Below are 109,521 nucleotides of genomic sequence, written 5' to 3'. Positions count from 1 at the left end.
ACCGAAGGATTTGTCAACAAATTAAAGATGATTAAAAGAATGTGTTATGGACGAGCAAGCATAGAACTTCTCAAAAGAATGATGATTTGTGTATAAGGCAGCAAATGTGAACAAGACCCCTATGAATTAGTATAGCGGGTAATATTTTTTAACGTTTCAGAATGTAACGCTTTCCCCATATAAAGACGGCAGAATGATAATTCGGTCGAGGCGGAGTTTCATAGTTGAAAGGAGCGCGTGTGCCAAGCGGCATACTGTAATCAGTATGCCGCTTCGTGTATCCCTTTCACCGCCCGGCCGCTGGGGTCGTTCATGTTTTTGAAAGCGGAGTCCCAGGCGAGGGCTTCGGCGGTGGAGCAGGCGACGCTGGGGACGCTCGGTACGCTGCGGGCGGCGCTTTCGCTGGGGAAATGTTCTTCGAAGATGGTGCGGTAGAAGTATTCTTCTTTGTTTTGCGGCGTGTTGACCGGGAAGCGCAGGGCGGCGTTTGCCATTTCGGTGTCGCTGACGGCTTGGGCGGTCACCTTCTTCAGCGTGTCGATCCAGCTGTAGCCGACGCCGTCGGAGAACTGTTCTTTCTGGCGCCAGGCGATTTCCGGGGGAAGCATCCCGGCAAAGGCTTCGCGGAGGATTTTCTTTTCGATTACGCTGCCGGGACACATTTTGGCTTCGGGATTGAGGCGCATGGCAACATCGAGAAACTCCTTGTCGAGGAAAGGAACGCGGCCTTCCACACCCCAGGCGCACAGGCTTTTGTTGGCCCGGAGGCAGTCATACATGTAGAGTTTGCTCAGTTTGCGGACGGTCTCTTCGTGGAAAGCCTTCGCATCCGGGGCTTTGTGGAAATATAGGTAACCTCCGAACACCTCGTCCGCCCCTTCACCGCTCAACACCATCTTGATACCCATCGACTTGATTACGCGGGCCAGCAGGTACATCGGGGTTGAGGCGCGGATGGTCGTCACGTCGTATGTCTCGATATAGTAGATCACATCGCGGATGGCATCGAGCCCTTCTTCGATCGTGTAGTTGATCTCGTGGTGGACAGTACCGATGTAATCGGCCACTTTCTTGGCTGCCGCTAAGTCGGGCGCTCCTTTGAGGCCGATGGCGAAGGAGTGCAGCCGGGGCCACCACGCATCTGCCTGGCCTTCGGTCTCGATACGTTTGGCTGCGTATTTTTTGGCTATGGCGGAGGTGATGGACGAGTCCAGGCCGCCGGAAAGGAGCACGCCGTAGGGCACGTCGCTCATCAACTGGCGGCGTACGGCTGCTTCGAGGGCATCGTGCAGTTCCTCTATGCTGGCGGGATTGTCTTTCACGTTGTCATACTCCATCCAGTCGCGGACGTACCAGCGGGTGAAATCCTTATCGCGGCTATAGAAATAGTGTCCCGGAGGGAACTGGTCGTATGCGGTGGCGAAGCCTTCGAGCCCTTTCAGTTCGGAAGATACGAGGAGATGCCCTTCGTCGTCATGGCCGATATAGAGGGGAATGACGCCGATCGGGTCGCGGGCGATCAGGTAGCAGTCGTTCGCTTCGTCGTAGAGGGCGAACCCGAAGATGCCGCTCAGCTTTTCCACGCATCCCGTGCCGTACTTGCGGTAGAGGGCGAGGATGACTTCGCAGTCGCTTCCGGTCTGGAATTCGTATTCGTCTTTCAACTGTTCGCGGAGTTCGCGGTGGTTGTATATCTCGCCGTTGACGGTGAGGATCAGTTTGCCGTCTTTGCTTCTCAGCGGTTGCCCGCCGGATGCCGGATCGACGATGGAGAGGCGTTCATGGGCGAGGATGGCGGTCTTGCCTTGATAGATGCCGCTCCAGTCCGGACCGCGGTGACGGATGCGTTTACTCATTTTCAGGGCTTGCTGACGGAGGTCGGCGGCGCTGCTATGGATGTTGAAGATTGCTGTAATGCCACACATGTTAGTTGAAAATTAATAATTAAAAGTTGAAAGTTATTTGTCTCTGAGATACTGGTCGATGGCGGCGGCGGCCTTGCGGCCGGAGGCCATGGCACGGACGACGAGGCTGGCCCCGCTGACGGCATCGCCGGAAGCGAAGATGTTTGTGCCGGCTATCTGGTTGGTGGCCGGATCGACGGCGATGTTGCCGCGTGTGTCGACAGCGAGGGAAAGTTCTTTGACGAGCCCCTCCTGTTCCGGGTGGATGAAGCCCATTGCGAGAAAGACGAGGTCGGCTTCGATCACTTCCGTGCGACCGGTCTTACGCATTTCCGGACGACTCCCTTCTTTGGCAGGTAGCCATTCCACCTCCTCGACTTCGACGCCTTTCAGGGTGTTCTTGTCGCCGATGAAGCGGACGGAGGCGAGGTTCCAGCGGCGGATGCATCCCTCCTCGTGGCTGCTGCTTGTTTTCAGCACTTGCGGGTACAGGGGCCAGGGGGTTGCGGGGTTATGCCCGACGGGCGGCTGGGGCATGATTTCGATTTGCGTCACGCTCGCGGCTCCGTGGCGGTTGGCGGTCCCGACGCAATCGCTTCCCGTGTCGCCGCCACCGATAACGAGGACTTTCTTGCCCTTGCAGTTGATGATGTCTTTAGGCGGGATGGCGATGCCTTCGAGGATGCGGTTCTGTTGCGACAGCAGTTCGAGGGCAAAGTGGACGCCTTTCAGGTTACGCCCTTCGATGGGGAGGTCGCGTGGCACTTCGGAACCGATGGCGACACAGACGGCATCGAACGTCGAGGCGATCTCTTTGGCGGATACTTCGCTGCCGACCATCGTGTTGACTTTGAAGACAATCCCTTCCTGTTCCATCAACCGGATACGGCGATCGATGATGTTCTTCCCTAATTTGAAATTCGGGATGCCGAATCGGAGCAGGCCGCCCGGCAGTTCGTACTTCTCGAATACCGTCACTTCATAGCCCCGGCGGTTCAGTTGGTTGGCGGCTGCCAGTCCGGCCGGGCCGCTACCGATAACGGCTACCCGCTTGTCATTGCGCACAGGCTGTACGGGGCGGATATAACCTTCGCGGAAGGCCGCCTCAACGATAGCCGCTTCGTTCTCGCGTATCGTGACAGGCTCGTCGCAGCTCAGTTTCAGCACACAGCTTTTCTCACAGAGGGCGGGGCAGATGCGTCCGGTAAACTCCGGGAAGTCGCAGGTCTGTTCCAGCACGTGGAAGGCTTCGCGCCATTTGCCTTTATAGAGCAGGTCTTGCCATTCGGGTTGTTTGTTGCCTAACGGGCAGGCCCAGTGGCAGAAGGGCACGCCGCAGTCCATGCAGCGGGAGGCCTGTGTGCGGCGGTCGCTGCTGTTGAGCGTTTGTTCTACTTCGCTAAAGTCGTCGATGCGTTCGTGGACGGGACGATATCCGGCTTCTTGCCGGTGTATGGTGAGGAATGCTTTCGGATTTCCCATTGTCTTCTATTATGTGTGAGTTGTTTTATTGTAATCGTTATATATATGCCTTCTTGCACGCTCTCCCGCGCTGCTGACGGATCGCGGATCATTTAGTTCCGCCGGCGGGCTTTGCCGGAACCCGTGTCTGCCTATCGCAGCCTAATGCGCGTGCCTCTCGCATTCCCGCGTGCTTACCTGACACGGCTCCGGGATGCCTGGCTCTAATAGTCGCGCTGCATCTCGGCGATCTTCTGCTGCAACTTCTTCATCTGCTCTTCCTGCAAGACCTTTTTGTATTCGATCGGGACGATCTGGATGAACTCATCCACATATTTGTCCCAGTTGTCGAGCATCTTGCCGGCGAGGTGGCTGCCGGTGAAGTGGTAGTGCTTGCGGATCAGCTCGTGCAGTTCCTTTCGCGTCGTGCTGTCTTCGATCAGCGAGAGTTCGACCATCTCCATATTGCAGTAGTAGTCGAAGTCTCCTTCCTTGTTCCACACATAAGCGACACCGCCGCTCATGCCGGCAGCGAAGTTGCGCCCTGTACGTCCGAGGACCACCACGCGGCCTCCGGTCATATATTCGCAACAGTGGTCGCCGACCCCTTCCACGACGGCGATAGCACCGGAGTTGCGCACGCAGAAACGTTCGCCTACACGTCCGTTGATATACACTTCGCCGCTTGTCGCGCCGTACATCAGGGTGTTTCCGGCAATCGTGTTGTTCTCGGCCACGAAGGTCGAGCGTACCGGAGGCATCACACTGATGCGCCCGCCGCTCAAGCCTTTGCCCAGATAGTCGTTGGCTTCCCCTTCGAGGCGGAAGTTGACACCGTGCGCCAGGAAAGCGCCGAAGCTCTGTCCGGCTGAACCTTTGAATTTGATATTGAGCGTATGTTCCGGCAGTCCGGCGTTGCCGTATCGTTTGGCAATCTCGCCGGAGAGCATGGTGCCTACCGAGCGGTCGGTGTTGGCAATGGCATAATCCAAAGAAATCTCCTGCTGGTGTTCGATGGCCGGCATGGCATGCAGGATGATGTCGCGATCTTTCACATTGCCGGTCAGATGCACCTGCTCTGTCGTATGCCGGACAGCATTTATAGCAGCCTGCGCCGGGACGTGCAGCAATTTGGAGAAATCGAGCAGCGCGTATTTGCCGGACGAAGAGGATGCAGAGGGACGCCGATCGATCAGGTCCGTGCGCCCGATGATGTCGTCCAACCGCCTGAAGCCCATCTCCGCCAAGTATTCCCGGACCTCTTCGGCAAGGAAGGTGAAGAAGTTCACCAAATATTCATGGCGGCCGTGGAAACGCTTGCGCAGTTCCTCGTTTTGGGTGGCGACACCTACCGGGCAGGTGTTCTGATGGCATTTGCGCATCATCACGCAACCTAAGACGATCAGGGCGGAGGTGGCGAAACCGAACTCTTCGGCTCCCAACAGGGCCATCAGGACGATGTCGCGGCCGGTCTTCAACTGTCCGTCTGTTTGCAGGCGGACCTGTCCGCGAAGGTTGTTCATGACCAGTGTTTGTTGCGTCTCCGACAATCCCAATTCGGGAGGCAGTCCGGCATATCGGATGGAGCTCATCGGCGAAGCACCTGTTCCCCCTTCGGCTCCCGATATGACGATGCGGTCGGCCTTCGCTTTTGCCACGCCCGCTGCGATCGTCCCGACACCACTTTCCGATACCAGCTTCACGCTTATCTCGGCGCGCGGGTTGACGTTTTTCAGGTCGAAGATCAGTTGTGCTAAGTCTTCGATCGAGTAAATGTCATGGTGGGGAGGAGGAGAGATCAGCGAGATGCCCGGAATGGAGTGGCGCGTTTTGGCAATCACGTCGTTGACCTTGAATCCCGGCAACTGTCCGCCTTCACCCGGTTTTGCGCCCTGGGCAACCTTGATCTGTATCTCGTCCGCATTCACTAAATATTCGGCTGTCACGCCGAAACGCCCGGAGGCCACTTGTTTGATGGCGGAGCGGAGGGAGAGGCCGTCTTCGCGGGGAGTGAAGCGGGCGGAGTCTTCGCCCCCTTCCCCGGTGTTGCTGCGTCCGTGTATCTTGTTCATCGCCATCGCCATCGTCTCGTGCGCCTCCTTGCTGATCGAACCGAAGCTCATGGCGCCTGTGACGAAACGCTTCATGATCTCGCTTGCCGGTTCCACCTCTTCGACCGGAACAGGCTTTCCCGTCCGGAAGGTCAGGAAGTCGCGGAGGAAGATCGGTGCATCCTTTTCGTCGACGAGATGCGTGTATTCCTTGAACTTCTTATAGCTGCCCAAGCGGGTCGCCAGTTGAAGGGCCGAGATCGTCTCCGGGTTCCACGCGTGTTTCTCGCCGTCTTTGCGGAAGCTGTATAGTCCTTTGTGCTCAAGAATCATACCGTCTATTGTCCCACCGAAAGCCTGATGATGCAGGGCGATGGCGTCGGCGGCTATCTCTTGCAGGCGGATACCGCCTACACTGCTGGCCGTCCCGCCGAAATAGGCATCGATGAGTGCGGTCGAAAGGCCGACTGCCTCAAACAGCTTGGCGCCGCGATAGCTGCGGATCGTACTGATCCCCATCTTGCTCATAACCTTGAACAGGCCCTTACAAAGCGCTTTGATATAGTTCTTGCGCGCCATTTCGTAGTTGAGTTGTATCTCCTGCCTGTCCACCAAGTCCTGGAGGATGGCGAACGACATATACGGGTTGATGGCGCTTGCCCCGTAGCCTAAGAGCAGGGCGGCATGCATCACTTCACGCATTTCTCCCGTCTCCACCACCAATGCGGTCTGCACACGTTTTTGTACGGAGATCAGGTGGTGGTGCACGGCGCTGACCGCAAGGAGCGAGGGAATCGGTGCATGCGTCTCGTCCACATCCTTATCGCTCAGGATGATGTAGTTCACGCCGTCTGCGACAGACTGTTCCGCCTGCTTGCAAAGCCGGTCGAGGGCGGCTTTCAGTCCTTCGCTGCCCCGCGACACATCGAAGAGCATCGGTAGCTTGACGGACTTGAAACCTTTATAGCGGATGTTGCAAAGAATATCTAATTGCGTGTTTGTCAGTATCGGATGGGCGAGACGTACCATCTTGCAATGTGCCTCGTTCGGAATGAGGATGTTGCTCCCTACGGCGCCGATATATTCCGTCAGGCTCATGACCAATTCTTCACGAAGCGGGTCGATCGGCGGGTTCGTCACTTGGGCGAACTGTTGGCGGAAATAGTTGAACAACAGTTGCGGGCGCTCGGAGAGGACGGCCAGCGGCGTGTCGTTTCCCATCGAACCGATCGGCTCCGCGCTGCCTGTACACATCGGGGTGATGATGCGCTCGACGTCTTCGCGGCTGTACCCGAAAGTGCGTAGCATCCTGTCATATCCGGCAACGGTGTGCGGGACGCGGCGCCCGGATTTCAGTTCGTCCAGTTCCACCCGGTTGTTTGCCAGCCAGACGCGGTAGGGCTGTGCGTCGGCAAGCTGCTTTTTCAGTTCGCCGTCGTAATAGATTCTGCCTTCTTCCGTGTCGACCAACAAAATCTTGCCCGGTTGCAGTCGTCCCTTTTCCTCTATTTCACCCGGCTCGAAGTCCATCACGCCCACTTCGGATGCCACGACCATCGTGCCGTTTTTAGTGATCAGGTAGCGTGCCGGGCGCAGGCCGTTGCGGTCGAGCATTCCTCCGGCATACCGTCCGTCACTGAAGAGCAGGGCTGCCGGGCCGTCCCACGGTTCCATCAGGATGGAGTGATATTCGTAGAATGCTTTCAGGTCTTCCGATATCGGGTTCTTTTCGTTGAAACTTTCCGGGACCAGCATCGCCATCGCATGCGGCAGGCTCATGCCGGACGCCACGAAGAACTCCAGCACGTTGTCCAGCGAAGCACTGTCACTCATACCCGGCTGGATGATCGGGCGTATCTCGTCTATGTTCGAGATGCGGGGAGAGGACAGGACGCTTTCGCGCGCTTCCATCCAGCCCCGGTTGCCACGTATGGTGTTGATTTCCCCGTTGTGTGCCAGGAGGCGGAACGGTTGTGCCAGGCTCCAGGTCGGGAATGTGTTCGTGCTGAAGCGGGAGTGGACGAGTGCCAGCCCGCTTGTCAGGTAGTGGTTGGTCAGGTCGGGGAAGTAGTGGCGAAGCTGCATCGACTCCAGCATACCTTTATATATGATGCTCTTAGTGGAAAGCGACACCACGTAGAAATCTTTCCTGTCCGGTATGTCGGATGCCGCCACCCGCTTCTCGATCCGTTTGCGGATGATGTAGAGTTTCAGTTCCAATGCCTGCTGGTCGTCGCATCCGGTGATGAACACCTGCTTGATATCCGGTTCCGTGTCCTGTGCGTCTTTTCCTAAGATGTCTGTGTTGACAGGAACTTTGCGCAGATGCATCAAGGTTAGCCCTTCCTTTTCGATCTCTTCGATCATGATACTGAGGATGGCCGAACGCTGCGTCTCGTCTTTCGGAAAGAAGACCAGTCCGGTTCCGTATTTGCCCTTTTCCGGTACGGGGATGCCTTGCAATAAGATAAACTCGTGTGGGATTTGCAGCAGGATGCCTGCACCGTCGCCGGTTTTGTTATCCGCTCCTTCCGCACCCCGGTGGCGCATGTTTTCCAATACTTTAAGGGCAGACTCTACAATGTCGTGCGATTTTCCGCCGTGGACGTTTACGACCAGTCCTACGCCGCAAGCGTCATGCTCGTTAGCTGGATCGTATAATCCTTGTTTGTTGTTCAAATGGCTTCTTTCTTTCATCATTTGTTGACCTTATGTTTGTGTAATGTTGGTTTTACTTATCAAAATGCTTGGCAAATGTATTATATATGTTTCAAAATGTAATGCTGTTATGCATAAAAGATGAAAGGCTTTTTTATTTCAGGAATCGGTCTGTTTCTATTTGAAAGTATATAGTTGATTTGTGTGATAATTTGTAATTATATTTTTGTTTTGTCATATAAAAATGAAAGTTTATCGTGTTTTCTGTAGAAATAATCAAAATGATAACAAATGAAGCTGTACTCTGTCTTTTTGCTTAGTCGCACTTGATTGCTCTATTTTGCGTATATTTGACAAAACCAATAAAACTGTTTATATCATGGACATAAAAGTATTTCTTAATAACTTCCGTGAAGCCTTCGGGGAGAAAGTCGACTTTCCCATTGTCTTTTGGTTTTCAGATCATTCAGTGAATCCGGTCGATAAGATCGGAGGCTGTCTGTTTAAATGTATGAAAGATGTCAGGGAAGGAAAGACGGTTACCCTGAGTGTCGATACTATCGGTTGTGGCGGAGGAAAGTTCTATGCCGGTTTTACGGAGATGCCGGAGCGTATACCGGGCTTCGTGTCGTTAAAGGAAAAGTACAAACAGACACCGGAGAAGGTATCGGAGTTTCTTGATGAACTGAAAGTCCCCAGGGCAAAGTCTGCTTACCTGAACTTTGCGCGTATGGACCAGGTGGAGAGCTTCGACAATCTGGAAGGGGTGTTGTTCCTGGCTACTCCCGATATGCTTTCCGGTCTGGCTACCTGGGCTTTTTTCGATAATAACGCGCCGGATGCCGTCACCTCTCTGTTCGGTTCGGGGTGTTGCTCCGTCGTGACACAAGCCGTTATAGAAAACAGCCGGGGAGGCAAGCGCACTTTCATCGGATTTTTCGATCCTTCGGTACGTCCTTATTTCGAACCGGATATTTTAAGTTTTATGATACCGTTGTCGCGGTTCCGTGAAATGTACGATACGATGAGAAGCTGTTGCCTTTTCGACACGCATGCCTGGGGGAAGGTAAAGGCGAGGATGGAGTGACATTTACCGGATGCAGCCGGACGCGGGGAAACGCGTCCGGCAATGTATGTGTCAGGTTATACCTGTAATACCAGAATAAAGCGGCTGCCTTTTTTGTATTCGGGATCTATGGACAGTGTGCCGTTTATTTTCGAAGCGATCAGGGAACAGATTGGCAATCCCAGTCCGTCGCCATCGGCAAGGTCTTTGATTTCGGTAAAGGGTTTGAAGATCACTTCCTGCTTTTCGGCAGGGATGCCCGGACCGTTATCGGTAACGATAAACTGGCAGATATGGGCTCCTTTCTTTTTAAATTCCAGCTTGATTTTGCCCGATGTCGTGTAGGTCGCCGCATTTCTCAGCAGATGCAGCAAGATGCGTTGCAACTGTTCGGCATTTGTCTTGATTTCGATCTTCGGGATATCCGTGGTGACTTCGACGCCCGGACGGATATCCTCTTTTATCTGTTCCATCACTTTCTCGCAGAAAGAGCTGACATTAAAAGATTGCGCTTCATAGGTTTCCAGCAAGGAGTTTTCAAGCGAAGACAGTTCTTGTATATGGTCACCGAATTGCTTTAGGGCATCGACACGGGCCTGTATGGCTTTTGCCTGTCCGGGTGCGGAGGCTTGCAATCCGGCTATCGACTTGTTCATTTCGTCCAGCGTCGGTTCCATCTGCGCCGATATGCTTTGGATGAATCCGGTCTGTTGTTCGCTGTGCTCGGTGATGGTCCGGATAATCTTCTTCAACTTCCGGTTCAAGATGATGAAGCGCATGACCAGGAATGCTAAGAACGCCAGTGCGGCAACCAGGATGGCGGCCAGCGTGCAGAGTCCGGCGATGGTATACTGCTTGGCAGATAGCTGGCTCTCTTTTTCCTGTATCGTTTGCAGGCTGCTGTCGTATTTTTGTTGCAAGGCGCCCAGTTTGTCTTCTGCGGTAAGCATCTTTACGGAATCGGCCCATACCATATATTTCTCGTAGGTCTGCTCCATCAGCGAGGTATTATTGGCTTTGCGTGCAATCGCGATCAGGTTTTGATAGCATTCGCTGACTTTGCCGTATTCCTTTTTCTCCCGGTATCGGCTGATGAGCTTGTTGAATGCTGCATCTCCTTCATTCTTCTGTCCGAAGATATAGTAGTAATCGGTTTTTGTGTACAACAGCTCTTCGGAAAGTTCGGGACTGCCTGATTCTTCGGCCAGGTTGTCCAGCGTGTTAAGCTGGAGTTGCGCCTGTGCGGCGTTTCTCAGTTTGATGTACATTTGCAGGCGCTCTTTTGTTATCATAAAACGCAGGTCGTACAGTTTCTTTTGCTCCGCCTGCTCCTGGTTCGCCACTATCTGGCTCATTTGCCGGCAAAGGTCGAACGCTTCCTGATAGTAGTTCTCGCGGTAATAGAGGGATGCCGCTTGTGTTCCGCACTCGATTGCCTGCGTTATTTTTCCTTCATTTGCATAATCCTTATATGCCTGGATATAAAGATAGCGGGCTTTCGTATAGTCTTTGTTCTCAAAGCTACTTTGTGCCTGTTGCTTAAAATTGTCCGCTTTGTTTTGTGCCTGAAGGGGGACACAAAAACAGATAATGAGGGTGATAATAAAGTAGTAAATTTTCATAATTTGAATTTTAACGTTAGACAAATATATGTATTCTTTGTAATAAAGGGCATGAAAATATGAGATTTTTTAGAATATCAGTCATATTTACATACCCTCTATTATTTCCTTTTCTCTTGTTATTCTTTCTTAGTCAAGAGAAAAGAGTCTTAAAGTTCTCCCGGTCTTTCTTCTTCCGGCGGAGTGGTGGTTTCTCCTGTTTCCGGCAGAACAAACTTCTGGATGCTGACCGTGTGGAGCATGTTTTTAAGTAATTCCCCCGGTGTGAAAATGATCTTGCGATGTCGTAAAGTCTCGGCACTCACATTCTTTGCTTCATCCTGGCTTTTGCAGCCGAATGAGGAGCGGAATGTGCCGAAATCGCCTAACTTGACGGAAAGGCCGTTGACAAGATTCATTGCAAGCGCATCGATCACTCCGTCGATTACCAACTTTACGACTCCGCGCGGAGCCATACCTACTTTTGTCACCTGATCGCAAAGATTTGCGAATCCTACCGTACCCATTACCATCGGACGGGCAACATACTTTTCTGTCTTTGACTTGTCGAAACCGAAAGTCGTTTTCTTTACTAAATACTTTAATGCCATAATCTCAATAATTTTTTAAATGATTACTGAGGCAAAGATAGGATACGGCCCACCGGCGGATGTGACTAAAGGCGACTAAAGGCGACTAAAGGTGACAAACGGCGACATAAGAGGATATAAAGCGCTGAACTGTGACGAAACAGGGCGAAACAGGAAGATAAAAGAAGAGGATATTGCCGGATGAAATAAAAGATGTATTTTTGCCACAAAACAAAAACATAGTCCATGAAAGACATCACCTTTGTTGATTTGGAAGTAACGCTGAACACTTGCCGGGTACTGGATATCGGAGCTATCCGATCCGACAGGACTCCTTTTCATGAAAATTCCTTTGATAATCTGTTGCTTTTTTTGCATCAGGTTCCTTATATAGGCGGACATAATATATTAAAGCATGACCTTTTTTATTTGAAACCTCAGTTTGAGAAAGCAGGCTACCGGCAACCGAAAGTAATTGATACACTCTATCTATCCTCGTTGCTGTTCCCGGAAAACCAGCATCATCAACTATTGAAGGATGATAAGTTGCAGGCCGACAAACCCAATAACCCGGTGAACGATTCGCTGAAATCGTTGGTGTTATTCGAGGAAGAACAAAACGCTTTTGAGCGTCTGGATAGTATGCGGAAAATAATCTATTACGGATTATTGCATGATACGGATGAGTTCGGCAGCTTTTTTGATTACATAGATTATGCACCGGATATTCCGGATGATTTTCCGGGTATTATCCTTAAGCGTTTCGATAAAGAAATATGTATATCTTCTCCGCTTGCTGAATTGATAGCCTCTTATCCGGTGGAATTAGCTTATAGCCTGTCTTTGATTGGTTGTTGGGATAGCAATTCCGCCATTCCGCTCTGGGTGTTGCATAATTACCCGAAGGTAGGATGGGTTATGGAGCGTTTGCGGGATACACCTTGTGAAAATAATAAATGTGCCTATTGCAAAGGGGCATTTAATAGTAAGGAAGGACTGAAACATTTTTTCAAATATGATTCGTTCCGTACTTATGAAGGAGAAGATTTGCAGCAAAAAGCGGTGGAGGCTGCGATTAGAGAAGAATCTCTTTTGGCTGTTTTTCCGACAGGCGGAGGAAAATCCATCACATTCCAGGTTCCGGCTTTGATGAGCGGTAAACGGGTGAAAGGACTTACTGTCGTCATCTCTCCCTTGCAATCCTTGATGAAGGACCAGGTGGATAACCTGTGGAAAAATGAAATCATGGATGTTGTTACCATCAACGGGATGTTGGATCCGGTGGAACGTGCCCACGCTATCCAAAGGGTGGAGGAAGGATCGGTTTCCATGTTGTATATATCGCCGGAGTCTCTTCGTTCGAAAACAATAGAGCGGTTGTTGGTCGGACGCAAAGTGGTTCGTTTTGTTATTGACGAGGCTCACTGCTTCTCGGCTTGGGGACAGGATTTCCGTGTGGATTATCTCTATATAGGTGATTTCATACGTCTGTTACAAGAACAAAAAGGAGGGAAGCAAGCGATACCGGTGTCCTGCTTTACTGCCACTGCCAAGCAGAATGTAATAGAAGACATCAAAGACTATTTTTTCGAAAAGCTAAATATACGCTTTAAAACATTCTGTTCGGGAAGTACCCGTAAAAATTTAAAATACAAGGTTTTCAAGGTAGAAAATGAAGATGCTAAATACGAACTGTTGCGGAGTATCATTGAAGAGCATGATTGTCCGGCTATAGTTTACGTCTCCCGCATTAGTACGGCAACCAAAGTTGCCATGCGCTTGCTGCGGGACGGTTTTTCGGCCGGCACTTTTCATGGAAAGATGGAGACCCGGATGAAAACATCCAATCAGAACGATTTCATTGCCAATAAAATCCGGATAATGGTCGCTACTTCTGCTTTCGGAATGGGAGTCGACAAGAAAAATGTCGGTCTGGTGGTTCATTACGAAATATCGGACTCGCTGGAGAACTATGTGCAGGAGGCCGGTAGAGCCGGACGCGACGAAGCAATCGAGGCGGATTGTTACGTCCTTTTCAACGAAGAGGATCTGGACAAACATTTCTTCCTGCTGAATCAAACCAAACTGCGTATGAAAGAGATACAACAGGTTTGGAAAGCAATTAAAGAACTTACCGGTTCCAGGATTTCGTTGTCGGCTCTTGAACTTGCCCGCAAAGCCGGTTGGGATGAAAATATCCAGGACGTGGAAACGCGTGTTACCACCGCAATTGCCGCGCTTGAAGAAGCCGGTTATATCCGGAGGGGACAAAACAATCCGTGTGTTTTTGCCGATAGCATCCTGGCAAAAACGGCTCAGGAGGCTATCGATAGGATAATAGCCTCTCCGCGTTTTAACGGCTCCCAGGAGGAAGAAGCTATACGCATCATCAAAAAATTAATTTCGACGAGAAGCCGCAAGCATGCCAATGGTGAGATCCCGGAATCCCGTATCGATTATATCTCGGACCATTTGGGGATATCCCGGCAAGAAGTGATACTGGTCATTCGTTTGTTGAGGGAAGAAAATATTCTGGCAGATGCCTGTGACCTGACAGCCTATATAAAAAAAGGTGAAAACAGTAATCGTTCGCTCGAAACAGTCCGTCTTTACAACCGTCTTGATGAATTCCTCTTATCTGTTTTTACCACTGAAGCACAATCTTTCAATCTGAAAGAACTACGGGAAGAAGCCGAGATCGAGACAGGCAAAAATATCTCGCCCGATAAGCTAAGCAGGCTCCTCAATTTTTGGTCTGAAAAGAATTGGATCAAACGGATATACCTGGATAATGCGCGTAACCATGTCACGATTGCCCGTACCGGATCAGTCCTCGATCTGGAAGAACTGACGGAAGGAAGGCATCTCTTGTCCGATTTCATCATTCATTATTTGTTTGAGAAAACAAAACAGTCCGGCGAGCAGGAACAGTCCGAAAATGTTTTGGTCGAGTTTTCCGTGCTCGAACTGAAAGAGGCGTACGAGAGGGATGCCCGGAAACAATTGTTCGGCCATGTCATCCGGATGGAAGACATCGAAGATGCTCTCCTGTATCTTTCGCGGATAGGAGCCTTGCAGATCGAAGGTGGCTTCTTGGTTTTATACAACCGGCTGCAGATAGACCGCTTGGTACTGAATAATAAGATGCAATATAAACAGGATGATTATCATAAACTCGAACTGTTTTATGCCAATAAGATCCAGCAGATCAATATTGTCGGCGAATATGTACGGAAAATGCTTTCCGGCAATAGCGATGCATTGGAATTTGTTGACGACTATTTCCAGCTGAACTATTCGTCATTCCTCCAAAAATATTTCCCCGGTAAACGCAGGGATGAGATTAACCGGAAGATGACGAATACCAAACTTCAACGGCTATTAGGAGAATTGTCCGAAACGCAATTGGAAATTGTCAAGGATGACCGTCCCGGCTCTATAGTCGTCATGGCGGGACCCGGAAGCGGAAAGACACGCGTCCTTGTTCATAAACTGGCTTATCTGTTGTTGGAGGAAGATGTCAAGCACGAACAGCTCTTGATGCTAACCTTCTCTCGTGCGGCTGCGAGCGAATTCAGGCAAAGGTTACAGGATTTGATAGGGACTGCTGCCGGTTATGTCGAGATCAAGACTTTCCATTCTTATTGTTTTGATCTGTTGGGATTGCAAGGTTCTTTGGAAAAATCGTCTTCCGTAATTGCCGATGCTGTGGAGAAAATAGACAATGGGGAAGTAGAGATAAATCGCATTACAAAAACAGTTCTGGTGATCGATGAGGCGCAGGATATGACTGAAGACGAGTTTGCACTGGTGGAGGCGCTTATCCGGAAGAATGAGGACCTGAAGGTGATCGCGGTAGGTGACGACGACCAGAATATTTACAGTTTCCGGCGCTCGGATTCCCGATATATGAGAAAGTTGGTCGATGAATACGGGGCCCGTACGCATGATTTGCTGGTCAATTTCCGGAGTAAGAAGCGTTTGATCGGGTTTGCGAATCGTTTTTTGGAAACTATACCGGGAAGGATGAAGCAGTCACGGATCATTTCCCACGATCAGGATGAAGGTGAGATCCGTATCGCTCAATACCAGTCGCCGAATATGATTATACCGTTGGTGCAGGATATTTGTGAAACTCCTTTGACCGGGACGACCTGCGTACTGACTCAGACAAACGAGGAAGCGATACAGGTTGCCTGTTTGCTGAAAGAAAAGCGTATGCCTGTCCGTTTGATTCAGTCGAACGACGGTTTCCGTCTGTGCGATATGGATGAAATGCGTTTCTTCAACCGGGTTTTAGGACTGCAAACGAGGGTGCATCTGATAGATGAAGCACGTTGGATCGAGGCGAAACAAGCTATTAAAAATGAATATTGCGAGGCTGCTTCCTGGGAAATTTGCCGGGGGATTATTCAGAATTTCGAACAGCTTTACTCACGTAAGTATCGTTCGGATTGGGAAACGTATCTGTTTGAATCGAAGCTGGAAGATTTCTATGCCGTTCGGGGAGAAACCATCATTGTCTCTACGATTCATAAGGCAAAAGGGAAGGAGTTTGACAATGTCTTTCTGCTTTTAAACGATAATAGGAATTTATCAGAAGATTGCCAGCCTGTCACGGATGAAAAGAAACGTGAGATTTATGTGGCTCTCACACGTGCAAAGAATCAGTTATCGATCCATTTGAATAGCTATTATCCGGAGATTTTCGGCAATGAGGAAGAAATTGTCCGGTTCGATAAGGCCTATTATCCGACGCCGGAACGTTTGCCGTTCTTACTTACACACCGCGATGTATGGTTGGACTTTTTCAAAGATGCAAGGAGGCAAGAGTCGATTGGAAATCTGAAAAGTGGCATGCCGTTGCGGTTGACGGAAGGCGGTTGTTGCGATTCATCGGATGAGGAAATTGTCCATTTCTCGAAAAGCTTCAAAAAAGTGATCGAGAAGTGGCAGGACAAAGGATATGAACCGAAAGAGGCACGCGTTAATTTCATAGTGCATTGGAAGAAACAGGGAAAAGAAGAGGAGGAGGTAAAAGTGCTTTTACCGGAAATAGTGTTGGTGAAGGTGAGAAACTTAAATGTTTTGGAATTTCCTGATTTCTAATCAATATGTCACGATATGGGGATTTTGTGTAACAATTGAAATTTCTATAAAGCCTGTTTTAGAACTGATTTTGTTACAAGTCTTAACACTTCAACGGCTAAATATCCGTTTTTTACTTCTCCTAAGACTTTTCTATCATTCGTCTAAGAGAAATTTTTGTTCGTCTTAGACGAAGTTGAACTTTGTTTAAGACGAATTTTCTGTTAAATTCTGTTTCGGCTTTAGTGGCATACCTGTTTTTGACGGTCGAAATGTATGTTGTATAGCAGGTTTATTTTCTGTAGCATCAAAATCAGAGTATGGTTTTCTTTTGTGATATTGTAATTTATATTATTGATATGGGCTCTTTATGTTGCCTGTTTTATCGGAATTGATGTTTTGTGTAAGAAACGGTTGCCGGATCGAGCGTTTATGCTATTCGCTTACTCCTGTACAGTGGCGTATATGCTTATAGACTTGATGCCGGTATCGTTTGTGTATCCCTCGCCTGACTATGATTGACATTTTGACAAAGTAGCTTCGATTGGGTTGTGGTTGGCCCGTTTGACATTTAAGGTTGGATTCTCCGGAACAAAACCGCCCCAATAATGATTATATAAGAAAATCCCTTTGCTTTCTTACAATCCGTATGTGGCAAAAGGGCTTTCTCTTTTTATTTGACAGGATTGTCTAAAGCATATCGTTTTATAAAATAATTTAACTAAATGGTAGATAAAATGATTATTTCTATTAATGTGTCAAATAAATTTCGTTTGAATGAACATTATGTAATATAATGTAAGTATCTTTGCAGTCGAAATAAACAAGATAGAACCAAATGGAAGTACTTAAACACGAGTGTGGAGTCGCCATGGTCCGGTTGCTAAAGCCTTTGGAATATTATCATCAGAAGTATGGAACCTGGATGTATGGGCTCAATAAGCTCTATTTGTTGATGGAAAAGCAGCATAACCGCGGTCAGGAAGGAGCCGGTTTAGCATGCGTCAAGTTGGAAGCCAGCCCCGGCGAAGAATATATGTTTCGGGAAAGAGCATTAGGCACAGGAGCCATTACCGAGATATTCGCAGCCGTTCATGAGCATTACAAAGATTTGCCACCCGGCAAACTGAACGATCCGCTTTTTGCCAAGACAAACCTTCCTTTTGCAGGAGAGCTTTATATGGGGCACCTGCGTTACAGCACGACCGGCAAGTCCGGTATTTCCTATGTCCATCCTTTTTTACGCCGTAACAACTGGAGAGCCAAGAACCTCGCTCTTTGCGGTAATTTCAATCTTACTAACGTACAGGATATTTTTGAAGAGATAACAGCCATCGGCCAGCACCCGCGTGCCTATGCCGACACCTTCATCATGCTCGAACAGGTGGGACACCGCCTGGACCGCGAGATCGAACGCTTGTATCAGAAATATGAGGCCGAGGGGCTGAAAGGAATGGAGATCACCCATGCGATCGAGGCGAATGTCGACTTGTCGAATGTCCTCCGGCGTTGTGCTCCACAGTGGGACGGCGGTTTCGTGATCTGCGGACTGACCGGGAGTGGCGAGTCTTTCAGCGTGCGCGATCCTTGGGGCATCCGTCCGGCGTTCTATTATGCCGACGACGAGATCGTGATCCTCGCCAGCGAACGCCCGGTGATCCAGACGGCTATGAACGTGCCTGCCGGTGACATACACGAACTGAAAAGGGGAGAGGCGCTGATCATAGACAAGCAGGGTGACTGGCATACGTCGCAGATCATGGAGCCGAAGGAGAATAAGGCCTGCTCGTTCGAACGCATTTACTTCTCACGTGGAAGCGACCGGGATATTTACCGCGAACGGAAACGGTTGGGTGAAAATCTTGTACCTGCCGTCCTGAAGGCAGTGGACAATGATCTGAACCATACGGTCTTCTCCTTTATCCCGAATACGGCGGAGGTCGCCTACTTCGGGTTGCAGGAGGGCATGAACGAATATCTGAACAAGAAGAAAAAGGAATGGATCGCCGATCGCAGCCTCCTGCTTCAGGAGGAAGAACTGGAACAAATCCTGTCTATGCGTGTCCGCTGTGAAAAAGTAGCGATCAAGGATATAAAATTGCGTACCTTTATTGCCGAGGGAAACAGCCGTAACGACCTGGCCGCCCATGTGTACGACATCACGTACGGCAGTATCGTGCCTTTCGAGGACAATCTGGTCGTGATCGACGACAGTATCGTGCGCGGTACGACACTCCGGCAGAGCATCATCGGCATCCTGGACCGCCTGAACCCGAAGAAGATCGTGGTGGTCAGCTCGTCTCCCCAGGTGCGCTATCCGGATTATTACGGTATCGATATGTCCCGCATGAGCGAGTTCATCGCGTTCAAGGCCGCCGTGGCGCTTTTAGTGGACAGGGGGATGGAATCCGTCTTGCTCGACGCCTACAAGAAAGCCAAGAAGCAGCAGACCGTGCCGTGCGATACGACCGTAAACCATGTGAAGGAGATTTATGCGCCTTTCACCGACGAGGAAATCTCGGCCAAGATGGCGGAACTGCTTACCCCCGCCGGGACACGTGCGAAGGTGGAGATCGTCTACCAGACACTCGAAGGGCTGCATGCCGCCTGTCCCGATCATCCGGGCGACTGGTACTTCTCCGGCAATTATCCGACACCGGGCGGCGCGCGAATGGTGAACGAGGCATTTATCCATTATATGGAAGAGGAATATTTGGGAATTGAAAAATGATAATTGAATATTGAAAATGACAAGAAAAACAGCAACATTGGTCTTAGACGACGGAAGCATGTTTCACGGCTTCTCTTTTGGTTTCGACAGGGCGGTGGCCGGCGAGGTGGTGTTCAATACGGCCATGACCGGTTATCCCGAAAGCCTTACCGATCCTTCCTATGCCGGGCAGTTGATGGTTCTGACTTATCCGCTGGTCGGAAACTACGGGGTGCCTCCGTTCTCGATCGAAGAGAACGGCTTGCCGACCTTCATGGAGAGTGAGAAAATTCATGCAGAGGCGATTATAGTGAGTGACTATAGCGAAGAATATAGCCACTGGAATGCTATGGAGAGCCTTAGTGACTGGCTGAAACGTGAAATGATTCCGGGAATCACGGGGATCGACACTCGTGCGTTGACGAAGAAGATCCGTGAACATGGTGTGATGATGGGACGCATTCTGATCGATGACGAGACGGGAATGAAACATGGGGGTATTGCCGGACTGAACCTGCAACCGGGCAGCTTGCACATGCCGTTCGAGATGCCGGACTACGAAAGCATCAACTATGTAGACCGTGTAAGCTGTAAAGAAATAATCACATACGGGGAAGGCGAAGGAAAAAAGCATGTCGTCCTGCTGGATTGCGGCGTGAAAGCGAACATCATCCGCTCGCTCCTGAAACGTGGTGTGACAGTCGTCCGCGTCCCCTGGAACTATGACTTCAATAAGCTGGATTACGACGGCCTTTTCATCTCGAATGGTCCCGGAGATCCCGATACCTGCGACGAGGCTGTCCGGAACATCCGCAAGGCACTTGCAGGGGATAAGCCGATCTGCGGTATCTGTATGGGAAACCAACTGCTTGCCAAAGCCGGCGGCGCTTCGATCTATAAACTGAAATACGGCCACCGCAGCCATAACCAGCCGGTGCGCATGGTAGGGACGGAAAAGTGCTTCATCACTTCCCAAAATCACGGCTACGCGGTGGCGGGCGACACGTTGGGGGCTGACTGGGAACCGCTCTTTATCAATATGAACGACGGGACGAACGAAGGAATCCGCCATAAGACGAAGCCTTTCTTCTCCGCCCAGTTCCATCCCGAAGCATGCAGCGGGCCGATCGACACGGAGTTCATCTTCGATAAGTTTGTAGAGCTGCTCTAAGCCCTTCTGCCCGATGCTTGTCTCCGGGCAGAAGCGGAGGGCGTCTCAGGGTGTACCTGGAGCGATCCTCCGGGCGTACCCGGAGACACCCTGCCTAAAATATGTTAACGAATAAAAGAATCCGAAAAATGAAAGAAGATATAAAGAAAGTCCTGATACTCGGAAGCGGCGCCCTCAAGATAGGGGAAGCGGGCGAGTTTGATTATTCAGGCAGCCAGGCTTTGAAAGCCATCAAAGAGGAGGGGATCCAGACAGTGCTTATCAATCCGAACATCGCCACGGTGCAGACTTCGGAAGGAGTGGCAGATACCGTTTATTTCCTGCCCGTCACCCCCTTCTTCGTCGAAAAGGTGATTGCCAAGGAACGTCCGGAAGGCATCCTGCTCGCTTTTGGCGGACAGACGGCGTTGAACTGCGGTGTGGCGCTCTACCAGAGCGGCGTGCTCGAAAAATATAACGTCCGTGTGCTCGGTACTCCGGTACAGGCGATCATGGACACGGAAGACCGCGAGCTCTTCGTCCGCAAGCTCGACGAGATCGGCGTGAAGACGATCAAGAGCGAAGCGGTGGAGAATGCCGAAGACGCCCGCCGGGCTGCTGCGGGGTTGGGCTATCCGGTGATCGTCCGCGCCGCATACGCTTTAGGTGGTTTAGGCTCCGGTTTCTGCGATAACGAAGAAGAACTGGACGTGCTGGTCGAAAAAGCCTTCTCTTTTTCTCCCCAGGTGTTGGTGGAGAAGAGCCTGAAAGGGTGGAAAGAGGTGGAATATGAAGTGGTGCGCGACCGTTTCGACAACTGCATCACGGTCTGTAACATGGAGAACTTCGACCCGTTAGGCATCCATACCGGTGAGAGCATCGTGATCGCTCCGTCGCAGACGCTGACCAACAGTGAATATCATAAACTGCGTGAACTGGCTATCCGGATCATCCGCCATATCGGTATTGTGGGCGAATGTAACGTGCAGTACGCTTTCGACCCCGAAAGCGAGGACTACCGGGTGATCGAGGTGAACGCCCGCCTTTCCCGTTCTTCTGCGCTGGCATCGAAGGCAACCGGCTATCCGTTGGCTTTCGTCGCTGCCAAGCTGGGATTGGGGTACGGCCTGTTCGACCTGAAAAACTCGGTGACGAAGACGACGAGCGCTTTCTTCGAGCCGGCTCTCGACTATGTGGTCTGCAAGATTCCGCGTTGGGACTTAGGCAAGTTCCATGGTGTGGCCCGCGAGTTGGGATCGAGCATGAAATCCGTCGGCGAGGTGATGGCGATCGGCCGTACTTTCGAAGAAGCCATCCAGAAGGGCCTGCGTATGATCGGGCAGGGCATGCACGGCTTCGTAGAGAATAAAGAGTTGGTGATTGCCGACATCGACAAGGCACTGCACGAACCGACTGATACCCGCATCTTCGTCATCTCCAAAGCATTCCGCGCCGGATATACGGTCGATCAGATACACGAACTGACCAAGATCGACCGCTGGTTCCTGCAGAAGTTATATGGCATCATGCAGACCGATAAGGAGCTGCGTGCCTTCGATATGAAAGGCATCGAGCGTTGGCGTCTGAACCCGGAGCTTGTACGCAAAGCAAAGGTGCAAGGGTTCTCTGACTTCCAGATCGCCCGTGCCCTCGGCCTTGAAGGGGATATAGAAAAGGGGATGATGCAGGTCCGCCAGTTCCGTAAGGAGCACGGCATCGTCCCGGTGGTGAAGCAGATCGATACGCTGGCTGCCGAATATCCGGCACAGACCAATTACCTGTACCTGACCTATAGCGGTACGGAGAATGATGTGGAATATCTGGGCGACCACCGTTCCATCGTCGTGCTCGGTTCGGGCGCTTACCGGATCGGTAGCTCGGTGGAGTTCGACTGGTGCGGTGTGCAGGCGCTCGAAACGATCCGCAAGGAGGGCTGGCGTTCGGTGATGATCAATTACAACCCCGAAACGGTTTCGACTGACTATGATATGTGCGACCGCCTTTACTTCGACGAACTGACCTTCGAGCGTGTGATGGATATTCTCGAATTGGAGAATCCGCACGGCGTGATCGTCTCTACCGGCGGCCAGATCCCGAACAACCTGGCGATGCGCCTCGACGAGCAGCATGTCAACATCCTGGGGACATCGGCCAAGAGTATCGACAATGCCGAAGACCGCGAGAAGTTCTCCGCTATGCTGGACCGTATCGGGGTGGACCAGCCGCGCTGGAAAGAACTTTCGTCGATGGAAGATATCAACGAGTTTGTGGCCGAGGTGGGTTTCCCGGTATTAGTTCGTCCGAGCTATGTGCTGAGCGGCGCCGCCATGAATGTCTGCTCCAACCAGGAGGAACTCGAACGCTTCCTGCAACTGGCTGCCAACGTGTCGAAGAAACATCCGGTCGTCGTCAGCCAGTTCATCGAACATGCCAAGGAGGTGGAAATGGATGCGGTGGCCGATAAGGGTGAGATCGTCATGTATGCCATCTCCGAGCATATCGAATTTGCCGGCGTGCATTCCGGCGATGCGACCATCCAGTTCCCGGCGCAGAAGCTCTATGTCGAGACGGTCCGCCGGATCAAACGCATCAGCAAGCAGATCGCGAAGGAGCTGAATATCTCCGGCCCGTTCAATATCCAGTATCTGGCGAAGGGCAACGAGATTAAGGTGATCGAATGTAACCTCCGCGCGAGCCGTTCCTTCCCGTTTGTCAGCAAAGTGTTGAAAATTAACCTGATCGAGCTGGCTACCCGTATCATGTTGGGCTTGCCTGTCGAGAAACCGAATAAGAACGAGTTCGACCTGGATTATGTAGGCATCAAAGCCTCCCAGTTCTCCTTCAACCGCTTGCAGAAAGCCGACCCTGTCTTAGGTGTCGACATGGCTTCGACGGGCGAGGTCGGGTGTATCGGCGACGATGTTTCCGAAGCGGTCCTGAAGAGTATGCTTTCTGTCGGCCTTCGCATCCCTGAAAAGAATATCCTGCTCTCGACAGGTACGCCGAAACAGAAAGTGGCCATGTTGGATGCTGCCAAGATGCTGGCTGCAAAAGGCTACAACCTCTTCGCCACAGGCGGGACGCACCGTTTCCTCGAAGAAAACGGCATTCCCAGCACGCAGGTCTACTGGCCGAGCGAGGAGGGCAAAGAACCGCAAGCACTCACCATGCTCCACGAAAAGAAGATCGACATGGTTGTAAATATCCCGCGCGACCTTTCAGCCGGTGAGTTGGACAATGGCTACAAGATCCGCCGTGCCGCCATCGACCTGAATGTCCCGCTCATCACGAATGCCCGTCTGGCAAGCGCCTTTATCGAAGCGTTTTGTACCCTGGGCATGGATGATATTCAGATACGGAGTTGGCAAGAGTATAAATGATGATTTGTCGGCGTGCTTATAGCAACAATGTCTTAGGTAGCGACAATGTCTTAGGGCTTGCCTCGTGCCGCAGATTCTCTTTTGCCGTCTGCTTCAGCAGACGGATAGATGATTGTTCCGGCTTTGCCGGTTCCTCTGTGGGTTTTAACCCCTTTAAATATAATCCATAAAAGGGGCTAAAGCCCACATAGGAAGAGGCTTAGCCTCTAGACCTTATTAAACCGTCTGCTGAAGCAGACGGCAAAAGAGAGGCTGATGGGGCTTGGGGATTGCCGATACTGATACCTATACCTATTATAATAGGCGGTATCGGCAATCCCAAGAGAAAGCGGAGCTTTCTAAGAAAGGGCTAAGCGGACGGGCGTGAAGCGGAGGGTAAAGACGAAGCGTCCGGAGCCTGCGCTGCCTGAGCGAAGCGAGTTTCGCAGGCGACAGCGTAGTTTTTGCCCGAAGTAGCCTGGACGGTTAAGCCTTGATCTTTTGGTTACTTTTGGATCAAGCCAAAAGTAACAGAAATAATTATTACATTTGTGGTAATTAAAATAAACCAATATGAAGATAGGATTATTTATCCCCTGTTATATCAATGCGGTATATCCGGAAGTTGGTGTTGCTTCCTATAAATTATTGAAAAGTCTCGGGTTGGACGTGGATTATCCGTTAGACCAGACTTGTTGCGGCCAGCCGATGGCGAATGCCGGGTTCGAGCATGAATCGGCAGGGTTGGCGCTGCGGATGGAAGAATTGTTCCGTTCGTACGATTATGTGGTTGGGCCTTCCGCCAGTTGCGTAGCTTTCGTTAAGGAAAATCATCCCGGCATTCTGGAAAAGGCCGGGCATGTGTGTATGAACAGCAAGAAGATTTATGATATCTGCGAGTTCCTGCACGATATAGTGAAGGTCAAAGAACTGAAAGCCGAATTTCCCCACAAGGTGAGCATTCACAATAGCTGTCACGGCGTGCGCGAGTTGCATCTCTCTTCTCCGAGCGAACGGAATATCCCGTATTTCTCCAAGTTGCGCGATCTCCTTTCCTTGGTGAAAGGCATCGAGATATTCGAACCGAAACGTATCGACGAGTGTTGCGGTTTCGGTGGTATGTTTGCGGTTGAGGAACCCGAAGTGTCCGTTTGCATGGGACAAGACAAGGTGAAGGATCACATGAACACGGGAGCCGAGTACATCACGGGAGCCGACAGTTCCTGCCTGATGCATATGGAAGGCGTGATCAAACGTGACAACCTTCCGATCAAAACGATTCATATTGTTGAAATATTAGCTTCCGGATTATGAGCACGAAACATTCAAAAGCAGCTGCCCGCTTCATCGAGAACCGCAAGCAGGAAGCCTGGCACGACGAAACCCTCTGGATGGTTCGTGCCAAACGGGATAAAATGAGCCATTCGCTTCCCGAATGGGAACGCTTGCGCGAACTGGCCAGTGATATCAAACTCTATTCGAACAGCCATCTGGATACTCTTTTGGAGGAATTCGAAAGGAACGCCACGGCCAACGGGGCGATCGTCCATTGGGCGAAAGACGCGGCGGAACATAATGCGATTGTCGATGAAATCCTGCAACAACACAAGGCGCATACGCTGATAAAGAGCAAATCCATGTTGACCGAAGAGTGCGGCATGAACGATTACCTGTTCGGAAAAGGTTACGATATTATCGAGAGCGACCTCGGTGAACGCATCCTCCAATGGATGAAACTTCACCCCAGCCATATCGTGATGCCCGCTATCCATATCAAGCGGCAGGAAGTAGGCGAGATGATGGAGCGCGTGTTAGGTACGGAAAAAGGCAACTCCGACCCGACCTATCTGACGCATGCCGTCCGTAAGAATATGCGTGAGAAGTTCCTGACAGCCGATGTCGCCATGACGGGAGCTAACTTTGCCGTAGCTTCGACCGGCGAGATAGTGGTCTGCACCAACGAAGGAAATGCCGATATGGGAACCTCTTTCCCGAAAGTCCACATCGCGACGTTCGGAATGGAGAAGATCGTTCCGGACCGGGAGTCGTTAGGTGTCTTCACCCGCCTGCTGGCACGCTCCGGCACGGGACAGCCGATTACTTCCTACACCTCCCACTATTGCAGACCGAAAGAAGGGGGTGAGTTCCATATCATTATCGTCGATAACGGCCGCAGTGATATCCTGGCGCGTCCTGACCATATCCGTACCCTGAACTGCATCCGTTGCGGCGAGTGTATGAATACCTGTCCGGTTTATCGTCGTAGTGGCGGTTATTCCTATACCTATTTTATACCCGGCCCGATCGGGATCAACTTAGGGATGCTGAAAGATCCGGTGAAGTATTCGGACAATGTTTCCGCCTGCTCGCTGTGCCTCTCTTGCTCGAATGTCTGCCCGGTGAAGATAGACCTCGGCGAACAGATCTACCGCTGGCGTCAGGATTTGGATAAGATCGGAAAAGCGAGCACGGAGAAAAAGATCATGTCCGGCGGCATGAAGTTCCTGATGGAACGCCCGAAGTTGTTCAATACGGCTTTGAAGTTTGCCCCGGTAGTCAATAAGATGCCTCGTTTTATGATCTACAACTCTCTGAATGCATGGGGCAAGGGGCGTGAACTGCCAGCCTTTGCCAAGCAGTCGTTCAACGAAATGTGGAAAAGTAACAAGATAAAATAATGTAGGGGCGAGGTATGCTCGCCCTTAAAATAATACGACAATGAGTAGCAAAAACGATATATTATCCGCTATCCGCCGCCACACCGGCAAACGTTACGAGATGCCGGAACTGACGCTGGATGCCATCGCCTATGAAGATAAAGTCGCCCGGTTCGCCGACTCCCTGAAAGCAGCCGGAGGACAAGCCGTCCTGATGCAGCCCGGTGACGATATCAACGAGATTATCCGCCAACATTTCCCCGATGCGACCCGTATCGCCTCCAACCTCCCCGGCATTGCCTGTGCCACCTTCAACCCGGACGACCTCGACGATCCCCGTGAGTTGGACAATACCGACCTTGCCGTCGTGGAAGGCCATTTCGGTGTAGCCGAGAACGGCGCTGTCTGGATTACCCGCCAGGTGAAGCATAAGGCATTGTATTTTATCTCCAACAGCCTGGTCATGCTGATAGACCGCAATTCGATCGTGAACAACATGCACGAAGCCTATAAACGGACGGAAAACATGACGTACGATTTCGGCGCTTTCATCTCAGGCCCCTCCAAAACAGCCGATATCGAACAGGCACTTGTATTGGGTGCACATGGACCGGTCGGGGTGTTAGTGATACTGAAATAAAGATTTTGGCTGGAAATTAAAGAACCGGAAAATTATAATATATTATGAAGAACATAGCTTTTTGGGTGCTTTTAAGTACCCTGATAGCCTCTAATGCAGGGGCACAGGGTGTTACTTCTACTTTTGAGATGCGGTACATAACTTCCGATGCAAAGGCGGATGGTGAAACCGATTTCTGTGGGGAGACCGAATGGATGTCTCTCGATCAACGGATTGATTTTCTGAGTAAATATGCCTCCTTTGCTTCCGGGTTCTATGGTAATCCCGGATTGGACGTGCCACTCATTGATGATGGCGATTTACAAAAGGCTGTCGATCGGATAAAGCCACAACCGTTGACCAATGTCCGGCAAACACTCCGGTTGTCCGACTGGCGTGCTTATGGGTATCGTGCCGGAAAGGAAGAGGAAAGGAAAAGAAACTTTGCTGACTGGTCGGCAACCAATGGCGCAACAGTAGAGAAAGGATGTCTGACCCTGAGTGATTGTACTGTCGAAAAAAATCTGGAGCCTATTCGCTGGCGTTTCCGATTACATTTGGATATAAAGAATTTGGAGGCCGGATGTACGGTTTCCTTTAATAATGAAGAGAAGTCCCTGATATCTGTCCGTCTGGCGAATCAGGTTTTATCTCTCTTGTCGGGAGTGAATAAAGAAAGCGGTCGTTATGAAGCGGGCACTTCCCTAAACTTGGAAATATACGGAGACTTTCCAAACAATCGCTTTTTTGTGACGGCAAACGGCAAGTCGGTCGTCTGTCCGATGGGAGAGACAGACATCCGTGAGATAGACAAAATTGTGATCCGCTCGGAAGGAAAAACGGAGATAGACGATATCTCCCTCTTTAACTTTGTAGAAGACCGGACAAATAAACATACTCCTTATTTTTCCTCCTTGCTTGTCAACGAAAACTTTAACGACGTGCTGCCGATGCAGGGCTGGCAATCGCTTGACTATGACGATAGTGCCTGGGAACAGGTCACGCTGCCATCATCTCATGGCGGCTTGCGGGAAAAGGAAGAGAGCTATTATCTGCGGAAAAAGATTCGCCTCGCCGACTTCGAGCGTGCCGTACTCAAGCTGGAAACAATAGACCCCGGCGGTGAAGTTTGGATAAATGGACAGCCTGTTGCCGTAATTAACAACCGGCATCCGTATGATCTGGATGTGACGGAGTATCTGCAACGGAATCAGGAGAATATCATTGCTGTCCGTGTAAAACCTTATAAGGCGGATCATCGGATGCTGCACTCCCCATCCGATCCGTATATCGGTTGGTTCCTGGGGCGTGCGACATTGATCCTGACGAATCGTTGTATGATTAAGGATGTCTTTGCGCATACCGGATCGCTTGACGGAACAGCCCGGCAGGTCAACAGGGTGCTTTTGCAATATTCCGGCGTTTATGTTTTTGAGGGAAGTGTCGAAGTCAACTATTATCCCTGGTTCCCGGTGGAAGGAGAGAAGGTCGCTACCGTGAAACGAAATGTCGAGGTCCGTCCGTCTGTCGATAACGAGATCGTATTGGAAATGCCTGTTGAAAACCCTGCCTTATGGACTCCTGAGAGTCCGAATCTGTATCGGGTAGAAGTGATCTTGCGTGATAAGGAAGGCCGCGAGATAGACGATTATATGTTGACGACCGGTATCCGTACCATTTCCCAGAAAGACGGGGACCTGTATGTCAATAACCGGCCTGAAATACTGAAAGGCGCCCAGATACTGGGTTCGAGATATCCGGTCGAAACGATGTCGAAAAACTATAAGTGCGTGTCCGACGAAACGATTGCAAAAGACCTGATGATGATCAAGGAAATGAATGGAAACCTGTTGCGCCTGCATATTCATGCCGAAAAAGACACGACAGACGGTATCAACGATCCCCGTTATGCCGAATATGCGGACCAGTTGGGAGTCTATCTTCTTTGGCAGACTGCCGCCTGGATTAGGGAAGGGGAAGCTTGGAATGTCGATTTTGAAGGCTATCCGAAGTTCATGCGCCAGGTCTACAACCATCCGTCTATCGTCATGTGGGAGGCAAGCAATCACCCGAACCGCTTCAAACTACACGACATATCCGATTCGCATGATTTTGTGACAAGGGGTTACAGGACTTTGAGTGCCGTAGATACCAGCCGCCTGATCTCACCGACCTCTTTCTGGCAGCATATGCACTATGGCAATTACGACGGTTCGCTCGACAAGGAGGGTAACCCGATCGTTCCTAATCCTGTTTTGATGGAAAAGCTGATGACTCGCGGAAGCCAGGACGCCTATACCGGTTACGGGGCTAAATGGACAGCCCTCAGAAAAGCTCCTAACAAATGGGCCGCTTCTTGTCTGGCTGCAAACGATAAGGCTTATTTTAACTTCGAACATGAAGAATCCGCCGCACAACCGAACTGGACGTTGGCGGAAAAGGAGCCGTGGTTCGAGGTCCAATCCTATGAATGGGAGTATGAGAAAGGTAGTATCGGCCGCCTTCTCGATGCTTCGGAGTGGAGAATCAGCCAGGCATTCCAAGCTTTCGCTGCTTGGGAGTCTATGAAGAAACAGATTTTGATCGGCTATGACGGTTTTTCCTGGTGCAGCCTCGAATCGGGATCGAATATGTTCACGTATCAGAAGCCGTTGACTGATCCGTTCGGTGTTCCCAAACTTGCCTATTATGCCAACCAATCCGTTTTCCAGCCGATCTGGGCGGGTAGTGGTAATGTCGATGTCGTATATGGTCCGGCCGATCGTATTTCTCCGGTGCTGTTCAACTTGGGACAGCCCAGAACAGTCGATCTTGCTATCGAACTGAAAAACGATAAAGGAAAAAGAATCGACCGGAAAGTCTTTAAAAATATACAGATTGCTGGTGGCAGAACGATTGTGAATCTGGATAGTTTTCGCTTTAAAACAGTCCCGGACGGATGTTATTTCCTTGTATATACGATAAAAGAATTGAATCCTCCTTCCAGCCGTAAATAGCAAAAAAGAATAGGGTAACGCAGATATTGCAATTGAGCAAGTCTGCGTTACCCTATATGTTCTGTTGCTGCTAATCTACATCTCGCTTATTAAACAGCGAAGCGATCCATAACACCAGAATGGCTCCGACCGTTGCCGTAATCAGGCTGCCGATAATGCCGGAAGCCGCAATTCCGAACAATCCGAATACCCAGCCGCCTAATACGCCGCCGACTATTCCCAAAATCAGATTGATTATTACTCCGAAGCCACCGCCCCGCATGATTTTACCGGCAAGAAAGCCGGCTACTATACCTATGATAATGTACCATAAAAACCCCATAGCTTTTAAATTTTATGTTATGCTACATATATAACCGTTCATAGAGGCATGAAGTTTATTATAATAATGGATTCCCTTTTCAAAACACCGGTGTTTTGATACATCTGTCCGAATCTATTTTATGAAGTATGTGATAATATTGGAAAAAGGATTATCTTTGCGGCATAATTATATAAGTACTCCGATGAAATTATCCAAGTAAGCCGGTTTCTACATATCATAAATATCTTATCGATATAATTGCCAATTGTCCATTTTCGATTGTCAATTGTTTAGTCCGGCCTTATCCAGTGCCATCCTTCGGCACGTTTGTGATTTATCCTTTTTAGTTTGTATTTTTTTAATCCAAAGAAAACTATGTGCATATCCGTACATCAGCTATGCTATGTTCATGCCGACAAAGAATCTCTTTTTCAGAACATAAACCTGACAGTCAATAAAGGACAGCGTCTTGCGCTGGTCGGCAATAACGGTACGGGCAAATCGACTTTGCTGCGTATCATTGAAGGGAGCCTGAAACCTTCTTCGGGAGAGGTTATCTGTTCTTCACGCCCTTATTACATCCCGCAACATTTCGGACAGTTCGAATGCCTGACAGTGGCGGAAGCCCTGCGGGTTGGCGACCGGATAAGGGCGCTCCATGCCATTTTTGAAGGTGATACTTCGGTAGAGAACTTTACCTGCCTGAATGACGACTGGAATGTGGAGGAACGTTGCCTTTCGGCACTTGCCTTCTGGAATTTGGGGCATCTGCAACTGTCCCAGCCGATGTGCTTGTTGAGTGGAGGGGAAAAGACGAAGGTGTTCCTTTCCGGTATTCTTGTACATGCGCCGGAAATTATTCTGATGGACGAACCGACGAATCATCTGGATGTTTCCAGCCGGGAAAAACTGTATGAGATGGTTCGGGGCGGACGTTCGACCATGCTGATTGTCAGCCATGACCGGACACTACTGAACCTGTTACCCTGTATTTGTGAACTTGAGAGAAATGCCATTACCGTTTATGGAGGTAATTACGATTTTTATAAGGAACAGAAAGAATTGGCGTTGACAGCTTTGCAGAACCGGTTGGGAGAGAAGGAAAAGGAGTTGCGACAAGCCCGTAAGGTGGCTCGCGAAGTAATGGAACGGAAAAATAAGATGAATGCCCGCAGCGAAAAGTTTGCTTTCAAGAAAGGTATTTCGCGTATGGCAATAAATACATTGAAAGATAAAGCCGAGAAAAGTACAGTTAGGTTGGGCGATGTCCATGATGAGAAAATGGCGTCCCTGCAAAACTCGATTGCCGAACTTCAGGATGCGATGCCCGGTTTGCGGGGACTTCAGACGGACTTTAATTCTTCCAACCTGCATACCGGTAAAATTCTGATAACGGCGGAGCACATTAATTTCGGTTATACTGCTTCCTGCTTATGGCAGTTTCCGTTGGATATACAAGTCAGGAGTGGAGACCGTATTCATATTTCCGGTAATAACGGGAGCGGGAAAACAACCCTGGTCAAACTATTGTTAGGCGAATTGGAACCGACTGCCGGAACGATTATGCGGGCTGGTTTCAGCTACCTTTATATCGATCAGGAGTGTTCCGTGATCGATCCTCGGCTGAGCGTGTTTGAACAGACGGAACGTTTTAATACCGGAAATTTGGCGGAACATGAACTGAAATCCATTCTCAACCGTTATTTGTTTCCTTACGGGACATGGGACAAGCCGTGCACGTGCCTGAGTGGAGGCGAGAAGATCCGTTTGCTGTTCTGTTGCCTTATGATCGGGAATAATACACCGGATGTATTTATTTTAGACGAACCGACGAACAATCTGGACATTCGAAGTGTTGAAATAATAACAGCGGCTATAAAGAGTTATAGAGGAACGGTGTTGTTGATCTCGCACGATCATTATTTTGTGAAAGAAATAAAAATAAACCGCTCCGTTAAACTTTTTGATACCGCTCCTGTTATTAAGATATAGTGTTTTTCATGGTATTAGAATTAAGTTAGATTAGGTTATCCGTCCAGTTCGCGAGAATAGGACGGTTTTCTTTTTTATATACCCTGTAGTCTTTAGGGCTTGTATTTCGATTCGGTCAGGATGGCCTGGCTATCGTTGTTTTGCATCAGGGCTTCCGGAGTCGAATTCGTTTCTTTCATATATTTGTCGATAATCTGCCAACCGAGCCAACTGCCGAGATTGCCGGGAGCGTCGCTTGCCAGGAATGTGCCGGGGACGTTATCGAAATATTTACCTGTCGTCATCTGGTCGGGCGTATAAAGATGCTTGCGCTCTATGATAGCCTTCCACAGGTTGGATTCATTCTCTTTGCACCAGTTATAGGAAGTTTCCGTGTAGCCCATGAGTGCTTCGGGAGCCAGTTCGGGAAATGCCTGGTGAATCAGATATTTTATTTTACCTTCATAGATCATCCGGTCGAGCAGTACGTTTTCTTTTCCTTCAAACGGATATTCGGACATCAGCCAACCGGCAAGGTAATCGGGGACAATATGTTCAGGTGTCATCAACCGGCGCTGGAAATCATAGAAGAAATCCTGGTACAACGGATATCCTTCGCCTAAATATTTATCTATCGAGATAGACAACAGGCTGTCGCCGACCAGTACATTCTGGTTGAAGCCGGAAACGTGCATATAGATTGCCGGAATCTGCATCGACGGGAAGCAGGTTTTCAGCCATGCGAAACCGTTGCCGAGCGCTTGCTCGATCTGGGACACATCTTCATATTGGCGGACGGCATCGGTGTACAATCCTTTCAAAGTCGGTTCGGAATAATAGTTGACCAGTTTGTCAAAGAAACCGGGCATTGCCGGAGACTTCATGTTCAGGATGCCTTTTCCCAATATGTCGAGCATTTGTGGATATTCGCGGACAAGCCCGGTTTGCAGGGTGGAGTCGTTCGTTTCGACCAGCTTCAAAAGCTCCTTGTCGAAACGGTTGATTTTGACCGGTGCAGCCGAAGTGATAGCCGCCGGGATATGGGTATTCTGTCCGTTACAACTGAAAAGGTAAAACGACAGGGAGAATATCAGCAATAATTTCGCTTTCATAAGTATATTATTATTTTCATAAAAACGAATGTCGTCCGGTTATATTGTGCAATCCATTCTTATTATTATCTTTGCACCCCTTTTTATCAGGCAATATGCAATTCACAAACAAACAAATTCTACAAATAACATTCCCCGTTTTGATGAGTCTCCTGATGGAGCACATGATCGGGTTGACCGATACGGCCTACTTGGGGCGGGTGGGGGAAGTCGAGTTGGGAGCGTCGGCATTGGCGGGAGTCTATTATCTCGTGATTTATATGCTCGGCTTCGGTTTCAGTATCGGTGCGCAAGTGTTGATAGCCCGGCGAAACGGTGCACAGGAATATAAACGGATCGGGCCGGTTTTCCTGCAGGGGACGTTTTTCCTGTTGCTGCTTGCCGCGTTGCTGTTTACGGCTTCGCATCTGTATTCACCTTTCTTTCTGCGCAAACTGATCGGTTCCGATGATGTCTACCAGGCTACGATGAAGTATGTGGACTGGCGTGTCTATGGCTTTTTCTTCTCCTTTGTGGCCGTTATGTTCAGGGCTTTTTATGTCGGTATTACAAAGACAAAAATCCTGACCATAAACTCGGTCGTGATGGTGTTGACCAATGTAATGCTGAACTATGTCCTGATATTCGGGAAGTTCGGGTTGCCGGCGTTGGGGATTGCCGGAGCGGCGATCGCTTCATCGATCTCGGAAGCTGTTTCGGTGCTGTTCTTCATTCTTTATACGTGGAAGAAAGTCGATTATAAGAAATACGGGTTGTTTGAGTATTCGGGTATAGATTTCCGGATGTTGAGGCAAATATTGGGAGTTTCTATCTGGATTATGATTCAGCACGGGATTGCTTTTTTAGGCTGGTTCGTGTTCTTTGTCGTGATGGAGCATCAGGGAGAGCGGCTGTTGGCAATTACGAATGTGGTGCGAAGCATTTCTTCGTTCCTGTTTATGTTTGTCAATGCCTTTGCTTCGACCTCCAGTTCGCTGGTCAGCAATCTGATTGGTGCGGGAAAGTCGGAACAAGTGATGGGATTGTGCGGGCGTATGGTACGGATTTGCTATTATTTTGTTTTGCCGCTCGCTATTCTGATCGCCCTGTTCCCGGAACTGGTATTGCGCATCTACACGGATAATCCGGATCTGATCGTCAGCTCTGTGTCGTCCCTTTGGGTGATGCTTTCTTCTTACCTGATCGCGGTTCCGGCCTTTATCTTTTTCTTTAGTGTCTCTGGAACGGGGAACACGCAGACGGCCTTGCTGATAGACATGGCAAGTATCTTTGTTTATGTTTTCTATGCACTCTGGGTCGGTATCCGGATGCATGCGGATGTAGCGGCCTGCTGGACAACAGAGCATGTCTATGATCTGATGATCCTGTCCGCTTTCTTCTATCTCTGGAAAGGGAACTGGCGGAATAAAAAGCTATGATCGGTGATCTGGCAATTATCGTTTTATCAGTACGGTAAGCCGTAGAGAAAGATCGAAAAAGATCATCTTGGCATTTACATTCTGTGCCACATGCCGTTCCGCTTTTGCCAGTTCGTCCATGATGTCGATCACATTCCGTTCATTGATGAAAGGGGCGAACTTCACGGCAAAACCGGCTTCGTCCATATTCATATAATTGAGTTCCGGCGACTGGAACCGGTACATGAAGTTCTCGCGTATCAGATGCTGGCAATAAGAAAGAAAGTTCTTCTGCCGTTCACGCCCGATACTTGCCAACACGTCTGCCATGTCTTTCATGCCTCTGACATTACGCGCCCAGGAGTTGCGCATCATGCCTTTGAACTGTTCCAGGTAGAACTTGTTCTCTTCCCCCAGGCTGATTGCCTCGACCGCTTTCAGATAACTGCCGTTTGCCAGATGGGCGACATGCTTGGCGTCTTCGGGAGTCAGGTTGAACCGGGAAATCATGGAGGCGGCGATATCTTCCGGATGAATGCCACGCACGTTGATACGTTGCGCACGGGACAGGATCGTCCCTAAAACCAGATCGGGAAGTTCCGATACCATCAGGATCACCGTGTTCCGGGGAGGTTCTTCGATGATCTTCAGGAGTTTGTTGGCACAGGTCTGATGAAGTTTTTCCGGTAGCCATACCAACAGGATGCGGTAAGTCGCTTCGTATATCTTAAGGCTCAGTTTCCGGATAATCTCGTCGCTCTCTTTCGAGTAGATCAGAGCTTGTGAGTTGCCGGCATCGATATAATCCAGCCAGCCGTCTATATCGAAATAGGGACGGTCTTTCAGGAAACCTCTCCATTCGGTGAGGTAATCGTCGCAGACATCTTTTTTCTTATCCTTCTTGGAAACGATCGGGAACACGAAATGAAGGTCCGGGTGGGCCAACTCGTTATACTTCAGGCATGACGGACAATGCCCGCATGAGTCCGTTTCCGTCCGGTTCGTACAGTTCAGATAACGTGCGTAAGCCAGTGCAAGAGGAAAAGCGCCTGCACCGCCCTGTTCCGTGAATAGCTGGGCATGCGGGACGACACCTGTCTGTGCCGAATGTATAAGTCGTTTTTTTATTTCTTCCTGACCGATAATATCCTTGAAGTACATGTTGCTCCTTATTGAGTTGATAGAGCAAAGGTACGAATAATCGGGGAAATAAGAAACCTCATATTAATGTGCGATCTGTATTTTCTCTTTAATGCATTTACCAATAAAAAGCATAAGCAAAAAAGGATATAATGCCAGATCCATTGCAATAAACAGTATGTATTTCATCTTCGTAAAACTTATTATTTCGTCGATAAGACTAAGATGTTTGGAAAAACCCCTATCCAATAACAAACTTTTTTTCATTTTGTTGTATGGTTTTTGACGTTTTGCCCGTTTTTATTGCTTGGTCAATAAAAACGGGAGCGGTGATTTACTTTTGTGTAATTGACAAAATGTAATATTTTGTTCGTTTGTATTCTTGCTATGTTAGCTTTTAAATGAATTTTAATTATTCTATTTCGATATTTGATTTCAAAATGATAGTTATTATCTTTGCACCGTAAAAAGGAAAATCACATAAATAGGGATTGTATTATGAATGTATGCAAAAATGACGCTTCTATTCTGATTATATATACGGGAGGCACTATCGGAATGATAGAAAATCCTGAGACAGGCTCTTTGGAAGCCTTTAACTTCGAACATTTGGAGGAACATGTTCCCGAACTGAAAAATCTTGGATATAAAATATCGTCCATTCAATTCGACCCGCCGATGGATTCATCGGAGATGGGGCCGGATTCATGGATGAAGATCGTGCATGCCATTGCGGAACATTATCATGATTACGACGGCTTTGTCGTTCTGCATGGGACCGATACGATGGCATTTACCGCTTCCGCTTTGAGCTTTATGCTGGAAAACCTGAGTAAGCCGGTGATCCTGACCGGTTCGCAGCTCCCGATCGGCATGCTTCGTACGGATGGGAAGGAAAATCTGATTACGGCGATAGAGATTGCCGCTGCCCGTGAAAACGATATGCCGCTGGTTCCTGAAGTCTGTATTTTCTTTGAGAACGACCTGTTGCGCGGCAATCGTACCAGCAAGACGAATGCAGATAATTTCAATGCGTTCCGTTCCTATAATTATCCTCCGTTGGCACATGCCGGCATTTCGATCAAATATGATATTCCCCAGATTTACCACCCGGTATCCAGAAAACCGCTTAAACCGCATTACCTATTGGACCGGAATATTGCTATCCTGAAAATATTTCCCGGAATTTCTCCGCAAGTTGTGGAAAGCATCCTGAATATTCCCGGCTTGAAAGGCGTCGTGATGGAAACATTCGGTAGCGGGAATGCGCCCGGATATGACTGGTTGCTGGAAATGTTGAAGGATGCGGTCGAACGGGGGATTGTCATTGTCAATGTCACCCAATGCCTTGCCGGGAGCGTGGAAATGCACCGCTATGAAACCGGTCGCAAATTGTTGCAAGCCGGCGTGGTGAGCGGTTACGACAGCACGACCGAATGTGCGGTTGCCAAACTGATGTTCCTGTTCGGGCACGGTATGACGCCGGATGAAGTAAAGGAACATCTGAATTGTTCGCTGATCGGGGAGATTACGATTGCTTGAAAATATAGTTTCTTCGGCATGGAAACATAGTTTCATGGGCAGGGAAATATAGTTTCATGCCCATGAAATGAAATGTTCGTGTTTAATACACCTCTTTTGCCACCTTGTAAACGCTCTCCGACGCCATCATCGTATAGAAATGCAGGCTCGGAACGCCGTGTGCAATCAAGTCTTTGCATTGCTGGATGCACCATTCGACACCGACGGCTTTAGCTTCATCGTCCGTCTTGCATTTGCGAAGCTCCGTTGCGAACGGTTCGGGGATGTCCGAACGGAATATCTTAGGCAGCACGGTAAGCTGGTTCTTGAATACGATCGGCTTGATACCCGGAATGATGGGGACCGTAATGCCTTCCGCCCGGCAACGGTCTACGAATGCATAATATTTCTCGTTGTCGAAAAACATCTGTGTCACCAGATAATCCGCACCGTTCTTTACCTTCTCTTTCAGATAGAAAATATCCGATTCCATATTGGGCGCCTCTTCATGCTTTTCCGGATAGCAAGCCATTCCGTAGGAGAACGGGGTTTCATTGGCTTCGAAAGTAGATCCGTCGACGGCAATTCCTTTGTTGAAGTCATTCACCTGCTTTTGGAGGTCGGTCGCGTGTTCGTGATAAACGTCTGTTTTTTGTCCGGCTTCCAGCGTCTTGACATCCCCACGGAGCAACAACAGGTCGTAAACGCCTAAAAAGTTCAGGTCGATCAGCGCATATTCCGTTTCATCCTTTGTAAATCCTTTACATATAATATGGGGAACAGCCGTTACGCCATATTTATTCTGGATGGCCGAAGCAATGGCTACCGATCCGGGACGTTTGCGGATATTCACTTTCTGGAAACTGCCATCCGGCAAGGTCTTATAAATATATTCGCTGTGATGAGACGTTATATTAATGTATTTGGGATCGAATTCGATCAGCTTGTCAATGACATTATATACTTTCTGTATGCTGTTTCCTTTCAGAGGAGGAAGTATTTCAAATGAAAAAGCTGTGCTCTTGCTGCTGTTGATCAGATCGATTACTTTCATGCTATTGTTTTTATTTCGGGTGACAAATGTACGTAAAAAAACAGTAAAGTTTGTCACTTTGCTTTGTTTATTCGAATATTGCCCTGAATATCATGTTGTTCTTCTTTTTATGGAGAAAAGAAATTTGCCGGTTTTACCGGATGGCAAGAATGTTGAAAAATACAATATCCCCCCCTTGAAATGTGATTTGTTGTAAGTTGTTGATATTTAAACTTGTGTAAAAATGGGTGTTTGTTAAAAAATATTACCCTTGCGGGTGATTTGGATTATATAGGGTAGAAAATCGAATTATATGGGGTAGTAGTTTCGATTTGAACCAATGGCTTTTGTGGCATGAAATACAATAAGGTGGAAATGTGGCAATATACTTGGCGCATGACACGCATACTGCGACAACCTGCGCGATTATTTTCCTGCAGGATTAAATAAGGCGACGGCGGCTGTTTTTCATTTTTTATTAATACCTTTGCCTGTCAGTAATCTAATTTGAAATAAGATATGGAAAATATTAATTGGTCTGATCTGTCATTCGGTTATATGAAGACAGACTATAATGTACGGTGTTACTATCGGGATGGTAAATGGGGCGAACTGGAAGTAAGTTCTTCCGAGATCATCAATATTCATATGGCTGCCACATGTTTGCATTATGGACAGGAGTCGTTTGAAGGATTGAAGGCGTTCAAGGGGAAAGACGGCAAGATCCGTGTGTTCCGTATGGATGAGAACGGTAAACGTATGCAATCTTCCAGTCGTGGTATAAAAATGGCCGAGTTGCCCGTTGAGAAGTTCGAGGAAGCTGTCCGCAAGGTTGTAAAACTGAACGAACGTTTTGTTCCGCCTTATGAAAGCGGGGCTGCTCTATATATCCGTCCGTTGATGATCGGCTTGGGGGCCCAGGTGGGTGTGAAGCCGGCTCCCGAATATATGTTCATGGTGTTTGTGACGCCGGTAGGACCGTACTTCAAGGGTGGTTTCAAACCTTCCAAGGTATGTATCATGCGCGATTACGACCGTGCTGCCCCTCAGGGAACCGGTACGATCAAAGTCGGTGGAAACTATGCAGCCAGCCTCGTTGCGGGCGAAAAGGCTCACGAACTGGGTTATGCCGCTGTTTTATATTTGGACCCGAAAGAAAAGAAATACCTGGACGAATGCGGTCCGGCCAACTTCTTCGGAATCCGCGGTAACAACTACATCACTCCGCAGTCTCACTCTATCCTGCCTTCCATCACGAACAAGAGTTTGCAACAGTTGGCAACCGATATGGGCCTGACAGTAGAACGCCGCCCGGTTCCGGTAGAAGAAATCGCTACGTTCGACGAAGCTGCCGAGTGCGGAACAGCCGCGGTTATCGCTCCGATTTCACAGATCGACGACCTGGATATCAATAAGTCTTATGTGATTGCAAAAGACGGCAAACCGGGGCCTGTTTGCGAAAAACTATACAATAAACTGCGTGCTATCCAGTATGGTGACGAGCCGGACACGTATAATTGGATCACAATAATTGAATAATTAACAACAGGAAAATGGGCAATTGATAATTTGGAGTGGAGATTTTTTGTCGAAATTGCAAACTCGGTATTGCAATATGAGAAAGAATCTTTATATTTGTCGCCGTTTAATACGGTGGATGAATTGTCAATTGTCCATTGTTAATTATCAATTGAAAAGGTGGAAGCATTCTTTAAGACACATAAATACCTGGTAGAACACTTGTATTCGCCGGTTCGCAGAGGGCTGATGGATGAGATCGACTGGAACGACCGGTTGATCGGCATAAAGGGGTCCCGCGGAGTGGGAAAGACGACTTTTCTGCTGGATTATGCCCGTGAGCATTTTGGCGCGGACAATAAGGAATGTCTTTACATAAATCTGAATCATTTTTATTTCACGGAACGTACGTTGGTCGATTTTGCTTCTGAATTCAGGGCAAAAGGGGGAAAAGTGCTGCTGATCGATCAAGTGTTCAAATATTCGGGATGGTCGAAAGAACTCCGCTATTGTTACGATAACTTCACCGACTTGAAGATCATTTTTTCCGGTTCGTCCGTCATGCGGTTGAAAGAGGAAAATCCCGACCTGTCAGGCAAGGTGGTTTCGTATAACCTGCGAGGTTTTTCATTCCGGGAGTTTTTTAATCTGATGTCCGGAAACAGTTTTCCGGCTTATACATTTGAAGAAATATTGGCTAACCATCAAGAGATAGCGAAAGGTATCTGCTCGGTGGGGAAACCGATGGCATACTTTCAGGACTATCTGCATCATGGTTTCTATCCGTTCTTTTTGGAGAAACGCAATTTCTCGGAGAACCTGCTGAAGACCATGAATATGATGTTGGAAGTAGACGTGTTATACATAAAACAAATCGAACAAAGCTATCTGCCAAAACTGCGCAAACTGCTTTATTTGTTGGCGACAAGCGCTCCTTGTACCCCCAATGTAAGCCAGTTGAGCAAAGATATAGAAACTTCGCGGGCCACCGTGATGAACTATATCAAATACCTGACCGATGCCCGTTTGATGAACATGCTTTATCCGGTGGGAGAGTCGTTCCCTAAAAAACCGTCTAAAGTGTATATGTACAACTCCAATCTGATGTATCCCATCCGGCCGATGGAAGTGAACATGCAGTCTGTCCGCGAATCATTCTTTTATAACCAGCTTTTGAAGGACAATAAATTGAATGAGGGAGGGAAGAACGCACATTTCTTAGTCAATGGAATGTATAACTTCAGGATTGAAGAAAACATGAAAGTGAAAAACAATCCTGATCTGTATTATGCTATCGATAAGGTCGAAGTAGGAGAGGATAACATGATCCCGCTTTGGCTTTTCGGCTTTTTATATTGAAATCTTTTTAAATACTAATAGTAAGAGTCTATGACAAAACAGAAGAAATTTTTAACCTGTGATGGTAACCAGGCTGCTGCACATATTTCCTATATGTTCAGTGAAGTTGCTGCGATTTACCCCATCACTCCGTCATCTACAATGGCAGAATATGTAGATGAATGGGCGGCTGCCGGACGTAAGAATATTTTCGGCGAAACTGTAATGGTGCAGGAAATGCAATCTGAAGGCGGTGCTGCCGGTGCAGTTCACGGTTCATTGCAGGCTGGTGCACTGACTACGACTTACACGGCTTCTCAGGGTCTGTTGCTGATGATCCCGAACATGTACAAGATCGCAGGTGAATTGCTGCCTTGCGTATTCCATGTATCTGCACGTACATTGGCTTCTCATGCACTGTGTATCTTCGGTGACCATCAGGACGTAATGTCTGCCCGTCAGACAGGTTTCGCCATGTTGGCTGAAGGTTCTGTACAGGAAGTTATGGATTTGGCAGGTGTTGCCCACTTGGCTACAATCAAATCCCGTGTTCCGTTTATGAACTTCTTCGACGGTTTCCGTACATCTCACGAAATCCAGAAGATCGAAGCATTGGAAAATGAAGACCTGGCTCCGCTGATCGACCAGAAGGCTCTGGCTGAATTCCGCGCACGTGCCTTGAACCCGAAAAATCCGGTTGCACGCGGTATGGCTGAAAACCCTGACCACTTCTTCCAGCACAGAGAATCGAGCAACTCTTACTATGATGCAGTTCCTGCTATCGTAGAAGAATATATGAACGAAATCTCCAAGATCACAGGCCGTAAATATGGTTTGTTCGATTACTACGGAGCTGAGGATGCAGAACGCGTAATCATCGCAATGGGTTCTGTAACGGAAGCTGCACGCGAAGCTATCGACTATCTGACGGCTAAGGGTGAAAAAGTAGGTTTGGTTTCTGTTCACCTGTATCGTCCGTTCTCGGCCAAGCACTTCCTGGCAGCCGTTCCTAAGACTGCTAAGCGTATTGCTGTTCTGGACCGTACAAAAGAACCTGGTGCAGTAGGCGAACCTCTGTATCTGGATGTAAAAGACTGCTACTATGGCCAGGAAGATGCTCCGGTTATCGTTGGCGGCCGTTATGGTTTGGGTTCTAAGGACACGACTCCTGCACAGATCCTTTCCGTATATGAAAACCTGGCATTGCCGATGCCGAAGAACCAATTCACGATCGGTATCGTGGATGACGTAACCTTCACTTCTCTGCCTCAGAAAGAGGAAATCGCTTTGGGTGGCGAAGGCATGTTCGAAGCTAAGTTTTACGGTTTGGGTGCAGACGGTACTGTAGGCGCCAACAAGAACTCAGTAAAGATTATCGGTGATAATACAAACAAACACTGTCAGGCATACTTCTCTTACGACTCCAAGAAATCAGGTGGTTTCACTTGTTCTCACCTGCGTTTCGGTGATACGCCTATCCGCTCTACCTATTTGGTTAATACGCCGAATTTCGTAGCTTGCCATGTTCAGGCTTATCTGCGCATGTACGATGTGACTCGTGGTTTGCGTGAAAACGGTACATTCCTGCTGAATACGGTTTGGAATGGCGAAGAACTGGCAAAACATCTGCCTAACCGCGTAAAACGTTATTTCGCTCAGAAAAATATCACGGTTTATTATATCAACGCTACACAGATCGCATTGGAAATCGGTTTGGGTAACCGTACCAATACAATCCTGCAGTCTGCATTCTTCCGTATCACAGGCGTAATACCTGTTGATCTGGCTATCGAACAGATGAAGAAATTCATCGTGAAGTCTTACGGTAAGAAGGGTGAAGACGTTGTAAACAAGAACTATGCAGCTGTTGACCGTGGTGGCGAATACAACCAGTTGACTGTTGATCCTGCATGGGCTAACCTGCCGGATGACGAAGAGGTTGCAAACAACGATCCTGCATTCATCAACGAAGTGGTTCGTCCTATCAACGCACAGGATGGCGACTTGCTGAAGGTTTCTGCTTTCAAGGGCATCGAAGACGGTACTTGGTATCAGGGTACTGCCAAATATGAAAAACGCGGCGTAGCTGCATTCGTTCCGGTTTGGAATGAAGCAAACTGTATCCAGTGTAACCAGTGTGCTTATGTTTGTCCTCACGCTTCTATCCGTCCGTTCGTGCTGAATGACGAAGAACAGAAGGGTGCAAACTTCCCGATGCTGGATGTGAAAGCTCCGGCTACAATGAAGGGCATGAAGTTCCGTATGCAGGTTGACGTTCTCGACTGTCTGGGTTGCGGTAACTGTGCCGATATCTGTCCGGGATTCAAGGGCAACAAGGCATTGGCTATGGCTCCGCTGGAAGGTCAGTTGGCTGAAGCTGACAACTGGGCGTACTGCGTGGCTAACGTAAGTTCTAAGCAGAATTTGGTAGACGTTAAATCTAACGTTAAGAACTCTCAGTTCGCTACTCCGTTGTTCGAGTTCTCCGGCGCTTGCTCCGGTTGTGGTGAGACTCCGTATGTGAAATTGATCACTCAGTTGTTCGGTGACCGTGAAATGGTTGCTAACGCAACGGGATGTTCTTCCATCTATTCAGGTTCCGTTCCTTCTACGCCGTACACGACGAACGAAAAGGGTGAAGGTCCTGCATGGGCTAACTCTCTGTTCGAAGACTTCTGCGAATTCGGTTTGGGTATGGAACTGGCTAACGAAAAGATGCGCGAACGTTTGACAGGTTTGATGAACCAGCTCGCTGCCGGCGAACATGCTCCTGCTGAAGCTAAGGAAGCTGCTGCTGCATGGGTTGCCAACCAAAACGATGCCGATAAGACAAAGGAATTGGCTCCTCAGATCCTTGCTTTTGTTGAAGAAGGTATCGCTGCCGGTTGTCCGGTTTGCGCTCAGATCAAGGAATTGTCCCACTTCCTGGTGAAACGTTCACAGTGGATTATCGGTGGTGACGGTGCTTCTTACGATATCGGTTACGGTGGTCTGGACCATGTGATCGCTTCCGGTAAGAACGTGAATATCCTGGTTCTGGATACTGAAGTTTATTCAAACACTGGTGGTCAGTCTTCAAAGGCTACTCCGGTCGGTGCAATCGCCAAGTTTGCTGCTGCCGGTAAGAGAGTCCGCAAGAAAGACCTGGGTATGATGGCTACAACTTACGGCTACGTTTATGTAGCCCAGATCGCTATGGGTGCAGACCAGGCTCAGACCTTGAAGGCTATCCGCGAAGCCGAAGCATACGACGGCCCTTCTTTGATCATCGCTTATGCTCCTTGTATCAACCACGGTTTGAAGAAAGGTATGGGTAAATCTCAGGCTGAAGAAAAAGAAGCTGTTGCATGTGGTTACTGGCACTTGTGGCGCTACAATCCTGCTTTGGAAGCCGAAGGCAAGAACCCGTTCACGCTGGATTCCAAAGAACCGGATTGGAGCAAGTTCCAGGACTTCCTGAAAGGTGAAGTTCGTTTCGCATCTGTTGCAAAACAATATCCGGCAGAAGCTGCCGAATTGTTTGCTGCCGCAGAAGAAAACGCTAAATGGCGTCTGCGTAGCTACAAACGTATGGCTGCTGAAAACTGGGGCGTAGAAGAATAATTTGATCATGATCGTCTAAGGGTGGAAATCCTTTTTCACCCGAATAAAATAGAAAGCGGAGTCTCTGAAAGGAGGTTCCGCTTTTTTTATTTCATGAAAGATCGGCAAAAGGCTTTTGTGACATGAAATCCATGTCTTTCTGGTTTTTCGGCAGAACTGGCCCGTATTACCGGTTTCATGCACGATATCGGTAATGTGGTAAACCGAATCGCCCCCGCCCATGGCGGGGTTATAATGTCTATTTATTGTAATATCATTTGTTTCATATCTTGGAAAAAGTATATCTTTGTCGCATTCTAACGGAATAAAGGTCCAACTAATCTAATGAATATGAAACATTTTTTATGCCTTCTTTTTTGCTTATCCTTCCTCTTCTTCCCTGTTTATGCGCAGGAATCGTATGAAACATATAGTGGCGATACGTTCAAAACCGGTGATGTGCTTACCCTCGGAGATTTTTATCTGAGTTCGACAAAGTATAGCCATTTGAAGTATGCGTATACGGATACTTATGGCAAAGTCCGGTACGAAGCGTTCAGTGGAAAAGATTTGCCTTTCTCCAAAGCGACAATCCGTGAGATTATCCGTCCGGAAGATAAGAATATGTTCCTGAACAAAGCAGTCGTGTTTGCCCTGGAAAGTGAGAAAGCCCCCGAAAAGAAGTTGTTCGTGGAGATTGACCGTGCGATCGAACAAGGCGAGATCGTCGTGAATATGCCCGAACCTGTTATAAAATGCGAGGAAATGACGCTTGAGCAAATGTTTATCTGCTGTGTCCGTGTCAACAAGTTGCCGATAGACGATAAGGTGGTTTTGAATTATATCAATGCCGTCGATAAGGAATTGGGACAAGAATGCCGGCGCGACCAGTTTAAATTTCGTAAACTGAAAGAGGAATATCAGGCTCGCCTGGAAAAGGGAATGGCTGATTTTGATTTTACGAAAACCTATTTCATAAAGATAAATAACAACCATAAAGGTTATGATTTCGACCATAAGGGCTATCCATTGTCCTATCCGACACGTTCGGGCAGTTCTCCCAAACAGTGTATTCCTTTCAACGGCTTCAACTTTATGCCGGTTAATCCGGATCAGGCGTTTTTTATTCCTGTGAGCATGGACGATGCGGAAAAGTATGAGAAGCGGAGCAGGGGAACCGGGCAGAATGGTTATGTCAGTCCGTTGGTATATACGGTTGTCTATTTACAGCCTCTGGATAAATATATGGAACTGCCGAAGGAGAAATACAATGTTCTCGACGTGGAGAATTTATACCGTTCGACACTGATCGGTGTCAAGATAAGAGGCTTGGATGTGTATGATAATAAAAGCTTCCGGTATAACTTGGTAGGATCGGTTTTATTTGAATGATTTAAAACAGACTGTATCGGTCATCCTAAGAGAAAGCGGGGCGATCTCATTTCCGGGAATTCATGTTTTTACGAAGATATATAAAGAACAGGGATCCGGAAAGGTTTAAAATACCGGAATCGAATAGACCAGTCCTAACGAAATACGGTGCGTGTCGGGATCGACCGCCCCCATATCCAAGGCTGCTTTTTCGAGTTTCACGCCGCGATAGGTGTAAAGGAGGAAGATAAAGAGATCGCTGTTCTTGATCGGGAAAAATTCGAGGCTGCTCTGTGCATTCCAGGAACGGCGGTACATGCCTTTGGCAAACGGTCCGTTCGCTTTGTATACCCGCCCGGTTTCGTATGCACCCTTCACATAGACATTCCAGCGCGGATGAATCCGGTAGTCGACATCGGCGATGATAGATAGATACTCGGTGTTGCAAGCGGTCTGGGCTGTTTCCGGTAGGCGGCTGATAACGCCGTGCTGGTCCAGTCCCTGCCGGGTGTACATAATGTCCAGGTAAGTCAGTAGCGGTCCTTTCTCGATCGTGTTGCCACAGGTTAAATAATAGGAATAACGTTTTTGTGTCTGCTGTCCCATAGAGGCAGCATAGCGAAGTTGCAGCACACGGTCGAAATAATAACTGTTCCAGTTTACCGTGTACATGAAAGGCACTTTTGCCTCCCGTGTGTTCTCCGGCAATCCGGTCGGATAGATTTCGTCGTCCTGTCCGCTCCGGTTGTTCACGATCTGGAAACAAAGTTCCTGGTCCGGGTTGATCTGCCAGTTGCCTGAAATACCTGCCTGATAGCAGGTCAACAAGTTATTGAACTCACTGAATTCACGGACTTTTATCGAATTGACAAAATATTCGTATCCTCCGAAATTGACAAACTGCTTGCCGATCGTAAAGCCGAACTTGTCATGCACTTTCAGGTTGACATAAGCCAATTCGAGCGAGGACGAGAGGTTATCCAGTGAATAAGGGTCCGAATATTTATTGAACGACTGCCGGTAATGATAGGAAAGACTTTTCCATACATCCCCTTTTATTTCCAACCGGACACGATTCAGTTTGAAGTTCATGCCGTCGAAATCGGAACCGGTGAAATTCGCGTTTGCCGAAGTAAAAAGCTGGAAATTCATTTCTGCGCTTTCGATCACTTTTTTCCCTCCCGTGAGCCGTTCGACCAGCGTCGGTTCCTGTCCGGGGGCGGTTTCTTTTTCAACTTCCTGCGCAAAAACAGACGGAGCGGATATCAATAGTATTGTCAATAAGTAGAGATGTGTCTTCATGTTTTTAAATAAAATGTTTCAGCGTTCAAATATAGTAATTTTATACGATCTTTGGAAATCCGTATTTATTCTTACCTTTGCCTGAGGTTTTAAATAGGTAATGAGTTTAGGTTATGATTAAAGCAGTATTTTTTGATATCGATGGGACGTTGGTCAGCTTTAAAACACATGTTGTCCCGAAATCCACCCTTCATGCAATCGAGTTGCTGAAGAAGAAGGGTATAAAAGTATTTATAGCAACCGGTCGCCATCGCAGTTCTATTAATAATCTGGGAGATCTTGAGTTCGATGGCTATGTGACGCTAAACGGCGGCTATGTATTTGCCGGAAAGGACGATGTCATCTATAAACACAGCATTCCCGATAAGGATATCGAAGCCCTGGTGCGTTATCAGGAAAAAGAAGAGGAATTCCCCTGTGCATTCGTACAGGAACACGAGGCTTTCATGAACTATACGGACAAGGCTGTCAATGATGTTTTCCATCTGCTGAATTTCCCTGCGCCTCCTATCCGTCCGATCGAAGATATAATAGGAAAGACAGTCTACCAGTTGATCGCTTTCTTCACGCAAGAGCAGGAAAAGCGCATAATGAAAGTTCTGTCACATTGTGAGTCCACACGATGGAATCCATTGTTTACGGATATCGTACCGTTTGGGAGCAGCAAGCGGGTCGGGATCGATAAGATGTTGGAACACTTTCATATCGGGCTGGATGAATGCATGGCTTTTGGCGATGGCGGAAATGATATTCAAATGCTTAGCCATGTCGGTATCGGGATTGCCATGGGGAATGCGGCGAAAGAAGTCATGGATGCAGCCGGTTATGTGACGACCTCTGTTGACGAGAATGGTATATACAATGCGTTGAAACATTTCAACGTTATTTGATTTTAAATTGTTTCCTATATAAATAAGGTAGTTATGATAGACGAGTTATTGAAATATAATCGTGAATTTGTAAAGAACAAAGGATACGAACGGTTTATCACCAATAAGTATCCTGATAAGAAAATTGCGATTGTGTCTTGTATGGACACGCGTCTCACGGAGTTGTTGCCGGCAGCTTTAGGCATAAAGAACGGTGATGTCAAGATCATCAAGAATGCGGGTGCAATTATTTCCCATCCTTTCGGAAGTGTGATCCGGAGTCTGCTGGTCGCTATTTACGAATTGGGTGTGAATGAAGTCATGATTATCGGCCATACCGATTGCGGAGCCAAGCACATGGATAGTGAACAGATGATCGAAGTGATGAAAAAGCGGGGCATCCCTTCCGAACATATCGATATGATGCGTTATTGCGGCATAGACTTCAAATCCTGGTTGCGCGGGTTCGACACTCCGGAGGGTTCCGTTCGCGAAACAGTGGCTCAGGTACAAAAACATCCGCTGATTCCGAAAGATATAACGGTTCGGGGCTTTGTAATAGACTCTATTACAGGTGAATTGACTACTGTTGTTTAGAAAAGTCGAGGCAGAAAGTATTTAATCAAAACCTAAATACAGTTAAATAGGAAATATTATGTATGTTTTACAGCATAAATTCAAATAAAATACTTATCTTTGCATTGTAAACAAAAAGAAAGAGAAAGTTTAGGTTTAGTTATTATTAATCGTTCTCCAAGCGTGGAGAACTTAAATGAGTAAAATTATGATGATGAGAGAAAACGAAAAAAGTATGCGTACTTTAGCGATGTTGCGTTATCAGGCTGATCGTTATCAGTCAGTGGGAAATGGTTCGATGTGTCAGCGTGTAAATGCTGAGATCCGCAGATTAATGAACAAAATGAGCGAAAGCTCTAAAAATTGAGTATTAAACAGTAAATAAATTTTTTAGATGTAGTCTCTTCACCGTAGTCTTAAGAAAGACTGGTGGGAGATAGATGCAGGAGGCATTCGACGCTTATGAGATAGCGGAGTTTGGCCTTTTTTTATTTTTAAAGTTAGCCTTGCACTTGTCCATTCAGACCACACTAAAATCGTATCTGTGTTCTATGATTATGTAGACAAAATGTCGAATGTGTACAAATATTCCTATATTTGCATAATATAGAAAACTATAATCTGTAAAACACAATATCAAGATGAGAAAAACGGGATTATTCTTAGTCTCTATTGCACTAAGTTCTGCGTTATGGGCCGAATCGCCCGAAAAGAAAGGGTTGGATGTTATTAACAAGGCAAATGCCGAGGCCTATATCGGTTTCCTGGCAAGCGATGCCTTGGAAGGACGCGAAGCTGGTTTCCGTGGCGGGCGTATTGCCGGTGAATATATTGTATCTAATTTGAAAACGATGGGGATCGAGCCTCTGTTCGAATCCTATTACCAGCCTTTCGAGGCCTATAATAAGGAACGGCAGAAGAAAGGCCGCTTCCAGGTTCACCCGGATTCGATCGCGAAGTTGAAACAAGGTGTCCACCAGAAGCTGTCGATGAACAATATCCTGGGTAAGATCGAGGGTAAGAACCCGGACGAATATGTGATTATCGGCGCTCATTACGATCATCTCGGTTTTGATCCGATGTTGGACGGTGACCAGATCTATAACGGAGCCGACGACAATGCTTCGGGTGTTTCGGCTGTCCTGCAGGTCGCTAAGGCCTTTTTAGCTACAGGTGTCCAACCGGAGCGAACCGTTATTTTCGCTTTCTGGGATGGTGAAGAGAAAGGCTTGTTAGGCTCCAAGTATTTTGTGCAGACATTCCCTGGGATGGATAAGGTGAAAGGATATCTGAATTATGACATGATAGGCCGTAACAATGACGAGTCCAAACCGACGCATGTCGTTTATTTTTATACGGAAGCGCATCCTGCGTTTGGCGACTGGCTGAAAAACGATATCAAGAAATACGGCCTGAACCTGTCTCCTGATTATCGCCCGTGGGACAAGCCGGTAGGAGGGAGCGATAACGCTTCGTTTGCTCTCCTGGATATTCCGGTTATCTGGTATCACACGGATGGGCATCCCGACTATCACATGCCGGGCGACCATGTGGAGAAGATCAACTGGAATAAGATTGTCGACATTACAAAGGCCTCTTTCCTGAATATGTGGAATCTGGCGAATGAGAAAAACTATTGACGTGATTTCATAACCGAAAAGAGTAGTTATTCGTTTGGAAAAAGGTGGTAATCTTTTCTCCAAAAGGTATGCACCTTTTCATCCGCAGGCCAGTACCTTTTCCTCAATAGCCTATAGGCTGCAAAAAATACCCTAAAGGCCATATTTTATGGCTCCCGTCCTATAAAAAGCGTGTCTGTAAGCATATTTTTTAATTGCATTCACCCTTCACATCTCTTGTAACTTGTTCTATAGCTGCTGGTTGCTGTGAACCCTGTGAAACAGGAACAGTTTTCTGAAAGTCTGGCTGTTCCTGTTTCACAGGGTTCACAGCAAGTTGTTGTAGATGAATTGTTTATAAGGTGTGAAGGCTAACTTTGAAAAACTTGTTTAGGGAGGTCTAATCCACAAACAAAGAAGGTCCATCCTTCTGTTACGAAGAATGGACCTTCCGGAAATATTCAGTATGGAAATACTCTTATAGTTCCCAACCCGGATTCTGTACCAGATTCGGATTCAAACCGATTTCATCTGTCGGAATAGAGAACAGATAGTTTTTAGGTTCGATGAAATTCGGAACAGGGTTTGTCACACGTTTGGTATAAATGTCGAGTGCACCGTTATTAAAACCTAATTGGGTTTCAAGAATTTTATACTCTTCTTCCGTGTAGGCTGTCGGATCGTCGCTGTTTGTCGCTTTATCAGGGATAATACCTAATTTCGGTTCGTTCAGGCGCAGACCGCAAGCCCAACGCATCAAGTCTGAATAGCGATAACCTTCTGCCATCAGTTCCACACGGCGTTCACGGCGGATTTCACGGATCAGGTTTGCATTCGAACCTTTGATAGTCGGATATTCTTTCACCAATTTCGGGTCTTGTTCAGGATTGGCTGTCAAATGATGAGTGAAACCAACACGGTCGCGCAAGGCGTTGATCGTTTTGTTCAATTCCGGATCCAAACCTAATTCCGCACCGGCTTCGGCACGAACCAGCAAGATTTCTGCGTAACGGAACAAAGGAGCATCGAGTGTACCCTGATGGTGGACAGTCGAGTATTCCGCCGGGTTGAAGAATTTGGCAACAGCATAACCGGTGGATGAATTGTAAAGCCCCGGCAGCAGAGAGCTGATGCCTGCACGTTTACCGTTCAGCAGATAGCTATGTTCTCCTGCCTCCGGAGAGTCGACAGTCTGAAGCAGGCGCGGGTCGCGGTTGTTGAGTTCGGCTACCAGCGTCGTATGAGTCGTATGGCCTTCGCATCCGCAAAGTGTGATCGGTTTCCCAGTTTTTGCACAGAGGTAATCTTCGACAGCGTCACGGCTGAATCCGATAGGAGTTTCGCCTACGCCTATCATACGGGAAACGTTGTTTGCTCCACCCAGTGCCGGGTCGTATTCACGTGAAAGAATGATTTCCGGGTTATTTTCATAATCAGCCTGGATGAATAACTCGTGGTATGCCTGGCTGGGGCTGGAGCCTTGGAACAGAGAATAGCCGTATTCCGGTTTCATCAGTTCGCCGGCTGCGTCGTAAGCAGCTTGCAGGAATTCTGTGTCTCCCTCGATGTTGTGGTAGCGGCGGTAAGTCCCTTCAAACAAGCACATGCGAGCTTTCAATGCCAAAGCGGCATCTTTGCTGACGCGTGTGACGCCGGTCGTTGCTTTTGTGGGCAACCATGCGATTGCCTGATTGATGTCTTTAAGCACGTTTGCCATAACGACAGTCCGCGAGTCGCGTGCTTTATACAAGTCTTCGTCACCAGGTATCAATACGTGGTCGTACCAGGGCACATCACCGAAACGGCGTACTTTGTTGAAATAGTCCATGCTTTTGAAGAAAAGGATTTCGCCGGCATAACGCTGTTTGATACTTTCGGATGCAGGCGACAGCTCATAATATTCGAGGAAAGAATTGCAAGCACGGATGACTTCCCATTTCCAATTATCCTTGTCGGATGTGGAAATCGTATGTTGGCTGAATGCTACGGTATTGGGAGTCCAGGGTAAAATATTGTCCGATTGGAAATCTCCTTCCAACATTCCGAAACTGTATCCGTTGAAGGCTCCATGTCCGCTGAGCAAGTCGGGATAAAAGTTGTTGCAATACGATTGCAGCGTTTCTTCGGTGGCGTTTGCGAAAGTTTCTTCCGTACTGACGAATTCGACCGGGTCTTTATCCAGTACGTCACAACTTTGTGCTGCGAAGAACAGCAAGCCACACAATGATATAATTGACTTTTTCATGTTCTTTGTTTTTTAAAATGTTACATTAATACCGAATGAATAAGAACGGGTAAACGGATAAACACGTCCGCCGGCTTCTGTTGCCAAACTTCCGACAGTCGTGGCACTGCCATCACTCTTTGTCGTTGAAGAGTTACGGCTTCCGACAACGTCCGGATCCAGATATTTATACAAACCGGTTGCTTCCCAAAGATTTTGACCGCTGACATATACTTTCAGCTGCTGGATACCGATCCGGCTGGTCAATGTTTTCGGGATTGTATAACTTAACGTCACATCTTTCAGACGGATGTAAGCGCCGTTCTGGAGATATTTGGTTTGCACTTTTTTGCTTCTGTTATTGAATAAAGGTACAGGATAATAAGCATTTGTGTTGGTTTCAGACCAAGAGTTGTCAACATGGTAGTCGTTCAGGCAGGATGACCATACGCCATCGTAACCCCAGAAGATCGGGCTGTCCAACCAAATGTCGCGTTTCATAGTTCCCTGGAAGAAGAGACGAAGGTCGAATCCTTTCCATGAGCCGCCTAAATTGAGGTTGAAGTTATAACGCGGAGTATTGTTACCGATGATTTTGCGGTCACCGGAGTCGCCGACGCGATTATTACCCTGATTGATCTTACCGTCACCATTCAGGTCGGCATATTTGATGTCACCCGGAATCCAGGTCGTAGAAATGAATGACTGGCGATCTGCCATTTCTGCGGCTTCGGCAGCATTTTGGATGAAACCTTCTGTCTCATATCCCCAGATTTCACCGATCTTCATGCCTTTGTAGTAAGTTTCGTTCAAACTCATTGTCGGGTTGTCATAGCGGGTGATCTCGGATGTGTTATCGGAGATACCGACACCAATGGAATAATTCAATGGGCTGCCGGCTACATTCTCGATATTATCATTCCAGGTGATAGACAATTCCATACCTTTCGTACGCATGTCGGCAAGATTTTCCTTACCTCCGGTTGTTCCTAATACAGCCGGATAAGTACGACGTACTACCATATCTTTTGTATCGCGGATGTAATAGTCGAATGATCCTGTCAAGCGTCCGTTCAGCATAGTCCAGTCTAAACCGACATTGCTCGTGTAAACTTTTTCCCATGTGATGTTCGAACTTGCCAATGTCGGAGCTGTCAGAGCGCCGGCCATTTGTCCGTTAATCAGGTAACTTAATGTTTTACTGTTCAGATAACTCAGGTATTGGAAGTTTCCGTCAGTCACCTGATTACCTAAGCCACCATAAGAAGCTCTCAACTTCAAATTGTCGAAGAGGTTGCGTGCCGGTTCGAAGAACGGTTCTTCTGAGATACGCCAACCGGCCGATACGGAAGGGAAGAAGCCCCAACGGTCGCCACTTGCATATTTGGATGAGCCGTCATAACGTCCGTTCACTTCAAGCAGGTAACGTTGCTTATAGTCGTAATTCAAACGGAAGAACGCGCCTTGTACAGCCCAGATTGTTCCGGAGAAAGTCGGCAGACGGGATGTATTGGCAAGGTCGATGATAGGCTTGTCGTTGTTGAACAGGCTTTGTGTCATCACAGACAGGTTATTTGTCTTTTTGCTTTCCTGGTTGTAACCGACCATTAGGCCGAAATTGTGTACATCGTTGAATGACTTTTTGTAATCGGCATAGATGTTGAGTGCCTGATATGTTGTGTTATATCTTGCCTCTGTCATCTTGTTCGGACTTCCGGCAACCGAGCTTTGGCTTCCGTCAGGATTGGTTTGATAGAGAGTCTTAACGTTGTTTGTCTGATTTTCGTAATACTTGTTGCCTGTATAATCTCCCTTGATGGATAAACCTGCAATCGGGGTGAGGTTAAATGCAGCAGTGTACCACATATCGTCCGAATTCATTTTGTCTCGTCCGGCAAGAGCCATACGGCCTACATAGTTGTAGTTGAATCCGCTACCTCCGATACCGGCCCAGTCGCCATTGGCTGTGTACATCGGAACCCAAGGCATTGAACGGTAGACTTCATAGTGGGCTGATTCACCCATGTAATCTTTAACGTCCGGAGTATTGGATGTATTGCGGTTGTATTTCGTACGGAAAGTCAGTTCCAGCCATTTGGTAACTTGGGTAGAATAGTTGAACGTCATGTTGATACGTCTGTATTCGTCTGTTCCGTGACGTAAAAGGCCGTCCTGCCCTTTGTAGCCGATAGAACCGTAGTAAGTGCTCTTTTCAGAACCTCCGCTGATGCTTGCATTGTGCTGTTGCATGAATGAAGGCTGGTACATCTCTTCAAACCAGTCTGTATTACCGGCATAAGCCCATTCACCGACTGCCGTGATTTGCCCGTCTGTTGCCGGGAAAGAAGAAGGGCCTGTGCCTGCAATGTAGGCATCGACTGCGTTGATCAATTCATTAGACCATTTCATCGCAGCTGAATTATCACCGGCTACGTTCATGGCTCTCAACCATTTATCAGAAGAAATGCCGTCTGGCAAACGGGATGCCATTGACCAGGAGAGGTTGTTGTTGTAATTAACCTGAACCTTTTGTGCCTTTTTCCCTTTTTTAGTCGTGATCAATACTACACCGAATGCTGCACGTGCACCGTAAATAGATGCGGATGCTGCATCTTTCAATACGGATACACTTTCGATATCCTGCGGGTTAAGCAATGATAAATCTTCTGTTTCCACACCGTCGACCAGCAGTAAAGCTGAACCACCATTCAGAGATGTCGTACCACGAATATTAAATGTAGTACTTGCCGTCGGATCACCACTGGCAAAATCGATGTTTAAGTTCGGTACGACACCTTGCAAACCTTGTGCGATGTTACCGATCGGACGGTCTTCCAACACGGCTCCATCTGCAACACCTACGGCGCCTGTCAGGTTTACTTTCTTTTGTGTACCATAACCTACGACTACGACTTCTTCCAGTTTCTGGGTGTCTTCCGCTAATTTAATCTGGATAGTTGGTTGTCCGGTATATTTGATCTCCTGAGTGGTGTAGCCAATAAAGGAGATCTGGATGATATCTCCGTTTTTTACACCTTCCAACGTGAAATTACCGTCCATGTCGGTAATGTTTCCATTGGTTGTTCCTTTCACTACGACTGATGCTCCGGCAACAGGGCCCAGATCATCTTCCACAGTACCTGTAACTTTTCCGCTTTGCTGGGAAATGTTCATGCTTTGCTTGGAGGGCGTTGTTTCTGCAAATATACTTGCAGGGAAACAAGTGGCACCTGCCAGCAAGATTAAGCTGATAGGTTTAAAATTTTTCAACATAATTTGTGTCTTATATTTAATTGAAAGAATGCTCTTTTAATTAAAATGATGGCGCTTGTTATCGCTTTTCTACATCATGTATACAAAATGTTAGAGTTTTTTAGTTTTTGCGTATAGTGTTTATCTGTGTTTGTCATTAGTTCTAAAAGAACTCCGCTCATTTCATATCGGTGTCAAAGATATGAAATTTTTTTATTGCGGTGTTATTTTTCAAAAAAAAATACGTAGAAGTCTCTTTTTTAACACTTCGTCCTTTTAAATCTATTTTAATATTATCCTGTTTATCAATATAATATATCTGTTGAGAATATATAGCTCTATAAAAATAGGTAAATAAAAAAACGTGATTGAAACTACTGACATCTTGTCAATAAAAGTGAATCAAAGAGACTTTTGTATTTTAAGTAATTATTACATAATACACGCCAATTTGCCACAATACATTAGTAACCAATTCTTTATAAGAGTGGGTAAAAACCGTGTCAAGGTAAAAAACACCTGAGTTCTTTTAGAACTAATGTCATTTTAAACACTAAAACGCAAAGACGTGTAGAACCTGCTTATTTCATTAAATAAGAAGTTATTATGAAAATCAGAGTAATTCTTTCAATTTAATAAAACACAAATTATGTTCAAAAGAATCAGACCTATCAGCTTAATCTTGTTGGCTGGAGCGTTTTCTTTCCCTAAAAGCGCTTGGGCCGAACCGACTATAGTCGGAGAAAGCACGAACATTTCCCAGCAGAGTGGAAAATGTTCAGGTATTGTAGAAGATGATTTCGGACCTGTTGCCGGAGCGTCTGTGATTGTAAAAGGAACCACCAACGGCATTATGACGGATATGGATGGTAATTTTACTTTGGAAGGTGTAAAGAAAGGGGATATCATCGTGATTTCTTTCATCGGTTACACGACTCAGGAAATCCCATATACCGGACAGGCAACCCTTCACGTCAAATTAGTAGAAGACACCCAGAAACTGGACGAAGTTGTTGTTGTTGGTTTCGGTACTCAGAAAAAGGTGAATTTGACCGGTTCTGTCGGAACAGTCAATTCGGAAGCATTAGAATCCCGCCCTGTTATGAGTGCTACACAGGCTTTGCAAGGTATGGTTCCGGGTTTGCAGATTTCTTCATCCAGCGGAAGCTTGGAGAAAACGGCAGATATCCAAGTACGTGGTACGGCTACTATCGGTGAAGGTTCCAAAGGTAGTCCGCTGGTTTTGATAGACGGTATGGAAGGTGATATCAACTCTATCAACCCACAGGATATTGAGAATATATCTGTTTTGAAAGATGCAGCCGCTTCTTCTATTTATGGTTCCCGTGCTCCTTTCGGTGTAATTCTTATTACTACGAAAAGCGGTAGAACAGGGAAACCGGTTGTAAACTACAACAACAGTTTCCGTTGGAATGATCCGGTAAAGACTCCTAATCAGATGGATTCATATACGTTCGCTACTTTCTATAACGATGCAGCGGTCAATGCCGGCCAGACTCCACACTTTACTACCGAGCATTTGGAGCGCATTAAAGCTTACCAGAACGGAACATTGAAAGATCCGATTATTGCAAACGGTCAATATTGGGCGGATGGTTATGCTGCCGGTAATGCGAATACGGATTGGTATGGCGCTTTGTACCGGGATTGGGCTTTCTCTCAGGAACACAACTTGAGTGTCAACGGCGGAACGGAAAAGATCAGTTATTATCTGTCTATGAACTATCTGGATCAGAATGGTTTGATGGAGTTCAACCAAGATCAGTACAACCGTTATACTACGACGGCTAAAATTAATGTGACTTTGACGGATTGGGCTAAGTTCAATTACAGTAACCGTTTCACCCGCGAAGATTACGGACGTCCTGCCGATTTGACAGACGATCTGTACTACAACCTGGCTCGTCAGGGATGGCCGACCTTGCCTCTGTATGACAACAATGGCTATCTGTATTCTTCTCCTTCTCCCGCATTGGGTCTGCGCGATGGCGGTCGTGATAAAACACAGACGGACAATTTGTATCAGCAGGCTTCGTTAATCCTCGAACCGATTAAGAATTGGGTTACACATGTGGATTTTAACTACCGTATCAAATCGGCCAACCGTCATTGGGACAAGCAGCTGACTTATAACCATGACGTAGATGGCAACCCGTATGTTTACAATCAGAGCTCAAATGTACATGAAGATTATCTGAAAGAAAATTATATGAATATCAATGCTTATACAGAGTATTCACATAGTTTGGAATCAGGTCATAACTTTAAGGCGATGGTCGGTTTTCAGGCAGAGCGCTTGAGCCAGACTAAGTTCGGTTTGCAGCGGAATGGCATTATCGTGCCGGGATTGCCGGAAGTCGATATTACAACCGGGCTGGACTATCAGGGCAATCCGGTGACTCCTTCTACAAACGGTTCGCGTGCACGTTGGAGCACAGCCGGTTTCTTCGGTCGTTTGAACTATGACTATGAGGGCAAATATCTGGCAGAAGTAAACTTGCGATATGACGGAACTTCCCGTTTCCGTGAAGATCAGCGTTGGAACTGGTTCCCTTCTTTCTCTGTAGGTTGGAATGTGGCTCGCGAAGAATTCTGGGGCGATTTGGCAGAATATGTGGGAACATTTAAATTCCGTGGATCGTATGGTGAACTGGGTAACCAGAATACAACAGAATGGTATCCGACTTACCAGTCTTTGTCAGTAAAGGCGAGTGACGGTAAATGGTTGCAGGGTGGCATACGTCCGAATGCAGCTTATGTGCCGGCCTTAATCAGTTCAACCTTAGGCTGGGAACGCGTTCGCAACTGGAATATCGGTTTGGACTTCGGTGCTTTGAACAATCGTCTGACCGGATCGTTCGATTACTATCAACGTAAGACATTGGATATGATCGGCCCGGCTCCTGAACTGCCTGCTATTCTGGGTCTGGATGTTCCGAAGACGAACAATACCGACTTGAAAACCTATGGTTTCGATTTGAACATCAGTTGGCAAGACCGCCTGAAAAACGGATTGGGTTATGGCGTGACATTTATCCTTTCCGATGCACAGACCGAAATTACCCGTTATCCGAATCCGACCGGAACATTGGATAAGTATAATGCCGGACGTAAGATGGGTGAAATTTGGGGATATGAAACAATCGGTATTGCTAAATCGCAGGGCGAAATGGACGAGCATCTGGCTTCGTTGCCTAACGGCGGACAGAATGCATTGGGTACGAACTGGGCAGCCGGTGATATCATGTATGCCGATCTGAATGGCGACGGTAAAATCGATAACGGTGGTAACAAATTGGATGATCATGGCGACTTGAAAGTGATCGGTAACGATACTCCTCGTTTCCAGTTTGGCCTGGATCTGAACGCCGACTGGAAAGGCTTTGATTTCCGTGCTTTCTTCCAAGGGGTGATGAAACGTGATTACTGGCAGGGCAGTTCTTATTTCTGGGGTATCGGTAACAGTGGTATCTGGCACTCTACGGGTTTTGTAGAACATGCGGACTATTTCCGTGCTGAAGCTTCCAATGATCTGTCTGCCAACCTGAATGCTTATTATCCGCGTCCTATCTTTGATGAAGACAAGAACAACCAAAAGCAGACTCGTTATTTGCAGAGTGCGGCCTATATTCGTCTGAAAAATGTTCAGTTAGGATATACATTGCCTTCTACATTGACTAATAAGATCTATGTAAACAAGTTGCGTGTATTTGTCTCAGGTGAAAACTTGTGGACAGGCACTTCTCTGGCCAATATGTTTGACCCTGAAACCGTTAGCGGTGGTAAGGATAACAATGGTAATGCTTATCCGTTGTCAAAGACGATATCATTCGGTATTAGTGTAACTTTATAATAACAGGAAACAATGAAACAAATCAATATATTTAAACATGTTGCAGGAGTGGCCCTGCTGGGACTGTTGTGTTCCTGCAACGACTTTTTGGATGAAACTCCCAAGTCGACTATTTCTCCGGAAAACTATTTGACTGAAGAATCGCAGTTGGCTGCTTATGCCAACGGTTTGTATGCCGACATTTTGCCTTCGCACGGTAACTGGAGCTACGGAACGTTCGGAACCGACCAGCATACCGATAACCAGGCTTATATGAATTATGACAATAAGTATATTCCGGGACAGTGGAAGACGATCCAGTCGCAGAAGGCTGACGACGATCCATATCGTTTCAAATTCATCTATAGCTGTAACTATTTCCTCGAAAATGTGATGCCGCGTTATACAGCCAAGCAGATCAGCGGTTCGGATGCGAATATCCGCCATTATATAGGGGAAATGTATTTCCTGCGTGCTTACGAGTATTTCAAACGCTATCAGATGTTCGGCGACTTCCCTATTGTGCGGAATACATTACCCGACCAGATGGACCCGCTGGTAGAAGCCAGCAAACGTTCGCCGCGTAACGAAGTGGCCCGTTTCATCATTTCCGACCTGGATTCGGCTATCGTGTTGATGGAGTCTAATCCTGATAAGGCGAAGACACGTATTAATAAAGAATCGGCTTTGCTGTTGAAGTCTCGTGTTGCCCTGTTTGAGGGAACTTGGTTGAAGTATTTCAAAAATACAGCCTTCGTGCCGAATGGTCCAGGGTGGCCGGGAAAAGAAAAAGATTACAATGCCAATTACCAGTACCCGACTGGCGATATCGACAGCGAAATCAATTATTTCCTTACACTGGCAATGGAGGCTTCTCAAGAAGTAGCCGATGCTACTGTCTTGGTTGAAAATACGGGATTGGTACAACAGGCTGCCACGGAACCCGCTAACCCGTATATGGATATGTTCTCGGCTGTGGATATGTCGTCCTATAGCGAAGTGCTCTTGTGGCGTCCGTATAGTAAAGGTCTCGGCCAGGTACATTGTGTCGTTGTTGGAGCGCAGTTTGGTGATTACGGTGTCGGTGTGACTCGCGGTATGGTTGACGGTTTCTTGATGGCAAACGGTCTGCCGATCTATGCAGCCGGAAGCGGTTATAAGGGTGACGAAACGATTACGGATGTTCGCAAGGAACGCGACTCCCGTCTGACGATCTTCCTGAAAGAACCGGGACAGAAAAATATCCTGATCGAGGCTGTCGAAGGTGACCATGCCGTTCCGGTGGAACCTGTTCCTAATATCCTGACGGGTGATGCTGCTAAAGGTTATGCGACCGGTTATGCTTTGCGTAAGGGCGGCAGTTTCGACCAAGCACAGTGCGTGAACGGTGAAAACTATACCGGTTCCATCACTTTCCGTGCATCGGAAGCTCTATTGAATTATATGGAAGCATGCTATGAAAAGAATGGAAACCTGGATGCCAAAGCACAAAGCTATTGGAGAGCCTTGCGCGAACGTGCCCATGTCGATCCGGATTACAACAAGACAATTGCCGCCACCGTCATGAGCGAAGAAGCTAAGAACGACTGGGGGGCTTATTCTGCCGGACAGTTGATCGATCCGACCTTGTATAACATTCGTCGTGAACGTCGTTGCGAATTAATGGCCGAAGCACTGCGTTATATGGATTTGTGCCGTTGGAGATCAATGGACCAGATGATCGCAACCCCGTACCATATCGAAGGTATCAAGATCTGGGGTGAAATGCAGAACTGGTATAAGGATGAGACAACCGGTGAAAGCCTTTTGGTTTACGGTATGGATAATCCGAAAGCGAATGTTTCGGCTCCGAGCCTCAGCAAATACTATCGTCCGTATGAAAAGTTGTCCAACTCGATTGCAAAAGATGGTTACAGATGGGCTATGGCTCATTATCTGAAGCCGATCAACATCCAGCATCTGGATATTACTACCGGTAGCGGAGATGTTTCATCTTCCCCGATTTATCAGAATCCGTATTGGCCGACTGCTGCCAATCAGGGTGCTCTGCAATAAGTATTTGTTAATAGTTATAAGTCTTTAAGGGTCGCCGACTGTCTTCGTAGGGGAGATGGTTGGCGGCTTTTTTATTTTTTGTACCCAAATCGAAAAAAAGCGTCCCGAAGAGTTAAATACAAAACAACTTCTCTTTTTTTGTGTTACATATATCAAAAAAGATGTTGGTCTCAGCCAAGACATGTATCATAAATTAAACAAAAAACATTAGTTATGTTGAAAAGAATTAAGCCTGTCAGCATGGTTTTGCTTGCGAGCACGTTATGTTTCTCCGGAAATATATATGCAGCTTCAAGTGCAGGTAATCCGAACACTGACATTTCCCAACAAAATGCAAAAGTCACGGGAGTCGTCGAAGATGCTTTAGGACCGGTTGCCGGCGCGTCTGTTGTTATAAAAGGAACCACCAACGGGACAATGACCGATATGGATGGCAACTTCACGCTGGATGGGGTAAAAAAGGGAGATATTATCCAAATATCCTTTATCGGGTACGCCACACAGGAAATCCCTTATACAGGACAAGCCTCATTGTCCGTACATCTTGAAGAAGACACGCAGAAATTGGATGAAGTAGTCGTGACTGCATTGGGCATGAAGCGTGATAAAAAAGCGTTAGGCTATGCCATGCAGGAATTGAAGGGAGACGAGCTGTTGTCTTCCCGCGAACCGAATCTTGCCAATTCGTTGTCCGGTAAAGTCTCCGGTTTGCAGATCGTCCGCTCCAGTAACGGGGTGGGAGGTTCTTCGAAGATCGTGCTTCGCGGTAACAGTTCGCTGACCGGCAGTAACCAGCCGCTGATCGTGGTGGACGGTACGCCGATGGATAACTTTACCGGCGGTGTGGATGATGTCTGGGGTAACTCCGGAACCGATATGGGTAACGGCCTCTCCGATATCAATCCCGAAGACATCGAGTCGATGACGGTCCTGAAAGGTGCATCGGCAGCCGCCCTTTACGGTTCGCGGGCAGGTAACGGCGTGATCCTGATCACGACCAAATCTGGACGGAAAAACGAAGGTCTGGGGATTACGGTGAATGCCGGTATCACGACCGAATCTATCTTCCTGAAACCGGATATGCAAAACAGCTTCGGACAAGGATCGGTCGGCGTTTACGACAATCAGTCCCGCTTGAGTTGGGGGCCGAAAGTGGAAGGGCAGATGGTGACGGACTGGCTTGGACACCAAGTTCCTCTCCGGACATATGACAATATCGATGCCTTCTTCCGTACCGGAACCTCTTTTAACGAAGGTGTCAGTTTCCAGCAGAATATCAACGGGACTTCCGTCTTTACCTCTATCAACCGTTCGGATGATGCCGGCATCACACCGGAATCGAAGCTGAATAAGACGAACATCACGTTGCGTGCCACCACATTCCTCGATAAGGCGGAGAAATGGAAGGTTGATGCCAAAGTGAACTATATCAATATGAATGCCCATAACCGCCCGATCCAGGGGGTGAACCCGTCGAATGCGTTCAACACGATATACGGCCTGCCCCGTTCCCTGAATGTCAAGGAATTTAAAAACAGTGTGGACGAAGAAGGCAATATGATCTGGTGGGACGCGTCCAAGAACCCGCAGGAAAACCCGTACTGGGTGACCAAATATCGCCAGAACAACGATACCCGTAACCGCCTTTTGGGAAATGTATCGTTGAAGTATGCACCGACCAATTGGTTCGATATCGAGCTGCGCGGCGGTACCGACTATTATACGACAACCAAGAACGAGAAAGTATATGCCGGTGGTAACACCTCTCCGCGCGGCCTGTATAACGAAGGTTCCGAAACATTCTACGAAAACAACTACAGCTTCCTGGCTACCGCGCGCAAAGACAATTTGCTGGATCGCCTGGGCGGTTTCGTGACGTTCGGCGGCAACCTGATGATGCAACAAAGAACCAAGATGTACGCTTCGGCCGGCGAATTGCTGGTCCCGAACCTTTTCAACACGATATACGGCCTGCCCCGTTCCCTGAATGTCAAGGAATTTAAAAACAGTGTGGACGAAGAAGGCAATATGATCTGGTGGGACGCGTCCAAGAACCCGCAGGAAAACCCGTACTGGGTGACCAAATATCGCCAGAACAACGATACCCGTAACCGCCTTTTGGGAAATGTATCGTTGAAGTATGCACCGACCAATTGGTTCGATATCGAGCTGCGCGGCGGTACCGACTATTATACGACAACCAAGAACGAGAAAGTATATGCCGGTGGTAACACCTCTCCGCGCGGCCTGTATAACGAAGGTTCCGAAACATTCTACGAAAACAACTACAGCTTCCTGGCTACCGCGCGCAAAGACAATTTGCTGGATCGCCTGGGCGGTTTCGTGACGTTCGGCGGCAACCTGATGATGCAACAAAGAACCAAGATGTACGCTTCGGCCGGCGAATTGCTGGTCCCGAACCTTTTCTCCCTGAACAACGGCATTAATAAACCGACCGTTACCTCCGAGCTGATCCGCCGGAAGATGAACTCCCTTTACGGATCGTTGCAGCTGAACTGGGACGGTTATCTGTTTCTGGACGTGACGGCACGTAACGACTGGTCGTCCACGATGTCCAAAGCCAACCGTTCTTATTTCTATCCTTCGGTCAGCCTCTCCGGGGTGATCTCGGATATGTTGCCCAAGATCGGCGGAAGCATGCCGGAATGGTTCACCTTTGCAAAGGTGAGGGCTTCTTATGCGGAAGTCGGTAATGACCTCGATCCCTATCAGCTGTACAATAATTACACGGTGGGAAAAGACGAAAACGGGAATACGACGGCCGCTCCCGGCCAAATCTTGTTTGATTCGAGCGTACGAAGCGAGTTGATCAAATCATGGGAAGCCGGTTTCGACGTGCGTTTCATCCAGAACCGCTTAGGTTTGGATTTCGCCTGGTATAAGACGAATGCTACCCGCCAGTTGCTGAACTTGCCGCTTGACCCGTTTGCCGGGTATAGTTCCCGTAAGGTGAACGCCGGTAATATCCAGAACGAAGGTTTGGAAATCTCGCTGAACGGCGCTATCTTCCAGAGCCATGATCCGCAGGGATTCAACTGGAATGCGACGGCTCAGTTTTCCCTGAACCGCAATAAGATCATCGACCTTTATCCGGGGGTGACGCTTTATGACATCAAGACATTGGATGCGATCCAGATCGTGGCGGCACAAGGCAGTTATTATGGCGATATTTACGGACAGACTTTCCTGCGCGTGACGGACAAGGACAGTCCGCATTACGGAAAAGTGATCGTCGGCGACGACGGCCTGCCGCTGATCTCGACCGAAAAGAGCAAGGTGGGTAACCAAAGTCCGGACTGGATGCTCGGCTTGACGAACAGTTTCTCTTATAAAGGGTTTAACCTGAGTTTCCTGGTCGACTTCCGTATCGGCGGCGATATCTATTCGGCAACAGCTTCCAACCTGTTTTTACGTGGTAACGCAGCCGGAACGGTGGTGAACGGCGAACGTCAGGATTTCGTCGTGCCCAACACGGTTGTCCGGAAAGACGGGGGATATGTGGAAAACAATGTTCCGGTTACTCACCAGAACTATTGGGAACGGATCGGATCGACCGGCAATTACGGTTTGCCGGAAGTCTTCACGTATGACGCGACCAATATTCGTCTGCGTAACATCACCTTAGGATATACGTTCAACAGAGCGATGCTGAAAAAGACGCCGTTCCAGCGTCTGAACCTGTCTGCTACCTGCAACAATGTATGGATGATCCATTACAACCTGCCGGGTATCGACCCCGAATCCGTTTCGGCAACCAACACGAATGCGACCGGTTTTGAAAACGGGGCCGCTCCGACGAGCCGTTCGTTCACGTTTAATGTGACAGTAGGGTTCTGAAAAATTGAAAATTAAAAATAGAGAATTAAAGATATGAATACGAAGAATAAAATATTGACAGGGCTGTTCTCCATGGTGGCATTGTTTTCATCTTGTAGCGATTTTCAGGAGATAAATGAAGATCCTAACCAGGTGGACGAAAGCAAGGTGAAGCCTGAATGGTTCCTGAACGCCTCGATCATCGGCGACCAGATGAATCCGGAGATCGCCGAACGTATGTTTATCCTGACCTGGAACCGGGCGTCCCGTTTCAACCGGGGAAGCGGTTTCACGATCGGTACGGATAATAATGACTATATTACGCGCTACCTGAGTAACGACTACGCCGTGAAATGGTTGAACCAGGCGACTAAAGCCATCCAGTTGGGCGAGAAGAAAGTGGCCGATGGCGAAGCCGAGCTCTATCCGTATTATAAGAATGTGATCCAGATGGCACGCATCTGGCGGGCTTACCTGAACTCGGAAGTGTCGGACGGCTTCGGGCCGATCCCGGCGTTGGATGCTTTTTCCGGCGTTCCGGGCGAGTATGACAGCGTGGAGGCGATTTATACTTTTATCCTGGAGGAACTGAAAGAGGCGGAGGCCGCGCTCGATCCGTCGATCGATATGTCTCCTATGTCGGCGGAAGACGCTTTCTATGCGGGAGATGTGAATATGTGGAAGAAATATGCCAATTCCCTGCGTATGCGCCTGGCGATGCGTATCGTGAATGCCAACCCGCAGTTAGCCGAGAGCGAGTTTGAAGATGCCGCCTCCAAAGGATATATTTCTTCACTCTCCGAACTTGCCGGCGTACAGGAAAAGGACGGATGGAGCGATTTGACCAGCGTCATGTCCCGTACCTGGAACGCGCAGGCGATGTCTGTCACATTCAAGAATCTGGTGGTCGGTTTGGGAAACAACGAATTTCCGCTGCCTGATTCATTGAAGATGCATCTGAAGGACCCGCATACTTACATGGGCTTGTACCTGGATAAGCATTTCCCGTTGACGACGAACGATCCGTGTGCCGGATTCTATTTCGACGGCATTCCGCAATATGTCGATCCGCGTGCACCGAAACTGTTCAGCGTGGTCGGATGGAACGACGGAGTGGTCTATTCCGATTATATCGGAGCCGCCAGCGAGGTGAAACCGGTCTCCCTGTTCGATCCGGCCGATAACACGAAGCCGATGCTGACAATCGACCCTAAATATACCTGGGGTACATGGGTAGCCGGCGAATGGGATGTAAAAGGCGGTTTGGTTACCGAATTGACCGGAAAGAACTATAACTATCCGTCCATGTCCAAGCAATATCGTATGAGCACTCAGAAACGTGTCTATTTCGGCCCCTGGGAAAGCTATTTCCTGTTGGCTGAAGCTGGCGTGCGTGGTTGGAATGTTCCGGGTTCTCCCAAATCGAACTACGAGAACGGAGTGACCGCCAGCTTCGAATATCATGGCTTGTTGAGTGAAGTAGGGGCTTATCTGTCTTCTACCGAATATAACCGGATCGGGACATCTGTCAATTTCGACCATACGACGGAGGCAAAGCCCTATACCGTAAACTATGTCGATCCGTACACGAAGGAGGACAAGACGATGACTTATACCTATCCGAAGAACTCCATCTATCGTGGCGGGGCATACAATAACGATGCGATGACGAAGATATTCACGCAGAAATATATTGCCCAAGTACCCTGGCTACCGGAAGAGGTCTGGAGCGATCATCGCCGTATCGGATTACCTTTTTTCGAGAACCAGGCTGTCGAAAAAGACTACAACCCGTTGAACCAGGTCCCTTTGACGGTTGCCACTTCAAAAGAATGCCGTCTGGAATTTTATCCGAAGCGTTACCGCTACCCGGCCAATATCCAGACGAACAACCTCGAAGGCTATAACAAAGCTCTCGAACTGCTGGGCGGCCCGGATGTGGTAGGAACTGCCTTGTGGTGGAATCTGAAGTGAAAGCACATGCACTCCTTTATTAATAGAAAAACAGCGTCGTACATTCGAAAACGTACGACGCTGTTTTTTTATATTAAAAGCTGACAGTTGCTTATTGCATACCTTCTGTCGTCACTTCCTTGTTGATCTTCTTCACCAATCCCTGAAGTACGGCGCCCGGACCCAGTTCGATGAAATGATCGGCTCCGTCGGCAATCATGTTCTGCACGCTCTGTGTCCAACGAACCGGGGCAGTCAGTTGGGCGATGAGGTTAGCCTTGATTGTTTCAGGACAGGTTTCGCCTTTTGTGCTTACGTTCTGGTAAACAGGGCAAGACGGTTTATGGATCGGGGTCGCTTCGATAGCGGCGGCCAGTTCTGCACGGGCCGGTTCCATCAGAGGAGAGTGGAAAGCACCGCCCACTTTCAGCTTCAGTGCACGTTTGGCACCGGCAGCCAGCATCTTTTCACATGCGGCATCGATACCTGGTACGGAACCGGAGATGACAAGCTGTCCCGGACAATTGTAGTTTGCACATACGACAACTTCGCCTTCGATGCTTGCGCAGATCTCTTCTACTTTTTCGTCAGGCAATGCTAAAACGGCAGCCATAGTCGAGGGAGTGGCTTCACAGGCTTTCTGCATCGCCATGGCACGTTTGGATACCAGGACAAGTCCGTCTTCGAAAGACAATGCTCCGGCTGCAACAAGCGCGGAGAATTCTCCTAAAGAGTGTCCGGCTGTCATATCCGGTTTGAACTGGTCACCTAATGTTTTTGCAAGAATGACTGAGTGTAAGAAAATGGCAGGCTGTGTTACTTTTGTCTGACGCAGATCTTCGTCTGTTCCGGCGAACATTAGATCCGTGATGCGGAAACCGAGGATTTCGTTAGCCTTTTCGAACATCTCTTTTGCAAGGGGATTGTTTTCGTAAAGGTCTTTTCCCATTCCGACAAACTGTGCACCCTGACCGGGAAATACATACGCTTTCATTTTTTCTAATCTTTTTCTAATTTCAGTTTTTTAAGATGGCACAAAGGTAATAAATTTAGAATAATTGGGGTACTATTCATTACAAATTGTATCTTTGCCCCATCGATAACAGGTATATTAACGACTAATTTATACAATATCATGGATCAATTATTATTTCTTGGAAATTTAGGAACTGGCGAGATTATCATCATTGCCATTATTGTTTTGTTACTTTTCGGTGGTAAAAAAATACCTGAACTGATGAAAGGTATCGGTAAAGGTGTGAAGAACTTCAAGGACGGTGTAAAAGGGTTGGAAGACGACATTAAGATAGACGATACCGATAAAAAGTAAAAGATGGCAGAATTAGAACAAGAAGAAATGTCCTTTTGGGATCACCTGGAGGCACTTCGTTGGACTTTGTTCCGTTCTTTTTTAGCGCTCTTTATCTTTGCGATAGGCAGTTTTGCCTTTATGCGTGGTAGCGATGGCATATTTGACCGCGTAGTATTGGCTCCCTGTTATTCTGATTTTATCTTTTACAGATGGTTGTGCGATTTGAACCTGTGGCTGGTCAATGTTAGTCCGTGGTTTGATGTCCTGCCTGATTTCTGTAATGATAATTTTCACGTGGATGTGTTTAATATCAGATTAGCATCTCAGTTCTTTACTCACATGACCACCTCGTTCTGGTTGGCGCTTGTGCTTACTTTCCCTTATCTGATGTGGGAAATCTGGAAGTTCATCAGCCCGGCTTTGTATGAGAACGAGAAGAAAAATGTCAAATGGGTATTTCTTTTGGGAACGATCATGTTCTTTATTGGATGTGCTGTCGGATATTTTATGGTATTCCCGATGACGCTGCGCTTTTTGGCAACCTATCAATTGAGTGCCAATATAACGGAACAGGTCTCTTTGGATTCGTATATGGATAATTTCCTGATGCTGATCTTTGTGATGGGAATCGTTTTTGAAATGCCGCTGGTTTCGTGGCTGTTGTCGAAGATCGGTTTGTTGAAACGTTCGTTCTTCCACAAATACAGACGGCATGCTATCGTGGGGCTGTTGGTTGCAGCAGCGTTTATCACCCCGAGTAGCGACCCGTTCACATTGGGTATCGTATTCTTCCCGTTGTATGGATTGTTTGAATTGAGTGCGTTCTTTGTGAAGAATGATACGAATGAAGATGCAGATGATGAGGATGAAGATAGTACGGAAATTGCACCGGCCTAAAACTACGGACATCGTAAAATAGTTATAGAAGAGACGTACAGTTTTTATTGTGCGTCTCTTTTTTGTATATTTGTCAAGACTAAAACATTATGTAAACATGAGGCACATATCCTTATTGGCGGTCTCCTTGCTGGCTTTGGTAGCCTGCACGCCAGAAAAACAACAGGAGGCGGATGATTATACACAATATGTAAATCCTTTTATCGGGACGGACTTTACCGGTAATACCTATCCGGGAGCGCAAGTCCCTTTCGGAATGGTTCAGTTGAGCCCAGACAACGGGCTTCCCGGTTGGGATCGTATTTCCGGTTATTTTTATCCTGACACGACTATCGCCGGTTTCAGCCATACTCATTTGTCCGGAACGGGTGCGGGCGATTTGTACGATATCTCTTTCATGCCGGTGACACGTCCGTATAAGGAAGCACCTGCTCCCTTAGGCATCTATTCGACTTTCTCGCATAACGACGAGGCGGCTTCGGCTGGCTATTACCGCGTATTGTTGAAAGATTACAATATTAATGTCGAGTTGACTGCGACCGAACGTTGCGGTATTCAGCGTTATACGTTCCCCAAAGCGGAGGCTTCCGTATTTCTGAACCTCAAAAAAGCGATGAACTGGGATTTTACGTTGGATTCGCGTATAGAGGTGGTCGATTCAATGACGATCCGGGGATATCGCTTCTCGCAGGGCTGGTCTCCCTTGCAGCATGTTTATTTTGAGACTCGTTTCTCGAAACCCTTCGCGGCTTATCATCTGGATACGACTTCCATCTCGACGAAGGATCGCGGCTGGATCGGCACTGCCTATATCGCCCGTTTCGATTTCAATACGGAGAAAGATGAAGAAATCTTAGTCACGACAGGAATATCCGGTGTCAGTATGGAAGGGGCAGGCAAGAACCTGCGTGCAGAGGTTCCGAAAGACGATTTCGATTATTATCAGGCGCAGGCTGCCAAGACATGGAACAAGCAGCTTTCTAAAATAGAGGTGAAGAGTTCGGATACCGATGATCTGGTGAAGTTCTATACTGCACTGTATCACTCCATGATCGCTCCGACTATCTACAGTGATGTGGATGGTTCCTATTACGGCCCGGATCAGCAGATCCATAAAGCGGACGGATGGACGAACTATTCTACTTTTTCGTTGTGGGACACCTATCGCGCTTCCCATCCGCTATTTACCTATACCGAACCGGAACGTGCAAACGATATGATCAAAGGGTTCTTGAAATTCTATGAACAGAATGGTGCTTTGCCATTATGGAATTTGTATGGCTGGGAGACCAATATGATGATCGGCTACCATGCCGTCCCCGTAATAGTGGATGCTTATCTGAAAGGTATCGGCAATTTCGATCCGGAAAAAGCGCTTGAGGCTTGCATTGCCACAGCCAACCGTGATGATTACCGGGGAATCGGCGATTACAAGAAGTTAGGATATGTCCCGGCCTACAGCGATCCGAAGAAATGGGAGAACTGGTCGCTATCCAAGACATTGGAATATGCCTATGATGATTATTGCATTGCAACAATGGCAGAGAAGATGGGCAAGAAAGAGATTGCCGACGAATTCTATAAACGTGCTCAGAACTACCGGAATGTTTACAATCCGGCCACTTCTTTTATGCAGCCGCGTGACGAGAAAGGAAATTTCGCCGCAAACTTCAGCCCCGACGATTATACCGAAGATATCTGTGAAAGCAATGGCTGGCAATATTTCTGGTCTGTACCCCAGGATCTGGACGGTTTGATCGGCCTGGTCGGAAGCAAAGAACGCTTCGCGGAGAAGCTGGACAGTATGTTCACATATGTTCCGAAATCGGATGAAGACCTGCCGATTTTCAGCACCGGCATGATCGGGCAGTATGCTCATGGCAACGAACCGAGTCATCATGTGATTTATTTATATAATAAGGTAGGACAGCCCTGGAAGACGCAGAAATATGTGGCCGAGGTCCTGCATAACCTGTATTTGAATACTCCGGACGGAATCTGCGGTAATGAAGATTGCGGACAGATGTCGGCCTGGTTCGTATTTAGTTCGATGGGCTTCTACCCGGTCGATCCGATCAGCGGTAAGTATGAGATCGGAACTCCTATATTCCCGGAAGTAAAGATGCATCTGGCAAATGGCAAGACCTTCACGGTTCTGGCTCCGGCTGTAAGCCGGGAGAATATTTATATCCAGTCAGTGAAGCTGAACGGTCGACCGTATGACAAGAGCTATATTACCCATGAACAGATTATGAATGGCGACACATTGGAATTTGAGATGGGAAATCAGCCGGGTCCGGTCTGGTATAAATAAATATGTAATTACCATGAAAAAGAAACTGTTTTTATTAAGTCTCGTATGCTCCTGTGCGCTCTTCTCTGCTTTTGCGCAGGAGCGTGAGTATGTGATTGTCGTACATGGAGGTGCCGGGAATATGGGCGGCCTCCAGGACGATCCGGAAAAATCCGTTCAGTATTATGCCGCTTTGGACTCGGCTTTGATGATTGGCGACCGTATTTTGTCTGCCGGTGGCGAAGGTCCGCAGGCTGTCATGGCTGTGATTAATTATTTTGAAAGCAATCCCTTGTTTAATGCAGGAAAAGGAGCAACCTGTACGGCTGACGGGACCTTCGAACTGGACGCTTCCATAATGGAAGGTAAAGACTTGTCTGCCGGTGCGGTAACCGGTGTGAAAACTGTTAAACATCCGATTAATGCAGCTTATGCCGTCAAGACAAAGACGGATCATGTAATGTTGAGCGGTGCGGGTGCTGACGCTTTCGCCAAAGAGCAAGGTCTGGAACAGGTCGATAATATGTATTTTGCGACTCCGAAGACTTTAAGTTGGATTGAAAAACTAAAGCAGGAAAGCAAGAAGAACGGGACGGTCGGCTGTGTGGTTCTGGATAAGGATGGCAATCTGACGGCTGGGACCAGTACAGGCGGTATGTTTAAAAAGAAATGGGGGCGCATCGGCGATTCTCCGGTGATTGGCGCCGGAACGTATGCAGACAATAACAGTTGCGCTGTTTCTTGTACCGGACATGGGGAATATTTTATCCGTCATGCGGTAGCTTTTAATGTTTGCGCCCGCTATAAATACCTGAAAGAGCCGGTCGGGAAAGCCGCCGATTACATTATCAATACCGAACTGAATATAAATGAAGGCAATGGCGGCCTGGTCGCTGTCGATAAGGATGGAAATATCGCTATGCCTTTCAACAGTACCGGCATGTTCCGAGGCTATCTTTATAAGGAAAAAGGTTCGGGCCGGACGGAGAAGCAAGTCGGGATAGGGGATCGGATGGTCTCTTTTACCGGTAAATGAAGAGTTTTCAAGTTTAAGTCCTCTTTTTGAATCGGAAACAAATATTCCTGTTTACCAGCATGACACTTGCCAGAATCACGATCAGACCGGCCAATTGTACCGTTGTCACCTGTTCATTGCCCAACTCCGTTCCGATAGCTACCGCTACGACCGGATTGACATAAGCATGGGTGGCGACTTCGGTTGCCGGACGTACTTTCAGTAGCCAGACGTATGCGGAATAGGCCAGTATGGAGCCGAAAGTAATCAGGTAGGCCAGGGCAAGCCATGCTTTGCGCGGGACTTCTCCGAAATCGGTTTCCTGTATTTCGCCTGTAGTCACGGCGCATATCCAGAACATGACGCTCGCCGAGAACATCTGCCATGCAGAACCTGCGAAACCGTTGGCGCTTTCGCTTCCGCAAGAGCGGTATTTCGTGTAAAGCGTGCCGAGCGCCCACGACAGGCAACCGCCTATCAGCAGTAGAATACCATATTCGCTATGCGGCATATCCGTTTTCATATCCAGTTGTTCGAAGTATAAAAGTCCGACTCCGATGAAACCTAAGACGATGCCTCCTGCCGCCGCCACATTCCGGAAGTTCTGTTTCCACATCGGCACGTCGAGCAGCATGATCCAGACAGCCGTTGAAGAAGCCACGATTGCAACCAGGCTGCTGCTCACATAACGCTGTGCCAGCATGATAACCGCCATGTCGATAAAGAGCAGGACGATCCCGCTCACTGCGGAGCGCCGGATAAGTTCTTTCCTGAATATGCGTTCCCTATGGAAGCGGCATAAAACAAGCAATAACAGTCCGGCGGCTGTAAAACGCAAAGCACCGAGCAGGAATGGCGGAAATCCTTCCAATGCAACTCCGATGAAATAATATGTCGATCCCCATACTACATAAATGAGGAAGTATGCGACGATGACAGCAAGTTGTTTCCGGGCTGTTTCCATTGCAATCTCTATTATCGGTTATATACGAAATTCCTGAACCGTTTTAATCCTTTTATCAGTAACGGGCGTGGGCAGGCGATGTTCCAGCGCATGAAACCTTCTCCTTCCGCTCCGTACATGGTTCCGGCATTCAGCCACAACTTGGCGTCTTTAACCAGCAAGCGTTCCAGTTCTTCCGAAGACTTGTGCAAGGCACGGCAGTCCATCCATACCAGATAGGTTCCTTCTAACACGGTTACCGGGAAATCCGGCAGATATTCCTGACAGAATTCTTTCATGCAGAGGTAATTCTGTTCCAGGTAATCCAGCAGTTGAGCCAACCACTCCTCACATTCGTTATAGGCGGTGATGGTCGCGATTACCCCGAAAGGATTTACGTCGCACACTTCGTTTATATTGATTGCTTTGTCTATCTTCCTCCGCATATTCTCGTCTGCCGCCACGATGTTCGCTATTTGCAGTCCTGCCATATTGAAAGATTTGCTGGGCGAAATGCAGGTAATCGAGTGTTGCAGGAACTCTTCCGAAAGAGAAGCGAAAGGGATATAGGTATGTCCGGGATAAACCAGTTCGCAATGTATCTCGTCCGATACGACCGTTACGCCGTTGCGGATGCAGATTTCGCCGATTCTCAGGAGTTCCTCTTTCGTCCAGACACGTCCGGCAGGATTATGCGGATTGCAAAGCAACATCACCTTCACTTTCGGGTCGGCGGCTTTCCGTTCCAGGTCTTCATAGTCTGTGACAAACGTCCCGTTTCCATAGACCAACGGATTGCCGGCCACTTCGCACCCGTTATTGCGGATGGAAGAGAAAAAGCAGTTGTAGACCGGTGTCTGTACCAAAACCTTGTCGCCCGGTACGGTCAATGCCTTGATTATGGCTGAAACGGCAGGAACTACGCCGGATGTATAGATGATCCATTCTCTCCGTATCTCCCAGCCGTGCCGGCGTCCGAACCAGCCGGTTACGGCTTCGTAATAAGCATCCGGTACGCGGGTATAGCCGAAAATACCCTGTTCCACACGCTGTTGCAGGGCGTGGACGATGGCGGGAGCCGTACGGAAATCCATATCGGCTACCCACATCGGCAATACATCCCTGTCGGGGGCGCTGTCCCATTTATAGGAGTTCGTGCCGTGGCGAGAGATGATTTCGTCGAAGTTATATTTCATGACTCAGGCGGAAAAACAAGTACGCTCGTCCAATAATCTTAATTCGCAATCTGCCGGCGCTTTAACATGCTCGTCGAGGATGATTTCTCCATAACTTTCGGCCTTGATGCTTCCTGTACGCGGGTTTTTCACGCTGTGAACAGGACTCTCGATGGTGGCGTGTACGCTGCTGTATTCGAAAGCCAGGTCGCAATCGTCTGCCATCGTGCAGTTTTCCATCACGAGGTTATGGGCATAGCAAAGCGGTTGCGTCCCTGAAATCTTGCAGTTCACCAGGCGCAGGTTCTTCGAGTGCCAGCCCAGGTATTCGCCGCTGATTTCGGAGTCATAGACGGTTACATTCTCCGTGTTCCAGAATGCGTCTTTCGAATGGATGATCGCATTGCGGATTTCCACGTTTTTGCAGTACTGGAAGGAGTAATTGCCATTCTGCGCATAATTCTCGATCCTGATGTTTTCGCTATGCATGAAAAGATAATCCGCATGGTCGACCTGTACGTTTTTCAGTTCCACATTGCGACAATGCCAAAGCGTTTCCTGTGCATCGGGGATCTGTACGTTTTCTAATCTGATGCCGTCCATTTCACGGAACATCTTGGGAGCTTCCACCCGTGTGTCGGTCATTACGAGGTTCTGCGAATACCAGAGTGCGGCCCGGCTGCCTTCGGTGAACAGGCAGTTTTTGATGACGAAGCCGTCTACGTGCCAGAAGGGATATTTTCCCTCGAAGCGGCATTCTACCGCGATGATATTGCTGCATTCTTTCAGTGCCGATTCTCCGGTATGAATGGTTACATTGTTCAATTGAAGGTCGTGTGAAGCGAATAGGGGACGTTCGCCGCCAAATTCTTTGTTCTTAATCTGTTGCATGTTTTATATTGTTAGTTGTTTATATCGAAAGTTACTGTCACATTGCCGTTTCCGAGAGCCGTAGCCAATCCGTCAGGATTATTCACACGGCCCAAACGGGTATAACTGTAGGAAGAGGAAAAAGTAGCGTAGAAGAGTACGAGGCAGTTCGAACCGTACAGCATCAGGTCTCCTGTGCGGATAGTACCCGGGCGGGAACTGTTTGTCGGAAGATTGCCGGAAAGGTTGTGATACTTCTCGTTCCCGTTCATCTCGTTCATGTTGACAGTCATAGGCAGTAGGGCGGCAAAGGCCTTTCCGGCTTCGTTGTCTTCGAGCGTGGCAGTGAAACTGTTGCTGCCTGCGCGGATCGTGATGTTTCTGTTCATGGTGCTGTTATCAGGGATTTCGTCCGGTTCGCCGGGATCAGGTGCAGGAATTACCGTTCCGTCTGTCAAAGGATCGTTGTCCGGGCTGCAAGCAACCGTTACCAGAGACATCCCGGACAACAATATAAAAGATAATAACCGCATTTTCATAGATGTATCATTCATTCAGATAGCGATTGAAGAAAGCCTCCAATTTGTCGAAAGGTATGACATCCATGCGGTCATATAAATCCACATGGCTTGCACCGGGGATAATCATCAGTTCCTTGTTCTCGCCTTTCAGCTTCTTGAATGCGTCTTCGCTGAAATAGCGGGAGTGGGCTTTTTCCCCGTGGATGAGGAGCACGGCGTTGCGTATCTCGTCGCTATAAGAGAGAATAGGCATGTTGATGAACGAGAGCGCGGAGGTCTTGTTCCAACCGCTGTTGGAATTGAGCGAACGTTTGTGATAGCCGCGACCGGTCTTGTAATAGGCATAATAGTCTTTCACGAATTGCGGTGCATCGTCAGGTAGGGGGTCGACCACGCCGCCGGCAAGTTCATACGTCCCGTTCTTGTAGTCTTCCGTCCGCTGGGCGTTGAGTTGCTTGCGCAGTTCATAGCGGGTGTCGGCATCCATCGCGTCGAAATATCCGTTTGCCGTTACACGGCTCATGTCATACATCGTCGAAGCGACGGCCGCTTTGATGCGGGTGTCGATGGCTGCTGCATTTATTGCAAATCCTCCCCAGCCGCATATGCCGATGATGCCGATACGTTCGGGGTCTACGTCGTCGCGCGTAGAAAGGAAATCGACGGCAGCGCTGAAGTCTTCCGTATTAATGTCTGGTGAAGCCACGTAACGGGGTTGCCCTCCACTTTCGCCTGTATAAGAAGGATCGAAGGCGATAGTCAAAAATCCATGTTCGGCCATCGTCTGGGCGTAAAGGCCCGACGACTGTTCCTTGACGGCTCCGAAAGGTCCGCTGACAGCAATAGCCGGCAGTTTGCCTTCTGCATTTTTCGGTACGTACAGGTCGGCGGCAAGCGTGATGCCGTAGCGGTTGACGAAAGTCACTTTACTGTGATTCACTTTGTCGCTTTCAGGGAATGTCTTATCCCATACTTCTGTTAAATTCAAGTTTTCCATATTCATATCTTTCTTTTGATTCTGTTCAATGCTTGCACCGGCCCTTCCGGCAGTTGTCAGCCATATCAGGAGGATCGCGATAATTGTTTTATTCATATTCAATTACATTTGATGATTAATAATTTGTACAATGCAAAATTACGATGTGCGGACGGTTCCCTTTGTAGACGGATTACGGATGTTATTACCTCAATTACAGGTTTTGTATAAAAATCACAGGATGGTGCACTTATTGTGATTTCTTACTTATTGTACAGTTTCCCAAAATACCCGTTGGTCCAAATCGAAATAGTAGCGCATGAAATTTGATTTTATACCCCATATATTTCAAATTACCTGCAAGGTTAATATTTTTTAAGAAACAAGATGTTTGGCAATGGCCTGAATATTAGCAAACTATGGATATCTACCTTTTTTAGAGGGGTTCTTGTATTTTTTATATATATAAATCCGTTTAGAATAGGTTCTTTCTTGGCAGATTTGAACCAATTTTAGGCACGGATTACACGGATTTCACGGTTTAAATATGTTTTGAAAAAACTTCTTGCCGTGTAATCCGTGAAATCCGTGCCTAAAATATAGGTTCAGTTTTTCTTAGATTATCCTCTAAATACCCCCTGGTTGTTTTATTTAATTAGGGTTCACACTGTCTGGGAAACTCTGTAGATCAGCATGTTGCTGTGAACCCTGTGAATGCAAGATAAAAAAAGGCGGGATTGATCGATAGGATTGGCTGATCGTAAACCGGTTTCACAGCCTTCACAGCAAATCGCTGGCCATTAGCCTTTTACCGCCGTGAACCCTGTTTTTTAGTTTTGTCATATAAGGGATCTAATTGGTTCCTGTCCCATAAAATACAGGTTATAGGCTAAAAAATACAGCCTTTAGCCTGTCCGGGAAAAGCCTATAGGGTAGCAGCAAAAAGGTAGGCATCTATCCGGCAACCGATGCCTGTCTTTTCGGGAGGCGACAGGCATCAATAGGGGCAACTTCACATACTCATATCTTGGCAGATTTGAATCAATTTTAGGCACGGATTACACGGATTACACGGCAAGAAGTTTTTTTTCAAAACATATTTAAACCGTGTAATCTGTGTAATCCGTGCCTAAAATATAGGTTCAGTTTTTCTTAAAATCAAACATTCGTACAGGTAAAAACAGGATATAAAGGTTTTGCTTCATAAAATAAATGAGTCGGCAAAGGCGGTTTATGGTTCGATGTTGCGGATATGTCTGGCGGGAACTCCGCCAACGACGGTATTGGCCGGGACATCTTTCGTAACCACTGCTCCGGCTGCTATGATGGCGCCGTCGCCTATAGTTACCCCTTGCAGGATGGTGGAGTTGGAACCGACCCATACGTTCCGCCCCAACACGATGGGAGCAGCCGTCATCACATCACGCTTTTCAGGATTGAAATCGTGGTTGAGCGTTGCGAACACGACGTTATGTCCGATCAGGCAGCCGTCGCCCAACGTCACACCTCCGTGATCTTGAAAATGGCAGCATGCATTGATGAACACATTCTTTCCGATCGTAATATTCTTCCCGAAATCCGTATAGAACGGAGGAAAAACACGAAACGAAGGGTCTACCGGTTTGCCGAACAGCCGGGCAAACAGTTCTCGCAACTGATCCTGGGGCAGATACGAACCGTTCAGCTCAAAGGTGATCCGGCGCGCCTCGTCGCTCATTTCGTCCATGAAACGGTAAATCTCAGTCGTGTCGAGCGGCTTATGCGCCTCTATATGTTCTAAAAAAATGTCGAGTGTCATATCTTTATTGGGTTTAATTTTTTGCAAAGATAAGGCTTCGGGATCGAACTTTTTGTATCCGGATTACGGATAGTATGACCTTAATTACAGGTATAAATTACAGATATAGCTACCAATATTACTGTTTTTTGCCCGGCATACAGGTAAAGTTGCTATATTTGCCTGAAACGTAAACATATTATCCTATGGAAGAAGTAATCAAACTCGATTCGATAGACCGGTACAACAAACTGTACGGACTGGAAACGCTGCATCCGCTGGTCTCGGTAGTTGATTTGTCGGAAGCGACAACTTTTCCGAAACATGCGGTATTGAACTTCGGCGTGTATGCCCTGTATTTGAAGCAAGTCAAATGTGGCGACTTGCGCTACGGGAAACAGATTTATGATTACCAGGAAGGAACCGTGACGAGCTTCGCGCCCGGACAGGTCGTCGAAGTCCGGATGGCGGAAGGCGTACGGCCCATGTCGCATGGACTGGTCTTCCATCCCGATCTGATACGAGGAACGTCGTTGGGGCAGGAGATCAAGCAGTATTCGTTTTTCTCATACTCCTCCAACGAAGCCCTTCACCTGTCGGAAGAGGAAAGGACTATCTTCCGGGATTGCCTGGATAAGATACAGCAGGAACTGACACACCCGATAGATAAGCACAGCAAACGCCTGATCACGCGTAATATCGAACTGTTGCTGGATTACTGCATGCGCTTCTACGAACGGCAGTTTGTCACACGTGGCAAGGTGAACAAAGACATCCTGACCCGGTTCGAGAACCTGCTGGACGCCTATTTCCAGAGCGACAAACCGCAAACGGAAGGACTCCCTACCGTAAAATATTTTGCCGACAAAGTAAACCTGTCTCCCAATTATTTCGGCGACCTGGTGAAAAAAGAAACCGGACGGACTGCGCAGGAATATATCCAGAACAAGCTGGTCGCCATCGCCAAAGAAGAAATACTCGGTTCGGACAAGAGTGTCAGCGAGATTGCTTACCAGCTCGGATTTCAATATCCGCAACATTTTACACGGATATTCAAGAAGAGCGTGGGGCATACTCCCTCGGTGTACCGGGAGTTGGAGGTGTGACCTGAAACCCTTGTGGCGCAGTGGTTATGTTTTCCGAATGTGCAGTATTCTAAGGTCGTACATCTGCTCTTCAGCGGTTTAGCTGATTTTGTAAAAGGTCCTTACGATGTATTGTATGAATCTGTCGGGGAGTATTCTTTTGACTTTGGCAAACAAAACCTGTCCTCTCGGTCCGATAATTGTCCTGAATGCCGGTTTTTCGGCTTCTACTAATTTGCAGACGGCGCGGGCCAGTTTTATCGGGTCGGCCCCTTCCTTTTCGGCTTCCTCGATAACCTTCATGCATCGGATGAAAGTTTTCCCATAGTCTTTGTGGCGGAGAGTAGCCGGAGAAACATTCCGGTTTGCCGTGAAGTTGGTTTTGAAATCTCCCGGCTCGACCAGGCAAATCCTGATTCCGAACGGATATGCTTCGGCTGCTAATGCTTCACTATATCCTTCGACAGCAAATTTGGATGCTGAATAAAATCCTTGGAAAGGGACAGCAATGATGCCTCCGATGGAACTTATATTGATGATTTTCCCTTTTCCCGCCTTGCGCATATAAGGTAAGACTGCACTGCAAACCCGTGTCATCCCCATGAAGTTCGTATCCATCTGCCAGGAGATTTCTTCGTCGGTAGCCAATTCTAAAGCTCCGCTGATCCCGACCCCGGCATTGTTGACAACCGTGTCGAGACGTCCCTGCTCGGAAATGATCCGGCTGATAGCTTTGTGGATAGAGGCGGTATCGGTGACGTCCATTCTGATCATGCGGACTCCTTCAGGCGTGTCTGCTGTCTCTTTCCGGCTTGTCCCGTACACGATATGTCCATTCTTTTTCAATAGAGATGCAGTGATTTCTCCAAAGCCGGAAGAAGCGCCGGTCACCAATATGATTTGTCGATTTGCCATTCTGTTATGTCTACAGTTCTCCGGTTCATACTTGCAGGAGAACTAGTTTAATATCGATAAGACTGTTTAGGAATTTGTAAAAATACTGTTTTTATTTATATAGTAGGGTCCGTGTCATCCTTTTTTAATGTCTTATCGATATATTCAACTAGTTTTCTGTTTTTAAATCCGACTGTATATTTATATTTCAATACTAATAAAAAGATAATATCAATCAATACAAGAATAATGATAACAAGCAGGAGGATCAAACCGGGACTGACTCCGATGATTTCCGTATTGTAAACATCTGTATATATGCAATGAAATGATATCATATAATTGAATGTTTAATTTGTTTTATGTTTCATGTTGACTGTATTTGCAAACCGAATCATTTTTGTCCCTTCAAATTTAGGAGGCTGCCTGTTCTCCCGTAGTGCATTCTCTACTAAAACATTTTCGCAAGCATTTATTACCTTTTTAATAATATCTGGCTCCAAAGATGTTTTATCGGCAATAGCCTGGATTAATTCAGTTTTGTTCATGTCATAAAATTTTTGAGTTATTTTGATTGCAAAGAAATCAATGTTATGAATGACATGCAAGTTTTTTCCGGGGGTACATGTCTCATTTTGTCACGAGGTTGTGACAAATAGTCCTTTCGTTGATATTCAGACTCTTTTTTTGCTCTGTAGAGACTATTTGTCACAATTAGAAACTTTTTGTCACTGTCTTTTGTTTTGAATTGGTTAAATTTGTATTGCATATAAAAAGTTGAGGACAATGAACATTTATTATTTATTTTCGGAACAAGCATCTGTTTCGTCTGATTCGTATTTGACTGTTCCTGCCAAGATGGGAGCAGATATTGAAATATGGATATACAGCCGGTCGGGACGTCTGATTTCTCATTCTGAAGGAAAGAGTCAATCTGATAAATATGTCTGTCTCTGTAGTGACAAGAACAAGGCAGATTCAGCTTCGATAGTTGTTGTTCATATAGGGGATGAGAACTTTGTTTATAAAATCAAAAAAGCCTGAGTTAATCAGGCTTTTTTGGTTTTATATGCTTGCTTTGCTGGTAAGTTATGCATAAAAGCGGATTCAAAATAGGGTTTCTTCCCAAAAAAGTTATTACTTTGCAACAGAATTAGACTAATAACATTTATAAGATAACGAACTGATACCATGATTTGGAACGAAACTATCGAATGTATGAACCGCGAAGAAATGCGGAAGTTACAGAGTATCCGTTTAAGACGGATTGTTGAACATGCCTACCATAATTCTCCATTCTATCGTAAGAAGATGCAGGAAATGGGGATTACACCGGACGACATTCATTCTATTGACGATATTGTGAAGCTCCCGTTTACCGTTAAACAGGATTTGCGGGACAACTACCCTTTCGGACTGATGGCAGTACCGATGTCGGAGATTGTCCGCTTGCACGCTTCTTCCGGAACGACGGGAAAACCGATCGTCGTCGGCTATACCCGGAAAGATTTGTCTATCTGGTCGGAAGTGGTAGCCCGTTGCTTGACTGCTTATGGCTTGACAAAGAATGATTCCGTACAGGTTTCCTATGGCTACGGATTGTTTACCGGAGGTTTAGGCGCTCATGGCGGAGTCGAGAATATCGGAGGAACTGTAATTCCGATGAGCAGTGGTAATACGCAGAAACAAATTCAGTTGATGCACGACTTCGGAGCCAAAGGGCTGGCTTGTACACCTTCATACGCGTTATATCTGGCGGAAACGATTCACTCATCCGGCATTCCGTTGGAAGAATTTAAATTGCGTGTCGGCGCTTTCGGTGCTGAACCCTGGACGGAAAACATGCGTAAGGAGTTGGAAAGTAAATTGAATATCAAAGCGTACGATATTTATGGCCTGACAGAAATTTGTGGTCCGGGAGTCGGAGGCGAGTGCGAATGCCAGAACGGTACGCATTTATGGGAAGATCATTTCTTCCCTGAAATCGTGGATCCGGTCACTTTGCAACCGGTAGAACCCGGACAGCACGGTGAATTGGTTTTCACGACATTGACGAAAGAAGGCATGCCTATGATCCGCTACCGTACGCGTGACCTGACGCATCTGATCTATGAAAAATGCGAGTGCGGACGTACGGCAGTGCGTATGGGACGTATCCTCGGACGTAGTGACGATATGTTGATTATCCGCGGTGTGAACGTGTTCCCGTCCCAGGTCGAATCGGTTATTCTTGAATTGCCGGAATTCGAACCGCATTATCTGATTGTGGTCGATCGCGTGAACAATACGGATACATTCCAGATTCAAGTAGAAGTGCGTCAGGAATGTTATTCGGACGAAATGAACAAGATGATCGCCCTGAAGAAGAAAATCGCAAACCGTATGCAGAGCGTAATCGGTTTGCAACCCGATATAAAGATTGTCGAGCCACGCAGCATCGAGCGGAGTATGGGTAAAGCCAAACATGTGATCGATAATCGTAAACTCGAATAAATTGACGATTCCTTAGTTCTTAATTATTAATTCTTAATTAAATAGAAGTGCTATGTTAATTAAACAGTTATCTATCTTTCTGGAGAATAAGAAAGGCCGTTTTACGGAAGTTGCAAAAATATTAGGTGAAGCCGGCGTAAACATGTCTGCTTTTACGGTTGCTGAAAATTCAGACTTCGGTATCTTGCGTTTGATCGTGTCGGATACGGATACTGCCATCAAGGTTTTGCGCGATCGTTTGTATGCGGTGAGCGTGGCCGATGTTGTTTGCCTGCATTGTCCCAATCAGCCGGGAGCATTGGCTAAAGCAATGGATATCATTACTTCTGCCGGAATATTTATTGAATATATGTATGCTTTTTCTCAGGGTGAGGCGGCTAATGTAATCATTCGTCCCGACAATGTGGAGAAGTGTGCAGAGGTTCTGAAAGCCAATAAACTGGAGCTTATTGCGGCCAGTGACTTATATAAGTTGTAAATATTAACGTTAAGCGCTTCGTTTATTTGTCGGAAAACTTTAACTTTGCGCGCTAAAAGTATGTGAATGAAAAAGGTTGTATTTTTATTGATGATGATTACAGTTCTTTTATCTTCCTGCGGGGAGTATAACAAGATACTGAAAAGTACAGACTACGAACTGAAATATTCGTATGCAAAGAAGTACTTCAATGCAAAGCAATATTCGAAGTCTGCCACTTTACTGGATGAATTGGTGCCTATATTCAAAGGTTCCGCTCAGGCTGAAGAATCTTTGTATTTGCTGGCGCAAAGCTATTACGGCCAAAAAGACTATCAGACTGCTTCGCAATACTTTAATACCTATTATACGACTTATCCGAAAGGCGAGTACACCGAGTTGGCCCGTTATTATTCGGGCTATGGATTGTATCTGGATTCACCGGATCCCCGCTTGGACCAGGCGCAAACGTATGAAGCTATTAACCAGTTGCAATTATATTTGGAGTATTATCCGCAAAGCGAACGGGCTAAAGAAGCCCAGAACATCATGTTCGAATTGCAGGAAAAGCTCGCCTATAAGGAACTGTTGGCAGTCCGGTTGTATTTCAACCTGGGTACCTATATGGGAAACAACTATCTTTCATGTGTGATTACCGCACAAAACGCACTTAAGAACTATCCGTATTCAAAGTACAGGGAAGAGTTCATGTTTTATACCATCCGTGCCAAATATGAACTGGCTGTAGTGAGTGTGGAAGAAAAGTTGCAGGGACGTTACCGTGAAGTTGTGGATGAATATTACAACTACATGAACGAATATCCTGAAGGCAAGTATGTAAAACAAGTTCAGAAGTTCTACGACTATGCCAGCAAGCGAATAACAGATACGTATTAACGAAATAACTAATCAATAAAGTAAGTATGGATTACAGAAAGACTAACGCTCCGTCGAATACAGTTACCCGCGACATGATGAAGCTGTCGGCAGACACGGGCAATGTGTATGAAACCGTTGCAATCATTGGTAAACGTGCTAATCAGATTTCTGTTGAGATGAAACAGGATCTGGAAAAGAAACTCCAGGAATTTGCTTCTTATAATGATAATCTGGAAGAAGTTTTTGAAAACAGAGAACAGATCGAGATTTCACGTTATTATGAAAAGCTCCCGAAACCGACGTTGATCGCAGCTAAGGAGTATGAAGATGGTAAGGTGTATTATAAGAACCCTGCAAAAGAAAAGAATAACCTATAATAAATTGAAGATTGAGAATTGAAAATTGAAAATTATCGGGCAGCCTTATCTGCTCTGAATTTCTCAGTTTTCAATTTTCAATTTTTAATTTTCAATTACCATGTTACAGAGAATACAAACCGTTTATTTGCTTATTATAGTGGCATTGACAATTGCCATTCTGTTCTTGCCGCTTGCCGTGTTGCAGTCGGGAGACCAGTTGTTTACATTCGATGCGACAGGCATCAGCACGATGGCTGCACAGCCGGAACTTATTTATCCGACATGGGGATTGTTTGCTTTGGCAATCGTGATCTCTTTGCTGGCGCTTTTGACTATCTTCCTGTTTAAAAAGAGAATCCTCCAGATACGTCTTTGTGTCTTTAACGCGATTTTAATGTTGGGCTTTTATGGCCTGTTTGCGTTCTTTTGCTGGAATCTGGATAGTCAGATGGAATTTTCCTCATTGAGCCTGAAGATCGCCCTTTCTTTCCCATTGATTAGCCTGATTTTGGATTATCTGGCTATTCGTAATATCGGGGCGGATGAAGCGCTGGTTCGCTCTTTGGATCGCCTGAGATAATTGTTTTGAAGCTTATATAAAGAAGAAGAGGATGTTTCATCACTGAGACATCCTCTTTTTTGGCCTAAATCTGATAGCCTAAAGACTATATTTACCTCTATTTATACTGATAAATCTTAATATACCCGGTGCAAAACCAACTATTTAGTCGAGCATCAGATTTTATGGGAAGAAAGCGGCGTTTTTGTTTTGGGAGGAGCTTGCTGCCCATTCTTAGCTTATCTTCATTGCAAAGATATATGGATGCCTTGATTTCTATGTTTGATATTGTCTAAGATTGTTCAAGAATCATCTTTTTTACTATATTTGCTACATGAAAAAGCTGTTTGTCATATTATTTAGCCTATTCTTATGTATATTTTTTACACAAGCAGTCTCTCCTAATTATTATTTTAAACAAATATCCTTGAAAGACGGACTGTCACAGTCGACAGTCAATTGTGTGCTGAGCGATCATCAAGGAGTAATCTGGATAGGGACAAACTTTGGCTTGAACCGCTTCGATCGCGAAAGGATCGTGTCATACTATAATGACAAGGATAATCTTTTTTCTATTCCCGGAAACGATATTATTTTTTTGACGGAAGATCTTTTGCATAATATCTGGATCGGTTCCGATAGAGGGTTAGCCCGGTATGATCGCAGCAAAGACGAGTTTGTGCGTATTACTTTTGCAGGTTTGCCTATGCATATATTCAGTTCGGTGGTGACAGATAATGGAGTTTTATTCTTCGGGGCGGGAACTGCTTTCAGGTATTCTTATGCCGATAACCGGATTACGTTTCTTCCGGTAAATGGACCTGAGAAAATGGTTTCTTTCTTTACACATGCCTGTATGTATGACAAACAAAAGCAGATTGTGCTGCTTTCCTGCCGCCGCAACGGATTGTGGTGGTATCATCTTGCGACGGGCAAACTGGAACGGGTCCCTTTTATTCCTGCAAAAGAAGTCGCGAGCGTATGCTTGGCTTCTTCGGGAGATATTTGGCTGTCGGTTTATGCCGACGGAGTCTATGGATATACACGTGAGGGACAGGAACGTTACCATCTGAATACAAGTAACCTGCTGAATAACGATGTCGTTTTGGATATTAAGGAAAGAAACGGTGAACTGTGGCTGGCAACAGACGGAGGAGGAATTAATATATATGATCCGGAGAAGCAGATAGTCCGTGTGATCGCGCATGTGCCGGGAGATAATAATTCCTTGCCGGTCAATTCGTTTGGCTGCCTTTACAGCGATCAGGAAAAGAATATGTGGGCAGGGAGCATCAGAGGAGGACTGATCGGGATGAAGGAAATTTGTCTTTATACCTACGGGAATATGCCCCTGAATTCGACCGGTGGGTTAAGCCATAAGACTGTAACGAGCCTTTATGAGGACCGGGATCATATTTTGTGGTTTGGTACTGATGGTGAAGGCATCAACCGGTTTGATCCGCAAACCGGTCTGTTCCGGCATTATCCTGCGACATTCGATAAAAAGGTGGTTTCGATTATCGATTATGGTGAAGACGAGTTGCTGCTATCGATATTCAGCTTGGGGCTGTATCGCTTTAATAAGGAAAGCGGGCAACTCTGGGAGTATAATGTTGCCGGAATCGAGAAATCCCGTCGTTTGTTCCGTTCCGGGTTGGCCGTCCATCTGGATCGCCGGGATGAAGAACGTTTTTATATTTATTCCGATAGTGTTTATTTGTATAATCAATCGGCAGGACGTTTGGAGACAATGAAATGCGAGGAAGATGGAGTAGTGCTTTCCGCTCTCATGAAGGCCCACGGGGATCAGTCCTCCACCTATTTGCGCAGTTCATACACTCTGCTGGCACTGGATCATGAGGACCGCTCCATACATGTTTTTTATACTCCGCCTGATTCCATCGGGATGATTAGTGCTGTGTGCCTGGATAAAGAGGGCTGTTTCTGGTTGGGGACATCTTCAGGTCTGTACTGCTATGATCCGGCTACGAAACAGATATCGTCTATCGAGAGGGGGCGTTTTGCCGGTACGAGGTCGTTAGGCTTTGACAGGCAGGGAAGGCTTTGGATCGGAACCCATAACGGATTGTATGCCTATATTCCCGGAGAGAGGAAAACGGTTGTTTTCGGTGAGTCGGATGGCGTTTATGCCAATGAATATTTGTTTAAGCCTCCTTTGCTGACAAAGTCGGGCGATATGTATATGGCTGGTGTGAACGGTCTGGTCTATATACGGAATAATGTGCCTTTTCCGGAGGAAGCGGATCCGTCCATCAATTTGTTGGATGTTGAACTCGACGGTATTTCTGTCGGTTCCGATGTGATAGAGGATAACAGCAAGTTGACGATTCCCTGGAATTATACATCTTTGAACGCCCGGATCATCGTAAAGGAAAACGATTTGATGCGGAAGAAACTCTTCCGGTATTATATAAAAGGCAATCCGGATGAAATGATCGAACGTTCCAGCCATACGATCTCTTTCCATGCGCTCTCTGTCGGTGAATATCATATTTGGGTGTCGTGCAATAAAAGAAATGGAGACTGGAGCACTCCGGTTCATCTGCTGGCAATTACGGTCACGCCTCCCTGGTGGAAAACGACCGGCTTCCTGGTTCTGCTGATTTCGCTGATTCTGGGTGGTTCTGTCTTGGCCGCCTGGCTCATCGTATTGAAAAAGGAACGTAAGATGACCGAGACGATCAAAGAGCACGAACGCAAGACGTATGAGGACAAACTCCATTTCCTGATCAACCTCAGTCCCGCCGACGAGCAATTCATGCGCAGACTGAATGACCTGATCAGTAGCAACCTGACCAATCCTGACCTGGACGTGCAGTTTGTTGCTGCACAAATGGCCATGAGCCGTGCTTCGCTTTACAATAAATTGAAACTGCTTGCCGGCATCAGCATAGGCGATTATATCAACAAGTTCAGAATGGCCGAAGCTGTTCGCCTTCTTGCCGACAAGGATTTGAGTATACAGGAAGTATCGGAGAAAACAGGTTTCTCCCATCAACGCTATTTCAGTACAGTCTTTAAACAGATATACGGCATGACACCTTCACAATACAGACAGGATTTATGATTTAAAACGCCGGAATCATATACGTGATCTTAGCCGAGATCACCTGCGAAGACGATTTGGAAAAATAATCTTCTTTACGGCTGTTGAAGATGTCGCTAAGGGCATAGTAGTACCGGCCTTCCAGCAGGAAAGAGCCGATGCCCGTACGCAGTTCGATACCCGGACCGCCGCATAATCCCCAATCGAATTTCTTTTCGACGGGCATGTCGTGCTGTTCGTTTTCGGTGTTTGGCTTGGCTCCGTTCAGATTCTCGTCTGTCTTCTCGCCGAAAGCATAGCCTATTTTGGGGCCTAAGTTGACAAATACCCTGAAACGCTTACTGCCGAAATAGATATGTGTCAGGATCGGAAGTTCAAAGTAGTTGATCGTCCGGCTATATTTATACTGGGGCTGATCCTCGAACTTTTCATCCCATCCATGTTGGATGAAATTCAGTTCGGCCTGCAATCCGAGATTCTTTTCCGTGATCCAACGGAGCGTAAGGCCGCCCGTATAGCCCATTTTCATTTTCTGCTGCACTTTCGTCTGAGCAAAACTGACTTTAGAGAAGGTCGTACCGAAGGAAGCTCCCAAAGACAATTCCTGTTTGAACTTATCCTGCGCCTGGATGCCGTTCAGGGCGACAAGGCCAATAATAGCTGTTGTAATAACTTTCCTCATCATCTTACTTCATTCCGTGTTACGTTGAAATCACTCTGATAATGAACAATAAAGATGTTCGTATTGATGAAGCCTCCCCAGTTATTTACGCGATGGAAATCAAATCCGGTCTGTACGCCCTGGTAATGAATCTTATCCAGGTTGTTTTCGAAGTTGGAACCGTATTTGTTGATCGCGCCGATGAAGAACATGCCGGTGTCGAATCCTAAAATACCATATTTAGGGAATATATTGATCAGGTTCTTGCTATACCAGTTTTTATATTTGGTATAGAAGTTAGCCACTTCTTTCGACAGGTTGTCTGCGTAGAAGTTACTGTATATATACGTGTTTAGTGCATAAAAATCTTCCAGGCAGTCACGTGTGTACGTCTGCCATTCGGGATAGCCGAACAAAGTCAGTCCGTATTCGGGTTTTGTTTCCGCCAGCATACGCAACGGAGATTTGATCTTGTTCAGGGCTTCCAATGTGCCCGATGTCGGTATGATGACATTCCGTTTATCGGCTTTGAGAAGTGCTTCGACGTCGGCTGTCAGGGTTTCGCCATTATAATTGATTTCGCTGAACGGTATGTTCCGCTGCTTCATCTCGGCTTTGAATGTTTTGATAAACTCGGTTTTATCCTTACCGTCCCTGATGTTCAGCAGGATTATGTTATCTTCGGCAAACAGGTCGCATCCGCCTTGAGCCGCTTTGGCATACAGGTAGGAGTGAGGCGTATTAACCTGGTAAACGTATGCGTTCGACAGCACATCGTCGTTCTTCGACGTGAAAGGAATCACATACTTGATGTTGTTCTTCTGTGCAAATTCCGCAACCGGGCCGATCTGGTCATTTTGTACGGCTCCGATAATGAGGTTAGCTTCTTTCAGCGCATCCTCTTTCAGAATCTCTTTCAGTTTTTTCGTTCCGTTTCCCGTATCATAAACCGACAGATCGACGGAGCAGCCTGTGTTTTTAAGACTATCCACCGCTAACAACAAACCTTCGTAATATTCGATGAAACGCTGTGTCTCCGTAGACGGGATAGCCTCGTTCGTCATAAACGGCAATAACAAGGCCACTTTGACGCTGTTGACGTGCTCGATGCTTTTCGGTTCCGAAAGCAACGCATTGACATCCCTTTCCGAAAGCGTAGCGGTTACCGGTCCGGTCGTCACATTCTCTTCGGCCTGCACGGGTATTTTAATAACCATACCTGCCTTAACCCCTTCTTTCAGTTTCGGGTTGAGCTTGATCAACTCATAGCTGGAAATGTTGAATTTCCGGCAGATCCGGTACATGGTCTCTTTTTTCTGTATGGTATATTCAATTTCTTTGGTAACGGTCTTGACCTCCGTTGTCGGTAAATCTTCCACTTGCGTCGCCGGAATACGGATTGTCTTGCCGATCGTAAAAGTGGAAGTAGACAATCCGGGGTTTGCTTTTACGATGGCGGTAGCGGGAACTGTGTACCGGATAGATAATGAATACAGGGTTTCTTTGGGCTGGATAGTATGGAAAATATAATTTTCATTCTGCTTTTTAGCTGTTCCTCCAACCATGTCCCGTTGCGGAATTTTAAGGGTGGCGCCTGCCTTGATGCCATCCTTGCTGCCCGGATTCAACCGGTAAATATCATCGGGCGTAACCCCGTACATGGTAGCGATTGCATAAACGGTTTGTCCTTTCTCTATCGTATGAAAAAATACATTATTGTCTTGTCCGCTTGTAATAACCACTTGTGATCGGTTGTTTTGTGCATAAACAGATACACCAGCCAGACTCAGAAAGAACGTCAGTACATATATGTTAATCTTATTCATTTGCTGATTTGGATTATTTAGGGGCAAAGATAACAACAAAAAACGAGAGTAATAATAGATAAGTCGCTAAAGTGCTTTATCTGGCTTCCCGATATTGGGCTTATTGTAAAAAACGTCTTTAAAACAGCTTATAGTATCCTTGTCAAGTGTCTTCCGGACGATTGTTTTTGTGATGAAAAAAATAGTTTAGAGGACCCCTTGCCATGAGTTGCGCAGCAAATTCCCGTGACGACCGTCTTCATCGCCGTGAAGTCAATGTTCATACATAGTGAACTCGGCAACCCACGGCAACGAAGACGGTCGTCACGACGATGAAGACGGTCGTCATGAAAATCCGCTGCCGGAATCCCGCAAAAGAGCTATATTCACTTTGCCATATTCCCGTATCCTTTCTCTTGTTTTTTCAAATATTCGATTCTCCGGGAGTTGAGCTTTTCTGGAATGCAAGGAATCGGGAGGAATCGGTTGACAGGTGCAACGCTGTTTAGACGAACCTGGCAGAAGATTAGCCCGCGTGTTAGAAAAAATGCCATAATGGGTAGATAAAAGACAGATCGGAACCGTGATTGTTCACTCTTGAAATAGAAAAATGGAGGGTTATTGTAGAAAATGATATAATCATTCCGGACATTTCGGGTATCCATAAAAAACGTATCTTTGTGTGTCGGGTGTTTTAATTAAATTCCGTAAATCATGAGTAACAAGATTTATCCTATCGGTGTCCAGAATTTCGAGAGTCTTCGTAAAGACGGTTATTTTTATGTGGACAAGACAGCCCTTGTCTATTTGTTGGCAACAAGTGGCCGCTACTCTTTCCTAAGCCGCCCGCGCCGTTTCGGAAAGAGCTTGTTGCTATCTACTTTGGAAGCCTATTTCGAGGGTAAGAAAGAATTATTTGCCGGATTAGCCATTGAGCAGTTGGAGAAAGATTGGGAACGATATCCGGTTCTGCATCTTGATTTGAACACTCAGGAATATAATTCGATGGACAGCTTGAAGGAAAAATTGAATATCGCGTTGACCGAATGGGAGAAGGAATGCGGTGCAGAACCTGCAGGATAGCTTGGGAGATGAATTACCGGAATTTTCGCGATCATTGGGTCTGACGGAATCAGAATTATGCGATAAACTCCGTCGACATTACGACGGTTATCATTTTGCACCTGATACAGCGGGCGTCTATAACCCGTTTAGCTTGCTTCATGCCTTTAAGAATCGGGAATTTGGCAGCTATTGGTTTGCGACGGGCACGCCATCCTATTTAGTGGAACTCCTGAAACGCAACCGTTACGATCTGGACCGTTTGGTACACGAAGAGACCGATGCCGAAACGCTTGACGGTGTGGATTCGGTCGACTCTGATCCGATCCCGGTAATATACCAGAGTGGCTATCTGACGATCAAGGGGTATGACGCCCGTTTCGGAACTTACCGTTTAGGCTTCCCTAATTTGGAAGTCGAGGAGGGTTTTGTAAAATACCTATTGCCTTATTATGCTAATGTCAGCGCATCGAAGACTCCGTTTGAAATCGGTCGTTTCGTCCGTGAGATAGAAAGAGGTGATTATGATGCTTTCTTTTGTCGTTTGCAAAGTTTCTTTGCCGACACCCTTTACGAAACGATTACCGGTTTGAAGCCTGAGCGTGATACTGAACTTCATTACCGGAACGTCCTGTTTATCGTCTTCCGTCTGATAGGACTATATACAAAGGTGGAATATCATACGAACCGGGGACGTATCGACTTGGTCTTACAAACGGATCGTTATATCTACGTGATGGAATTTAAGTTGAATGGAACGGCAAAGGAGGCATTGCAGCAAATCAACGAAAAACAATATATCCAACCCTTTGTCGCAGATGGCCGGAAGATTGTCAAAATCGGTGTGAACTTTTCATCTGAAACCCGTAATATCGCAAAGTGGGTAGTGGAGAGTTGATAATTAGCGGTTCTCATAGGATATGTTAGGGAAGTTACCTATCTTTGTTACCATAAAGAATAACAAGAATGAAACAAACAAATCTACTTTTAGCAGCCATTCTGTTGGTGGTATTGGCAGGATGCGTCGAATACAGACAATCACACGATGATTTAATAACTGTTGACCTGTCGAAAAGCTATCCTAAAAAGGAACTGATCCTTCAGGATTTGATGGATGTGGAGTATATCGCGTTGGAAACCACCGACGAGTTTCTTACACAAGGTTTGGTGCAAGATGTTGGAAAAGAATACCTGTTGGTGAGCAACAGGAATAGGGACGGGGATATTTTTATTTTTGACCGGAAAACCGGTAAAGGATTAAGGAAGATAAACCGGCAAGGGCAAGGAGCGGAAGAATATGCCGGGATTAATAGGATTATTCTTGATGAAAGCAATGATGAGATATTAGTGATGTCGCCGGGGAATAAAATATTGGTGTATGATCTTTACGGAGAATACAAACGGTGTTTGAAGCTTGACCGGGAAGTTTCATCTGTTTTTGATTATGACAAATCTAATTTAATTGGCTATGATATGTCTGATTATCATAATAAAGGAAAGGATAGAAGCAAATCGTACCATATTCTCATATCCAAGCAGGATGGGAGCATCACCCGGGAAATTTTTATTCCTTTCAAAACGATCGACACGCCGGTCGTGACAGGTGACGGTGGATTTGTTGCCAGTTATTCTTACCAAATACGCCAAAGTCACGGCAAATGTACACTTATGGACACATCATCCGATACATTGTATAACTATGCACCGGATGGTACATTAACCCCCTTTATTGCAAGAACCCCTTCCGCACATACTATGGAGCCTGAAGTTTTTCTTTATATGGGTATTTATACCGACCGTTATTATTTTATGCAAACCGTTAAAAATGTATTTAACTTTGAAAAGGGCAATGGGTTCTATACGGATGAACTGATGTATGACAAAGAAGAAAAAGCCGTATATCAAGTTGCCGTATACAATGGTGACTATGCAGAAAAAAGAACGGTAGCTATGACAGCGAAGCCAATTAATAGCGAAATCGAAGACGCCACAAGCTTAAATGCCTCCCGGCTCGTTGAGATTTATAAGAAAGGCCAACTGAAAGACGGTCAATTGAAAGAAATCGCTTCGAGGCTGAGTGAAGAAGACAATCCGGTGATTATGTTGGTAAGGCAAAAAACAAAAGTCAACAAAATGTCACCAAAATAATAAGGGGATATGGGCGGATATTGGAAAAAATGAACAAGTCCGTATACTGGAGGAAGATAACCGGGAACAACAAGCTAAATATGAACAGCAGTTGGAAGAGATCGAAACCCGAAGTAAGAGGACTGTTGAAGAAAAAGAAAAACTACGGGAAGAAAAAGACATTAAAAAGTGCATTATGAAAAAAAATATTTTAGCAACTTGTGTAGTGATTTTATTAATGATGAGTGGTTGTCAGTTAAGCATGGATAAACAAACTATATTACCAGTCCTTGATTTAGGTGCAACCATTGGATATTCTGTACCGGATACTTTTGTTTGGAATAATGTCGCAAAGCGAGTGAGTTATCTTCCAGTTTCAACAACAGATAGTGTTTTGTTGGCATTGGCCAGACCAGTGTATATAGGTAAAGATTTCCATTACATGGTAGATCATAAGACGAGTACTGTTTTTCGGATGGATAAAAAAGGAAAGATTATATCTTCTTTTTCCAAGAAAGGGCAAGGTCCTGGGGAATATGTTGATTTAACATATGTACACGTTGAACCGGAAAACCGTATGGTGTGTGTATATGATCAAAAACGTAATAAATATATCATGTATGATTTGGATGGAAATTTCATCCATGAGATTTCATTTGCGGAAAAGAAAATTAATACCCCGCTTTTGATCACTTCGGATTATGCCTTAGTCAAAGGGGTTGATAGTGGATCTGAATGTAAATTATATCTGACAGACAAAACATTCAATATCGAAAAAGGGATATTTCCACTTGATATGTCTTTGACGGATATGGAACGGCTATGTTTGATTTGGCGAATTAATTATTGCCGGAATCGTGATCAGGCCATTGTCCATTATGCAGATGAAGATACGGTATTTACTGTGACAAAAGGAGGGATATCCCCCATTTGCATATTGGAAAAAGGGGCATATAAACTTCCACCGGAAAAAGCAAAAGAGTTGCTCGCCGGAGATTCTCCTTATCTCCAGGCAATGGGTTTGTCTTTGATTTCGAACTATTATGTAGTCTCTTATCTGTTTAAAAATAAATCATATGATGAAATATGGGACAAAGCCAACAATCGGATTCTATCGCGTTTTTCAAATGAAGGAGGAAAATTCGGGATTCCATTCCGTTTGCCTAATGGTAAAAAAACATGGATAAATACGAGATCCTTATACATTGACAGCAACGCGGTCGCTTTTTCAATAGGTGCAGATGTTGCATCGGAAGGTGGCGTTCCCGGAGTCGATGAGGACGGTAATCCAGTTTTGGTGATTATGGAATTATGATAAGAGGAAGAGTTTAATACTTCCGGCGCAGTATAAAATCGAAAATTGATATTGTTAAACTTTAAATGATTTGTTGGGATTATGGAAAGAAGCACAGTTACAAATTTGTTGATCTGTTTGTTCATGGTCTTTCTGTTGTGGATGCCCAAGGGTTTATTAAGGGCGGAAGATAGCGGATATGTATTGGCAGATGGGAAATTGACGATTCTGACAACTGAAGGGTTTGGAAAGTGGAAAGATGTAAACCCTAAGACGAAGTTGTCTGTGACGAAAATAAAAATAGCAGAGGGAATACGGAATATCCCGACTTATTCATTTCGGGAGCTGGTATGTCTTCAATCGGTTGAACTTCCGGTTTCTTTAGAAACAATTGGAGGTGCTGCATTTTTTAGATGCCAGCGTTTGTCGCGTGTTCGCTTTCCGGCTAATTCCAATTTGAAGGTGATTGGAGCACACGCTTTTAGAGAGACAGGTTTGGAGTCCGTATCTATTCCTGTATCTGTGAAAGAGATCAGGAACTCGGCATTTAGAGAATGTGGCCGTTTGTCATCTGTAATATTTCCGGAAAAAGGAGCATTGGAGATCATCGGAGAGTGGGGGTTCTCTCAAACTCCGCTTGGTTCTGTTTCCATACCGGCTTCGGTCAGGGATATTAAGAAGGCTGCTTTTTTGGAATGCCGGCACCTTTCATCGCTGAAATTTTCTCAAGGGATTGGCCTTAAAAAAATAAATGCAGGAGTTTTTTCCCTTACGGCTCTTGACTCTGTAGAAATACCGGAATCGGTCAGGGTGATAGAAGAGCGTGCTTTTAGTTATTGCAGGCGATTACAATCGGTAACGTTTTCCGGATTTGAATTAGAGGAGATCGGGAGTTTTGCTTTTGCCGAGGCGGCGCTCCGGTCTGTATTTATTCCGGCTTCTGTACAAAAAATAGGTAGTCTCGCCTTTTTGGATTGTAAAAGATTAAGGTCTCTCTCCTTTGCGGAAGACGCAAATTTGGGAAGTATGGGCAAGGCCGCTTTTTATGGGACGGGTGTTCGTTTTGTGCAGATTCCATCTTCGTTGGCAGTGATTGATGCAGGTGTTTTCTCGCATAGCCGGGTTCGGTTCGTTTACATTCCGGAATCTGTTGTGGCAATAGAAAAGAGTGCTTTCTCTTATACAAGATTGGAGACTGTCCTTATCCCGAAATCAGTAAAGTTGATTGGTGATAAGGCTTTTTATAATTGCTCTCGATTGAAAAAAGTAGAGTTCGCTTCTTTTAATGCTCCTGAAAAATTTGGTAAGGATGTATTTGATATGTGTCTTTCTTTAACTGCTATTTACATCCCGAAGGAAGGAAAAGGCTATAGAAGTTCTAACTGGGAAAAATATGAACGGTTTATAAAAGAGTAAATTTGGGGCATCAGGATTATGATTTTGTCGTTCGTTATTGTAAAAAGTACCGGATGTGTCCCAAAATGGAAGCTACCACTATCTATTATTATTCACAAGTACCCAAAACAATAGACTTTGATTCTTGCACCGAGCAGATAGGGTTTCTTTGCGAGTTTTTCTGGTTTTAAAAAGCAGCCATGATCGGATATGATAATCGGCAGCGAAGGAAGAAAGGAAAAATATGGGGTTAACCAAATGCTTACGTCTAAACAAAACAGCTTATTATCACTGATATGTGTAATTGTCAACAAATTGTCAACAAAAAAATAAGGGAGTATGAGTGAATATTGATAATATTGCATTTAAAACAAACGCTATAAAATGAATAGAAACATATACGTTATATTTTTGTCGTTAGCCTTTTGTCTAATTGCTTGCCGGCAGCACCCCCATATCCAGTCCCTTTTACAGGAGGCGGAAACCTTAATGGGGAGCCGGCCGGACAGTTCGTTGATCCTTTTAGAGTCCATCCCGTCTCCTGAAAAACTCTCAGAGGAAGACTATGCCACCTGGTGTCTGCTGATAACGCAGGCACGGGATAAGAATTATGTGGAGCATACGTCGGATTCGGTGATCGGGGTGGCGGTACGGTATTTTGAGAAAGAGAATAATCCTAAGTATTATGCAAAAGCCTTGTATTACCAAGGACGAATCTATCAGGATTTAGGAAATGTAGAGAAAGCAACGTCTTTTTTTATCAATTCATTGGATGTGGGGAAGCGCAGTTCTGATTATTTGCAACTGTTTTTAACTTCATCCCGGCTGGGAACGTTGTATGCCCGTTTTAATGTACAGAAGAAAGCAATGGTAGCTTATCATGATGCATTACAATATGCCCTTGCAAGCCAAGATAGCTCTTCTATATCTTATGGCTATTCTTATATGGGAAGAGCCTATAGCTTGTTAGAAGAATGGGAACAGAGTCTTTCTTTTTATGAAAAAGCATTGTTCATCTCTACTCAAATAAAAGATCTTCAGGCTACAGAGTTAGCAATGAATGAATATGTCGCCGTTTGTGCGAACGCTGACAGGTTTGATAAAATAGCCGATTATGTAGACAAATTGTTGGAAATAAAGCAAGACGGGGGTGACAAAGCGGGTAATTTGGAACGATTATATTTTACAATAGGGGATTTGTTCAGGCATATAGGACGAAATGATGAATCCGTTTTGTATTTAAAGAAAGCACTTTTGTCTGATAATCTGTATACATTAGCCGGGAGTTGTCAGAGTTTATATTTTTTATATGAAGAACTGGAACAATATGAAAATGCGGTTCGATATAATAATAAGTATTGGGAGTATGCAGATTCCATCCAAAAAATGGAGAATAATAAAGCTATCATGGAGATCGAGACTAAATACAATCATGAAAAAATACAAAAAGAGAATTTGCAGCTGAGATTGAAGAATGTCTGGATAGCCTGTGGAGGCACATTAGGATTATTGGCGGCCTTGGGATTTGTTTTTACGATGGTGAAGATCTTTCGGAGACGATTAAAAGATAAAGAAAAATTTATTTCAGATTTAGAAGAGCAGTTGGAAGAATTAAAAGAGGAATCGCTTTTCATCTTATCCAAGATGGAAAGAAACCATTCAGAAGTACTTGATTTATCCGAACAGTTAGAAAAGATACGACAGGAGTATAACAAAGTAAAGGACGAAAAAGAAATATTGAAACAGTCAGATGGAGACTTCAGAATCAAACAGGAAAGTTTGTCACAACAATTAAAAGAAAAGGCTGACAAGATAACTCAAATTGAAAAAGCCCAATCCATGTTTATTTATGAGAATAAAAAATTAGAAAAGAAAAATCTGGATTTGAAAGAGATGATTGGCTCATTGCAGAAAAATATTTTTGTGCTAATAGAAAAAAAGAATTTAGATAAACACAATGTCGTTTCATTTGCCTTACTAATAAAAATGAGGAACGAGAAAAAAAATCTTCGGGATGAGGAGTGGAAAGAACTTTTTATTATAGTCAATTTGTTGCATGAAAATTTTGTAGATCGATTATTAATCAGTTTTCCAAAATTGAAGAATGAAGATTTAAAGTTATGTTGTTTGACTAAACTTCAGTTTACAAATGAGGAGATCTCCTCATTTTTATGTATACAAGAAGAGTCAGTAATCAAACGTAAACAACGTTTTAAATCCAAAATTGGAGATCCTGAAAATTGGGGCAAAGGTGGTTTTGATGTTTATATTGCAAGTTTTTAACATATTGTGTCCATATTTAGTGGTGTGTATTTGTCTTTTTGTTGATATTGTAATTTTCTGTTTTATAAATAATTATGTATGTGTATAAGATTTTTTTAAATGTCCATTCGGATTTAAATAAACTCTTGTAACTTTGTAACCAAACAGAATAGCCATGAAACATACTTATTTAAACAGTTGGATTATTTTATTAGTAGGATGTTTATTCGTCCTTAGTACACAAAACTTATTTGCATCTTCTTCCGATTCAGGAGAAGGTGGAAAAAAGAAAGTCCCGTTACAGGGAAAATGGTTTGAAGATAAACGTTCAGTAGAGATTGATTATTCGGTATCAGTCTCTTGGGATGGAACCTGTCTTTATGTAGAGAGTCTCTCTCCTCGTTCAACTATTCATGTTACATTATCTAATGGAGTCGAGAGCGTCTGCGTTGAAACGATTCCGGCAGGCACTTGTCCGGCTACAATTTATGTAGGGGCATTGGAGTCCGGTCAACGGTACCAGTTGGTTCTGACTAACCAGTTCGGAGATCGATTGGAAGGGGCTGTTGATTGACTTAGGTGGAAACTTCGCTGGTTTTTAGTATCGAATATTAAATATTAATTAGCAGTTGGTTTTACTAACCAATTGGAATTTTATCTTAAAAAATATATCATGAGAGAATTAAAAAGATTATCATTGCATAATCTTAGCCAGGCTGAGATTGCAAAAAAAAGACAAAGCCTTTTGAAAGGTGGATCTGGTAGTGTATCTGTGTGTTTATGTGGCTGTCGTTATGCTGGAGGCCAATCTGGTCCAGATGACAGTTATTATGGTGGATCTTCAGATATAGATAATGGAGATGCTAATGCAGATAAGGGACTTTATTCTTAAAATTGCAATTAAGAGAAGAAAGGGAAAAAATCCCTTTCTTCTCTTTCTCTTTCTCTTTCTCTTTCTCTTTCTCTTTCTCTTTCTTTTTCTCTTTCTTTTTATTATTATGGTTTATGAAAAAAATAGAATTTGCACTTTGGTCGATATTGTTTTTGGGATGTAGTAATGTCTCAAAAAAAGACAATGGAAAAATATCAATAGAAAGCCAGATTGATGCCATTAGTAATGATAATACTGATGGTAATATAAGAATTGATGTTTCAAAAAAGTATGATGAGAAAAAGATTTCAATACAGAATATTTCAAATATTAGTTATATTTCATTAGAAACAAATGATGATTTTCTGTGGAGAGGAAATGTAAAAGGGATTACGGAAAGTTATATATTAGGAGGAGATAATAAAACTGGTGATATATTGTTGTTCGATCGGAATGGTAAAAGTGTAAAAAAAATTAATCATAAAGGAAATGGAGCTCAAGAATATACGTCATTCATAACTATAGTACCGGATGAGGATAATGCAGAGATATTTGTTAATGATAATTTTAAAAAGAAAATATTTGTGTATGATTTTGATGGCACTTATAAGCGTGTATTAAATTATCCGTCTGGAGGAATGTTTTATCGAATATATGATTTTGATGATAAGTATTTGATAGGTTATGATAAGCGGAATAATGAGATTCTGAATAAATTTGTTATATTCTCAAAACAAAACGGGAGTGTAAAAAAAGAAATAACTTTAAGTCAAAAAGTAAAGATTTCCGAGAGATTCCGATATAAATCAAAAAATGGTGGAATGGTTGTAGTTGCTACGGAGATATATCCTTTGATGAAATCGGGAAATGATTTTGTGTTGTCAGATATATCTTGTGATACAATATATAAAATGAATAAAAATATGGAGTATGCTCCTTACATTGTCCGTGATCCTTCTATTTGTAATATGGAAAAGTCGGCTTTTTTATTTTATATATTAGAAACAGACCAATATCTTTTTGCAAATACAGTTACAAAGGAATTTGATATGGATAAGCAAGAAGGGTATCCTTCTGTATCCTTAATGTATGATAAGAAAATAAAACAAATTTATGAGGTGCATTTCTATAATAGTGACTATATTAATATGAAAGAATTAGAAATAGGACCTGAAGCAATATCTTTCTTTTCCGTATTAGATAATGTTTGTGTTGTTCGATTAGATCCTATCTCCTTAATTGATGATTATGAAAATGGAAATTTGAAGGGCGAACTAAAAAAAATAGCATCTACTCTAAAGGAAGATGATAATGATGTCTTGATGGTGATACGGTTTAAATGAGTATTTTATGAAGCATGATGGTTTTTTGGAAGTGAATTCAAAACAAATAATTTATAATTTGTTGAATTTGAAGCAACTTGTGTTTGAGGTTACAGATTCTTGTAATTTGAACTGTAAGTATTGTGGTTATTCGGATCTTTATGTTGGATATGATGAGAGAAAAAATAATTATTTGAATGTCGCTGTATCGAAGACTGTTATTGATTATTTAGTCGACATATGGAGAGAGAATTTATTAGAAGATATGGTTAAGCCTTTAACCATAGGATTTTATGGTGGTGAACCTTTGCTGAATATGAAATTCATAAAGGATACTGTTTCATATGTTGAAACACTTAAAGATACGCGTAAGATATTTCGATATTCTATGACAACAAACGCAGTTCTGTTAGATAAATATTGGGATTATCTTGTCGAAAAAGATTTTCATTTATTGATTAGCTTGGATGGAGACGAATTTTCTCATAGTTATAGGGTTGATCATGCAGGATATAATTCATTTTATAAGGTGTATGATAATGTTTGCAAACTGCAATCTTTGTTTCCTGAATACTTTGAAAAAAATGTCGCTTTTAATACTGTTTTGCATGATAGAAATGATGTCGATTCTGTTCATGATTTTATGGTTAGTAACTTTGATAAAGTTTCATCTTTCTCATCTTTAAATACATCAGGTATTAAAACTGATAAGCGAGGTGTGTTTGAGAAAATGTATAAAAATGTTGTGGATAGTATGGGAAAGTCCGAAAATTTGGATTTGTTGGAAAAGAAAATGTTTATAAAATCTCCTATGATTTATAGATTATCTTCTTTTCTATTCCAATATACTGGGAATGTTTATTATGATTATAATTCATTATTCTTTTCTAAGGATGACTTTTACCAATATCCGACAGGTACATGTACTCCATTTCTGAAAAAAATGTATGTGACAGTTAACGGAAAAATATTGCAATGTGAAAAAATTGATCATGATTTTTATTTGGGAATTGTTAAAGATGGAAGTGTATTAATAGATTTTGATCATGTGGCAGAGAGACATAATTATTTTGTTCATAAATTTATCGATGATTGTTCTTCTTGTGCTATAAGAGGGAACTGTATTCAATGTGTTTATCAAAATGATGATATCAGAGATGAAAATGTTAGCTGTAAATTTTATAGAGATGTCCAAAAGAATGAACACATGTGTAAAGAGTATTTATTCTATTTGAAAGCAAATCCGGATTTATATCAAAGAATATTAACGGAGGTTATAATGGAAAATTAGAAGGAAATAAATTATGTATTTGAAATTATATGAAGATGTGTTTGTTTGGCGAAATGAGCGTGAATATTTTATTTATAATTCAAAAAATTATAAATCGTTTTTATGTGATTCTACGCCTTGTTTGGAAATAATATATAATAGAATTGCTGATTTTAATAATTTATATTTTATTTTAATAGAGGAGGATTTGTTGGATGTGAGTGTTAAAAATTGGATTGATAATATTATTAAAATTGATGCTGGATGTGTTGGGGAAAGTCTTGATTCGTTTGATTCTCCTGTTTCTTTCCCTCCATTATTGAGAATCCAAACAGATATTGAACGTATAAAATGGATGTATTCGCAAGGATATACAGGGGAAATGCTTAAGTATTTGCATGATATAACAATTCATATTAATGGTTCGTTAAATGGAAATTTGTATTATGCAAGACAAATGGAATATCCAATTAAAACTGCTAATTTTATATCTATTGATGTTGTTGATAACTTATTGTTATATGTTTCAAAATCAGTAACAAAAAATATTTGTATAATTGGTAATATCTTTTCTTATTATGCATTTGATAGATTGTTTAAGACGATAAAAATATATGATATAAATGTTTCAATATGTATTTTATTTAGTGATTTTATTGAAGCGGAAAATGCTATGAATATTTTGAATAATATAAATCTAAAAGTGGTTTTGATAATTGATGATATTATCGGATTTAGAGAGTGTATATGTGACTATTCTAATATGGATATTCAATTCGTATTTCCTATATTAAAGAAAGATGATATAAGTGAGGTGTTTGATGTTATAGATTTGAAAAAGTGTAACGATTATCTTCTTAAGCCTTTATATAACGGTGATAATATGAGTTTTTTTAAAAATAATGTATATTTAAGAAAAGACGATATTCTGAACTTTAAGTTAAATAAACGTGAAGTATATTTACACTATGTTGTAAATACAAATTTTTTTGGAAAGCTGATTTATATGCCAGATAATAAAGTCTATTCTAATTTGAATTATTCTCATATAGGTGAGAATTCAGAATTAGTGACAGAATTGATTTATCGAGAGATTGTTAATGGTAAGTCCTGGAGATTTATTAGAGATAATGGAGATTGTTCTAATTGTTTATATAAATATTTGTGTCCTTCTCCTTCTAATTATGAATTGATTTTTAATAAGATGAATTTATGTTGTACAATATGAATATGAAATCTTTAAAGCAAATTGTCGATTATTTGATTTTGAATTCTAGTGGTATGTCTGATCTTGGATTGTATCATGGGAAAGTCGGTGTCGCAATTTTTTTTGCACATTATTCTCGTTATTTGAAAAATGATCTATATGCTGATTTTTCATATTATTTAATAAAAGAATCATATGATGAATTGTTTTCTTATTTATTGAATATAGAATATGGTTTATCAGGCATTGGATGGGGTATTAATTATCTTGTAAATAATAATTATTTGTCTGGCAATATTGATGATGTGTTATATGATATTGATAGCTGTATATTAAAATGTGATTTGAATAAAATTGATGATTTTACTTTTGATAGAGGATTTGGTGGAATATTGTGTTATATTTGTAGTAGGTTGTTTTATAAATCAGATAAATGTTTATTTGATTCAAAATATTTAAATGATATAAAGGAGATATTGATACTTAATAATAATGTTTGCCTAGATTCTAATTCTAAAATTATTTTTAATATGTTTTTGAATGATAATTTTGATATAAAAATAGATAAGTTGATATTTGATATTATTAAAAATAGAAATAATTGTTGTAAATGTTCTTTTGATTCTTTAGGTCTTTTGGATGGGCTTTCTGGATTGGCATATATTTATTTAGATAATATGATGAATGATGAAACATGTTTATGTATTAGATGAAGATGGTATTGGTTCTATATATGGAATTAATACATATATTTGTAATTTATTGAAAATATTTCCTGTGGAAAATTTTTCTATTACAGTGTTTAAACTATATTCTAAAGAAACTATTTTAGATGTTGTTTATGATAAACATATTCGATATATTTATGTCCCAGATATGGATATGAAATATAAGAACGATTATTATTATAGGAATATATTTTATTTGATACTACCTTATATAAATCCGGAACATTATAATATCTTACATCTAAATTATAGATCATGTATTGATCTGGCTTATTTGTTGAAATATGAATTAAGGTTTAAGATTTTATTAGTATGGCATTATCAGACTTGGATTGATCTTTTAATAGAATCTGATGTTGATAAAGTCTTATCGAATAAAGTGAAAAGATTATCAGCTATAGAGGAACAGTTTTGTAAAGAATACGCTAAGGATAATGAATTATTGAAATGTTGTGATGGAATTATTTTATTGGCAGATCACTCATATTTGAGATTGAATAAAATGTTTGATTTAAAAACGCAACGTATTTTTATTGTGAATAATGGAATTGAAGATAAATATGTGTCAAATATTAATAGAGATACACTAAAGGTTAAATTTGAATTTGATGTCTCTGATAAGATTGTGTTATATGTTGGGCGATTGGATAGTAATAAAAATCCAAGTGTATTAATAAGTGCATTTGATAAACTAAAACAATGTTTCAATAATCTTAAATTAGTGATTGTTGGGCAAGGGAATTTTAGGCAGCCTTTATCTATTCTTTATCCTAGATATAAAAATATTATATTTACAGGTTTTTTGGAGCAAGAACAGTTGTCTGAATTATACAGAATTGCAGATTTAGGAGTTATACCTTCTCATTATGAGGAGTTTGGCTATGTTGCTACTGAGATGCTAATGTATGGTATTCCTATAATATCAAATAAATCAAGTGGACTGTCTGACGTTATTGGGAGTGATCTATATGGAGACTTGATTGATTTATATCGATCAGATAATCAGGAAGATTCAATAAATTTATTAGCAAGTTCAATGGCTCGTTTATTATTAGATCAAGATCGAAGAGTTCTGTTATCAAAGAATGCGCGTCTACGTTATCTTGAAAAATTCAGTATTGATATCTTTAAGCAAAAGATGATTGAGGTGTATAATGCTATTTGATATTATGGATTTTTTTGTGTATATATTTATTGGTTTAATTTGATGTTTTTTATGTATTGTATTAATATAGAGATATAAAAATGAGTCATACGCCTTTAATATCGGTTGTGATGCCTGTGTATAATAGTGATTGCTATTTACATAAGTCTATTGATAGTATTTTGGATCAGACATTTGTTGATTTTGAATTTATCATTATTAATGATGGATCAGATGATAATTCTGAAAATATTATTTTATCTTATAAAGATGAACGGATTATTTATTTAAAAAATGAATATAATGTTGGTAATTACTTGGCTCGTAATATAGGTCTTAAAATGGCCAAAGGAAAATATGTTGCGATAATGGATGCTGATGATATTGCTTTTCCTAACCGTTTAGCACGTCAGTTTATGTATTTAGAAGAGCATAAAGATGTAAAGGCTGTTGGTTCTTGGTTTATTTTTGAAAATAATCAACAACAGTGGAAGCACCCTGTAGAAGATGAACAGATTAGGCTCGGACTTTTAGAAAAGAATTGTTTTATGCATGCTTCATTAATGATTTGTTCAGATATATTGTATAAGTTGAATGGATATAATGAACTATATAGATATGCCTCTGATTATGATTTAGTTTGTCGAATAGTTTTTCATGGTAAAGTTTATAATTTGCCTGAGATATTAATGGTGTATAGATGCCATTCTACACAAATATCACAAAAATATATGCAAATACAACAACTGTTAGCTGAAAAAATACGACTTTGTTATCAACTAAATTTTATTAAATTTTACGGTAGAGGTAATTTGAAAGAGGTGGATCGATATACTATTGGAGATAAAAAACTGGGATATATTATATCTTTATATATATATTCTCGATTTATGGGTGATAAAGCTATTGAATATCAGGCTGATGAATATTTGTCTTCTGTTATTGATGAAATGTGTAATGAAGTAACTGTTAAATTGTACAACCTTGGGTGTGGATTTATATATTTATTGCGAAATGGTCTGATTCTAGGTAATGAAGATGATGTTTTGAGAGATATCGATTTGCAATTGGATTGGTTATGTTTGGCGTTAAATGTTGATGATAAAGAATCTTTGTTGGGTTGGATACATTATTTGTGTTTACGTATAGATATTAAAAATGGAAATAGCTTGGTCCTATTAAAAAACAAACAGAATTTAATCTGTCTTTTAAATTATCTTGACAAATTTGATATATGTGAAGATGATTCCATTTTGTTTAAGGATATGAGAAAAGTACACTTTGCCGGTTTATGTCCAGTTGTAACAAATCGTTTGCTTTTTGTTGAAAAAAATAAAATAGAAGTAACTTTTATTATACCAGTACGGATAGATTCGAAGGAAAGAGAAAGTAATTTGGACTGGTTAATAGAACGACTATCCCGTCGGAGAAATACTTTTATATTACTATTAGAAGCCGATACAGAGTCTCGTTATTTGTTGAAAGCTAAGTATGAAAACGTGAAATACTGTTTTGTAAGAGATAATGATCCTGTGTTTTATCGGACACATTATTTAAATCAGTTATTGCGAATGGCTGATACTTCTATTGTAGGAATATGGGATACAGATGTTGTTTTGTCTGAAAAACAGATAGAAGAATCTATATTAACTATATACGAGAATAGGTCCGCTCTTTGTTATCCTTACAATGGAATGTATTGTTCGCTTTCAATGCAGGGTAGTTTGTTGCTGAAGGAAGCTGGAATTTCTTCTATTAATTCATTATCTTCAAGTGATATTTTGTCTATATCTACTTCTTCGGTTGGTGGTGCATTTTTTGTTAATAGAAATTTATATTTACAATTAGGTGGAGAGAATGAATTCTTTTATGGTTGGGGATGTGAAGATTTGGAAAGATATAAACGTCTTGAAATATTATGTCAGCCAGTCTATCGGGTGGCTGGCCCGTTGTACCACCTTTATCACCCGCGAAAAGAAAATTCCTGGTATCAGAATGAAATGCTAGAATTAAGTAATCGTCAAGAGTTTTTGAAAGTCTGTGGTATGTCTTGTGAAGAGCTAAAGCAATATGTCCAATCATGGAAGTGGATTTCTGTAAAATAAAAGAAGATTTGGATTATGACTGAAGAAGAATTGGAGTTATTACGTAATGAACAGGAAAATTCTAAAATTTATTTAGAGTTTGGCTCCGGTAATAGTACTTTGATGGCGGCTTCTTGTTGTCATATACAGCAGATGGTAGTGGTGGAGTCTGATGATTCTTTTTTTCGTGCGAATGTTGATCCGAATCCGGAAATTAAAGAAGCTTTGGTTTCTGGTAAATTAAATTATCAATATATAAATGTAGGAAAAACAGAAGAATGGGGATACCCAATTACTTTTGACTATATGGAATCTTGGTCAAATTATCATTCGAAGGCATTCCATTTTGGAATGAACTATGATCTGGTATTAGTGGATGGACGTTTTCGTATTGCTTGTATTTTACAAACTTGTTTGAGATGTTCAAATAAGACGCGGATTTTAGTTCATGACTTTTTTATCAGGCCATCTTATTTTGTGGTTTTACCTTTTTTGATTTTAATAAAGCAGGTTGATACGTTTGGACTGTTCAAAATAGATGTCAGAAAAGTGAAAAAAAACCGTTCTTTGATTAAAGAATATATTGAAATATTCCAATATTATCCGGAACTTTAGGCTCTCAATAGAGAATATTTATGATAAAATCATTCCCCCATTACCACCAACTCGAATCCGCCGACTGCGGTCCCTCGTGCCTGCGCATGATCGCGAAGTACTACGGTCGCAGCTATTCCATCCAGTACCTTCGCGAACAGGCATTCATCACGCGCGAAGGGGTGTCGATGTTAGGCATCAGCGATGCCGCCGAGCGGATCGGGTTCCGGACGATGGGGGTGAAAGTGACGTTGGAACAGCTCAGGGCAGAAGTGCCCTTGCCTTGCGTTTTGCACTGGAACCAGAACCATTTCGTCGTATTATATAAGGTAAAGAACGGAAAATATTATATCGCCGATCCGGCTACCAAGAAATTAGTCTATGAA

Annotated in this window: 73 protein-coding genes and 1 pseudogene; 51 read left to right on the top strand and 23 right to left on the bottom strand. The window is 45.2% G+C overall.

Annotated features, from left to right (window positions below; translation table 11 throughout):
* Positions 1-260 precede the first annotated feature (260 nt).
* From asnB to gltB, 3 genes are all read right to left on the bottom strand, one after another.
* Positions 261-1,925 (bottom strand): asparagine synthase B, encoded by a 1,665-nt coding sequence (gene asnB, locus H8S65_RS09475; RefSeq protein ID WP_186929749.1) that lies wholly within the window; start codon positions 1,923-1,925, stop codon positions 261-263.
* Positions 1,926-1,958: 33 nt separating this feature from the next.
* Positions 1,959-3,386: a glutamate synthase subunit beta gene (locus H8S65_RS09470; protein WP_186929748.1), complete on the bottom strand. Its 1,428-nt coding sequence runs from the start codon at positions 3,384-3,386 to the stop codon at positions 1,959-1,961.
* Positions 3,387-3,589: 203 nt separating this feature from the next.
* Positions 3,590-8,113, bottom strand: coding sequence for a glutamate synthase large subunit (gene gltB, locus H8S65_RS09465; RefSeq protein ID WP_436277873.1), 4,524 nt, complete (start codon positions 8,111-8,113; stop codon positions 3,590-3,592).
* Positions 8,114-8,453: 340 nt separating this feature from the next.
* Here gltB and H8S65_RS09460 point away from each other — a divergent pair, with 340 nt between their 5' ends.
* Entirely contained in the window at positions 8,454-9,161 is a 708-nt protein-coding gene (locus H8S65_RS09460) for a DUF169 domain-containing protein (protein ID WP_186929746.1), read from the top strand.
* A gap of 56 nt (positions 9,162-9,217) precedes the next feature.
* Here the strand turns inward: H8S65_RS09460 and H8S65_RS09455 are convergent, their stop codons facing one another.
* Both H8S65_RS09455 and H8S65_RS09450 read right to left on the bottom strand, forming a co-directional pair.
* On the bottom strand, positions 9,218-10,762 hold the full coding sequence (locus H8S65_RS09455; protein WP_186929745.1) for a sensor histidine kinase: 1,545 nt from the start codon (positions 10,760-10,762) through the stop codon (positions 9,218-9,220).
* A 149-nt stretch (positions 10,763-10,911) separates the two neighbouring features.
* Complete coding sequence (locus tag H8S65_RS09450) at positions 10,912-11,352, bottom strand: HU family DNA-binding protein (RefSeq protein WP_186929744.1); 441 nt, start codon at positions 11,350-11,352, stop codon at positions 10,912-10,914.
* Positions 11,353-11,577: 225 nt separating this feature from the next.
* On the opposite strand from H8S65_RS09450, the gene H8S65_RS09445 reads away from it, so the two are divergent.
* The 8 genes from H8S65_RS09445 (at position 11,578) to H8S65_RS09410 (ending at position 29,910) form a co-directional block, all read left to right on the top strand.
* Complete coding sequence (locus H8S65_RS09445; RefSeq protein WP_186929743.1) at positions 11,578-16,440, top strand: RecQ family ATP-dependent DNA helicase; 4,863 nt, start codon at positions 11,578-11,580, stop codon at positions 16,438-16,440.
* An 817-nt stretch (positions 16,441-17,257) separates the two neighbouring features.
* Positions 17,258-19,150 carry an amidophosphoribosyltransferase gene (locus H8S65_RS09440; protein ID WP_186929742.1) on the top strand — a complete coding sequence of 631 codons (1,893 nt, stop codon included), beginning with the start codon at positions 17,258-17,260 and terminating at the stop codon, positions 19,148-19,150.
* Between the two features lie 16 nt (positions 19,151-19,166).
* Positions 19,167-20,300, top strand: a complete 1,134-nt coding sequence (carA, locus tag H8S65_RS09435; RefSeq protein WP_186929741.1) for a glutamine-hydrolyzing carbamoyl-phosphate synthase small subunit — start codon at positions 19,167-19,169, stop codon at positions 20,298-20,300.
* A 128-nt stretch (positions 20,301-20,428) separates the two neighbouring features.
* Complete coding sequence (gene carB, locus H8S65_RS09430; RefSeq protein ID WP_186929740.1) at positions 20,429-23,659, top strand: carbamoyl-phosphate synthase (glutamine-hydrolyzing) large subunit; 3,231 nt, start codon at positions 20,429-20,431, stop codon at positions 23,657-23,659.
* A gap of 552 nt (positions 23,660-24,211) precedes the next feature.
* Complete coding sequence (locus H8S65_RS09425) at positions 24,212-24,952, top strand: (Fe-S)-binding protein (RefSeq protein ID WP_186929739.1); 741 nt, start codon at positions 24,212-24,214, stop codon at positions 24,950-24,952.
* The gene (locus H8S65_RS09420; protein WP_186929738.1) at positions 24,949-26,316 is read left to right on the top strand and encodes a lactate utilization protein B; all 1,368 of its coding nucleotides are present in this window, start codon (positions 24,949-24,951) and stop codon (positions 26,314-26,316) included. Before H8S65_RS09425 ends, H8S65_RS09420 begins: the two co-directional genes overlap by 4 nt.
* A 40-nt stretch (positions 26,317-26,356) precedes the next feature.
* A complete protein-coding gene (locus H8S65_RS09415) occupies positions 26,357-26,935 on the top strand; it encodes a LutC/YkgG family protein (protein ID WP_186929737.1) in 579 nt (192 codons plus the stop codon).
* Positions 26,936-26,979: 44 nt separating this feature from the next.
* Entirely contained in the window at positions 26,980-29,910 is a 2,931-nt protein-coding gene (locus H8S65_RS09410) for a glycoside hydrolase family 2 protein (RefSeq protein ID WP_186929736.1), read from the top strand.
* A 70-nt stretch (positions 29,911-29,980) separates the two neighbouring features.
* Here H8S65_RS09410 and H8S65_RS09405 read toward each other — a convergent pair whose 3' ends face one another.
* Positions 29,981-30,232, bottom strand: a complete 252-nt coding sequence (locus tag H8S65_RS09405) for a GlsB/YeaQ/YmgE family stress response membrane protein (protein ID WP_186929735.1) — start codon at positions 30,230-30,232, stop codon at positions 29,981-29,983.
* Between the two features lie 357 nt (positions 30,233-30,589).
* On the opposite strand from H8S65_RS09405, the gene H8S65_RS09400 reads away from it, so the two are divergent.
* Complete coding sequence (locus H8S65_RS09400) at positions 30,590-32,206, top strand: ABC-F family ATP-binding cassette domain-containing protein (RefSeq protein ID WP_186929734.1); 1,617 nt, start codon at positions 30,590-30,592, stop codon at positions 32,204-32,206.
* A gap of 92 nt (positions 32,207-32,298) precedes the next feature.
* Here the strand turns inward: H8S65_RS09400 and gldB are convergent, their stop codons facing one another.
* On the bottom strand, positions 32,299-33,297 hold the full coding sequence (gene gldB / locus H8S65_RS09395) for a gliding motility lipoprotein GldB (RefSeq protein ID WP_186929733.1): 999 nt from the start codon (positions 33,295-33,297) through the stop codon (positions 32,299-32,301).
* A 95-nt stretch (positions 33,298-33,392) separates the two neighbouring features.
* Between gldB and H8S65_RS09390 the strand changes: the two genes are divergently transcribed.
* On the top strand, positions 33,393-34,715 hold the full coding sequence (locus H8S65_RS09390) for an MATE family efflux transporter (protein WP_186929732.1): 1,323 nt from the start codon (positions 33,393-33,395) through the stop codon (positions 34,713-34,715).
* A gap of 15 nt (positions 34,716-34,730) precedes the next feature.
* Here the strand turns inward: H8S65_RS09390 and H8S65_RS09385 are convergent, their stop codons facing one another.
* Positions 34,731-35,855 carry a DNA polymerase III subunit gene (locus H8S65_RS09385; protein WP_186929731.1) on the bottom strand — a complete coding sequence of 375 codons (1,125 nt, stop codon included), beginning with the start codon at positions 35,853-35,855 and terminating at the stop codon, positions 34,731-34,733.
* Between the two features lie 477 nt (positions 35,856-36,332).
* Here H8S65_RS09385 and H8S65_RS09380 point away from each other — a divergent pair, with 477 nt between their 5' ends.
* Positions 36,333-37,376 carry an asparaginase gene (locus H8S65_RS09380; RefSeq protein ID WP_186929730.1) on the top strand — a complete coding sequence of 348 codons (1,044 nt, stop codon included), beginning with the start codon at positions 36,333-36,335 and terminating at the stop codon, positions 37,374-37,376.
* Positions 37,377-37,458: 82 nt separating this feature from the next.
* On the opposite strand, the gene metF is transcribed toward H8S65_RS09380, so the two are convergent.
* Positions 37,459-38,409: a methylenetetrahydrofolate reductase [NAD(P)H] gene (gene metF, locus H8S65_RS09375; RefSeq protein ID WP_186929729.1), complete on the bottom strand. Its 951-nt coding sequence runs from the start codon at positions 38,407-38,409 to the stop codon at positions 37,459-37,461.
* Positions 38,410-38,907: 498 nt separating this feature from the next.
* On the opposite strand from metF, the gene H8S65_RS09370 reads away from it, so the two are divergent.
* The 4 genes from H8S65_RS09370 (at position 38,908) to H8S65_RS09355 (ending at position 46,218) form a co-directional block, all read left to right on the top strand.
* Positions 38,908-39,927, top strand: coding sequence for a branched-chain amino acid aminotransferase (locus H8S65_RS09370; RefSeq protein WP_186929728.1), 1,020 nt, complete (start codon positions 38,908-38,910; stop codon positions 39,925-39,927).
* 159 nt (positions 39,928-40,086) lie between these two features.
* Complete coding sequence (locus H8S65_RS09365; RefSeq protein ID WP_186929727.1) at positions 40,087-41,265, top strand: ATP-binding protein; 1,179 nt, start codon at positions 40,087-40,089, stop codon at positions 41,263-41,265.
* Positions 41,266-41,295: 30 nt separating this feature from the next.
* Positions 41,296-44,847: a pyruvate:ferredoxin (flavodoxin) oxidoreductase gene (nifJ, locus tag H8S65_RS09360; RefSeq protein WP_186929726.1), complete on the top strand. Its 3,552-nt coding sequence runs from the start codon at positions 41,296-41,298 to the stop codon at positions 44,845-44,847.
* A gap of 330 nt (positions 44,848-45,177) precedes the next feature.
* The gene (locus H8S65_RS09355; protein ID WP_255489133.1) at positions 45,178-46,218 is read left to right on the top strand and encodes a DUF4852 domain-containing protein; all 1,041 of its coding nucleotides are present in this window, start codon (positions 45,178-45,180) and stop codon (positions 46,216-46,218) included.
* Between the two features lie 105 nt (positions 46,219-46,323).
* Here H8S65_RS09355 and H8S65_RS09350 read toward each other — a convergent pair whose 3' ends face one another.
* Positions 46,324-47,499 carry a porin gene (locus tag H8S65_RS09350; RefSeq protein WP_186929724.1) on the bottom strand — a complete coding sequence of 392 codons (1,176 nt, stop codon included), beginning with the start codon at positions 47,497-47,499 and terminating at the stop codon, positions 46,324-46,326.
* 113 nt (positions 47,500-47,612) lie between these two features.
* On the opposite strand from H8S65_RS09350, the gene H8S65_RS09345 reads away from it, so the two are divergent.
* The 4 genes from H8S65_RS09345 to H8S65_RS09330 all read left to right on the top strand — a co-directional run bounded on the left by H8S65_RS09345 (position 47,613) and on the right by H8S65_RS09330 (position 50,584).
* On the top strand, positions 47,613-48,389 hold the full coding sequence (locus tag H8S65_RS09345) for a Cof-type HAD-IIB family hydrolase (protein ID WP_186929723.1): 777 nt from the start codon (positions 47,613-47,615) through the stop codon (positions 48,387-48,389).
* Between the two features lie 33 nt (positions 48,390-48,422).
* A complete protein-coding gene (locus H8S65_RS09340) occupies positions 48,423-48,965 on the top strand; it encodes a beta-class carbonic anhydrase (protein ID WP_186929722.1) in 543 nt (180 codons plus the stop codon).
* Positions 48,966-49,152: 187 nt separating this feature from the next.
* A complete protein-coding gene (locus H8S65_RS09335; protein ID WP_186929721.1) occupies positions 49,153-49,311 on the top strand; it encodes a hypothetical protein in 159 nt (52 codons plus the stop codon).
* A 274-nt stretch (positions 49,312-49,585) separates the two neighbouring features.
* Complete coding sequence (locus H8S65_RS09330; RefSeq protein ID WP_186929720.1) at positions 49,586-50,584, top strand: M28 family metallopeptidase; 999 nt, start codon at positions 49,586-49,588, stop codon at positions 50,582-50,584.
* A 457-nt stretch (positions 50,585-51,041) separates the two neighbouring features.
* Here the strand turns inward: H8S65_RS09330 and H8S65_RS09325 are convergent, their stop codons facing one another.
* Both H8S65_RS09325 and H8S65_RS09320 read right to left on the bottom strand, forming a co-directional pair.
* On the bottom strand, positions 51,042-52,808 hold the full coding sequence (locus tag H8S65_RS09325) for a RagB/SusD family nutrient uptake outer membrane protein (protein ID WP_186929719.1): 1,767 nt from the start codon (positions 52,806-52,808) through the stop codon (positions 51,042-51,044).
* 12 nt (positions 52,809-52,820) lie between these two features.
* Entirely contained in the window at positions 52,821-56,060 is a 3,240-nt protein-coding gene (locus tag H8S65_RS09320) for a SusC/RagA family TonB-linked outer membrane protein (protein ID WP_186929718.1), read from the bottom strand.
* 628 nt (positions 56,061-56,688) lie between these two features.
* Between H8S65_RS09320 and H8S65_RS09315 the strand changes: the two genes are divergently transcribed.
* The 4 genes from H8S65_RS09315 (at position 56,689) to H8S65_RS09300 (ending at position 67,758) form a co-directional block, all read left to right on the top strand.
* Entirely contained in the window at positions 56,689-59,913 is a 3,225-nt protein-coding gene (locus H8S65_RS09315; RefSeq protein ID WP_186929717.1) for a SusC/RagA family TonB-linked outer membrane protein, read from the top strand.
* 12 nt (positions 59,914-59,925) lie between these two features.
* Positions 59,926-61,947, top strand: a complete 2,022-nt coding sequence (locus H8S65_RS09310; protein WP_186929716.1) for a RagB/SusD family nutrient uptake outer membrane protein — start codon at positions 59,926-59,928, stop codon at positions 61,945-61,947.
* Between the two features lie 213 nt (positions 61,948-62,160).
* The gene (locus H8S65_RS09305) at positions 62,161-65,805 is read left to right on the top strand and encodes a SusC/RagA family TonB-linked outer membrane protein (protein ID WP_186929715.1); all 3,645 of its coding nucleotides are present in this window, start codon (positions 62,161-62,163) and stop codon (positions 65,803-65,805) included.
* Between the two features lie 33 nt (positions 65,806-65,838).
* Positions 65,839-67,758 (top strand): SusD/RagB family nutrient-binding outer membrane lipoprotein, encoded by a 1,920-nt coding sequence (locus H8S65_RS09300; RefSeq protein WP_186929714.1) that lies wholly within the window; start codon positions 65,839-65,841, stop codon positions 67,756-67,758.
* Between the two features lie 91 nt (positions 67,759-67,849).
* On the opposite strand, the gene fabD is transcribed toward H8S65_RS09300, so the two are convergent.
* Positions 67,850-68,731: an ACP S-malonyltransferase gene (fabD, locus tag H8S65_RS09295; RefSeq protein ID WP_005643807.1), complete on the bottom strand. Its 882-nt coding sequence runs from the start codon at positions 68,729-68,731 to the stop codon at positions 67,850-67,852.
* Positions 68,732-68,872: 141 nt separating this feature from the next.
* On the opposite strand from fabD, the gene H8S65_RS09290 reads away from it, so the two are divergent.
* From H8S65_RS09290 to H8S65_RS09275, 4 genes are all read left to right on the top strand, one after another.
* Positions 68,873-69,067: a Sec-independent protein translocase subunit TatA/TatB gene (locus H8S65_RS09290; RefSeq protein WP_005639296.1), complete on the top strand. Its 195-nt coding sequence runs from the start codon at positions 68,873-68,875 to the stop codon at positions 69,065-69,067.
* A gap of 3 nt (positions 69,068-69,070) precedes the next feature.
* Complete coding sequence (tatC, locus tag H8S65_RS09285; RefSeq protein ID WP_186929713.1) at positions 69,071-69,946, top strand: twin-arginine translocase subunit TatC; 876 nt, start codon at positions 69,071-69,073, stop codon at positions 69,944-69,946.
* Between the two features lie 97 nt (positions 69,947-70,043).
* Positions 70,044-72,260: a GH92 family glycosyl hydrolase gene (locus H8S65_RS09280; RefSeq protein WP_186929712.1), complete on the top strand. Its 2,217-nt coding sequence runs from the start codon at positions 70,044-70,046 to the stop codon at positions 72,258-72,260.
* A gap of 13 nt (positions 72,261-72,273) precedes the next feature.
* A complete protein-coding gene (locus tag H8S65_RS09275) occupies positions 72,274-73,275 on the top strand; it encodes an isoaspartyl peptidase/L-asparaginase family protein (RefSeq protein ID WP_186929711.1) in 1,002 nt (333 codons plus the stop codon).
* Between the two features lie 13 nt (positions 73,276-73,288).
* On the opposite strand, the gene H8S65_RS09270 is transcribed toward H8S65_RS09275, so the two are convergent.
* The 6 genes from H8S65_RS09270 to H8S65_RS09245 form a co-directional block, all read right to left on the bottom strand.
* On the bottom strand, positions 73,289-74,218 hold the full coding sequence (locus H8S65_RS09270) for an EamA family transporter (protein ID WP_186929710.1): 930 nt from the start codon (positions 74,216-74,218) through the stop codon (positions 73,289-73,291).
* 11 nt (positions 74,219-74,229) lie between these two features.
* Positions 74,230-75,393, bottom strand: a complete 1,164-nt coding sequence (locus tag H8S65_RS09265; protein ID WP_186929709.1) for a MalY/PatB family protein — start codon at positions 75,391-75,393, stop codon at positions 74,230-74,232.
* 3 nt (positions 75,394-75,396) lie between these two features.
* Positions 75,397-76,263, bottom strand: coding sequence for a DUF3737 family protein (locus H8S65_RS09260; protein WP_186929708.1), 867 nt, complete (start codon positions 76,261-76,263; stop codon positions 75,397-75,399).
* A gap of 11 nt (positions 76,264-76,274) precedes the next feature.
* Positions 76,275-76,796 carry a cyclophilin-like fold protein gene (locus H8S65_RS09255; protein ID WP_255489130.1) on the bottom strand — a complete coding sequence of 174 codons (522 nt, stop codon included), beginning with the start codon at positions 76,794-76,796 and terminating at the stop codon, positions 76,275-76,277.
* Positions 76,789-77,856, bottom strand: a complete 1,068-nt coding sequence (locus tag H8S65_RS09250; protein ID WP_186929707.1) for an alpha/beta hydrolase — start codon at positions 77,854-77,856, stop codon at positions 76,789-76,791. The genes H8S65_RS09255 and H8S65_RS09250 overlap by 8 nt, the downstream gene beginning before the upstream one ends.
* Positions 77,857-78,970: 1,114 nt before the next feature.
* Positions 78,971-79,537 (bottom strand): sugar O-acetyltransferase, encoded by a 567-nt coding sequence (locus tag H8S65_RS09245; protein ID WP_186929706.1) that lies wholly within the window; start codon positions 79,535-79,537, stop codon positions 78,971-78,973.
* Positions 79,538-79,722: 185 nt separating this feature from the next.
* On the opposite strand from H8S65_RS09245, the gene H8S65_RS09240 reads away from it, so the two are divergent.
* Positions 79,723-80,622, top strand: coding sequence for a helix-turn-helix domain-containing protein (locus H8S65_RS09240; RefSeq protein ID WP_186929705.1), 900 nt, complete (start codon positions 79,723-79,725; stop codon positions 80,620-80,622).
* A 78-nt stretch (positions 80,623-80,700) separates the two neighbouring features.
* On the opposite strand, the gene kdsR is transcribed toward H8S65_RS09240, so the two are convergent.
* Positions 80,701-81,516, bottom strand: coding sequence for a 3-ketodihydrosphingosine reductase (kdsR, locus tag H8S65_RS09235; RefSeq protein ID WP_186929704.1), 816 nt, complete (start codon positions 81,514-81,516; stop codon positions 80,701-80,703).
* 329 nt (positions 81,517-81,845) lie between these two features.
* A complete protein-coding gene (locus H8S65_RS09230; RefSeq protein WP_186929703.1) occupies positions 81,846-82,043 on the bottom strand; it encodes an HU family DNA-binding protein in 198 nt (65 codons plus the stop codon).
* A 238-nt stretch (positions 82,044-82,281) separates the two neighbouring features.
* On the opposite strand from H8S65_RS09230, the gene H8S65_RS09225 reads away from it, so the two are divergent.
* The 7 genes from H8S65_RS09225 (at position 82,282) to H8S65_RS09195 (ending at position 89,330) form a co-directional block, all read left to right on the top strand.
* Complete coding sequence (locus tag H8S65_RS09225; RefSeq protein ID WP_186929702.1) at positions 82,282-82,539, top strand: hypothetical protein; 258 nt, start codon at positions 82,282-82,284, stop codon at positions 82,537-82,539.
* Positions 82,540-82,686: 147 nt separating this feature from the next.
* A complete protein-coding gene (locus H8S65_RS09220) occupies positions 82,687-83,988 on the top strand; it encodes a phenylacetate--CoA ligase family protein (RefSeq protein ID WP_186929701.1) in 1,302 nt (433 codons plus the stop codon).
* Between the two features lie 52 nt (positions 83,989-84,040).
* On the top strand, positions 84,041-84,466 hold the full coding sequence (locus H8S65_RS09215; protein WP_005639303.1) for an ACT domain-containing protein: 426 nt from the start codon (positions 84,041-84,043) through the stop codon (positions 84,464-84,466).
* Between the two features lie 66 nt (positions 84,467-84,532).
* Positions 84,533-85,342, top strand: coding sequence for an outer membrane protein assembly factor BamD (locus H8S65_RS09210; RefSeq protein ID WP_186929700.1), 810 nt, complete (start codon positions 84,533-84,535; stop codon positions 85,340-85,342).
* Positions 85,343-85,368: 26 nt separating this feature from the next.
* Positions 85,369-85,701: a DNA-directed RNA polymerase subunit omega gene (locus H8S65_RS09205; RefSeq protein ID WP_186929699.1), complete on the top strand. Its 333-nt coding sequence runs from the start codon at positions 85,369-85,371 to the stop codon at positions 85,699-85,701.
* A gap of 100 nt (positions 85,702-85,801) precedes the next feature.
* On the top strand, positions 85,802-86,263 hold the full coding sequence (locus H8S65_RS09200; RefSeq protein ID WP_186929698.1) for a DUF4293 domain-containing protein: 462 nt from the start codon (positions 85,802-85,804) through the stop codon (positions 86,261-86,263).
* Positions 86,264-86,669: 406 nt separating this feature from the next.
* A complete protein-coding gene (locus H8S65_RS09195; RefSeq protein WP_255489128.1) occupies positions 86,670-89,330 on the top strand; it encodes a ligand-binding sensor domain-containing protein in 2,661 nt (886 codons plus the stop codon).
* A gap of 1 nt (position 89,331) precedes the next feature.
* On the opposite strand, the gene H8S65_RS09190 is transcribed toward H8S65_RS09195, so the two are convergent.
* On the bottom strand, positions 89,332-89,994 hold the full coding sequence (locus H8S65_RS09190; RefSeq protein WP_186929696.1) for a porin family protein: 663 nt from the start codon (positions 89,992-89,994) through the stop codon (positions 89,332-89,334).
* Positions 89,991-91,796: a PBP1 and LysM peptidoglycan-binding domain-containing protein gene (locus H8S65_RS09185; RefSeq protein ID WP_186929695.1), complete on the bottom strand. Its 1,806-nt coding sequence runs from the start codon at positions 91,794-91,796 to the stop codon at positions 89,991-89,993. Before H8S65_RS09185 ends, H8S65_RS09190 begins: the two co-directional genes overlap by 4 nt.
* Before the next feature lie 693 nt (positions 91,797-92,489).
* Between H8S65_RS09185 and H8S65_RS09180 the strand changes: the two are divergent.
* The 15 genes and pseudogenes from H8S65_RS09180 to H8S65_RS09110 all read left to right on the top strand — a co-directional run.
* Positions 92,490-93,735, top strand: a pseudogene (locus tag H8S65_RS09180) (AAA family ATPase).
* 68 nt (positions 93,736-93,803) lie between these two features.
* On the top strand, positions 93,804-94,985 hold the full coding sequence (locus tag H8S65_RS09175) for a 6-bladed beta-propeller (RefSeq protein WP_186929694.1): 1,182 nt from the start codon (positions 93,804-93,806) through the stop codon (positions 94,983-94,985).
* 91 nt (positions 94,986-95,076) lie between these two features.
* Positions 95,077-96,279 carry a DUF4934 domain-containing protein gene (locus H8S65_RS09170; RefSeq protein ID WP_186929693.1) on the top strand — a complete coding sequence of 401 codons (1,203 nt, stop codon included), beginning with the start codon at positions 95,077-95,079 and terminating at the stop codon, positions 96,277-96,279.
* A gap of 81 nt (positions 96,280-96,360) precedes the next feature.
* The gene (locus H8S65_RS09165) at positions 96,361-97,674 is read left to right on the top strand and encodes a leucine-rich repeat domain-containing protein (RefSeq protein WP_186929692.1); all 1,314 of its coding nucleotides are present in this window, start codon (positions 96,361-96,363) and stop codon (positions 97,672-97,674) included.
* 363 nt (positions 97,675-98,037) lie between these two features.
* Positions 98,038-99,936 carry a tetratricopeptide repeat protein gene (locus H8S65_RS09160; RefSeq protein WP_186929691.1) on the top strand — a complete coding sequence of 633 codons (1,899 nt, stop codon included), beginning with the start codon at positions 98,038-98,040 and terminating at the stop codon, positions 99,934-99,936.
* Positions 99,937-100,090: 154 nt separating this feature from the next.
* Positions 100,091-100,489: a DUF3244 domain-containing protein gene (locus H8S65_RS09155; RefSeq protein WP_186929690.1), complete on the top strand. Its 399-nt coding sequence runs from the start codon at positions 100,091-100,093 to the stop codon at positions 100,487-100,489.
* Between the two features lie 99 nt (positions 100,490-100,588).
* On the top strand, positions 100,589-100,807 hold the full coding sequence (locus H8S65_RS09150) for a TIGR04149 family rSAM-modified RiPP (RefSeq protein WP_186929689.1): 219 nt from the start codon (positions 100,589-100,591) through the stop codon (positions 100,805-100,807).
* Between the two features lie 113 nt (positions 100,808-100,920).
* Positions 100,921-102,129: a DUF4934 domain-containing protein gene (locus H8S65_RS09145; RefSeq protein ID WP_186929688.1), complete on the top strand. Its 1,209-nt coding sequence runs from the start codon at positions 100,921-100,923 to the stop codon at positions 102,127-102,129.
* A gap of 7 nt (positions 102,130-102,136) precedes the next feature.
* Positions 102,137-103,399: a radical SAM peptide maturase gene (locus H8S65_RS09140; protein ID WP_186929687.1), complete on the top strand. Its 1,263-nt coding sequence runs from the start codon at positions 102,137-102,139 to the stop codon at positions 103,397-103,399.
* A 19-nt stretch (positions 103,400-103,418) separates the two neighbouring features.
* Entirely contained in the window at positions 103,419-104,606 is a 1,188-nt protein-coding gene (locus tag H8S65_RS09135; RefSeq protein WP_222616263.1) for a TIGR04150 pseudo-rSAM protein, read from the top strand.
* A complete protein-coding gene (locus H8S65_RS09130; protein ID WP_186929685.1) occupies positions 104,603-105,298 on the top strand; it encodes a lanthionine synthetase LanC family protein in 696 nt (231 codons plus the stop codon). Before H8S65_RS09135 ends, H8S65_RS09130 begins: the two co-directional genes overlap by 4 nt.
* Positions 105,270-106,478 carry a glycosyltransferase gene (locus H8S65_RS09125; RefSeq protein ID WP_186929684.1) on the top strand — a complete coding sequence of 403 codons (1,209 nt, stop codon included), beginning with the start codon at positions 105,270-105,272 and terminating at the stop codon, positions 106,476-106,478. The genes H8S65_RS09130 and H8S65_RS09125 overlap by 29 nt, the downstream gene beginning before the upstream one ends.
* An 80-nt stretch (positions 106,479-106,558) precedes the next feature.
* On the top strand, positions 106,559-108,562 hold the full coding sequence (locus H8S65_RS09120; protein WP_186929683.1) for a glycosyltransferase: 2,004 nt from the start codon (positions 106,559-106,561) through the stop codon (positions 108,560-108,562).
* Between the two features lie 15 nt (positions 108,563-108,577).
* Positions 108,578-109,156, top strand: a complete 579-nt coding sequence (locus H8S65_RS09115; protein WP_186929682.1) for a hypothetical protein — start codon at positions 108,578-108,580, stop codon at positions 109,154-109,156.
* A gap of 20 nt (positions 109,157-109,176) precedes the next feature.
* Positions 109,177-109,521: cysteine peptidase family C39 domain-containing protein (locus tag H8S65_RS09110; RefSeq protein WP_255489123.1), on the top strand; the 345-nt coding region annotated here is incomplete at its 3' end.

The organism is Parabacteroides hominis (assembly GCF_014287585.1).
GTDB classification, from domain to species: domain Bacteria; phylum Bacteroidota; class Bacteroidia; order Bacteroidales; family Tannerellaceae; genus Parabacteroides; species Parabacteroides hominis.
Note: the sequence above shows the minus strand (reverse complement) of the source record. Positions and strands in the feature narration are given on the sequence as shown.

What these genes read in the sequence shown, in the direction of transcription:
- asnB (WP_186929749.1), bottom strand. Translation starts at nt 1,925, where the DNA reads ATGTGTGGCATTACAGCAATCTTCAACATCCATAGCAGCGCCGCCGAC.
- H8S65_RS09470 (WP_186929748.1), bottom strand. Translation starts at nt 3,386, where the DNA reads ATGGGAAATCCGAAAGCATTCCTCACCATACACCGGCAAGAAGCCGGA.
- gltB (WP_436277873.1), bottom strand. Translation starts at nt 8,113, where the DNA reads ATGAAAGAAAGAAGCCATTTGAACAACAAACAAGGATTATACGATCCA.
- H8S65_RS09460 (WP_186929746.1), top strand. Translation starts at nt 8,454, where the DNA reads ATGGACATAAAAGTATTTCTTAATAACTTCCGTGAAGCCTTCGGGGAG.
- H8S65_RS09455 (WP_186929745.1), bottom strand. Translation starts at nt 10,762, where the DNA reads ATGAAAATTTACTACTTTATTATCACCCTCATTATCTGTTTTTGTGTC.
- H8S65_RS09450 (WP_186929744.1), bottom strand. Translation starts at nt 11,352, where the DNA reads ATGGCATTAAAGTATTTAGTAAAGAAAACGACTTTCGGTTTCGACAAG.
- H8S65_RS09445 (WP_186929743.1), top strand. Translation starts at nt 11,578, where the DNA reads ATGAAAGACATCACCTTTGTTGATTTGGAAGTAACGCTGAACACTTGC.
- H8S65_RS09440 (WP_186929742.1), top strand. Translation starts at nt 17,258, where the DNA reads ATGGAAGTACTTAAACACGAGTGTGGAGTCGCCATGGTCCGGTTGCTA.
- carA (WP_186929741.1), top strand. Translation starts at nt 19,167, where the DNA reads ATGACAAGAAAAACAGCAACATTGGTCTTAGACGACGGAAGCATGTTT.
- carB (WP_186929740.1), top strand. Translation starts at nt 20,429, where the DNA reads ATGAAAGAAGATATAAAGAAAGTCCTGATACTCGGAAGCGGCGCCCTC.
- H8S65_RS09425 (WP_186929739.1), top strand. Translation starts at nt 24,212, where the DNA reads ATGAAGATAGGATTATTTATCCCCTGTTATATCAATGCGGTATATCCG.
- H8S65_RS09420 (WP_186929738.1), top strand. Translation starts at nt 24,949, where the DNA reads ATGAGCACGAAACATTCAAAAGCAGCTGCCCGCTTCATCGAGAACCGC.
- H8S65_RS09415 (WP_186929737.1), top strand. Translation starts at nt 26,357, where the DNA reads ATGAGTAGCAAAAACGATATATTATCCGCTATCCGCCGCCACACCGGC.
- H8S65_RS09410 (WP_186929736.1), top strand. Translation starts at nt 26,980, where the DNA reads ATGAAGAACATAGCTTTTTGGGTGCTTTTAAGTACCCTGATAGCCTCT.
- H8S65_RS09405 (WP_186929735.1), bottom strand. Translation starts at nt 30,232, where the DNA reads ATGGGGTTTTTATGGTACATTATCATAGGTATAGTAGCCGGCTTTCTT.
- H8S65_RS09400 (WP_186929734.1), top strand. Translation starts at nt 30,590, where the DNA reads ATGTGCATATCCGTACATCAGCTATGCTATGTTCATGCCGACAAAGAA.
- gldB (WP_186929733.1), bottom strand. Translation starts at nt 33,297, where the DNA reads ATGAAAGCGAAATTATTGCTGATATTCTCCCTGTCGTTTTACCTTTTC.
- H8S65_RS09390 (WP_186929732.1), top strand. Translation starts at nt 33,393, where the DNA reads ATGCAATTCACAAACAAACAAATTCTACAAATAACATTCCCCGTTTTG.
- H8S65_RS09385 (WP_186929731.1), bottom strand. Translation starts at nt 35,855, where the DNA reads ATGTACTTCAAGGATATTATCGGTCAGGAAGAAATAAAAAAACGACTT.
- H8S65_RS09380 (WP_186929730.1), top strand. Translation starts at nt 36,333, where the DNA reads ATGAATGTATGCAAAAATGACGCTTCTATTCTGATTATATATACGGGA.
- metF (WP_186929729.1), bottom strand. Translation starts at nt 38,409, where the DNA reads ATGAAAGTAATCGATCTGATCAACAGCAGCAAGAGCACAGCTTTTTCA.
- H8S65_RS09370 (WP_186929728.1), top strand. Translation starts at nt 38,908, where the DNA reads ATGGAAAATATTAATTGGTCTGATCTGTCATTCGGTTATATGAAGACA.
- nifJ (WP_186929726.1), top strand. Translation starts at nt 41,296, where the DNA reads ATGACAAAACAGAAGAAATTTTTAACCTGTGATGGTAACCAGGCTGCT.
- H8S65_RS09355 (WP_255489133.1), top strand. Translation starts at nt 45,178, where the DNA reads ATGAAACATTTTTTATGCCTTCTTTTTTGCTTATCCTTCCTCTTCTTC.
- H8S65_RS09350 (WP_186929724.1), bottom strand. Translation starts at nt 47,499, where the DNA reads ATGAAGACACATCTCTACTTATTGACAATACTATTGATATCCGCTCCG.
- H8S65_RS09345 (WP_186929723.1), top strand. Translation starts at nt 47,613, where the DNA reads ATGATTAAAGCAGTATTTTTTGATATCGATGGGACGTTGGTCAGCTTT.
- H8S65_RS09340 (WP_186929722.1), top strand. Translation starts at nt 48,423, where the DNA reads ATGATAGACGAGTTATTGAAATATAATCGTGAATTTGTAAAGAACAAA.
- H8S65_RS09335 (WP_186929721.1), top strand. Translation starts at nt 49,153, where the DNA reads ATGATGATGAGAGAAAACGAAAAAAGTATGCGTACTTTAGCGATGTTG.
- H8S65_RS09330 (WP_186929720.1), top strand. Translation starts at nt 49,586, where the DNA reads ATGAGAAAAACGGGATTATTCTTAGTCTCTATTGCACTAAGTTCTGCG.
- H8S65_RS09325 (WP_186929719.1), bottom strand. Translation starts at nt 52,808, where the DNA reads ATGAAAAAGTCAATTATATCATTGTGTGGCTTGCTGTTCTTCGCAGCA.
- H8S65_RS09320 (WP_186929718.1), bottom strand. Translation starts at nt 56,060, where the DNA reads ATGTTGAAAAATTTTAAACCTATCAGCTTAATCTTGCTGGCAGGTGCC.
- H8S65_RS09315 (WP_186929717.1), top strand. Translation starts at nt 56,689, where the DNA reads ATGTTCAAAAGAATCAGACCTATCAGCTTAATCTTGTTGGCTGGAGCG.
- H8S65_RS09310 (WP_186929716.1), top strand. Translation starts at nt 59,926, where the DNA reads ATGAAACAAATCAATATATTTAAACATGTTGCAGGAGTGGCCCTGCTG.
- H8S65_RS09305 (WP_186929715.1), top strand. Translation starts at nt 62,161, where the DNA reads ATGTTGAAAAGAATTAAGCCTGTCAGCATGGTTTTGCTTGCGAGCACG.
- H8S65_RS09300 (WP_186929714.1), top strand. Translation starts at nt 65,839, where the DNA reads ATGAATACGAAGAATAAAATATTGACAGGGCTGTTCTCCATGGTGGCA.
- fabD (WP_005643807.1), bottom strand. Translation starts at nt 68,731, where the DNA reads ATGAAAGCGTATGTATTTCCCGGTCAGGGTGCACAGTTTGTCGGAATG.
- H8S65_RS09290 (WP_005639296.1), top strand. Translation starts at nt 68,873, where the DNA reads ATGGATCAATTATTATTTCTTGGAAATTTAGGAACTGGCGAGATTATC.
- tatC (WP_186929713.1), top strand. Translation starts at nt 69,071, where the DNA reads ATGGCAGAATTAGAACAAGAAGAAATGTCCTTTTGGGATCACCTGGAG.
- H8S65_RS09280 (WP_186929712.1), top strand. Translation starts at nt 70,044, where the DNA reads ATGAGGCACATATCCTTATTGGCGGTCTCCTTGCTGGCTTTGGTAGCC.
- H8S65_RS09275 (WP_186929711.1), top strand. Translation starts at nt 72,274, where the DNA reads ATGAAAAAGAAACTGTTTTTATTAAGTCTCGTATGCTCCTGTGCGCTC.
- H8S65_RS09270 (WP_186929710.1), bottom strand. Translation starts at nt 74,218, where the DNA reads ATGGAAACAGCCCGGAAACAACTTGCTGTCATCGTCGCATACTTCCTC.
- H8S65_RS09265 (WP_186929709.1), bottom strand. Translation starts at nt 75,393, where the DNA reads ATGAAATATAACTTCGACGAAATCATCTCTCGCCACGGCACGAACTCC.
- H8S65_RS09260 (WP_186929708.1), bottom strand. Translation starts at nt 76,263, where the DNA reads ATGCAACAGATTAAGAACAAAGAATTTGGCGGCGAACGTCCCCTATTC.
- H8S65_RS09255 (WP_255489130.1), bottom strand. Translation starts at nt 76,796, where the DNA reads ATGAATGATACATCTATGAAAATGCGGTTATTATCTTTTATATTGTTG.
- H8S65_RS09250 (WP_186929707.1), bottom strand. Translation starts at nt 77,856, where the DNA reads ATGAATAAAACAATTATCGCGATCCTCCTGATATGGCTGACAACTGCC.
- H8S65_RS09245 (WP_186929706.1), bottom strand. Translation starts at nt 79,537, where the DNA reads ATGACACTCGACATTTTTTTAGAACATATAGAGGCGCATAAGCCGCTC.
- H8S65_RS09240 (WP_186929705.1), top strand. Translation starts at nt 79,723, where the DNA reads ATGGAAGAAGTAATCAAACTCGATTCGATAGACCGGTACAACAAACTG.
- kdsR (WP_186929704.1), bottom strand. Translation starts at nt 81,516, where the DNA reads ATGGCAAATCGACAAATCATATTGGTGACCGGCGCTTCTTCCGGCTTT.
- H8S65_RS09230 (WP_186929703.1), bottom strand. Translation starts at nt 82,043, where the DNA reads ATGAACAAAACTGAATTAATCCAGGCTATTGCCGATAAAACATCTTTG.
- H8S65_RS09225 (WP_186929702.1), top strand. Translation starts at nt 82,282, where the DNA reads ATGAACATTTATTATTTATTTTCGGAACAAGCATCTGTTTCGTCTGAT.
- H8S65_RS09220 (WP_186929701.1), top strand. Translation starts at nt 82,687, where the DNA reads ATGATTTGGAACGAAACTATCGAATGTATGAACCGCGAAGAAATGCGG.
- H8S65_RS09215 (WP_005639303.1), top strand. Translation starts at nt 84,041, where the DNA reads ATGTTAATTAAACAGTTATCTATCTTTCTGGAGAATAAGAAAGGCCGT.
- H8S65_RS09210 (WP_186929700.1), top strand. Translation starts at nt 84,533, where the DNA reads ATGAAAAAGGTTGTATTTTTATTGATGATGATTACAGTTCTTTTATCT.
- H8S65_RS09205 (WP_186929699.1), top strand. Translation starts at nt 85,369, where the DNA reads ATGGATTACAGAAAGACTAACGCTCCGTCGAATACAGTTACCCGCGAC.
- H8S65_RS09200 (WP_186929698.1), top strand. Translation starts at nt 85,802, where the DNA reads ATGTTACAGAGAATACAAACCGTTTATTTGCTTATTATAGTGGCATTG.
- H8S65_RS09190 (WP_186929696.1), bottom strand. Translation starts at nt 89,994, where the DNA reads ATGATGAGGAAAGTTATTACAACAGCTATTATTGGCCTTGTCGCCCTG.
- H8S65_RS09185 (WP_186929695.1), bottom strand. Translation starts at nt 91,796, where the DNA reads ATGAATAAGATTAACATATATGTACTGACGTTCTTTCTGAGTCTGGCT.
- H8S65_RS09175 (WP_186929694.1), top strand. Translation starts at nt 93,804, where the DNA reads ATGAAACAAACAAATCTACTTTTAGCAGCCATTCTGTTGGTGGTATTG.
- H8S65_RS09165 (WP_186929692.1), top strand. Translation starts at nt 96,361, where the DNA reads ATGGAAAGAAGCACAGTTACAAATTTGTTGATCTGTTTGTTCATGGTC.
- H8S65_RS09160 (WP_186929691.1), top strand. Translation starts at nt 98,038, where the DNA reads ATGAATAGAAACATATACGTTATATTTTTGTCGTTAGCCTTTTGTCTA.
- H8S65_RS09155 (WP_186929690.1), top strand. Translation starts at nt 100,091, where the DNA reads ATGAAACATACTTATTTAAACAGTTGGATTATTTTATTAGTAGGATGT.
- H8S65_RS09150 (WP_186929689.1), top strand. Translation starts at nt 100,589, where the DNA reads ATGAGAGAATTAAAAAGATTATCATTGCATAATCTTAGCCAGGCTGAG.
- H8S65_RS09145 (WP_186929688.1), top strand. Translation starts at nt 100,921, where the DNA reads ATGAAAAAAATAGAATTTGCACTTTGGTCGATATTGTTTTTGGGATGT.
- H8S65_RS09140 (WP_186929687.1), top strand. Translation starts at nt 102,137, where the DNA reads ATGAAGCATGATGGTTTTTTGGAAGTGAATTCAAAACAAATAATTTAT.
- H8S65_RS09130 (WP_186929685.1), top strand. Translation starts at nt 104,603, where the DNA reads ATGAATATGAAATCTTTAAAGCAAATTGTCGATTATTTGATTTTGAAT.
- H8S65_RS09125 (WP_186929684.1), top strand. Translation starts at nt 105,270, where the DNA reads ATGATGAAACATGTTTATGTATTAGATGAAGATGGTATTGGTTCTATA.
- H8S65_RS09120 (WP_186929683.1), top strand. Translation starts at nt 106,559, where the DNA reads ATGAGTCATACGCCTTTAATATCGGTTGTGATGCCTGTGTATAATAGT.
- H8S65_RS09115 (WP_186929682.1), top strand. Translation starts at nt 108,578, where the DNA reads ATGACTGAAGAAGAATTGGAGTTATTACGTAATGAACAGGAAAATTCT.